106 protein-coding genes and 4 pseudogenes (2 of these 110 running past the window's edge) are annotated in these 115,343 nt (G+C 63.6%); 54 read left to right on the forward strand and 56 right to left on the reverse strand.

Going from position 1 to position 115,343, the window contains the following annotated elements:
* Positions 1–814 carry the 3' portion of an ESX secretion-associated protein EspG gene (locus ACX4ZE_RS06310; RefSeq protein WP_480272355.1) on the forward strand. Its footprint begins 32 nt before the window's first position, so 814 of the gene's 846 nt are visible here — the last part of the coding sequence; its start codon lies off the left edge, out of view; its stop codon occupies positions 812–814.
* Positions 815–951: 137 nt separating this feature from the next.
* Complete coding sequence (locus tag ACX4ZE_RS06315) at positions 952–1,476, forward strand: gamma carbonic anhydrase family protein (protein WP_480272356.1); 525 nt, start codon at positions 952–954, stop codon at positions 1,474–1,476.
* 89 nt (positions 1,477–1,565) lie between these two features.
* On the opposite strand, the gene ACX4ZE_RS06320 is transcribed toward ACX4ZE_RS06315, so the two are convergent.
* Together ACX4ZE_RS06320 and ACX4ZE_RS06325 are read right to left on the reverse strand one after the other, a co-directional pair.
* Positions 1,566–2,189, reverse strand: coding sequence for a phosphoribosyltransferase (locus tag ACX4ZE_RS06320; protein ID WP_480272357.1), 624 nt, complete (start codon positions 2,187–2,189; stop codon positions 1,566–1,568).
* A gap of 12 nt (positions 2,190–2,201) precedes the next feature.
* Positions 2,202–3,056 (reverse strand): carbon-nitrogen hydrolase family protein, encoded by an 855-nt coding sequence (locus tag ACX4ZE_RS06325; RefSeq protein ID WP_480272358.1) that lies wholly within the window; start codon positions 3,054–3,056, stop codon positions 2,202–2,204.
* A gap of 62 nt (positions 3,057–3,118) precedes the next feature.
* On the opposite strand from ACX4ZE_RS06325, the gene ACX4ZE_RS06330 reads away from it, so the two are divergent.
* A complete protein-coding gene (locus ACX4ZE_RS06330) occupies positions 3,119–4,912 on the forward strand; it encodes a DEAD/DEAH box helicase (protein WP_480272359.1) in 1,794 nt (597 codons plus the stop codon).
* A gap of 115 nt (positions 4,913–5,027) precedes the next feature.
* Entirely contained in the window at positions 5,028–8,381 is a 3,354-nt protein-coding gene (locus ACX4ZE_RS06335) for an AAA domain-containing protein (RefSeq protein ID WP_480272538.1), read from the forward strand.
* Positions 8,382–8,387: 6 nt separating this feature from the next.
* On the opposite strand, the gene ACX4ZE_RS06340 is transcribed toward ACX4ZE_RS06335, so the two are convergent.
* Both ACX4ZE_RS06340 and ACX4ZE_RS06345 read right to left on the reverse strand, forming a co-directional pair.
* On the reverse strand, positions 8,388–9,566 hold the full coding sequence (locus ACX4ZE_RS06340; protein ID WP_480272360.1) for an amino acid deaminase/aldolase: 1,179 nt from the start codon (positions 9,564–9,566) through the stop codon (positions 8,388–8,390).
* 56 nt (positions 9,567–9,622) lie between these two features.
* Positions 9,623–10,105 carry a TetR family transcriptional regulator gene (locus ACX4ZE_RS06345; RefSeq protein WP_480272361.1) on the reverse strand — a complete coding sequence of 161 codons (483 nt, stop codon included), beginning with the start codon at positions 10,103–10,105 and terminating at the stop codon, positions 9,623–9,625.
* Positions 10,106–10,510: 405 nt separating this feature from the next.
* Here ACX4ZE_RS06345 and ACX4ZE_RS06350 point away from each other — a divergent pair, with 405 nt between their 5' ends.
* The gene (locus tag ACX4ZE_RS06350; RefSeq protein ID WP_480272362.1) at positions 10,511–11,257 is read left to right on the forward strand and encodes a tyrosine-protein phosphatase; all 747 of its coding nucleotides are present in this window, start codon (positions 10,511–10,513) and stop codon (positions 11,255–11,257) included.
* A 7-nt stretch (positions 11,258–11,264) separates the two neighbouring features.
* Here the strand turns inward: ACX4ZE_RS06350 and ACX4ZE_RS06355 are convergent, their stop codons facing one another.
* Entirely contained in the window at positions 11,265–12,515 is a 1,251-nt protein-coding gene (locus ACX4ZE_RS06355) for a class I adenylate-forming enzyme family protein (protein WP_480272363.1), read from the reverse strand.
* A gap of 90 nt (positions 12,516–12,605) precedes the next feature.
* On the reverse strand, positions 12,606–13,400 hold the full coding sequence (locus ACX4ZE_RS06360; RefSeq protein ID WP_480272364.1) for an enoyl-CoA hydratase/isomerase family protein: 795 nt from the start codon (positions 13,398–13,400) through the stop codon (positions 12,606–12,608).
* A gap of 243 nt (positions 13,401–13,643) precedes the next feature.
* Between ACX4ZE_RS06360 and ACX4ZE_RS06365 the strand changes: the two genes are divergently transcribed.
* The 5 genes from ACX4ZE_RS06365 (at position 13,644) to ACX4ZE_RS06385 (ending at position 23,926) form a co-directional block, all read left to right on the forward strand.
* Entirely contained in the window at positions 13,644–14,372 is a 729-nt protein-coding gene (locus tag ACX4ZE_RS06365; RefSeq protein WP_480272365.1) for a hypothetical protein, read from the forward strand.
* Positions 14,369–15,361, forward strand: coding sequence for an ATP-binding cassette domain-containing protein (locus ACX4ZE_RS06370; protein ID WP_480272366.1), 993 nt, complete (start codon positions 14,369–14,371; stop codon positions 15,359–15,361). Before ACX4ZE_RS06365 ends, ACX4ZE_RS06370 begins: the two co-directional genes overlap by 4 nt.
* Entirely contained in the window at positions 15,358–16,182 is an 825-nt protein-coding gene (locus ACX4ZE_RS06375; RefSeq protein ID WP_480272367.1) for an ABC transporter permease, read from the forward strand. The genes ACX4ZE_RS06370 and ACX4ZE_RS06375 overlap by 4 nt, the downstream gene beginning before the upstream one ends.
* 133 nt (positions 16,183–16,315) lie before the next feature.
* Positions 16,316–20,089 (forward strand): ABC transporter ATP-binding protein, encoded by a 3,774-nt coding sequence (locus ACX4ZE_RS06380; protein ID WP_480272539.1) that lies wholly within the window; start codon positions 16,316–16,318, stop codon positions 20,087–20,089.
* A gap of 105 nt (positions 20,090–20,194) precedes the next feature.
* A complete protein-coding gene (locus ACX4ZE_RS06385) occupies positions 20,195–23,926 on the forward strand; it encodes a multifunctional oxoglutarate decarboxylase/oxoglutarate dehydrogenase thiamine pyrophosphate-binding subunit/dihydrolipoyllysine-residue succinyltransferase subunit (protein WP_480272368.1) in 3,732 nt (1,243 codons plus the stop codon).
* A 239-nt stretch (positions 23,927–24,165) separates the two neighbouring features.
* Here ACX4ZE_RS06385 and ACX4ZE_RS06390 read toward each other — a convergent pair whose 3' ends face one another.
* The 8 genes from ACX4ZE_RS06390 to ACX4ZE_RS06425 form a co-directional block, all read right to left on the reverse strand.
* The gene (locus ACX4ZE_RS06390) at positions 24,166–25,464 is read right to left on the reverse strand and encodes a PIN-like domain-containing protein (protein WP_480272369.1); all 1,299 of its coding nucleotides are present in this window, start codon (positions 25,462–25,464) and stop codon (positions 24,166–24,168) included.
* Between the two features lie 100 nt (positions 25,465–25,564).
* Positions 25,565–25,690, reverse strand: coding sequence for a hypothetical protein (locus ACX4ZE_RS06395; protein ID WP_480272370.1), 126 nt, complete (start codon positions 25,688–25,690; stop codon positions 25,565–25,567).
* Positions 25,691–25,812: 122 nt separating this feature from the next.
* A complete protein-coding gene (locus ACX4ZE_RS06400; RefSeq protein WP_480272371.1) occupies positions 25,813–26,217 on the reverse strand; it encodes a hypothetical protein in 405 nt (134 codons plus the stop codon).
* 57 nt (positions 26,218–26,274) lie between these two features.
* Positions 26,275–26,592 carry a hypothetical protein gene (locus ACX4ZE_RS06405; protein ID WP_480272372.1) on the reverse strand — a complete coding sequence of 106 codons (318 nt, stop codon included), beginning with the start codon at positions 26,590–26,592 and terminating at the stop codon, positions 26,275–26,277.
* A gap of 380 nt (positions 26,593–26,972) precedes the next feature.
* Positions 26,973–27,551, reverse strand: coding sequence for a hypothetical protein (locus ACX4ZE_RS06410; RefSeq protein ID WP_480272373.1), 579 nt, complete (start codon positions 27,549–27,551; stop codon positions 26,973–26,975).
* Positions 27,548–28,447 carry a hypothetical protein gene (locus ACX4ZE_RS06415; protein WP_480272374.1) on the reverse strand — a complete coding sequence of 300 codons (900 nt, stop codon included), beginning with the start codon at positions 28,445–28,447 and terminating at the stop codon, positions 27,548–27,550. The genes ACX4ZE_RS06410 and ACX4ZE_RS06415 overlap by 4 nt, the downstream gene beginning before the upstream one ends.
* On the reverse strand, positions 28,444–28,755 hold the full coding sequence (locus tag ACX4ZE_RS06420) for a hypothetical protein (protein WP_480272375.1): 312 nt from the start codon (positions 28,753–28,755) through the stop codon (positions 28,444–28,446). The genes ACX4ZE_RS06415 and ACX4ZE_RS06420 overlap by 4 nt, the downstream gene beginning before the upstream one ends.
* Before the next feature lies 1 nt (position 28,756).
* On the reverse strand, positions 28,757–29,533 hold the full coding sequence (locus ACX4ZE_RS06425; RefSeq protein WP_480272376.1) for a hypothetical protein: 777 nt from the start codon (positions 29,531–29,533) through the stop codon (positions 28,757–28,759).
* 538 nt (positions 29,534–30,071) lie between these two features.
* Here ACX4ZE_RS06425 and ACX4ZE_RS06430 point away from each other — a divergent pair.
* From ACX4ZE_RS06430 to ACX4ZE_RS06445, 4 genes are all read left to right on the forward strand, one after another.
* A complete protein-coding gene (locus ACX4ZE_RS06430; protein WP_480272377.1) occupies positions 30,072–30,590 on the forward strand; it encodes a DUF3558 domain-containing protein in 519 nt (172 codons plus the stop codon).
* A gap of 10 nt (positions 30,591–30,600) precedes the next feature.
* The gene (locus ACX4ZE_RS06435) at positions 30,601–30,960 is read left to right on the forward strand and encodes a hypothetical protein (protein ID WP_480272378.1); all 360 of its coding nucleotides are present in this window, start codon (positions 30,601–30,603) and stop codon (positions 30,958–30,960) included.
* Positions 30,961–31,544: 584 nt separating this feature from the next.
* Entirely contained in the window at positions 31,545–32,033 is a 489-nt protein-coding gene (locus ACX4ZE_RS06440; protein WP_480272379.1) for a hypothetical protein, read from the forward strand.
* A gap of 40 nt (positions 32,034–32,073) precedes the next feature.
* Positions 32,074–32,889 (forward strand): class I SAM-dependent methyltransferase, encoded by an 816-nt coding sequence (locus ACX4ZE_RS06445; RefSeq protein ID WP_480272380.1) that lies wholly within the window; start codon positions 32,074–32,076, stop codon positions 32,887–32,889.
* Between the two features lie 137 nt (positions 32,890–33,026).
* Here the strand turns inward: ACX4ZE_RS06445 and ACX4ZE_RS06450 are convergent, their stop codons facing one another.
* The 3 genes from ACX4ZE_RS06450 to ACX4ZE_RS06460 are packed head-to-tail and all read right to left on the reverse strand — an operon-like array spanning position 33,027 to position 34,515.
* Positions 33,027–33,449 (reverse strand): hypothetical protein, encoded by a 423-nt coding sequence (locus ACX4ZE_RS06450; protein WP_480272381.1) that lies wholly within the window; start codon positions 33,447–33,449, stop codon positions 33,027–33,029.
* Entirely contained in the window at positions 33,389–33,610 is a 222-nt protein-coding gene (locus ACX4ZE_RS06455; protein ID WP_480272382.1) for a hypothetical protein, read from the reverse strand. The genes ACX4ZE_RS06450 and ACX4ZE_RS06455 overlap by 61 nt, the downstream gene beginning before the upstream one ends.
* Before the next feature lie 50 nt (positions 33,611–33,660).
* Positions 33,661–34,515, reverse strand: a complete 855-nt coding sequence (locus tag ACX4ZE_RS06460) for an IS3 family transposase (RefSeq protein ID WP_480272383.1) — start codon at positions 34,513–34,515, stop codon at positions 33,661–33,663.
* A gap of 384 nt (positions 34,516–34,899) precedes the next feature.
* Here ACX4ZE_RS06460 and ACX4ZE_RS06465 point away from each other — a divergent pair.
* Both ACX4ZE_RS06465 and ACX4ZE_RS06470 read left to right on the forward strand, forming a co-directional pair.
* Positions 34,900–35,046: pseudogene (locus tag ACX4ZE_RS06465) on the forward strand (DEAD/DEAH box helicase); the annotation flags it as partial.
* Positions 35,047–35,090: 44 nt separating this feature from the next.
* Positions 35,091–35,927, forward strand: a pseudogene (locus ACX4ZE_RS06470) (3'-5' exonuclease); the annotation flags it as partial.
* Between the two features lie 129 nt (positions 35,928–36,056).
* On the opposite strand, the gene ACX4ZE_RS06475 reads toward ACX4ZE_RS06470, so the two are convergent.
* Together ACX4ZE_RS06475 and ACX4ZE_RS06480 are read right to left on the reverse strand one after the other, a co-directional pair.
* A complete protein-coding gene (locus ACX4ZE_RS06475) occupies positions 36,057–36,377 on the reverse strand; it encodes a hypothetical protein (RefSeq protein WP_480272384.1) in 321 nt (106 codons plus the stop codon).
* A gap of 400 nt (positions 36,378–36,777) precedes the next feature.
* A complete protein-coding gene (locus ACX4ZE_RS06480; protein WP_480272385.1) occupies positions 36,778–36,948 on the reverse strand; it encodes a hypothetical protein in 171 nt (56 codons plus the stop codon).
* A gap of 183 nt (positions 36,949–37,131) precedes the next feature.
* Here ACX4ZE_RS06480 and ACX4ZE_RS06485 point away from each other — a divergent pair, with 183 nt between their 5' ends.
* Positions 37,132–37,500 (forward strand): hypothetical protein, encoded by a 369-nt coding sequence (locus ACX4ZE_RS06485; protein WP_480272386.1) that lies wholly within the window; start codon positions 37,132–37,134, stop codon positions 37,498–37,500.
* A 476-nt stretch (positions 37,501–37,976) separates the two neighbouring features.
* Here the strand turns inward: ACX4ZE_RS06485 and ACX4ZE_RS06490 are convergent, their stop codons facing one another.
* Positions 37,977–38,606, reverse strand: coding sequence for a TetR/AcrR family transcriptional regulator (locus tag ACX4ZE_RS06490; RefSeq protein ID WP_480272387.1), 630 nt, complete (start codon positions 38,604–38,606; stop codon positions 37,977–37,979).
* A 100-nt stretch (positions 38,607–38,706) separates the two neighbouring features.
* Between ACX4ZE_RS06490 and ACX4ZE_RS06495 the strand changes: the two genes are divergently transcribed.
* The 5 genes and pseudogenes from ACX4ZE_RS06495 (at position 38,707) to ACX4ZE_RS06515 (ending at position 44,709) form a co-directional block, all read left to right on the forward strand.
* Positions 38,707–39,276 carry a hypothetical protein gene (locus ACX4ZE_RS06495; RefSeq protein WP_480272388.1) on the forward strand — a complete coding sequence of 190 codons (570 nt, stop codon included), beginning with the start codon at positions 38,707–38,709 and terminating at the stop codon, positions 39,274–39,276.
* Positions 39,276–40,097: pseudogene (locus tag ACX4ZE_RS06500) on the forward strand (SDR family NAD(P)-dependent oxidoreductase); the annotation flags it as partial. The gene ACX4ZE_RS06495 and the pseudogene ACX4ZE_RS06500, both read left to right, overlap by 1 nt.
* A gap of 300 nt (positions 40,098–40,397) precedes the next feature.
* Positions 40,398–41,102: pseudogene (locus tag ACX4ZE_RS06505) on the forward strand (alpha/beta hydrolase); the annotation flags it as partial.
* A 117-nt stretch (positions 41,103–41,219) separates the two neighbouring features.
* Positions 41,220–43,013, forward strand: coding sequence for an AMP-dependent synthetase/ligase (locus tag ACX4ZE_RS06510; RefSeq protein WP_480272389.1), 1,794 nt, complete (start codon positions 41,220–41,222; stop codon positions 43,011–43,013).
* Positions 43,014–43,134: 121 nt separating this feature from the next.
* On the forward strand, positions 43,135–44,709 hold the full coding sequence (locus ACX4ZE_RS06515) for a molybdopterin-dependent oxidoreductase (RefSeq protein ID WP_480272390.1): 1,575 nt from the start codon (positions 43,135–43,137) through the stop codon (positions 44,707–44,709).
* A 34-nt stretch (positions 44,710–44,743) separates the two neighbouring features.
* On the opposite strand, the gene ACX4ZE_RS06520 is transcribed toward ACX4ZE_RS06515, so the two are convergent.
* The 9 genes from ACX4ZE_RS06520 to ACX4ZE_RS06560 all read right to left on the reverse strand — a co-directional run bounded on the left by ACX4ZE_RS06520 (position 44,744) and on the right by ACX4ZE_RS06560 (position 53,175).
* Positions 44,744–46,243 carry a DHA2 family efflux MFS transporter permease subunit gene (locus ACX4ZE_RS06520; RefSeq protein WP_480272391.1) on the reverse strand — a complete coding sequence of 500 codons (1,500 nt, stop codon included), beginning with the start codon at positions 46,241–46,243 and terminating at the stop codon, positions 44,744–44,746.
* A gap of 11 nt (positions 46,244–46,254) precedes the next feature.
* The gene (locus tag ACX4ZE_RS06525; RefSeq protein ID WP_480272392.1) at positions 46,255–46,932 is read right to left on the reverse strand and encodes a PadR family transcriptional regulator; all 678 of its coding nucleotides are present in this window, start codon (positions 46,930–46,932) and stop codon (positions 46,255–46,257) included.
* A gap of 220 nt (positions 46,933–47,152) precedes the next feature.
* Positions 47,153–48,043, reverse strand: coding sequence for a glycine betaine ABC transporter substrate-binding protein (locus ACX4ZE_RS06530; RefSeq protein ID WP_480272393.1), 891 nt, complete (start codon positions 48,041–48,043; stop codon positions 47,153–47,155).
* A gap of 219 nt (positions 48,044–48,262) precedes the next feature.
* The gene (locus tag ACX4ZE_RS06535) at positions 48,263–49,459 is read right to left on the reverse strand and encodes an NAD(P)-dependent malic enzyme (RefSeq protein ID WP_480272394.1); all 1,197 of its coding nucleotides are present in this window, start codon (positions 49,457–49,459) and stop codon (positions 48,263–48,265) included.
* 436 nt (positions 49,460–49,895) lie between these two features.
* Positions 49,896–50,165 carry a hypothetical protein gene (locus ACX4ZE_RS06540; RefSeq protein ID WP_480272395.1) on the reverse strand — a complete coding sequence of 90 codons (270 nt, stop codon included), beginning with the start codon at positions 50,163–50,165 and terminating at the stop codon, positions 49,896–49,898.
* Positions 50,159–51,013: a PHP domain-containing protein gene (locus ACX4ZE_RS06545; protein WP_480272396.1), complete on the reverse strand. Its 855-nt coding sequence runs from the start codon at positions 51,011–51,013 to the stop codon at positions 50,159–50,161. Before ACX4ZE_RS06545 ends, ACX4ZE_RS06540 begins: the two co-directional genes overlap by 7 nt.
* 116 nt (positions 51,014–51,129) lie before the next feature.
* Positions 51,130–51,711, reverse strand: a complete 582-nt coding sequence (locus ACX4ZE_RS06550) for a suppressor of fused domain protein (RefSeq protein WP_480272397.1) — start codon at positions 51,709–51,711, stop codon at positions 51,130–51,132.
* 3 nt (positions 51,712–51,714) lie between these two features.
* Positions 51,715–52,206: a YflT domain-containing protein gene (locus ACX4ZE_RS06555; protein ID WP_480272398.1), complete on the reverse strand. Its 492-nt coding sequence runs from the start codon at positions 52,204–52,206 to the stop codon at positions 51,715–51,717.
* A gap of 15 nt (positions 52,207–52,221) precedes the next feature.
* Positions 52,222–53,175 carry an HpcH/HpaI aldolase/citrate lyase family protein gene (locus ACX4ZE_RS06560; protein ID WP_480272399.1) on the reverse strand — a complete coding sequence of 318 codons (954 nt, stop codon included), beginning with the start codon at positions 53,173–53,175 and terminating at the stop codon, positions 52,222–52,224.
* Between the two features lie 64 nt (positions 53,176–53,239).
* On the opposite strand from ACX4ZE_RS06560, the gene ACX4ZE_RS06565 reads away from it, so the two are divergent.
* The 10 genes from ACX4ZE_RS06565 to ACX4ZE_RS06610 all read left to right on the forward strand — a co-directional run bounded on the left by ACX4ZE_RS06565 (position 53,240) and on the right by ACX4ZE_RS06610 (position 62,199).
* Positions 53,240–54,502, forward strand: coding sequence for a magnesium transporter MgtE N-terminal domain-containing protein (locus ACX4ZE_RS06565; protein WP_480272400.1), 1,263 nt, complete (start codon positions 53,240–53,242; stop codon positions 54,500–54,502).
* Positions 54,503–54,665: 163 nt separating this feature from the next.
* On the forward strand, positions 54,666–55,316 hold the full coding sequence (locus ACX4ZE_RS06570; protein ID WP_480272401.1) for a DUF1003 domain-containing protein: 651 nt from the start codon (positions 54,666–54,668) through the stop codon (positions 55,314–55,316).
* Between the two features lie 83 nt (positions 55,317–55,399).
* A complete protein-coding gene (locus tag ACX4ZE_RS06575; RefSeq protein ID WP_480272402.1) occupies positions 55,400–56,869 on the forward strand; it encodes a lytic transglycosylase domain-containing protein in 1,470 nt (489 codons plus the stop codon).
* A 124-nt stretch (positions 56,870–56,993) separates the two neighbouring features.
* Positions 56,994–57,860: a lytic transglycosylase domain-containing protein gene (locus ACX4ZE_RS06580; RefSeq protein ID WP_480272403.1), complete on the forward strand. Its 867-nt coding sequence runs from the start codon at positions 56,994–56,996 to the stop codon at positions 57,858–57,860.
* Between the two features lie 19 nt (positions 57,861–57,879).
* Positions 57,880–59,016: an Mrp/NBP35 family ATP-binding protein gene (locus ACX4ZE_RS06585; protein ID WP_480272404.1), complete on the forward strand. Its 1,137-nt coding sequence runs from the start codon at positions 57,880–57,882 to the stop codon at positions 59,014–59,016.
* Positions 59,017–59,159: 143 nt separating this feature from the next.
* Positions 59,160–59,480, forward strand: coding sequence for a DivIVA domain-containing protein (locus tag ACX4ZE_RS06590; RefSeq protein WP_480272405.1), 321 nt, complete (start codon positions 59,160–59,162; stop codon positions 59,478–59,480).
* Positions 59,481–59,691: 211 nt separating this feature from the next.
* Positions 59,692–60,339 carry a cupin domain-containing protein gene (locus tag ACX4ZE_RS06595; RefSeq protein WP_480272406.1) on the forward strand — a complete coding sequence of 216 codons (648 nt, stop codon included), beginning with the start codon at positions 59,692–59,694 and terminating at the stop codon, positions 60,337–60,339.
* 77 nt (positions 60,340–60,416) lie between these two features.
* Entirely contained in the window at positions 60,417–61,007 is a 591-nt protein-coding gene (locus ACX4ZE_RS06600) for a DNA-3-methyladenine glycosylase I (protein WP_480272540.1), read from the forward strand.
* Between the two features lie 142 nt (positions 61,008–61,149).
* On the forward strand, positions 61,150–61,317 hold the full coding sequence (locus ACX4ZE_RS06605) for a DUF3117 domain-containing protein (protein WP_064484472.1): 168 nt from the start codon (positions 61,150–61,152) through the stop codon (positions 61,315–61,317).
* Between the two features lie 63 nt (positions 61,318–61,380).
* Positions 61,381–62,199 carry a putative RNA methyltransferase gene (locus tag ACX4ZE_RS06610; RefSeq protein ID WP_480272407.1) on the forward strand — a complete coding sequence of 273 codons (819 nt, stop codon included), beginning with the start codon at positions 61,381–61,383 and terminating at the stop codon, positions 62,197–62,199.
* Positions 62,200–62,206: 7 nt separating this feature from the next.
* Here the strand turns inward: ACX4ZE_RS06610 and glgA are convergent, their stop codons facing one another.
* The gene (glgA, locus tag ACX4ZE_RS06615; protein ID WP_480272541.1) at positions 62,207–63,364 is read right to left on the reverse strand and encodes a glycogen synthase; all 1,158 of its coding nucleotides are present in this window, start codon (positions 63,362–63,364) and stop codon (positions 62,207–62,209) included.
* A gap of 137 nt (positions 63,365–63,501) precedes the next feature.
* On the opposite strand from glgA, the gene glgC reads away from it, so the two are divergent.
* The gene (gene glgC, locus ACX4ZE_RS06620; RefSeq protein WP_480272408.1) at positions 63,502–64,716 is read left to right on the forward strand and encodes a glucose-1-phosphate adenylyltransferase; all 1,215 of its coding nucleotides are present in this window, start codon (positions 63,502–63,504) and stop codon (positions 64,714–64,716) included.
* A gap of 88 nt (positions 64,717–64,804) precedes the next feature.
* Here glgC and ACX4ZE_RS06625 read toward each other — a convergent pair whose 3' ends face one another.
* Positions 64,805–65,437 (reverse strand): O-methyltransferase, encoded by a 633-nt coding sequence (locus ACX4ZE_RS06625; RefSeq protein WP_480272409.1) that lies wholly within the window; start codon positions 65,435–65,437, stop codon positions 64,805–64,807.
* A 284-nt stretch (positions 65,438–65,721) separates the two neighbouring features.
* On the opposite strand from ACX4ZE_RS06625, the gene sigE reads away from it, so the two are divergent.
* The 7 genes from sigE to ACX4ZE_RS06660 all read left to right on the forward strand — a co-directional run bounded on the left by sigE (position 65,722) and on the right by ACX4ZE_RS06660 (position 71,190).
* Positions 65,722–66,381: an RNA polymerase sigma factor SigE gene (gene sigE, locus ACX4ZE_RS06630; RefSeq protein ID WP_480272410.1), complete on the forward strand. Its 660-nt coding sequence runs from the start codon at positions 65,722–65,724 to the stop codon at positions 66,379–66,381.
* Positions 66,382–66,441: 60 nt separating this feature from the next.
* Positions 66,442–66,828, forward strand: coding sequence for a hypothetical protein (locus ACX4ZE_RS06635; RefSeq protein ID WP_480272411.1), 387 nt, complete (start codon positions 66,442–66,444; stop codon positions 66,826–66,828).
* 10 nt (positions 66,829–66,838) lie between these two features.
* The gene (locus tag ACX4ZE_RS06640) at positions 66,839–68,374 is read left to right on the forward strand and encodes a S1C family serine protease (RefSeq protein WP_480272412.1); all 1,536 of its coding nucleotides are present in this window, start codon (positions 66,839–66,841) and stop codon (positions 68,372–68,374) included.
* A 33-nt stretch (positions 68,375–68,407) separates the two neighbouring features.
* The gene (gene tatB, locus ACX4ZE_RS06645) at positions 68,408–68,824 is read left to right on the forward strand and encodes a Sec-independent protein translocase protein TatB (RefSeq protein WP_480272413.1); all 417 of its coding nucleotides are present in this window, start codon (positions 68,408–68,410) and stop codon (positions 68,822–68,824) included.
* 52 nt (positions 68,825–68,876) lie between these two features.
* Positions 68,877–69,734: a hypothetical protein gene (locus ACX4ZE_RS06650; protein ID WP_480272414.1), complete on the forward strand. Its 858-nt coding sequence runs from the start codon at positions 68,877–68,879 to the stop codon at positions 69,732–69,734.
* A 517-nt stretch (positions 69,735–70,251) separates the two neighbouring features.
* Positions 70,252–70,647: a hypothetical protein gene (locus tag ACX4ZE_RS06655; RefSeq protein WP_480272415.1), complete on the forward strand. Its 396-nt coding sequence runs from the start codon at positions 70,252–70,254 to the stop codon at positions 70,645–70,647.
* A 210-nt stretch (positions 70,648–70,857) separates the two neighbouring features.
* A complete protein-coding gene (locus tag ACX4ZE_RS06660; RefSeq protein ID WP_480272416.1) occupies positions 70,858–71,190 on the forward strand; it encodes a hypothetical protein in 333 nt (110 codons plus the stop codon).
* Positions 71,191–71,227: 37 nt separating this feature from the next.
* On the opposite strand, the gene ACX4ZE_RS06665 is transcribed toward ACX4ZE_RS06660, so the two are convergent.
* The 6 genes from ACX4ZE_RS06665 to dapE form a co-directional block, all read right to left on the reverse strand.
* Entirely contained in the window at positions 71,228–72,166 is a 939-nt protein-coding gene (locus ACX4ZE_RS06665) for a glucosyl-3-phosphoglycerate synthase (RefSeq protein ID WP_480272417.1), read from the reverse strand.
* On the reverse strand, positions 72,163–73,047 hold the full coding sequence (gene folP, locus ACX4ZE_RS06670) for a dihydropteroate synthase (protein WP_480272418.1): 885 nt from the start codon (positions 73,045–73,047) through the stop codon (positions 72,163–72,165). Before folP ends, ACX4ZE_RS06665 begins: the two co-directional genes overlap by 4 nt.
* 94 nt (positions 73,048–73,141) lie before the next feature.
* Positions 73,142–74,911, reverse strand: coding sequence for a long-chain-acyl-CoA synthetase (locus tag ACX4ZE_RS06675; RefSeq protein ID WP_480272419.1), 1,770 nt, complete (start codon positions 74,909–74,911; stop codon positions 73,142–73,144).
* A 16-nt stretch (positions 74,912–74,927) separates the two neighbouring features.
* The gene (locus ACX4ZE_RS06680; protein ID WP_480272420.1) at positions 74,928–75,485 is read right to left on the reverse strand and encodes an LOG family protein; all 558 of its coding nucleotides are present in this window, start codon (positions 75,483–75,485) and stop codon (positions 74,928–74,930) included.
* Entirely contained in the window at positions 75,482–75,721 is a 240-nt protein-coding gene (locus tag ACX4ZE_RS06685) for a hypothetical protein (RefSeq protein WP_480272421.1), read from the reverse strand. Before ACX4ZE_RS06685 ends, ACX4ZE_RS06680 begins: the two co-directional genes overlap by 4 nt.
* Before the next feature lie 46 nt (positions 75,722–75,767).
* Positions 75,768–76,871, reverse strand: a complete 1,104-nt coding sequence (dapE, locus tag ACX4ZE_RS06690) for a succinyl-diaminopimelate desuccinylase (RefSeq protein ID WP_480272422.1) — start codon at positions 76,869–76,871, stop codon at positions 75,768–75,770.
* A 255-nt stretch (positions 76,872–77,126) separates the two neighbouring features.
* Here dapE and dapD point away from each other — a divergent pair, with 255 nt between their 5' ends.
* Positions 77,127–78,074, forward strand: coding sequence for a 2,3,4,5-tetrahydropyridine-2,6-dicarboxylate N-succinyltransferase (dapD, locus tag ACX4ZE_RS06695; RefSeq protein WP_480272423.1), 948 nt, complete (start codon positions 77,127–77,129; stop codon positions 78,072–78,074).
* Positions 78,075–78,155: 81 nt separating this feature from the next.
* Here the strand turns inward: dapD and ACX4ZE_RS06700 are convergent, their stop codons facing one another.
* Entirely contained in the window at positions 78,156–79,574 is a 1,419-nt protein-coding gene (locus tag ACX4ZE_RS06700; RefSeq protein WP_480272424.1) for an acyl-CoA synthetase, read from the reverse strand.
* 159 nt (positions 79,575–79,733) lie between these two features.
* Between ACX4ZE_RS06700 and ACX4ZE_RS06705 the strand changes: the two genes are divergently transcribed.
* Complete coding sequence (locus ACX4ZE_RS06705; RefSeq protein ID WP_480272425.1) at positions 79,734–80,585, forward strand: oxygenase MpaB family protein; 852 nt, start codon at positions 79,734–79,736, stop codon at positions 80,583–80,585.
* On the opposite strand, the gene ACX4ZE_RS06710 is transcribed toward ACX4ZE_RS06705, so the two are convergent.
* The 6 genes from ACX4ZE_RS06710 to ACX4ZE_RS06735 all read right to left on the reverse strand — a co-directional run bounded on the left by ACX4ZE_RS06710 (position 80,586) and on the right by ACX4ZE_RS06735 (position 88,390).
* On the reverse strand, positions 80,586–81,224 hold the full coding sequence (locus ACX4ZE_RS06710) for a TetR/AcrR family transcriptional regulator (protein WP_480272426.1): 639 nt from the start codon (positions 81,222–81,224) through the stop codon (positions 80,586–80,588).
* 169 nt (positions 81,225–81,393) lie between these two features.
* Entirely contained in the window at positions 81,394–82,353 is a 960-nt protein-coding gene (locus ACX4ZE_RS06715; protein WP_480272427.1) for a proline dehydrogenase family protein, read from the reverse strand.
* Positions 82,354–82,384: 31 nt separating this feature from the next.
* A complete protein-coding gene (pruA, locus tag ACX4ZE_RS06720; RefSeq protein ID WP_480272428.1) occupies positions 82,385–84,019 on the reverse strand; it encodes an L-glutamate gamma-semialdehyde dehydrogenase in 1,635 nt (544 codons plus the stop codon).
* Between the two features lie 138 nt (positions 84,020–84,157).
* Positions 84,158–85,267 (reverse strand): succinyldiaminopimelate transaminase, encoded by a 1,110-nt coding sequence (gene dapC, locus ACX4ZE_RS06725; protein WP_480272542.1) that lies wholly within the window; start codon positions 85,265–85,267, stop codon positions 84,158–84,160.
* An 8-nt stretch (positions 85,268–85,275) separates the two neighbouring features.
* A complete protein-coding gene (fdxA, locus tag ACX4ZE_RS06730) occupies positions 85,276–85,599 on the reverse strand; it encodes a ferredoxin (protein WP_480272429.1) in 324 nt (107 codons plus the stop codon).
* A gap of 136 nt (positions 85,600–85,735) precedes the next feature.
* A complete protein-coding gene (locus ACX4ZE_RS06735) occupies positions 85,736–88,390 on the reverse strand; it encodes a bifunctional FO biosynthesis protein CofGH (protein WP_480272430.1) in 2,655 nt (884 codons plus the stop codon).
* Positions 88,391–88,784: 394 nt separating this feature from the next.
* Here ACX4ZE_RS06735 and ACX4ZE_RS06740 point away from each other — a divergent pair, with 394 nt between their 5' ends.
* Together ACX4ZE_RS06740 and ACX4ZE_RS06745 are read left to right on the forward strand one after the other, a co-directional pair.
* The gene (locus tag ACX4ZE_RS06740) at positions 88,785–89,282 is read left to right on the forward strand and encodes a PH domain-containing protein (protein ID WP_480272431.1); all 498 of its coding nucleotides are present in this window, start codon (positions 88,785–88,787) and stop codon (positions 89,280–89,282) included.
* Between the two features lie 53 nt (positions 89,283–89,335).
* Positions 89,336–90,934, forward strand: coding sequence for a PH domain-containing protein (locus ACX4ZE_RS06745; RefSeq protein WP_480272543.1), 1,599 nt, complete (start codon positions 89,336–89,338; stop codon positions 90,932–90,934).
* 113 nt (positions 90,935–91,047) lie between these two features.
* Here ACX4ZE_RS06745 and ACX4ZE_RS06750 read toward each other — a convergent pair whose 3' ends face one another.
* From ACX4ZE_RS06750 to typA, 5 genes are all read right to left on the reverse strand, one after another.
* Complete coding sequence (locus ACX4ZE_RS06750) at positions 91,048–91,467, reverse strand: hypothetical protein (RefSeq protein ID WP_480272432.1); 420 nt, start codon at positions 91,465–91,467, stop codon at positions 91,048–91,050.
* The gene (locus tag ACX4ZE_RS06755) at positions 91,464–91,622 is read right to left on the reverse strand and encodes a hypothetical protein (protein WP_480272433.1); all 159 of its coding nucleotides are present in this window, start codon (positions 91,620–91,622) and stop codon (positions 91,464–91,466) included. The genes ACX4ZE_RS06750 and ACX4ZE_RS06755 overlap by 4 nt, the downstream gene beginning before the upstream one ends.
* Before the next feature lie 113 nt (positions 91,623–91,735).
* Complete coding sequence (mshB, locus tag ACX4ZE_RS06760; RefSeq protein ID WP_480272434.1) at positions 91,736–92,635, reverse strand: N-acetyl-1-D-myo-inositol-2-amino-2-deoxy-alpha-D-glucopyranoside deacetylase; 900 nt, start codon at positions 92,633–92,635, stop codon at positions 91,736–91,738.
* Complete coding sequence (locus tag ACX4ZE_RS06765) at positions 92,632–94,410, reverse strand: ABC transporter family substrate-binding protein (RefSeq protein ID WP_480272435.1); 1,779 nt, start codon at positions 94,408–94,410, stop codon at positions 92,632–92,634. The genes mshB and ACX4ZE_RS06765 overlap by 4 nt, the downstream gene beginning before the upstream one ends.
* Positions 94,411–94,680: 270 nt before the next feature.
* Positions 94,681–96,579: a translational GTPase TypA gene (gene typA / locus ACX4ZE_RS06770; protein ID WP_480272436.1), complete on the reverse strand. Its 1,899-nt coding sequence runs from the start codon at positions 96,577–96,579 to the stop codon at positions 94,681–94,683.
* Between the two features lie 154 nt (positions 96,580–96,733).
* On the opposite strand from typA, the gene ACX4ZE_RS06775 reads away from it, so the two are divergent.
* On the forward strand, positions 96,734–96,910 hold the full coding sequence (locus ACX4ZE_RS06775) for a hypothetical protein (protein ID WP_480272437.1): 177 nt from the start codon (positions 96,734–96,736) through the stop codon (positions 96,908–96,910).
* A 50-nt stretch (positions 96,911–96,960) separates the two neighbouring features.
* Positions 96,961–97,260: a 4a-hydroxytetrahydrobiopterin dehydratase gene (locus tag ACX4ZE_RS06780; protein ID WP_480272438.1), complete on the forward strand. Its 300-nt coding sequence runs from the start codon at positions 96,961–96,963 to the stop codon at positions 97,258–97,260.
* Position 97,261: 1 nt separating this feature from the next.
* Here ACX4ZE_RS06780 and ACX4ZE_RS06785 read toward each other — a convergent pair whose 3' ends face one another.
* Entirely contained in the window at positions 97,262–98,506 is a 1,245-nt protein-coding gene (locus tag ACX4ZE_RS06785) for a mannosyltransferase (RefSeq protein ID WP_480272439.1), read from the reverse strand.
* A 321-nt stretch (positions 98,507–98,827) separates the two neighbouring features.
* Here ACX4ZE_RS06785 and ACX4ZE_RS06790 point away from each other — a divergent pair, with 321 nt between their 5' ends.
* Positions 98,828–99,607: an Rv1157c family protein gene (locus ACX4ZE_RS06790; protein ID WP_480272440.1), complete on the forward strand. Its 780-nt coding sequence runs from the start codon at positions 98,828–98,830 to the stop codon at positions 99,605–99,607.
* Between the two features lie 93 nt (positions 99,608–99,700).
* On the forward strand, positions 99,701–100,048 hold the full coding sequence (locus ACX4ZE_RS06795) for a hypothetical protein (protein WP_480272441.1): 348 nt from the start codon (positions 99,701–99,703) through the stop codon (positions 100,046–100,048).
* A gap of 79 nt (positions 100,049–100,127) precedes the next feature.
* On the opposite strand, the gene ACX4ZE_RS06800 is transcribed toward ACX4ZE_RS06795, so the two are convergent.
* Entirely contained in the window at positions 100,128–100,841 is a 714-nt protein-coding gene (locus tag ACX4ZE_RS06800; RefSeq protein ID WP_480272442.1) for a DUF1906 domain-containing protein, read from the reverse strand.
* Positions 100,842–101,027: 186 nt separating this feature from the next.
* Positions 101,028–102,176: a hypothetical protein gene (locus ACX4ZE_RS06805; protein WP_480272443.1), complete on the reverse strand. Its 1,149-nt coding sequence runs from the start codon at positions 102,174–102,176 to the stop codon at positions 101,028–101,030.
* A 533-nt stretch (positions 102,177–102,709) separates the two neighbouring features.
* Between ACX4ZE_RS06805 and ACX4ZE_RS06810 the strand changes: the two genes are divergently transcribed.
* From ACX4ZE_RS06810 to ACX4ZE_RS06825, 4 genes are read left to right on the forward strand one after another with little or no spacing between them, the layout of a single operon-like run.
* Entirely contained in the window at positions 102,710–103,336 is a 627-nt protein-coding gene (locus tag ACX4ZE_RS06810) for an ABC transporter permease (RefSeq protein ID WP_480272444.1), read from the forward strand.
* Positions 103,329–104,528, forward strand: coding sequence for an ABC transporter ATP-binding protein (locus ACX4ZE_RS06815; RefSeq protein WP_480272445.1), 1,200 nt, complete (start codon positions 103,329–103,331; stop codon positions 104,526–104,528). Before ACX4ZE_RS06810 ends, ACX4ZE_RS06815 begins: the two co-directional genes overlap by 8 nt.
* A complete protein-coding gene (locus ACX4ZE_RS06820; protein ID WP_480272446.1) occupies positions 104,525–105,286 on the forward strand; it encodes an ABC transporter permease in 762 nt (253 codons plus the stop codon). Before ACX4ZE_RS06815 ends, ACX4ZE_RS06820 begins: the two co-directional genes overlap by 4 nt.
* On the forward strand, positions 105,283–106,257 hold the full coding sequence (locus tag ACX4ZE_RS06825; protein WP_480272447.1) for a glycine betaine ABC transporter substrate-binding protein: 975 nt from the start codon (positions 105,283–105,285) through the stop codon (positions 106,255–106,257). The genes ACX4ZE_RS06820 and ACX4ZE_RS06825 overlap by 4 nt, the downstream gene beginning before the upstream one ends.
* Before the next feature lie 195 nt (positions 106,258–106,452).
* Here ACX4ZE_RS06825 and ACX4ZE_RS06830 read toward each other — a convergent pair whose 3' ends face one another.
* Positions 106,453–107,430, reverse strand: a complete 978-nt coding sequence (locus ACX4ZE_RS06830; RefSeq protein ID WP_480272448.1) for an antibiotic biosynthesis monooxygenase — start codon at positions 107,428–107,430, stop codon at positions 106,453–106,455.
* Between the two features lie 191 nt (positions 107,431–107,621).
* On the opposite strand from ACX4ZE_RS06830, the gene ACX4ZE_RS06835 reads away from it, so the two are divergent.
* Positions 107,622–108,821 (forward strand): amidase family protein, encoded by a 1,200-nt coding sequence (locus tag ACX4ZE_RS06835; RefSeq protein ID WP_480272449.1) that lies wholly within the window; start codon positions 107,622–107,624, stop codon positions 108,819–108,821.
* 75 nt (positions 108,822–108,896) lie between these two features.
* On the opposite strand, the gene ACX4ZE_RS06840 is transcribed toward ACX4ZE_RS06835, so the two are convergent.
* From ACX4ZE_RS06840 to ACX4ZE_RS06850, 3 genes are all read right to left on the reverse strand, one after another.
* Positions 108,897–110,852, reverse strand: a complete 1,956-nt coding sequence (locus ACX4ZE_RS06840; protein ID WP_480272450.1) for a vWA domain-containing protein — start codon at positions 110,850–110,852, stop codon at positions 108,897–108,899.
* 22 nt (positions 110,853–110,874) lie between these two features.
* Entirely contained in the window at positions 110,875–112,269 is a 1,395-nt protein-coding gene (locus tag ACX4ZE_RS06845) for an ATP-binding protein (protein ID WP_480272451.1), read from the reverse strand.
* Positions 112,270–112,455: 186 nt separating this feature from the next.
* On the reverse strand, positions 112,456–114,393 hold the full coding sequence (locus tag ACX4ZE_RS06850) for a peptidase (RefSeq protein WP_480272452.1): 1,938 nt from the start codon (positions 114,391–114,393) through the stop codon (positions 112,456–112,458).
* Positions 114,394–114,934: 541 nt separating this feature from the next.
* On the opposite strand from ACX4ZE_RS06850, the gene ACX4ZE_RS06855 reads away from it, so the two are divergent.
* Positions 114,935–115,343, forward strand: partial view of a hypothetical protein gene (locus ACX4ZE_RS06855; RefSeq protein ID WP_480272453.1) — the 5' portion only. It continues 107 nt past the right edge of the window; only the first 409 of its 516 coding nucleotides appear in the window; the start codon lies at positions 114,935–114,937; its stop codon lies off the right edge, out of view.

Genomic DNA, 115,343 nt, shown 5'->3' on the forward strand with positions numbered 1-115,343 from the left:
GCTGGCCTGGTCGCGTACCGATGGTGATCGCATCCCCTATCCCCTCGCCGTGCGTCTTTCCGCACGCGACACCGACGAGCGCGCCGCCCAGCTCCCCGCGCTCGACCGCTGGTGTGACCGGGTCTTGGACGCGGATCTCGAAGCGGCGCTGCGCGTCCTCGCGCAGCCGGACTTATGCATCGAAGTATTCGGTCACCGCGATCCAGCACCTACCCCACCCGATTCGGCTTCGAATGACGAGGGCGGGCCATCCCCGCCATCACACACACCCGCAGCGGGGAAAGGGTCCGTACCCAGCGCAACCGAGCGACCGGTTCGTATCCTCGGCGCTGTCGCCGGAGGCATCGCGGTGGTCGCGGCACAGCGCCCTGGCGCGCGGCCTGACCGCGGTGGTGATGTGCGGCTGTTCGCAGGCAGCTCGAAAAGCCTGTGCGCGCGGGTGGTCTCTATGCTGCCGGAGAACACCCCAGGAAGCGTCCCGCGCCTGACCGCTCCCCTGGCGCAGGTCGACACAGACAGCCGTACCCTGGTGACTGTCCCGGTGGCAGGTCCGTCCACGCCGACCCAGATCCGCAAGCTACTGAGACAGCGTCGAGACGGCATCGGTCAAATCGTCGTCTCCGCTCGTCGCGGCATGGGGAAGTTGCTCCCATTCGATGCGCTCTGCTGGATCGACGTCGTGGCCGATGGTCGTTATACAGTACGTACCGGCTCCGACGTCGACATCCTCGCCGTGACCGCGGAGAATTTCGCCGCCCAGTTGCGCCCGCTGGTCACCGCGGCCGCGCGCACCTCGACGGCCTACCACCAATGACGGCCTACCACCAAGACCGAATCGCCTCGACCCGGTAGCGGCCGGGATACACACTTCCCCCTATACGGGCACTGAATCAGGCCGCGACGCACCGATGACACGCACCTGTCGGCCATGGCGTCATTTACGGTGTACGAGTGCCACTCTACGCATTCGAAGGCAAATGTCCTCAGGTCGATCCGACGGCGTTCATCGCGCCGACCGCGACTCTGATCGGTGAGGTACGGGTCGAGGCAGGCGCCTCGATCTGGTACGGCGCGGTGCTGCGCGCTGACCTCGCGCCGATCACCATCCGAGAGCGGGCGAACATCCAGGACAACGCGGTGCTGCACGTTCCGCCGGATGTGCCGATGGAGATCGGCTCCGGCGCCACCATCGCACACAGCGTGGTGTTCCACGGCATCTCGGTCGGCGCCGATACCATCATCGGCAATAGCACCACTGTGCTGGACCTGGCGAAAATCGGGGCGGGCAGCATGATCGCCGCGCACTCACTGGTGCCGCCCGGCGCCGAGATCCCCGACGGCGTGCTGGCCGCGGGATCACCCGCCGAAGTGAAGCGCCCGATCGAAGGCACCAAGGCCCAGATGTGGGTACAGCTGAACCCAGGCTTCTACGCGGAACTGGCGAAGCGCCACCGTGAGGGTATTGCCGAAATCTGAGCCCGTTCCGCCGAATGGGCTCGGGCCGGAAAGCGAGAGCGGCGCGAGGCCTATTCATGACCGATACGGACGCTTCCGGCGGAAACGACTCAGCACAGCAAGGCGGTGACCTCGGCGTCCTCGAGCTGATGGAAATCACGATATGCGCCACCGACACCGTTGAGCGAGTGCGGTACCCAAGGACAGATCACCTCGTCGGCCTCGGCGGCGACCCGACGCATCGCTTCTGTCGAGGAGACCGGAACCGCGACTGTGATCCGAGCAGGCTGATGCAGGCGCGCGACCCGACAGGCAACAAGGACAGTGGCACCGGTCGCCATGCCGTCGTCGACAATCACCACAGTGCGACCAGCCAGCTCGATCGGACCTGCCGCGCCGCGAAGTACCTGTCTGCGCCGTTCCAGCTCGGCGTACTCCCGCGCCTCGATCGCGGCCATCCGCTGTGCCGGTACACCCGCATACGCCAGCACATCCGGATTGAATACCCGCACACCGTCCTCACCGACCGCACCCATCGCCAGCTCTGGTTGCCACGGCACGCCCAACTTACGGACCAGAAGAATATCGAGGTCACCGCCGATCACCTCGCGCACCGCGGCCGCCACCGGAACACCGCCCCGCGGCAGACCGAGTACCAGTGGCTGTCGCGCCCGCAGGTGCGCCAGATGGGCTCCCAGCGTGCGACCGGCAGAAGTCCGATCGATGTAGACCATCGCTTCCGAACGCTACTCCGGTTCGCGCTCGGTGATCGCGAATCGACGCAGTGCAAGACTGGGATTGGCCGTGCGCACCGTGTCCAGGTACTCCAGGTCGATTCCGGCCGTCAATACCCCTGGCTCGTCACCGAGACCGACGAGCACCACACCGGTCGGGTCGACGATCATCGAGGCGCCCGCGCCGCGCGGCGCGGCCTGATCGGCGGCCACCACATACACAGTGTTCTCGATGGCTCGGGCACGCACCAGTGTGGTCCATTGATCAACTTTGGCCGGTCCTGGTATCCACTGCGCAGGCAACAACAGCACCTGCGCACCCGCTGCGGCGACCCGGCGAGCCCCCTCGGGAAAGCGCAGATCGAAACAAGTCTGCAGACCGAACGTCACCTCAGCCACCGCGAACGTGGCGGGCTGCTGGATCGCTCCCGGCTCGACCACATCTGATTCGAGGTGGCCGAAAGCGTCATACAGATGCACCTTCCGGTAGCACGTGATCAGAACACCGTCAGGTCCGAGTACAACAAGAGTATTGCGGATTCGGTCACCGCCCTCAGCTGTCCGCTCGACTGTTCCGGCGACGAGGAATACCCCGAACTCACGTGCGATTCCAGCGAGGCCGGTGACGAATGGGCCGGTCAGCGGCTCGGCAGCAGCGACAACCCGCTCATCGAGCCTGCTCACGGCAAACATCGAGTACTCCGGCGCGACGACCACGCGGGCGCCGCGCGCACTGGCCGTGCGCACATGTTCGCGGAGCGCGACAAGATTGGCCGCGGGGTCGGTCGAAGGGGCGAACTGAACGATCGCTACATCCAGTTGGGCCGTCGCCGGGGCCTGATGCACGGACGAGTTATTCAGTTGCATATGTCTCACCGTATTGGGGCGGTGGCCAGGACAACCAATACGGGGCAGTAAACTCCTGCTCAATGAGCACCAATCAGGTCGACAGCGTTCCTGGCGACAACGACAGGGACACCGACGGCCCATCTTTCGCCGATCTCGGAATCGATGACCGCATCCTGGCGGCCATCGCTGACGTCGGTTACGAATCGCCCTCGCCGATCCAGGCCGCGACGATTCCTCCGCTGCTCTCCGGCGCCGATGTCGTCGGGCTCGCGCAGACCGGTACCGGCAAGACCGCCGCATTCGCCATCCCGATCCTGATGGGACTGCGAGAAACAGCGGGTCGAAGCCCACGTGCCCTTGTACTCGCACCGACTCGCGAGCTCGCGATCCAGGTCGCAGAGGCATTCGGCCGCTATGCCGCGCACATTCCCGGTCTGCATGTGCTACCCATCTACGGCGGCCAGAGCTACGGCGTGCAACTGTCGGGCCTGCGCCGCGGCGCGCACGTTGTAGTCGGCACGCCGGGCCGGGTGATCGACCACTTGGAGAAGGGCACGCTCGATTTATCGCAGCTGCGGTACCTCGTGCTCGACGAGGCCGACGAGATGCTCAAGATGGGCTTTCAGGAGGATGTCGAGCGCATTCTCGCCGATACGCCATCAGACAAGCAGGTGGCGCTGTTCTCCGCGACTATGCCCGCCGCTATCCGCAAGATCTCCAAGCAATACCTGCATGATCCGGTCGAGATCACGGTCAAGGCGAAAACTTCGACCAATACCAACATCACCCAGCGCTGGGTACAGGTCTCGCATCAGCGCAAATTGGACGCACTCACCCGAATTCTCGAGGTCGAGTCGTTCGAAGCGATGATCATCTTCGTCCGCACCAAACAAGCCACCGAGGAGCTTGCCGAAAAGCTGCGCGCCAGGGGCTTCTCCGCTGCCGCGATCAACGGCGATATCGCACAGAATCAGCGCGAGCGCACCATCGGCCAGCTCAAGTCCGGTGCACTGGATATCCTGGTCGCCACCGACGTCGCGGCGCGCGGGCTGGACGTGGACCGCATCTCACATGTGGTCAACTACGACATTCCACACGACACCGAGTCCTATGTGCATCGGATCGGGCGCACCGGACGCGCCGGACGCAGCGGCGAAGCGCTGTTGTTCGTCGCGCCACGCGAAAGACACCTGCTCAAATCGATCGAGCGGGCCACCCGGCATCCGCTGACCGAAATACAACTGCCCAGCGTGGACGACGTCAACGCCCAGCGTGTCACCAAATTCGGCGATGCCATCACCGAGAATCTCGCCTCGGCGAATCTCGCGCTGTTCCGCAAGCTGATCGAGGATTACGAGCGCGAGCACAACACCCCGCTGGCCGATATCGCCGCGGCACTGGCAGTCAGCTCCCACGACGGCGACAACTTCTTCATGGAGCCCGAGCCGGAACCGGTCGAGCGCCCGCGGCGCGACCGGGCCCAACGGGAACGAGTAACCCGGAAATTCGACGAGGATCGAGCCGGTGGTTCACACCACCGGCTCAACGGAGCCGAGCTGGCGACCTATCGGATCAACGTCGGCAAGCGACATCGCGTGGTACCCGGTGCGATCGTCGGCGCTATCGCTAATGAAGGCGGGCTACGCCGCAGCGATTTCGGGCATATCAGCATCCGCCCCGATCACAGCCTGGTAGAGCTACCCGCGCAGCTGCCGTCGGAAACGCTGGAGGCATTGCGACGCACCAGGATCAGTGGTGTGCTCATTCAGCTGCAACTGGACCAAGGACCGCCACAACATCGCACGTTCAGTCGCGGCCAGCGCCGGGATCGCGAGGGCGCCAAACGACCGGAGCGCCGTAAACCACGCTCCTGACCGGGGAGAGCACGTCGAGGCCGGACGTGCTGGCTACAGTGTTGCCGTCCGTGCGTAATGTGGCGCACGGACGGTAGCGAGTGTCCCGAGAAGACACAGGAGGCCGCGCTTGTTCGTGTTCGGTGATCGTGTCGTCTGCTCCGCCGTCGATCTCGTCCACGCAGCACACTGCGAGTTCGCGCTGCTGCGGACCCTCGACACCGCACTGGGCACAGCCCCGGCCGAACCCGACGTTGCCGCGCTGGGGTCCGCGCCCGCACAGACAATCGCCGATACCCGACACCATCGACGCGTCGGCTATCGCGCACAGTTCGGTAGCGCGATGGTGGAGATCGATCGCCCGCTCGGACAGTCAGGTGATCCGGCCGAACACATCGCGGCGTTGACCGTAGCGCACACCGCGACTGTCTCGGCCCTGCGCGCGGGCGCACCAGTGATCGACGGCGCGACCTTCTTCGATGGCCGATTCCATTGCTCTTGCGACTTTCTGGTGCGTGCCGAACATCGGGTCCGCTACACAGTGCACGGTACCGCGCCCACACCCGCGAAATGGGCGGGCCCCCTGCTCGAGCTCGCCGCGTGCGCTGAGTCCCTCGACCGCTCGGGTGCGCTGTCCGCGCCGTTGGTCCGACTGCATACGAGCGAAGCGAGCACTGCCTATACGTTGAGCGAACTGCGCATGCTGTACCGCGCACGTCGGCACCGAGTGGAACGCATCGTGGACGAGAAGCTCGGCGAACTGCTGCCAGTACAGTGGGGCGATCCACGCTATCTCGCCTGCGGCCACTGCCGCACCTGCGCTATCGCCTTGTCCGCCGCGCGTGACCTGTTGCTCGTGGCTGGTATGCGATGGACGACCCGCGCCCGGCTCCGGGCAGCGGGAGTGCGCACCATCGATCGACTTGCCGCCGCCGGGATCCCGGTGCCAGGCGTACCTGCCCCTACTGTCACCACACTGCGCAGACAAGCGCGAGCACAACTGCGGTGTGAAGTATCGGGCAAGAGCACGCACATACTGGTGAACGCGATCGCGCTCGGCGCGCTGCCGCAGGCCTCCCCTGCCGATCTCTCGCTCACCATCACCGGCGGCGGGCACGCGCCGCTCCTGGTCGAGATCGGCGGGGCGGACACGGTGTATCTGTCACTGCGTATGCCATCGGACGCGACAGCAGAACCGCATCGGATCGAGGCCGAGGAACGTCGTGCGCTGGAGCAGGTGCTCGATTACCTGACCCAGCGACGTCGACTGTATCCGGACCTGCACGTCTACCACTACACGCCGCGGGTACGCACGGCCCTGCTGCACTGCACCGGACGGCATGGGGTCAACGAAGAACTCGTGGCCGAGTTGCTGTACGCCGGTGTCCTGGTCGACTTGTACCCGATTGTCCGTAACGCATTGATCATCGGGGAATCCTCCTATGAGCTGAGCATGCTGTGTCGCTCATTTCCCGATATGCCACCGCCCACGGCCGACAACGATTGTCGCACGGTATTGCGGCTACGCGATTGGTTGCTGAACCGCGCGGCCGAGCACGGCATCAGCCCACACGCGGCGAGCACTGAGCAGGTGAGCCCATGGTGTGCGATGTCAGGCCCCGGCGAACCGGACCCGCTAGTATCCCGGCCGTCGTCATTGGAGGCAGCCCTTACAGAATATGCTGCGGCACAAGAAGATAAGCTGCAGCCTTCTGCTCTGATGGCTGCGGCGCTCGGCTACCATCGGCGCGAGCGGCAATCGCTGTGGTGGGCGCATGTCGACCGGCTCAGCCTGCCCGTAGACGAATGGACCGACGCACCGGGAGTCCTGGTCGCCGATTGGGGAGCTGTCGATACCAAGTGGCATCGCCGTCCTGGACACGCGACCATGCGACGGTATCTGACGCTGACCGGCCAGCTCGGAGCAGGTCGAGGTGATGTACCCGCGCCGAACGCGCTCGCCCCTGGTACCACCGTCTACACCTGCTACGACAACCCGCCTGCCCTGGATACGGTCACGGCGACTGGCCGACGGGTCATTGCGGAAGCCACGGTGCTCGGTTGCTCGGTCGACGACGAGTTCAACGACACCGTCCGGTTGGAAGAACTACTGCCCGCGAGCTTCGCACCCTATGACGAGCTGCCGTTCACAATCGTGCCCGGCCTACCCGCTCAGGACGAGAACGCCGAGCGAGAAATCGAACTCGCGGCACAGCGCTTGCTCATGGCCCTCCCCGACACACCGCGCGCAGCCATCTTCGACATCCTCACCCGCCGTACCCCTCGGCTACACACGGGCGCCGGATTACCCGAAAAACATGGTGATCATGCTGCCGCGATCGCCATGGCGGTCTGCGCCCTCGACTGCTCCTATCTTGCGGTGCAAGGGCCGCCTGGCACGGGGAAGACCCCGACGGTGGCCCGAGTGCTGCAGCGCTTGGTCACTCGGCACAAGTGGCGGATCGGCATTGTCGCCCAAGAGCATTCGACCGTGGAGAATCTGCTCGACGCCGTAGTGCGGATCGGTGTGCTGCCGGAGCTGGTCGCCAAGAAAGATGTGGCCGCGCTCGCACCGGAGTGGGTCGTGATCGATGCCGACCGCTATCCGCGTTTTCTGGACAACGCGATCAATGGCTGTGTGCTCGGCGGTACCACGGCCGATTTCGCGAACGAGCGCTTGGTGGCACGGGAAGGTCTCGATCTGCTCGTCATCGCCGATGCGGGCCGTTTCGCGCTGGCCGATGCTGTCGCTGTCGCCGCGAGCGCGCGCAACCTGCTGTTACTCGGCGACCCGGCCCCCTTGTCCACACACGGTGCGCATCCGGCTCCGGTAGGCGAATCAGTGCTCGGCTGGCTTACCGAAGGCCGCCAGACCCTGCCCGCGGCGCGCGGCTACTTCCTCGACCGCACCTGGCGGATGCATCCCGCGGTGTGCGAACCCGTCTCCCGGCTGTACTATGACGGCCGCCTGCGGTCCAACGAAACCATCACGTCGGCACGGCATCTGGATGGCGCGGAGCCCGGCGTGCGCACCGTGCTGGTCGATCATTACGATAACTCGACCACAGCGCCCATCGAGGCCCGTGAGGTGGTTCGCCTGGTTCGTACACTGCTCACACTGTCGTGGACGATCGGCGCGACGACACGCAAGCTGCACCCACACGACATCTTCGTAGTCGCACCGTATGCCGCGCAGGTCGGGTGCATCCGGACCCTACTGGCCCGCGCCAAGCTGGCGGATGTGCTGGTGGGGACGCCTGATCGGTTCCGCGGCCGAGAAGCGGCGGTCGTGCTGCTCTCGATGACCAGCTCCAGCCCTGCCGACACCCCCTCCGGCATGTCGGCGCTGTTATCGCGTGAGCTGATCCGTGGCGCGCTGTGCCGGGCCATGTGGACGGCGATCATCATCCGTTCACCACTGCTCACGGAGTACCTGCCCACTACAGCCGCGGAACTGACCGATCTCAGCGCGCTTCTTCGGCTGAGCTGACCACGCTCAGCCGAAGCAGACGCCCTCGCCACGATAAGTCGGCACACTGATCCGGGAGCCGTCGGTATCGACCAGGTACACCGTGTCGAACCGCTCACACATTTCACCGGCCTTCGCGTGCCGGAACCACACTCGGTCGCCGATGCGCAGCTGCGCGGCGCCTGACAGCGGGGTCTGCACCTCACCTGCCCCTTCAGCACCGAGCAGCCGCAACCCCCTCGGCCACACCGGTTTCGGCACGCGCGAGGGACCAGCCGGACCGGAGGCGATGTAGCCGCCGCCGAAGACAGTAGCGATCCGGGACGTCGGCCGCCGCTGTACCGGTAGTGCGAAGAACAGCGCGGGCCGGGGAGTGAACGACCGATAGTGGTCGAACAGCGTCGGCACATACAGTCCCGATCCGGCAGTCACCTCGGTGACGTCCGGATCCGCGGTGCTGATCTCGATGGACCCGGTACCGCCGCTGTTGACAATCTCCAGCGAGCCGGTCACCGAGCGAACCGCGTCGAGCACCTGCGTGCGGCGCTTGGCGATCTCCGTCGCGGAGGCTCGTTTCATCAAGCGCACCGCGATATTGGCATCTGCCAACCCTGCGATCTGGGCCTCATAGGTCATAACACCCACCACGTCGAAACCCTGGCGCAGCGCCTCGCTCGCCAGCGTGGCCGCCTGCTGCGGCGTACGCAGCGGGGACCGGCGCACGCCGAGGTGGAGCGGACCGATACGCAGTGCAGCATCCACGTCCAGACAGATCCGAGGGCGTATCCGATCGGTACCCGCGCCGGCACGGATCAGGTCGAGCTGATCGGCATCGTCGACCATGAGCGTGATCGATCGCAGCAAGATGTCGTCGGTGGCCAGTTCAGCCAACGCAGCGCGGTCTACGGTGGGGTAGCCGAGCAGCACGTCGCGCGCCCCGTGACGGACCAGCCAGATAGCCTCGCGCAGAGAATAGGACATAATGCCCGCGAAGCCGCCTGCCGCGGTCAGTTCGGCACCGAGAACTTCGGCAAGTACGGCGCGACAGCGCACGGATTTGCTGGCTACGCGCACCGGAATACTCCCGGCACGGCGCAGCAGATCCGCCGCGTTCGCACGTAGGACAGACACATCGAGGGCAGCCAGCGGTGGGTCCAGCTCGGCGGTAGCCGTGTGCAGCCCCGCGATCGGCGACGTCTGGGTCACCCGGTCAACTCAACCACTAAACTGGTCAAACGTCCAGCATCATGCGCCGACCAGAGTCAGATCTCGACCGCTTTCATAGCCATGTTGCCGACCAGATCATCCAGCACCACCAGGATGGCTTCATCATCGAAGTCGGCCAGCCAGCGCAGCACAGCACCCCAGACTAGCGAGAGTCCGTAGACCGCGATGGAATCCACCGGCTCCAGCCACTGGGTGCCCGACAACTCGGCACACAACCGGAGAAACTCGACAGCCTCGTTTTCCAACTCCCGGAAGGGCGCCGCCGCGATCGGGTCGGCGACTCCGCCAATTCGCATATCCCAGCGCGCGCGCAGTAAACGCACCGTCGCCTCATAGGCCTCGATATGTTTATCCGGCGAGGCCGTGATCGATGGCACATGCTGACTGATCCCAGCATGCAGTAACATCCGCAGCGCGCGGACCCCGGGCCGGTCGATTGTGGTCGCCGCCCGTTCGACCGCCGCACGAATAGAAGGCCGCAACCGTACTTCCGTTATTACCTCTCCACCTGCGCTCAACGACGACTCCTCGGCGAAAGAACTCGCGCGCCTCAGTTGACGCGACTCGCTGAACATTGCGTGCAACTTCGGGGAACCTCAGGGTTACCCGGTCCAACATTCATCAATGATAGAGGTTTTTCCGGGTTTAGAGACGGGTTCCATGGGTAATTACAAACCTAAAGAATCTTTTGTTATCCGATAGAGATCGTTCCGCAATCGCATTGTTCCTCTCGGGATTCCCGCCGCGACAGCCGATCTCGGTCGACGTTACCGCTTCGCAAGCTGTTGAACAGGGCGCTCCCCTGATCTTGAACAGCAAAAAATTGTGACCAAAATCACATAAATTAAGGTTTATCCCGCTGTCGCGAGAGCCCGTCCCACCACCGGCCCCTTTCCGTTCTGTGATACAGATAACCTGAATCGGTGACTGCTTCGCCCCCCGCCGATCACCACTTCCTCTCCGGCACGTTCAACTTCCGAGATACCGGCGGGCTGCGTACCGAAGACGGTGCGAAGATTCGTCCCGGTGTACTATTGCGCTCGGCTCAGCTGAGCGGGCTCGGCGATGTCGGCCACAACACCCTGCATGAACTGGGCGTCAGTGATGTACACGACCTGCGCGGCCCACGGGAGATCGCGCATATCGGCGCAGATCGGCTTCCCGAGGGCATCCGGCTGACCGTCACCCCGTTCGATTCCGGAATGACCGAGGCACCACCCCACGAGACACTCACACTGACCGCATACGCTCATATGCTCGAGGTCTATCGGACGTTCCCGGCATTGCCCGAAGCACACGCCGCCATCTTGACCCTCGCCGAATCCCTCGTACGCGGCACGGGAGCGGTACTGGTGCACTGCGCGGCGGGCAAGGACCGCACCGGTTGGGCTGTCGCGACGCTGCTGCGCGCGGTCGGGGTCACCGAGGCCGATGTCCAGGCCGACTATCTGCTCAGCAATGCGGCTGTCGGCGCGCTGCGTACCCTGATAAGCACGAAAATGCCTTCCAGCGCGGAAGCCTCGATCGACCTGCTCGGCGTGCGTGTGGAGTATCTGGAAAGCGCTACCGCTTCGATGCGTGAGCTACACGGCGATCTGCACGGCTATCTGGAGGTCGTCGGGCTGACGCCCGAACTGCGCGCGCAACTACGCGTGCGACTGCTGGAGTGAGACGGGATCACTCGACGGATACCGCCTCTCGGCGCACCAAGCCGTCAGTGTCGATAGTTACCTGATCCCCGGTGTGAAACCATGTTCCGGTGAACCGCGCCGCAGTCGTGGCCGGGTCGTTCCAATAGCGTGGTGCGACATTCGGTCCGCGACACAACAGTTCACCGCATCCCGCAGTCGCTTTCGGCCCCCACAGTGCCAATTCCGTACCACCGAAAGGAGTCCCGAGTAATACATCCTGTCGATCAGCGGACCGCTCGGTATCGTCCACCGCGAGGCCGATACCACTGGTCTCAGTCGCGCCCCAGACCGACCACTGCCGCGCGGCAGGGAACAGGCCATGCAGTTCGACCGTCAGATCGACCGGGATAGCCGGTGGTGCAGCGCTTTCAGCACGATGCACAGCTTTGCTGATCCGCGCGATCCCTTCGGTGCGTATGCCATCGGCCCGTAATTCGGCGAGCTCGGGCAGCAGACGCGCGAAAATCTGTGGTGTCGCGGAGATCATATCGGCCCGCTCGGCCGACAGGGCTTCGGCCAGGTCATAAGTGTTCCGGACGAGTACGACCGTGCCGCCGACCGCGAAAGTCGGCAGCAATTGATCGACACATCCGCTGGCGTGCCCCAACGGCAACAACACCAAGTTACGCAACCCGTCCGTCGGCAGCTCCAGCGCGGCGACCACTGAGCGCACGGCGGACAACAAATTCTCGTTGGTCAACTCCACGCCCTTGGGGGCGGCGGTACCGCTCGTGTAACACAGCAGCGCTAGATCCCCCAAGGACGCTCCGTCGTCGATATAGGCTGCGCCGTCCGGTAGTTGGGCCTGCGTGCCTGCGCGACCGAACACGAGTTCGGCATGGCTGTCGGCGATCACCCGCGCAGCCACCGACTCGGACAGCCCGTCACGCACCAGCACCGGCACCGCACCACTGAGCAAGGCGCCGAGGAAGGCTTGTACCCAGACGGCACCCGAGGACATGGCGATAGCGACCCGGTCGCCGTAGCCGATGCCAAGCTCCTGTAGGCCACCCGCGATCCGAGAAGCGGAGTGCCACAATTGCCGGTAGGTCAAACGCGGGCCGCCGACTTCGACTACCGCCTCACGCGTGGAGTACGCGTGCATCTGCAGATCCAGCAGTTCGGTCAGCGCGGGCGTGAGATTTCCATAGCGCAACACCCCATCGGCACTGCGGGTAAGTAGGTTGCCCCACAGGAGCGGGCCGGTCAGGGGAAATTCGACGAGCAACTGCGACATTCGTCCTCCGCGTGCCTCGAGTCATCAGGCACTGTGACTATATGAGTCATATCACAATTCTGCCGAGATATGCGGTGGACGTGTCTGTTTTCACCGGCCGGTGTAGCTAGCCTTCCCAGGTCCGACATCGAGGAAGCTGCGAACCGCGCCTACCAGATCATCGGTGCCGAACAGCGCGCCGGATACCTCTGGAGTCACCGAATCCGCATGTGCCACACCATCAGAACGCCACGCCTCGATGATCTTCTTGGTCGCCGCGTGCGCCTTCGTCGGGCCGTCGGCCAGTCGGTGGATCAATGCTTTCGCCACCGCGTCCACATCCTCGTGCACCGCGTTCACCACTCCCCACTCGGCCATTGTCGCCGCGTCGTAGCGGTCGCCGGTCATCACGAATTCACGAGCCCGCCCCGATCCCGCGCGCTCGGCGAGGCGCTGCGGACCGCCCATCGACGGGGTCAGTCCCACCACGATCTCCACCAACCCGAACTTCGCCTGCGGCGCGGCGAGCAGAATGTCGCAGGCGAGCGCGATCTCGAAGGCCGCAGTCAGAGTCAACCCGTGCGCGGCGAATACCACCGGGCACGGCAGCGCCTCCAGCGGATGGACGATCTGCGCGAACAGCGTACGCCACAGTTCAGCCCCCTGTTCCACGCTCAGGCCGTCGAACAGGTGCACGTCGACACCGCCGGACACCACCTTGCCCTCGGCGCGCAGGAGCACCGCTCGCGGTGGTCGCGCCGACAACTCGGCGATATCGACGATCAACGCGTCCAACATCGCCTGATCGAACAAATTGAGCGGCGGATGGGCGAGCGTGAGAATCGCTACCTCCGCACCGCCTTCGGTGATCTCGCGCTCCAAACGGGTGGCCTTTGTTTCACTCATCCGGTCAGCGTACGAGGTCGATGCGGCAGTATGCCCGGACCATCAGAACCAGTACTGGCGTGTTGTCCAGCATATAGGCGCCGAGCACTGAGACCGACCGGACCGGCTTCGGGCGTACGCACAGGCCATGAGACCACCGTCGGCCCGGAACCGATCCGACCGGGTACATCGTTGTCATAGCGAGCTGACGGCGACCGGTGCCCTACAGTTCACTCCAGCAGACCGGAAAGGAGGATGCCGCCGATGCTCAAAGGCGCATTCGAGAAGACGGTGGTCGAGCTGCTCGATACCGGGTCCCGCCTGCAGGCGCCCGCGGTAGCCGAGTACGTCGACCGAATCCGGCGTTCTCACCCCGAGGAGAACCCGGCACAGATCATCGAGCGGTTGGACAGGCAGTATCTGCTCGCAGTGACCAGCAGCGGCGGCGCCGTCGGCGCGATCGCCGCGTTCCCCGGAATCGGCACCGTATCGGCGATCGCGGCGATGAGCGCCGAGACCACATTTTTTATGGAGGCCTCAGCGCTGTTCACTCTCGCGGTAGCCACGGTGCACGGGATTTCGCCAGAGGACAAGCAGCAGCGCAGAGCGCTGGTACTGGCCGTTGTACTGGGCGAGAGCGGGATGGAGATCGTGCAGAAGAACGTGGGAACCTCCGCGAAGAACTGGGGCACGGCGTTCGCCGACAGGATCCCAGGGGTGTCGAATATGAACGATTCGCTACTGAAGCAGTTCATCGTTCGGTTCATCACCAAGCGCGCCGCGCTGATGGCGGGCAAGGTGCTGCCCGCGGGTATCGGTGCCATGATCGGCGGCGCGGGCAACCACGCCCTGGGCAAAGCCACGATCGGCAACGCGCGCAATGCCTTCGGGCCCGCACCTGCTACCTGGCCCACCGGTCGGCTGGTCGCGAGCGGTGATCCGCTCGCCGAGATCGAACCGACGAAACCGCGACCTCCGGCCGTATCACGATGAGCGGGACACGTCCGGCCGCGTTCACGATTCGCGGGTTGACCAAACAGTACAACCAGACAAAAGCAGTGACAGACGTCACGTTCAGCGTGCCGTCCGGCACCACTGCAGCCTTGGTCGGGCCGCAGGGCGCGGGCAAATCCACCATCTTGCGGATCCTGCTCGGCCTGATCACTCCCACCTCCGGCACTGTAACCGTCAGCGGGGTAGGGGTCCCACGGCGAACCACCACAGGGTCGGAGCATCTGCTCGGCGGCGTGCTCACGCCTCGTGGGCTGCATCCGGCCCGGACAGCGCGGGAACATCTCTGGATCTACGCGGCCGCGGCTGGTGTCGCGGACACACGGGGGGCCGAGGTACTCGAATGCGTGGGGCTGAGCGAGCATGCCCGAACCAAGGTCGGTGCTCTATCGGTCGGGCAGCAGACCAGGCTGGCGCTGGCTACCGCGTTGCTCGACGATCCCCCGTTGCTGGTGCTCGACGATCCGATGGACGGCCTCGACCCAGGGGAACGCGGTTGGCTGTACGACTTTCTGCACCGGCACACCCACCGTGGCGGCAGCGCTGTGCTGTCCGGCCGAAGCCTCGCCACTGTGTTGCCTGCCGCCGACACTCTGATCGTGCTGAGCAGGGGCATGGTGATGTACCGAGGCAGCCCGGCCCGGCTGCGGCGCGGATATCCGGACCGGCTGGTCGTCACGACACCCGGTCCCGCCGCACTGGCGACCATGCTCGCCGCACAAGGGCTCACCGACGCGGTGATCCGCGCCGACGGCCGTCTCGCCGTGGCCGAAGCGACAGAAGCGCAGATCCGGGCGGCGGCCGAAACGGCGCGAGTGCGCGTAGATACCATCGTCCCCGACCCGATCTCGCCAGACCGAGTACTCGCCGCACTGACCAAACCCACCGCCGCGCCGGTACCGCACCATCCCGGCCTCACCATGACCGGTCCCAGGCAACCGTCGCCGACGCCCTACGGAATCCCACGATGATCACCATCCTGCCCACGGACCTGATACCGAATGTCACTTCCGAATTCCGCAAGGCGGTCACGATGCCGCGCGGCCGGGCGCTCGCAGGCACGATCGGCACGCTCGCGCTGATCGTGAGCATCATATCGGCGCGCATTGCCGCATCAGTGGGCCTCTCGGATCCACCCGGACAGTTCGCCACCGCTCCGGCAACGATCGGGCTGTACGCGGGCCTGGTGACGGTCGTCCTGGCCGCAGCCTGCTTCGGCGTGCTCAGTAGCGGCGGCGAGCACAAGTACCGGACCATGGCGGTGACCATGCTGTTCGCCCCCGACCGTGACCGGTTCACGGTAGCGAAGTTCCTGGTTGCCGGATGCTGTGCGCTCGGGGCGGCAGCGGCGGTGGAATTGATCGCGCTCGCAGGGGCAGCGGCGGTGGAACTGACCACGCTCGGCACCCTGTTCGATGTCGGCCGCGACAAGACCGCCGTCACCACGGAGTTGTTCGCGGTGCTCGGCGGCGGATTACTCACCACAGTCTGCTGGTCCCTGCTCGGGGTGAGCGCAGGCATCCTACTGCGCTCATCCACAGGTGCGTTCGCGCTGCTGCTCGGCTGGATCGTACTCGCAGAACCCCTGCTGTGGCTGCTCGCGCACGGCTTCGGTATCCCCGGAGTCGCGACCCTGCTTCCAGTTTCCGCCACAGTCGCCACCGTGGCGGCAGACGCCTTTCCGGACAATGGGTTCCTCGCCCCCGCCCCCGCTGGCGCCGTGGTCCTGCTGCTGTGGACCATCGGCCTCGGTGTCACGAGCTGGTGGAGCCTGCGCACCCATGACCTGTGATCCACGACCCGCATGATCCGCGACCCGTAGGGAACAACGACCTGTCGGCGCGTGTCGATACCGTCTGGACGAGGAACACGGCACGGTAAAGGGGCGAACAGGCGACGTGGACAAAGACGAGGGACCGGGATGGATGCGGCGGCTGTGGGCCGAGTGCCTACCGCACCGCTGGGTTCTCGCCGGTCTTGCGGCAGCAGTGCTCGGCGGTGCGGTCATCGAGACCGCGGGGCCGCTGCTGACCAAACAGGCGATCGACGCGGCCGGCCGCGGTGACACGGCGGCGATCGGCTTGGTCACCTGCCTGATCCTGATGTTGGCCGTCTGCCGATCCGCCGCCGGATTCGGACGACGCTTACTGGCCGGACGACTGTCCTTGGATGTGCAACACACGCTGCGGGTGCATATCCTCGGCGCATTACAGCGGCTCGACGGCACTGGGCAGGACGCCCTGCGCACCGGGCAGGTGGTCTCGCGGTCGATCACCGATCTGCAGCTGGTGCAGGGTCTGCTGGCAATGGTGCCGTTATCGGGCATGGCGCTGCTGGAGTTCGTGTTCGCCGCTGCGGTGATGGTGTGGCTCTCCCCACCTCTGGCCACTGTGTCGTTGCTGGTAGTGCCCGCGATCGGGCTGGTGGTCTATCGCATGCGGCCTCGACTGCACGCAGCGACCTGGTCCGCGCAGCAGCGCGCCGCCGACTTAGCTCAGCACGTCGAAGAAACGGTCACCGGGGTGCGGGTGGTCAAAGGGTTCGGCCAGGAAGCGCGGATGGTCGATCTGCTGGAGCGCCACGGTCGCACGCTGTTCGCGGAGCGGATGCGCGCCGCGGCGATCGACGCCGGATTCGCGCCGACCATCGCGGCGATCCCCCAACTCGGTATGGTCGCGGTCATCGCCCTCGGCGGATTGCTCGCTCTACACGGCAGTATCGGGATAGGCACCTTCGTGGCCTTCGCCGCATATGTCGCCGTCATGACCGCTACCGCGCGCATCCTCTCCTCTGTGCTCGTCATGGCACAGTTGACCAGGGCGGCAGCCGAGCGGGTATTCCAGGTGATCGACACCGCGCCGGCCATCTCCGACCCAGCCTGTCCGACCGACTTGCCGGACGGACCTCTCGGCATCGAAATCGACGCACTCACCTTCGGTTTCGACCCAGGACAGCCCATCCTGCACGAACTGGATCTGCGGGTACGGCCCGGCGAGACGGTAGCCGTCATCGGCCCAGCGGGCTCTGGCAAATCCACGCTCGCGCTGCTGCTGTCCCGGTTCTACGCGCCGGATTCCGGTAGTGTCCGGCTGTTCACCGAGGTCCCGGCACACACTGTCCCACCCGACCACGCGAGCGTCGACCCCACCCGAACTTGCCCACGGCACGCCTCGACGCTCACCGTCGAGTCCGACGCGGTCGATATCACCGACGCGCGCGCCGCTGATCTGCGCGCGGCCATCGGTGTCGTCTTCGACGAACCTTTCCTGTTCTCCGACACCATTGCCGCCAATATCGCACTCGGGCGCCCGGAAGCGACCGACGAGGAGATCAGGCAAGCCGCCACGCGCGCCGCGGCAGACGAGTTCATCACCGAGTTGCCCGAAGGTTACGACACGGTGGTCGGTGAGCGCGGCCTCACCCTTTCCGGCGGACAGCGGCAGCGGATCGCTTTGGCCAGGGCGCTGCTGGCCCGCCCACGCGTCTTGGTGCTCGACGACGCCACCTCTGCGGTAGACGCGCTCACCGAAGCCGCGATCTTCGACGCGCTGCCCGACCACGGCGGACGGACCACGCTGATCCTGGCGCATCGAGAATCGACGCTCGCCCACGCGGATCGTGTGATCAGATTGCCCGCACCCACCGGACACCCCGTCCTCGAGTCCGTCGCTACGACGACCGCGCCAAACCGGACATCAGCTCGTTCCCGCAGTAGCCGCTTCACGGGGGCAACGGCCGCAATGAGCGAAACGCCCGAACTGCACCGCGCCATCGAGCGCCTGCCACCCGCCACCGAGCAACCCGCCATGGACACACAGCGGCTACGCGAGCCAGATCCGCACTTCCGGCTCAGCCGTATGTTGCGCCCAGTACGCGGACTGGTCGTGACGGTCATGGCGCTGCTGGCCGCGGACGCGCTGATCGGCATCTCGTTCCCGCCGCTAGTGCGCTACGCCATCGACGGCGGAGTGATCGGTGACAACACCGGGGTACTGGTCCGCTCGGCCCTGCTCGGCGCAGTCCTCGTCGTAGGCGGTTGGCTGGTCGGCGCGGCGACCACCATGCTCACCGCGCGCACCGGCGAACGAGTGCTGTTCACCTTGCGGGTACGCAGCTTCGCTCATCTGCAACGACTCGGGCTGGATTACTACGAACACGAGCTGTCCGGGCGGATCATGACCCGGATGACCACCGACGTCGACGCGCTGTCGACATTTCTGCAGACTGGTGTGGCTACTAGCCTGGTGGGTCTGCTCACGCTGGTCGGAATCGCGGGCGCGTTGTTCGCCATCGACGTTTCGCTGGCCTTCATCGTACTGGCGACCGTGCCCGCGCTGGTGGTCGCGACAGCAATGTTCCGGCGAGTGTCCGCCACCGCTTACACCATCTCGCGAGAACATGTATCGGCAGTCAACGCCGACTTCCAAGAGAACGTGACAGGATTGCGCGCGGTGCAGGCCAATCGGCACGAGCCGCGCGCGGCTCGCCGGTTCGCCGAGTATTCCCAGCGTTATCGCGACAGCCGGTTGCGCGCACAGCGAGCGATCGCGTTGTACTTCGCTTTCGTCGTCGGGTGGGCCGATGTGGCTCTTGCCGCAGTGGTGTTCTTCGGCGCCCGCGAAGTCGCCGCCGGGGCGACCAGCGCGGGCACCCTGATCGCATTCGTGCTGTACCTGCAGCTGCTGTTCGGCCCGATCCTGCAGCTGTCCCAAATGTTCGACAGTTACCAGCAGGCCAGAGTCGGCCTACGTCGGATCGGAGAATTGCTGCGCACCCGCTCTTCGATCGCGGCCGATCCGGCCGAGCCGGTGCCGATCACGCGAGGACTGCGCGGCGATGTGTCCTTCGATGACGTCCAGTTCCGTTACCCGGGCAGCCGGGTTCCCGCACTGGACGGCGTCAGCCTTCGCATTCCGCGGGGCTCTACCCTGGCGCTGGTCGGGCCGACCGGTGCGGGCAAATCGACAGTCGTCAAGTTGCTGGCGCGGCTGTACGACCTGCCCCGAGCCGAGCCGAACCATTCCGCTCCGAACCTTCCTACCGAGAATCCGGCACTACCGAGTGCTCGCGATCACCCTGTCGGCGCAATCCACGTGGACGGCACCGATATCCGCGACTATCGCCTCACCGACTACCGCGGCAGGCTCGGCATCGTCCCGCAGGAAGCTCACCTGTTCGCCGGCGATGTGGCGAGCAACATTGCATTCGGGAAACCATTCGCGACCGCCGAGGAGATTGCCGCTGCCGCGGCAGCGGTGGGTGCGGCGGATATGATCGCCGCACTGCCCATGGGGATGAATCAGCCGGTCGGCGAGCGGGGCCGTGGCCTGTCGGCAGGGCAGCGTCAGCTGGTCGCGCTCGCCCGCGCCGAGCTGGTCGCGCCGGATGTACTGCTGCTCGATGAGGCCACCGCGGCACTCGACCCTGACACCGAGGCATCGGTGCTGGCAGCGAGCCGATCGCTGAGCCGGGGTCGGACCACGGTGATCGTCGCGCACCGGCTCGGCACGGCCGCACGGGCCGAGCAGATCGCCGTAGTCGACCATGGTCGGATCATGGAATGCGGCCCACATGCCGAGCTACTCGCCGCAGACGGACCGTATGCCCGGCTATGGGCAGCAGCAGGTGGTACCGGAGGAATATTCTCGAGTACCGACGAGTCGTCACCTACGAAGTCGGGGGTGTCGGGTGGTCGGTGAATCCGCTGATCTGCTCCTGGGCCTATCCTCAGATGGGGCGCATCGGCAAATAACCGCCGATGCCCGTGCCTGGCACGTCACAAACGTCGCAGCGCGAAGAACGAAATGAGGCGAACACCTGCTGTGAGCAGCTCAACTTCCCAGTTCGGACAGAACCAGTGGCTAGTCGACGAGATGTATCAAAGGTTCCAACAGGACCCATCCTCGGTCGACGAAAGCTGGCACGAGTTCCTTTCCGACTACACACCCGACGCGAGTGGCGAGTCCGGTAACAGTCACACCGCGCCAAAGCAAGCTGCCACCGCGCCCGAGCCCACCGTCACGACGCCGAAGGCCTCCACCCCAGCTGCCGCGAAACCCACCGTACCCGCCCCAGTGACCACTCGTACTCCGCAGACCACGCCGGCTCCGGTATCGAACGCCGCACCCACCTCCGGTCCGAAGCGGGCCGACACCACCGCCGATGAGGCCAAAGTGCTGCGTGGCGCCGCTGCCGCCGTAGCGAAGAACATGGCCTCCTCGCTGAGCATCCCCACCGCGACCAGCGTACGCGCCGTCCCGGCCAAGCTGATGATCGACAATCGCCAGGTCATCAACAACCATCTCGCGCGCACCCGAGGTGGCAAGATCTCCTTCACCCACCTGCTCGGCTATGCCATCGTGCAGGCCGTCGAAGCCTTCCCGAACATGAACCGGCACTACGCCGAAATCGACGGGAAACCGAATGCGATCACTCCCGCGCACACCAACCTCGGTCTGGCCATCGACCTGCCGGGTAAGGACGGCAACCGATCGCTGGTCGTCGCGGCCATCAAGGGTTGCGAGACAATGACCTTCGGGCAGTTCCACACCGCCTATGAAGACATCGTCCGCCGCGCCCGCGACGGCAAACTCACCGCAGAGGATTTCTCCGGCGTCACCATCTCCCTGACCAACCCTGGCACCATCGGAACAGTGCACTCGGTGCCTCGTCTGATGAACGGCCAGGGCGCGATCATCGGCGCGGGCGCGATGGAGTACCCGGCCGAATTCCAGGGCATGAGCGACGAGCGCATCGCGGAACTCGGCGTCGGCAAACTGATGACGCTGACTTCCACCTACGACCACCGCATCATCCAGGGCGCGGAATCCGGCGACTTCCTGCGCACTATCCACCAGTTGCTGATCTCCGACGATTTCTTCGACGAGATCTTCCACGGCCTCGGTGTGCCCTACGAACCGGTCCGTTGGCGTAAGGATGTTCGCGAGCGCGGCGTCGACAAGAGCGCGCGCGTACTGGAAATGATCGCCGCCTACCGTAACCGCGGCCACCTGATGGCCGACACCGACCCGCTGGGGCTGGTCAAGGACAAGTTCCGTAGCCACCCCGACCTGGACGTCACCCAGCACAGCCTCACGCTGTGGGATCTGGAGCGCACATTCAATGTCGCGGGCTTCCACGGCCAGGAACGGATGAAGCTGCGTGATGTGCTTTCGCTGCTGCGTGACGCCTACTGCAGGCACATCGGCATCGAGTACACCCACATCCTCGATCCCGAGCAGCTGCAGTGGATTCAGGACCGGGTCGAGCAGAAACATGTCAAACCGACCATCGCGCAGCAGAAGTACATCCTGAACCGGCTGAACGCGGCAGAGGCGTTCGAAACCTTCCTGCAGACCAAATATGTCGGACAGAAGCGCTTCTCGCTGGAGGGCGCCGAGACCGTCATTCCCATGATGGACGCGGTCATCGACCAGTGCGCCGAGCACAGCCTCGACGAGGTCGTCATCGGCATGCCGCACCGCGGCAGGCTCAACGTGCTCGCCAATATCGTCGGCAAGCCGTACTCGAAGATCTTCACCGAGTTCGAGGGCAACATGAACCCGGCGGCCACCCACGGTTCCGGCGACGTGAAGTACCATCTCGGCGCTCAGGGCACCTATCTGCAGATGTTCGGCGACAACGAGATCGAGGTCTCGCTGACCGCCAACCCCTCGCACCTGGAGGCGGTCGACCCGGTCTTGGAGGGCCTGGTCCGCGCCAAGCAGGATCTGTTGGACAAAGGCGACGGGCCGGAAGGCTATTCGGTCGTGCCACTGATGCTGCACGGTGACGCCGCGTTCGCGGGCCAGGGCGTGGTAGCCGAAACACTGAACCTGTCGGGGCTGCGCGGCTACCGGGTCGGCGGCACCATCCACATTGTGGTGAACAACCAGATCGGCTTCACCACCGCTCCGGAGAACAGCCGCTCCACCGAATACTCCACCGATATCGCGAAATTCATCGGCGCGCCGATCTTCCACGTCAACGGCGACGACCCGGAGGCCTGCGACTGGGTGGCACGCCTCGCGGTCGACTTCCGGCAGAAGTTCCGCAAAGACGTTGTCATCGATATGATCTGCTACCGTCGCCGCGGTCACAACGAGGGCGACGACCCGTCGATGACCCAGCCTTATATGTACGACGTGATCGACACCAAGCGCTCGGTCCGCAAGGCCTACACCGAAAGTCTGATCGGCCGTGGTGATATCTCGCTGAAAGAGGCCGAGGACGCGCTGCGCGACTACCAGGGCCAGCTGGAGCGAGTTTTCAACGAGGTCCGCGAGTTGGAGAAGTACTCGCCGGAACCGAGCGAATCGGTTGAGGGCGACCAGCCGCTGCCGGGCACTGTCGTCACGGCCGTGGGCAAGGCCGTCCTACAGCGCATCGGCGACGCCTTCCTCGGCGTACCCGAGGGCTTCAACGTGCACCCTCGTGTCAAACCGGTGCTGGAGAAGCGCCGCGAGATGGCCTACGAGGGCAAGGTCGACTGGGCCTTCGCTGAACTACTCGCCTTCGGCACCCTGATCGACGAGGGCCGCGCCGTGCGCCTGACCGGCCAGGACTCCCGCCGTGGCACGTTTACCCAGCGGCACGCGGTGATCATCGACCGCAAGACTGCCGCGGAGTACACTCCACTGCACAACATCGGCAGCGAACAGCCGGGCTGGTTCGCGGTGCACGACTCGGCGTTGAGCGAATTCGCCGCCGTCGGATTCGAATACGGCTACTCGCTGGGCAACCCCAACGCCCTGGTGTTGTGGGAAGCGCAATTCGGCGACTTCGTCAACGGCGCGCAGTCGGTCATCGACGAATTCATCTCCTCCGGTGAAGCCAAATGGGGCCAGCTCTCCGACGTAGTGCTGCTGCTGCCCCATGGCCACGAAGGCCAGGGCCCCGACCACACCTCCGGCCGTATCGAACGCTTCCTGCAGCTATGCGCGGAAGGCTCCATGACCGTCGCGGTGCCCTCCACCCCAGCGAATTATTTTCACCTGCTGCGACGCCACGCACTGGACGGCATCCGCCGCCCGCTGATCGTCTTCACCCCGAAGTCGATGCTGCGCAACAAGGCCGTGATCTCCGACCTCAAGGACTTCACCGAGAGCAAATTCCGCTCGGTGTTCGACGAACCCTCCTACGAACAAGGCATCGGCGACCGTGACAAGGTCAAGCGCATCCTGATGACCAGCGGCAAGCTCTACTACGAACTGGCCGCCGAGAAAGCCAAAAAGAAACGCGAGGACGTGGCGATCATACGAATCGAGCAGCTCTACCCGCTGCCCACCCGTCGTCTGAACGAGGCGCTGGAAGGTTACCCCAACGCCACCGACCTCGCCTGGGTTCAAGAAGAACCAGCCAACCAGGGCGCCTGGCCCTTCTTCGGCCTCAACCTTCCTGAGGCCCTGCCCGCCAGGCTCGACAAGCTGCGCCGCATCTCCCGGCGCGCCATGTCGGCGCCCTCCTCGGGTTCGAGCAAGGTGCACGCGGTGGAACAGGCAGAGATCATCGCCGAAGCATTCGAACCGACCGCGTAGTTTTCACTGACCAGACGCCGGGCCGAACAATCTCTGTCCCAGAGTAATTCGGCTCGGCGTTCGACTATTCACAAACCGCTGGGCGAACAGCGGCCAACAGGCGCCTTCTTCTCGCCATCCACACAGTGTCCGCGATGTTCATGCTGACCCGTCCTCGCCGAAAATCTGTGTCCGAAGCGAGCTACGCAATCACCGCACCGCTACTCGGTGAGCAGGTACACCGCATTCAACCGCCGAAGCTATTCGGTTTCGTCGAGATGATCCGAGGCAATTCCGTACAAGCTGCGGCCACGATGAAGCCAGACATCGGGGCCTGATAAAGTACGTCTCGCTGTGATTCCGGTGGCCTCGGCGAGGATATGTTGGGCCAGCCTTGTCGGTGCCCAAGTACCGGCTTCACCATCGGTGTCCGCACACCACCGAAGCGGCCGGTTTCGGTCCGGAACCCAGCGCGCTCTGCCGCGCTCTGGGCGTTGCGCGATCCAGTCGTCCACCTGATCCAACAACGTTGTGTTGATAGTTCCAACAAGATCGATCTCCAGTACTGCGCCGGGCTCGATCAGCTCATTATCGACGACAACGTGCACCGAGCGTCCGCGACGCGTAACGGGCACGGTATCAGCGGTCACATCATCTTGGTGAATCCGCTCGACGTCGGCCACCGAGTCCTCGCTTGTCCCGACACCCAATGTGGTCGAGTGTTCGAGCAAATCCTTTGGTGTGAACAAGTAGAACCGCTGACCGGTATGCCGCAGATACTCCTCGATCAACTCTCGTCTAGGTCCGATAAGCTGACCTCGCTCGGCCCGACTCCACCAGTCCTCCTTCGTATCCGCCTGTACGAGTATCAAGTCTTTACGCAGCGCCTCGCCTTCGACCAACAGCTGCAGCCACACAAGGTAATCGCCCGAAGCTCCTTCGGGTAAGTTGGATTCGAGCTTCTTCGCATCCTTGTACCCCGGCGGCTCCTGATTCTCGACTCTTCGCTGCCCCTCCGTGACCGCGGTCCGCCATTCCTCGGCAGTCAACTCCGATCCGACCGAGCCGTCCAGTAACACTTCGAGCTTCCCGATAAGCCAATCGTCTACGGTTGCCAATTGAACACCGGACGACTGCGGCTCACCAGTTAGCTCGGTCTTCAACGATTCGAAGAAAACCGATGTTTCCTTGATCAACGATTCGAACGCCTTGACCTCCAGCGCTGTGCGCTTCGCCCACTCACGGATCACGTTCTGCGTCGAGACACTGTTCTTGGCCAAGGTATCGTGGGCGTCCTTCGTGGCGCTGCCCAGACTACTGATGACCGACTGACGATTACGCCAGAACTCACGGATCACCTGATGCGGAACGAACAGCCGATCCTGAGTTGCTTCGAAAACTTTCAGCAAATCAAAGGAAGTCGATCGATTGTAGCGATAGAGATTGAGCAAGACGTTGGTATCGATCGACAAGATCGCATGTTCCAGTGCGGCCCTTTTGTCGGATTCGCTTGGAACCTGGAACGACTCGAAACCAGTGAACAACCCACCCCTCGTCATACCAACCTTTCGGTAATAGACCGCTACACCCTGGAAATGCCGACAGAAAGAGAAGCGATCGACCCGAGGAACTCTACCGTCCCCAGACCGCATGAGGCTATCACTTCTCGGCTGCTCGATCAGGGGCCAAAGGATGTGTCGACGGCGAATCCCCCTCGATCAACTCCCCCAACTCCACCACCCGGCGATCGGTCTCCCCGTATCGGGCTTCCATCTGAAACTTCAAACTCTCCAGTCGATCTCGTGCCGCACTGAGCTCACCGAGGTGTACCTGGCAGACCGCGAGTCGCCGCTGACAGTACATGACCTGCTCGGCATAAGGCCCCCGCTCGGCGGTCGAATCATCGATCAGGCCGCGATAGTGTTCGGCGGTCTCCGGGCAACCGCCTCCGCACGCAGATCGGCGAGCTTCACCCTGGCGTCGACCACGTCGGCGTCCCGCAACCCGAGCAGCGGCACCGTGGCTGCCACCACAGTTTTCAATTCGCGGATCGCCGGATGATAGCGCGATTCGTCGGCGAGCTTGTGGACCCGTTCGATCGCGCGATACAGGTCGCCGCGGCTGAAATCTTCGGTCGGAATGGAATTCGTGGCTTTCACGGAATAGTCCGGCGCCGTGGGCGTGGTGTGCGATGCGGACGATTGATGGAAGCCGACCGCCCCGGCCTCGACGAGTTCACCGAGCGATACGGTGCGATGCGCATCCTCGTTCGTCTGCAACAGCGGCGGTGTTGCAGCCAGCCGTTCCGCCAAGCATCGTGCGCGACGCGGGGTACTGATCGATCCGATACGCAGCGGTCGCGGCCGGCGTCAAGTCGATGTACTCATCGAGTCGGTCCACACCCGCACCGTGTGCGGCACCGCCTCGGGATGCGTAGGGGCTCGCTGGAAGGCTTGCCGTGCCACAACGACACGCGCGGGGCCATCGGTTGCGTCGACCAAGAAGTTATGATCAGGGCGCACGTCATTCGACGCGCACAACAACCCGCGCACAACAACCAATGGTCCCGCCCGCCGGGTAGCCTGGAGACAATGGCGCAGCACACCGCTGCGCAACAGCACACTACGCAACGGCCGCACCTGCCGATTCGCCGCCGCCGACCCCGGCATGAGTACTGCGATGGTCATCGCATCCGGCGCGCGCCCGAGACAGTGCCGCATCCAGGTCGCGGCGCCTCCCGCCGATGCCCACAGCGGGTCACCGACGTCCCCGTAACACCTCGAGTCGTGGAAGACGACACCGAGAGCTTGTTCCGCGAACTCTTGATCGCCCGGATAGTCGGACGGTTCATGCGCCGCGTCGCTGCCTCCGCTCAGACGCCGGACACCTCAGCGAAACGGTAGCAGCGCGGTGGGCGGACAGGGCGACTCGGCGAATCCAGCTGTCATCCGCTCGGCCACCCTATTCCTGCCGTGCGCTGCAGGGTCGGAACCCGATCATCCGAATCAGCTGTCGGACGGACGCATTTCAACCCTCCCGATACAGGCACCGCGGTATCGGATCAGGTTCATCTGAGCGGCTGCTGCGGCACCGAAGCGAGCTTCCTGGTCAACTCCACGAGAAACTGAGCAGACTTATGCAAGTCGTCCTCGGTCAAGCTCAGAACACCGTCCGTCGTCAAAGTCTTGGAATCCTGAATTTCCAGACGCGCATTCCATTCATCGACGCGGGCGACAAGCCGCACTAGAGGATCGTACTGGTTTTTCCGATCATCCTCCACTCGCACGGGTACATCCAGGAATATAGTCTTATCGAAATCTTTCATGCCGTTGGTCGGGTCCAGCTGTTCCGGCTTATAGTAGGATGACCATTGAGCAACAAATTTATTCTCTCCTTGCGCAATGTTGCAGTACCCGCCGGTCGTGATATCCATTTCCATCGAGTTAAGAGATTGAGTCCACAAGTCTACAGAATGAAACTCTTCCGCAAAGAATTTCATCACGAAATCACATAAATGTTTCAGCGTCAATACTGAGCGCGTCTCTGATATAGAAGAATTCGCAGGCAAAGATGATGGCGGAGTGTTACATCCAGCCGTCAGTGACAACACAGCAGCGGCACTCATCACCATCAGAATTTTTCTCATTCTGCTACCACCCGAGTTGTGCCGATCTCCCAATCCGATATATCTCCGTCTTTCGATGATGCATCGCCGATCGCCGCCCGAATACCATCAATCCCCCGACCGTAGGAACCTTTGACAGCGGAAGGCCATGTATTGTCAGGCAAGCCTTTTTGAATCGATATTTCCTGCCCGATCTTGTTGCCTTCAGTCATATTCGTCAGAGCGCTATCTGCTATAGATGTAACGCAGCCCAGGATCATGGTTTCCAAGGCCATGACCGCGTTCAGCAGTTCCCCCATAGCGGAGATCGGCCCCCAGGGGAGATCGAACATAGCAGCGAAGGCACTACCCGTAGCCTCTGCGACCGTGTTCACCAACTCCTGCGCTTTCGTGGCCAGCTCGGCGTACAATGTCAGCTCAGCGGCCGCAACCTTATCAAGGCTTTCTGCTATTTTCTGGCTCACTTCGGACATGGATTCCAGCGCCCGTTCTTGCCTGGTACGCATTTCGACGTATCTAGCCGCTGCATCTCCTTGCCATTCCGCACCCAGATTGGTTTCGTCGAAACTATTTTTGGCGGCAATAATATCGCCTTGCAGGCTTCGCCACTCGTCGGCGATATCGAGAAACTTTATCGGAACCTCGAGTTCAGGAGAAATCTCATTGAGCCTTTCTCCAGTTGCTCTGATAGCTTTGTTTATCTCGTCACGATGTTCCCAGATATCATCGACGGCACTTTCCATGAAAAACAGCCCAGCAAAGTTCCCGCTTGCCGCTCCGGTGACCCCATTCGCCCGGATATATTTTACAAGATTCCCGCTGTAACTGCCGATTCTATCCGGCAGATTACCAATGAGATCCGTACTGGCTCTGATGAATTCTATCTGCTCGCGCAACTCTCCGCGACTGTCTGTCACAATTCCCCCTCCAGCCGCGAAAGCCTAATTTTGGTCTCCAGGTCCTCCGCCAGGTATTGATTGTGCGCGTATTCCAGCACTGTGGCGATATCGTTCAACACGTCGACGCCTTCCTGCAACCTGTCCCGGAAGTAGCCGGGGGCGGGCTCATACTTGGCCAGAGCGCTACCGAATGTTCCCGCCTGGTTCGCGGCGATCTCCAGATCGGCGGTCCTACCCCTACCTGCCTCGAGGTGGTCGGCGGCCGCACGCCACTTCGTGACAGCGTGCTCCATCGCTTTCAGCGAAAGGTACAGCTTATCGGACATATCACCCCACCCTTTCCTGGAGGAGTCGCAGCCTATGACGGTCGAGACGATATTCGAGATCCGAATCCGAATATCGCGAGTAGTCCTCTTGGACAGTGAATTTCGGACGCAGCGAACGGATACTGTCCGCGCACCACAAGATCTCATCGACGATTCCCTCGGGATGGGCGCGCCTCGCCCAGTCGCTCCGCACCGTTATCGATCGCAGATACCGGCGGTCGGCACTGACCGTAACGGGATACCCGCCCTCGATGATCACCCGACCGTGCACCTCGTATCGTGCGCCGTTGACCATACCGCTGGAAACATCACAGTACTGCTCCCACGTCCGGGTTTCGAGCAGAATCATCAGCACTGTTCTACGGTCCGGGACCGCTGCCTCCGACACCTCCTGCGGCGAAGGCCGACGACCGGAGGAGTAGAGACCCTTCAGCCGTTCGACCACCGCTGCGCGATACGCCGCCAGCAATTCCTCACCGACCTCGTGCGGACCTACGTAGCGGCTCCACCCTGAGCCGAGTCCGATACGCACAGGAAGAAAGCCGTGATCGAGTTGCATCGATGCGAATGCGGAACCGACCCGCGGCTGGTAGGCGGATTCTGCTGCCGGGGTCCATGATCCAGTGTCCGAAGGCGTCGGCACATGACGTGGCAGCGCGGGTTCTGGAACAGGAGGTGGCAAAGGATGGGCGAGGGCCGATTGTTTTCGGACAATGGGCTCGTCGTCCCAGAATTCGTCGGGGTCGTCATAGTGATTGTAATGGCCCTGAACCGCCATCCTGATGTCCTCTCATATCGCCCGATACCGAATACCGAGTGCCACACCGGTAGACGGGCCACCCGAAGACTGTGCAATAGCTGATGATTCGAACGCTGATCGCGCGGCGCGCGGGTATCGGATCGGCCTCGGTCGACAAACGGCTGCCGCACCGCTGTACCAGCGAACCGCATACCGACCCGTCGAGCCCTGAGCAAAGCGGTGGAGCGCAGACCCATGTCTGGACCGAAACCCCCTTACTACGCACAACTTCTGCTGCCGACCGATCGGAACAGCTGATCGTTTCCTGGACAAAACATTCCCCCTCGTACCCGCGCACAGTCACGGCAGCGGCAGCCACCATACTCTGCCACACGATTCGATCATGGCACTGCTCTGCGTCGCAGCGAGCCTGAAGCGGGCAGCGATCCGAACCGCTCGGCAGGAGCCGAGCCGATGAACCGACTCGGTGCGCGGCGCTGGACACCGGGGCAGCGGCGCGCGTCCAGGGTATAGTCCGATTCGATGATCTCGAGCTGAGCGAAGGGGCGGGAAGCGGATGCGCCGAGTCGGGCGATTGGCGGCCGCTGCCGCGGTGGGGACGAGCCTCGTCGCATGCGGCGGCGGGGAGCACACCAGTGGCGCGACCTCGACAATAAGGACCATCCCGCTATGGGACCCGTGTTCCCTCCCTCCCGACACGGTGCGCGCGGCCGGGGTCGATCCGGCCAGCGCTGAAACCGGAATCGGCGGGATCGAGCAGTCCGGGTGGAAGATATGCAGCTGGGACGGTGAGACGTACTCGGTCACGATCTATTCGACCGGCCGCACTGTCGCGGAGTTCGAACGTAAACCGAGCAACATCGACTTCCGCGACGTGGAGGTGGCCGGGCGGGCCGGTAAACAGTTCCGCGTTCAGGGCGGGGTCACAGATCTCAAGTGCGACTACGTGTTCCCCGCCGCACAGGGGGCTGTGCAATTGGCATTGCTGAACAATCCGATCCTCGACGACCCTGGAGATCCGTGCGCCGCGCTACGCCGGGTAGGAGATGTGATCGTTCCGGCATTGCCACGATAGGAGTAGTGGGATGGAGCATAACCAGTGGCAACGGCTGGCCGAACAGGCGCGAGCGGGGGAGCTGTATATCGCCGACGAGAACGTCGCTCGTGATTGCCACCGCGCATGTGAAAAGCGCCTGTCCGATTTACGGGGCATACTGCTATTGATCGACCAGATTCGGAATGTCTCGGGCTTCGGCGATTTCGATATGGGCCACCGTCTCGAAGCCAAGTATGTGAGTCAAGGCAACGACTTGGAGACCTCGATCCGAGAACATATCGAGACCGTCAGACACATCCGCGATGTCATGGCCGTATCGTTCCAGCGGATCACCGGCCAGGACATCACCAACGCGAATGCGATCGACCGAACCGGCGAACATCTATAGCATCGAACGATTTCCATCGAGGTGAAGAGCTCGATTCGTTTCGGCTGTCGCTGATCGCCCTCGTCGGTGGGAGCGAGGACACCCGCGGTGAGTCCGGTACACACCCGATCAGCGAGCACCTCGGCAGCGCGCGGCGGCACGCAATTGGAAGAGCCGTTGAAACAACACACCGTAACGACGCTGCTCCGCCGGCGACACCACTGGAATGCGCAGTCTGTCTGGATCGAACCGGACCATGGGCATTCTGGTCGCGGCGATATTGTCGGAGCAGGAGAGGAACCCGGCCACGAATCAGGGATCCAGACGCTCCCGATCGACACACAGTGTGTGCAGTTGCGCGCCCGAAGCACCCTCACATCGTCCGGTACAGCGACGCGGATGTTCCCGCTGCCCGCGCGGTCACCATGCAGCACGGGAATCATTACCTCCCCGAGTTCGATCTCGACCGTTTCCGCAAGTTCCGCCGTGCTCATCATTCTCGACGCGGCTCTCTCCGCGCCGACATTCGATGCCGTGAGTACCGGCCACCACTCCCCCGCGACAACCACCTCCTTGGTGGGTGGCTGCGCCTGAACCCTTTGCAAATGACCATGATTGACCAGTTCGGCGATGGTCATCTGACGCCAGGATCGCGCCGGTGTCTCGGTCCGACCCGTCCCAGCAAGCAGTTGCCGTGCTCATTGCCGCTCGTAAGGCTCATTGCCGCTCGTAAGACTGCCGCCCGAGTCGAACGCGTCATCGCGCTTACCGAAGGATTCGACAGCATGTATGGGCTGGAACTTCTGGCCAGCGTCCGCTGGGCCGCGACTCGAAACCATGTAACCGATGAGGCCGAGATCATTCGGATAGTCCGCACAACACAAGCGGGTTGCCTGGATGCTGAGACGAGTTCAGCAGGTATCACCACTCATCATGAATTACCGACGGTAGTCGAATGGTGGTTGAACAGCATTCCTATACCACCATATGACTCCGCTCAGCCGGTGGGCGAAATGATCGGTGCGGTGAGCACACCACTCGCCACCTGGAACTTCCCTATAGTAGTCCCACTATATGAGACAAATGTCTTTTAATGTGGACACTTGTATTTGCGTGGAGGCAGAATCGGACCAGATGGAAGGAGATCTCGTGGCTCGATACACGCATGGACATCACAAATCGGTGCTGCGCTCACACAGCCGGCGAACCGCGGCCGACTCGGCCGCCTACCTGGTCCCGCATCTCGACTCCCGCGCTTCGCTCCTCGATATCGGTGCCGGACCGGGAACGATCACCATGGATCTCGCGTCCATGGTGACGCGGGTGACGGCCACCGAGCTCGGAAAGGCCGAACTGGCACTATCGCGCGAGCTTGCCGCCGAACAAGGGGTCACCAATATCGAATTCAGTGTGCAAGATGTGCACACCCTGACCTTTCCGGATGCCTCGTTCGACGTGACCCACGCACATCAAGTCCTCCAGCACGTGGCAGACCCGGTCGCGGCCCTGCGTGAGATGAAGCGGGTCACCCGGCCGGGGGGCATCGTCGCCGTACGCGACAGCGATTACGCGGGGTTCGTCTGGTGGCCGTCGTTGCCCGGGCTCGATGACTGGCTGCGGCTGTACGACGCGGCGGCGCGTGCCAATGGCGGCGAGCCCGATGCCGGACGCAGGCTGCTGTCCTGGGCGCGGTCCGCGGGCTACACCGATATCACCGCGACGTCGTCCACGTGGTGCTACTCCACCCCCACGGATCGGCAATGGTGGGGCGGGATGTGGGCCGAGCGTATCGTGGAGTCGGCCCTGGCCCGCCAGTTGGTCGACAGCGGGCTCGCCACATCGGCAGATCTGCGGCGCATCGCCGAGGCATGGCGATCATGGGCCGATGCGGACGACGGCTGGTTCTCACTCGTCCACGGTGAAATCCTTTCCCGGGTTCCAGCCCGATGACCAGCGCATCATGCCGCAGAAGGATCATATCGCCCTGATCGGCCTCCTGGGAGGCCGGAACCGCGAAGCCTCACACTCGAGTGCTCGCTCATGCCGCTCAGGGCACGGCACTGACGGCCGGACAGCGGGGCTATCAGCTATAAGTCACTGCTTCGGCTTCGCCACCTGCGCGGCCAAAGCCGATCACCGAAAGTGATGCTCTCAGCAGGTATCTCGGGCGGGAAGGAGCCGAGTTTGCCGCTGAAGTATTCGACCACCGTACGACTGCCTACTGTCACGAAACGCACGACAGCCGCCGTGAGCATGCTGCCGGTGATCTTATTGCCCAATTCCCGGAGGTAGAAGATCTCCCGCGCCGAACCTACCCCGGTAATGTCCTTGACTACCAGCATATCCCAGTCGATGGCAGGCTCCGACCCTTTGCCATTGTGCACCGAGAAGCGCACACCTGGGCATGCCTGCATAATCGAGGACAGCGTATCGACATCCACGTCCCGGTTCAGCACAGCGATCTGCACGTCGTAGCGCGGCCTTCCGTCGGCGGTCTCGACTCCAGCCAACGCGACTCCAGCGGATCGGCGGTGACGGTCGGAATAACCGCGTCACGCATCACGCACTCCGGGGTGTTCTTGCCCGAGATCACACCGACAGCGCCGAGCTCGATGGCCGTTGCCGCCGGAGACAACACGTAGGTGATCTCCGGCGTATCGACATTGCTCACCAGATAGTAAGTGATGCGCCCCGGGTTCTGTGCAGTCGGGATACTGGACTTCAGGCCATGGGTTGGATGGTTGATTGCGTCATCTCGTATTCGATCGGTGTGCGCACGCCGAGGTCCGAGTGGCGCCGTTGACGGTTGTGGAAGATCTCGAGGTATTCGAAAATCGCGTTCGCCAGCTCGATCCCGATTCGCCAGAGTTTCCGGTTGAGTAGTTCGGTTTGCATTCTTCCCCAGAATGATTCGATAACAGCATCGTCGTAGCAATCGCCGATCGAACCCATCGACGGTACCAGCCCGGACCTGTGGGCCCGGTCGGTGAAGGCCCAAGAGGTGAGTTGCGTCCCGTGGTCGGAATGAATCAGTGTTCCAGGCTCTGGCGCATGGTTCGAGATCGCCATCCCGAGCGCGTTGGTGACCAGTGCCGCGGTCCGGGTCGAATCGATCGACCAGCCAACCATCCGTCGCGAGAACGTATCGAGCACAACCGCGCAATACAGCTTGCCTTCCCGCGTGAAATGTTCCGTTATGTCTTTGACCCACAACTGTTTTGGCTGTTCCTGGACGAATGATCGGTTGACCAGATCATCGGCGGTCGGTGACTGATGTCTCGGTCTCGCCCGGCGGTTACTGGGCAGCCCTTTGAGCGCTGCGCGTGCCATCAGCAGCTCGACCTGGTTGTGACCGACGCGGATACCGAGGGTCAGCTCGGCATAGACGTGTCGAGCGCCGTAGGTGCCCTGCGAAGCGGCATGCACGCTACGGATCTGGTCGAGCAGCCACGCATGCCGGATCGCCCATTGCGACGACGGACGAGAACGCCACAGGGAGGGGGTTAGATAGTACCTGGATTCGGCGACACCGAGCAGCCGCCACGCGGCCTGCACCGGCAATCCCTCAGACGGCATCGTCGCTATGGCCGCGTATCGCCTTATGGGTCGCCACCTTGCTCTTTCAGTAGCTCACGAGCACGTTTCAAGATCGCGACCTGTTGCTCGAGTTCCCAGATCCGCCGCTTCGCAGCCGATATTTCGGCATGCCTACCGCGGGTCGCACCTGGTAGCTGTCCGGTGTCGACCAGCTCCTGCTTACGCCGGCCTTAGATCGTCTGATCGCTGATGCCCAGATCGGCTGCCACCTGCGCAACTGGGCGACCGGCAGAACGAGGTCGAGCACCTTGCGGCGGAACTCTTCGGGATAACGCATCGGCACGAACGAGTCTTCTTCGATGACTTCGTAGCCAAGAGTCAAGCAAACCGACTCCGTAGAATCGGGGCACATCAGTCACCACCGACACCGGTTCGGGTAAGACCGAATCGTTCCTCATCTCGATCCTCGATCATCTGGTGCGCACCGAGCGGCAGGGTGTGGCGGGGATGAAGGCGCTGCTCATCTACTCGATGAACGTCCTGACCAACGACCAGGAGCAGCGGTTGGCCGCACTGATCACCGCGCATGCCGAGCCGGCCGGGGGTGAAGGCGGGCCGCTGCGGCCGAATATATGCGCACACGCACCGATTCCGGTCGGCCGCACCTGGCAGATCACGTCATCGTCGTTGAAGTACGAGACCTGCACGCCACCCATTGGACGATGCGGCGCGCGCTGGTCGCCGAGGGCCTGACGACCTGTTTCTCACCGAAGACTCCCACCAGCGCATCTACGGCCGGCCAGTGGTGCTCGGCCGCCTCGGCATCAAGATCGTCGGCCGCTCTCGCCGATTGACGCTCAACTACCGAACCACCACCCAGAACCTGTAGTTCGCCGTCGGCGTGCTCAGCGGCGCCGGGTACCACGATCTGGAACAAGGCCTCGAGTCCGCGCTCGACTATAAATCCGCGCGGACCGGACTGAAACCAGAACTACGGCAGTTTGTTTCGATCGTAGAGGAAATCGATGCCATGACCGAACAGATCAGGAAATGGCTGACCGACCTCGACCCCTCGTCCATCGCCGTACTGACCCGCAATGGCATCGATCGGGGACAAGTGGTGCGCGCGCTCGCCGAACGTGGGGTCGACGCCCACGCACTCGAAGACAGTCCGGCTGTCTCAGCGGCATGTCCAAGTGCTGACCATGCATCGCTCGAAGGGGATGGAATTCTTCCGGATGATCCGTGCTGGCATCGATGAGACCCGCGTGCTCTCGAAGACGAGCCTCAACGGCGTGCCCGAAGAGGAGCGTTATGAGGCGAGATTGTGCGAGCGGTCGCCGCTCTATGCCATGGCGAGCAGGGCACGCGATCAGCTCGTGGTGACTTGGAGCGGGCAGCGATCCGAATTATTCGGCGGGAAACAGCGAGGTCGCCGGAGTCTGAGGTGACGACAGTATCGGCGCGCCAGGCATGAATACGGTCGATTAGCGACCCACGCGAACTCGGCTACCACTCCGGCATGAGACTCCGGTGAATGCGGCATCGTCGATACGTTCACCGGTACACGCATGTGGCTGCTACTGACCAGTCTTGGTGCCGCCGCCGAGGATGCCAAGGCCGGTGCCGGCCGCGCTGCTGCCGCTTTCGAGCGCGCCGCTGCCGCTGCCGAGCATGCCGCTGCCGCTTTCGAGCGCGCCGCTGCCGCTGCTGAGCACGCCGCTGCCGGTATCGAGACCTTTGTGCCCTTTGGTCGGGGCGTCTGCCATGGGCACCAGCTTGGCTCCCTCAGCGGTAGAGACTCCGGCATCAGCCGATGCGGTAGCGGCGCCGAGAGCCACGAAGCACACGGCGGCGGAAACAGACAAACCAATACGGGTGGCGCGACCGAGCTTACTCATGTGTTCCTCTCCAGACATTTCATGGGGATGTTCCGCGTATCAGAGATCCGCGCGGATAAGACACAGGCTAATCACGAGAAAAACAATCTCCCAGAGACTATAACAGCCTTATAACCAACCTCACAACTAGAAAATCTCATCGACAACAAGACACTATCGGATATTTCTAACATATCGCCCAATTAGGGCAAAACACATCACATAGAAATCAGTTCCCCTCTAGTAATGAGGCAGGTCAGAGATACGATCAGAGCGCCATCGCGGTTATGTCACCGGATGCACAGAACACCATTGCATAACTTCCAAAACCTCCCGAAGGCCAGTTTTCCCGATATCAATAGAGCAAACAGCGGCGCACTCGATTCGTGATCGAGACACCTCACAGCGCAGTATCCGAATATCACAGCAATACAACAGCACACTCCGATGAAATCATCACCGGATCTCCGCGCTCGCCCGCAACGCCTACACCTCGTTCCGTCATCCAGGGTGTGAAGTCGCGAAAACCCTTATCTGCCACTACTCCGGCTACAGTGCCGAATACACCTGCAATGACGGCGAAGTCGTTCACCGCTACACCACCCGGCGCAACGCAGGATACCGGCCGATTCAGCGGCACACGGCCAGCCAGGGAACTCACCGAAGCGATATCACGCTGACCTCGAAAACTTTTGAGGAACAAAGGACTCGACCCATACGCTCAGCGCATGAACAGCAATTCGGGACTGCGGAATGTGGTCGATGTCGAAGCGACATGCTGAGAGGGCGGGATCCCTCGGGCATTGTCAGCGAGAAAATCGAAATCGGCTTGACCGTTGTCAACCTCGACGCGGGCGAGCGAATTGCCAAGCACCGCATTCTGGTTCGGACCGCGCGCTCCACGATCAGCGAATTCTGTACCGAACTCATTGGGCTCACCCAGGACGAGGTCGACACCAGTATGGCGTTCTGCGACGCGTGCCGTCTACTCGCAGGCAAGCTCCGAGCCGGAACCCGGCCGTGGGCCAGTTCGGGTGACTACAACCGCAAGAAGTTCGAGCGAGAGTGCGCCGCCAAGGATACCGAATATCCATTCGGAAAAAGCATACGATCGAATGGGCTGTTGTCGCGGGCATGCATATAGACCGGGTCGCTCTGGAACCCGGTCAACCGCCGGCGTCCGTTTGGCATGCACCGAAAGAGCGCTGGTAACGGCATTTCGGTGCGGTGCCTTTCACCTCGACCACGACCGCGACATGAGGGGCGAACACAACCAGTTCGGCTTTCTGCGTCCTGCCCTGGCAGTAGCGATCGGGTAAGTAGCACCCCGAGATCGCCACTCCCACAAAGGTATGTCGCCCGATCCAGGAGCGCATCCAGTCGAGCACACACTGCTAGGAACGCGGCGCCGCCGGTCTTTCGTTGATGACAAGCATCGGCGGCCACCTTCATCGTGTCCCACGCATCGACATCTCGACGGCAACCAACCGTGCTATGCGAGCAGAACGTCAAAGAGGCTGTAAAACAGCATATTGGCAATACAAGGGCACGTCGTCGCCATCGGAAGCAGGTATCGCGAAGCGGTCGAAGCCCACATAGCGGGCGCGGGTATCGGCCCGCTCAATCGCGCAGGGTGTCTGCCAGCGCGGGATCGATGGAGAACACTATGGCGATCAGCGAATCGATCAGCAAGTCGACGACGTGCTCCCGTGAAACAGTTTCGGTACGCAGCCAGGTGAGCGTGGTCTCCTCGAGAAAGGCGATCCAGCCGCGCGTGGCGAGCATGAGGCGGGGACGGTCGGCTTCGGCGATCGAGGTGGGAGTTTCGGCGAGGATGATGTCGACAATGACATCGCGAGCCTGATCGATGAGAGGAGCCAGCGCGGGGCTGACGCTGATAGAACCGCGCAGCAACGCCAGGTACGAGGTGTGTTTCTCGGTGACGTATCCGAGGTAGCGTTCGATCGAATCGCGCAGCATGGCGGGCAGGCCGAGGGCCCGGTCGGGAGCCACCCGCTCGAGCAGTTCGGCATTGGCATGCCGCACGATCGCCAGTTGGAAATCCTGCTTACTCGGAAAGTAGTGGAACAACAAACCACGCGAAATGCCTGCTTGCGCTGCGATCTCACTGACCGGGATGTCGTCGATGGCACGTTCGCCGAGCAGAGCGGCACCCAAGGCGATCAGCTGTTCGCGCCGCTCATCCGGGTCGAGCCGAGTTCGCTTGGCGGTTACTCGCCTGCTGCTCATTCCCCCATGCTAATGATCACGAGGCAATGCACTATTGATTCACGCTCAATAACGACATAGGCTCAGTTGTATGAGACAAAGGGTCACAGACACTGCTGTCGTGACCGACAGTGCCACCGAAGCGCATGCGAGTTCGATCTCCACCGCCGGTAACATCCGCGCGCTGATCGGCGCGTCCGGGTTCCATGCCACCGACTCACCTGCCCGTGAACTGGTCACCGGCCGCGACAGCCGCACGCTGCCAGAAATATTCGCCGAGATCGGCCGGAAGAGCTACAAAGGCACCTCGATCACCGGCTTCCCGAACATGTTCTTCCCGTTCGGCGCGAACACCAGCATCGAGCATGACTCGATAGTGAATACGTTCGAATCGCAATTCGATTACATTATCGACATCGTCGGCGAACTGGCCACCATCGATCACATGAATCCACGCACTGTGGAGGTGCGCCGCAAGGCGCGGGACACCTTCAACACCGAATTGCTGGCGCGCACGGCAGGCACTGTCCGGGTAACCGGCGGGTGCTCCGACTGGTATCTGAACAAGCACAGTGACAGCACTACATCACGGCCGGGCTCTACCCTCCGGTTCCTCGGGCTGAACAGAGCATTCGACGTGGCAGCGTACGACGTCAGCACTTCGGGAGCCGACGTGAAAGCAGTGACGTAATGAACAAGTACTTCGAGAACAAAGTCTGTGTGATCACCGGAGCGGGTTCCGGAATCGGCCGCGCGCTGGCAGTGAACCTGGCCGAACACGGAGCCAAACTGGCGCTGTCCGATATCGACGCCGACGGCTTGGCCGAGACCACCCGCCAATGCGAACAGCTCGGCGCCGAGGTCGAGTCCGATCAACTGGACGTGGTCGAGCGCGAATCAGTACTACGCTATGCCGACGCAGTGTTGTCGCGCTTCGGCGCAGTGCACCAGATCTACAACAACGCGGGCATCACCCACCACGGCGAGGTGCTCCGCTCGGAGTTCAAGAACTTCGAGCGCGTCATGGATGTCGATTTCTGGGGCGTGCTCAACGGCACCAAAGCGTTCCTGCCGATGATCATCGCGTCCGGCGACGGTCACATCATCAACGTGTCCAGCCTGCTCGGTTTGCTGGCAGTTCCCAACCAGAGCGCCTACAGCGCGGCGAAATTCGCGGTACGCGGTTTCACCGAATCGTTGCGCCAGGAAATGCTGATCACCGGGTATCCGGTCAAAGTCACCTGCGTGCACCCCGGCGGCATCAAGACCGCGGTGATGCGCAACTCCACCTTCGCCGAGGGCATCGACGCCGCCGCGTCCGCAGCGCTATTCGACAACAGCCTGGCCGCCCATACCCCTGATATGGCGGCGAAGACCATCCTCAAAGGTGTGCGGAAAGGGCGCGCGAGAGTGCTGATCGGCTGGGAGGCCGAGCTGCTCGATCTCTCTGTCCGGGCGGCCGCGTCCTCCTATCAGAGAGTTTCGGTTGTGGTCCATCGTCTTTTCTTACCTAGTTTCTTCCTACCTCGACCCCCCTCTCACCGTGACAACGACAGCACCGGCAGCCTATCTATATCCGAGCAGAATTCGAGGACCACCATGACAGACATCAATCTTCCGCTACCCATCGCGCGGACCGTGCTGAATCCGATCTTCCGGCTGACGCTCAACAAACGATTACCGTTTCGGGTACAGCGCAGACTACTCACCGTGGGTGCGCGGGCGCAGGCGCTGCCCGCTGGCAGCATCAGGCGGATGGTACGGCTGGGCGGCAGGCCCGCCGAGCGGATCAGTTTCGCCGACACCACCGACCACGGTGCTGTTCTCTACCTGCACGGCGGCGGATACGCGGTCGGTTCGATCGCCTCGCACCGCTCGCTGGCGGCCCGGCTGGCCCGCGACACCGGATGCCCGGTCTATGTCCTGGACTACCGTCTGGCTCCGGAGCACCCATTCCCCGCAGCGCTGGATGATGCCGAGGCGGCGTTCCTCGAGCTGATGACGAGCACCGGCCATCGTCCGGAGCAGATCGCCATCGCCGGTGATTCCGCGGGTGGCGGGCTCTCGCTGGCGCTGGCGCAGCGGCTGATCGCACGACACGGACACACCCCTGCTGCCCTCGGCTTGATCGCGCCCTGGGTCGATCCCGATCGGATCCCGGACCAGGAACGCGACCTGGTGATCAGCAGGCCGTGGTCGCGTAACTGCGCAGTCGCCTACTTAGGCGACGCGGACCCGAATGATCCCGGCTATACACCGCTGAAAGGCGATATGCGCGGCCTGCCACCAACCTATGTACAGGTGGACGTCAGTGAACTGCTCTACCCGCAATGCATCGATCTCGTCGCCGCACTACGCGCGGCGGAGATTCCTGTCCGCTTCACCGAAAGCCAGGGCCTGTGGCACGTCGCACAATTGCAGGCCTCGTTGACCGCGCCCGCCGCGGCGGTATTGCGCGAACTCACGGATTTCCTGCGCGAAGCCATCCAGCAGAAGGACCTACACAAGCTGGGCTGAACAGCAGCGGGGCCGCGCAAGGCGACAATACTCGGCCCCGCTTTGGGTGGTTGACCCCACGGCCCTGACACAAGTGTCGTAGATTACTGGCGAGCAAATCCACGTGGAAGGGCACTGATGCGCGAGTTCGAAGTCCCGGCTTCCTACACCATTCCGGACAATACGAACAATTCCGACAACGTCTTCCGGCATGCCGAGCAGACGCCGAACGCGGTGCTGTTCAACGTACCGGAAGGCGGTGGGGGTTGGCGAGATGTGACGGCTACGGAGTTCGCGAAGGCCGTTACCGGTGTGGCGAAAGGCCTGATCGCTTCCGGCCTCGAACTCGGCGACCGTATCGCGATCATGGCCCCGACCAGGTACGAATGGTCTGTTCTCGATTTCGCCATCTGGGCTGTGGGCGGTTGCACCGTCGCCATCTACGACAGTTCGGCCGCCGAGCAGGCCAAATGGATCTTGCAGGACTCGGCCACCAAGATGCTGGTGATCGACAATGACAAACACCGCGCAGTGATCGATGAGATCGAACCCGGAGCTCTGCCGGATCTGCAGAAGACCCTGCAGATCGACAAGGGTGCGCTGGACGAGCTGACCACTCGTGGTGCCGACCTGGACGATCAGGTCGTGCACGAACGCCGGGCCCAAGTCGGCGCGCAGTCACCGGCTACGTTGATCTACACCTCGGGCACCACAGGCCGCCCGAAGGGCGTCATGCTGACTCATGCGAACCTCCACGCCGAGTCCATGTCCGTCCGGAACCGGGTGGGGGAGCTCGTCCACGAGGGCCAGAAGACCCTTATGTTCCTGCCGATGGCGCACGTTTTCGCACGCGCCGTCGCGCTGACCACGTTCGACGCGAAGGTGATCGTCGCGCACAGCTCCGACTGGACCACCCTGGTCGACCAGTTCGCCGGCTACCAGCCGCACTTCATCCTTTCGGTGCCGCGTGTGTTCGAGAAGGTGTTCAATAGCGCCAAGCAGAAAGCACACGACGGCGGCAAAGGCAAGATCTTCGACGCCGCCGCCGACACGGCCATCGCGTGGAGCGAGGCGATCGACAATGGTGGTCCTGGTATCGGGCTCAAGCTGAAGCACGCTCTGTTCGACAAATTGGTCTACTCGAAGCTGCGGGCGGCTCTCGGCGGCCGATGCCAGGATGCCGTCTCCGGCGGCGGACCACTCGGCGCACGGCTGGGCCACTTCTTCCGCGGCGTCGGCGTGACCGTCTACGAAGGCTATGGGCTCACCGAGACCAGCGCGGCTATTTCTCTGAACGCTCCGAACCAGATCCGGGTCGGCACGGTCGGCCGCCCGTTGGACGGGCATGCCGCCAAGATCGCCGAGGACGGCGAGCTGATGATGCGCGGCTCGGTCGTCTTCGGCGGCTACTGGGGTAATTCGGAGGCCACCGAAGACTCCTTCGAGGACGGCTGGTTCAAGACCGGTGACCTCGGCTCCATCGACGAGGGCGGCTTCATCACCATCACCGGCCGCAAGAAGGAGATCATCGTCACCGCCGGTGGCAAGAACGTCTCCCCCGCGCTGTTGGAGGACTCGCTGCGGGCACACCCGCTGATCAGCCAGGTGCTGGTAGTCGGCGACGGTCAGCCGTTCATCGGCGCGCTGATCACTCTGGACCCGGAGGCACTGCCCGGCTGGAAGGAGCGCCACAACCTGCCCGCCGACACCCCCATCGAGAAGCTGATCGAGAACCAGGAGCTGATCGCCGAAGTAGACGCCGCGGTGGCCGAATCCAACAAGAAGGTCTCGCGCGCCGAACAGATCAGGAAGATCCGTCTGCTGACCACCGACTGGACCCATGAGACCGGCGAGCTCACTCCGAAGCTGTCGCTCAAACGTGCGGTCGTGATGAAGCAGCACGCCGAGGACGTAGCGCAGATCTACAGCTGAGCCGCATTCCGAGGTGGCGCTGTCGGCGACGCTTGCTCGCCGGTAGCGCCATCCGGGTGGCCAATACGTACTTCATCGAATGGTCACCTCATACGAGATAAACGGGATTAGGCTCGAATCCATGGCTGAGCTGCGACTACGAGTGGCGGCCGGGATTGTCTCGGCGGGAGTCGCGCTCGGTGTGGCCGAACTGCTCGCAGCTTTCTCCGACGCGAGCAGCGCTCCGCTCTATGCGCTCGGCTCGGCCGTAGTCGAGTACACGCCGGACACACCGCGTGAGTGGGCTATCACCGTGTTCGGCACGAACGACAAGGCCGTGTTGTATCTGCTCATGGGCACGACCTCGGTCCTCGTCGCCGGATCGGCAGGAGCGGTCGAGCGCACCGGCCGCGCCGTCGGATCGTGGTTGTTCGCCGCCTTCGGTGCGATCGCCGCAGTCGCGGCTATCACTCGAACAGGCATCGCCGGCGCCCTGCCGACCGCGCTCGGCGTCGCCGTCGGAATCACCACATTGCACACCCTGACTCACCACATCGACGAATCAGTCGCCGTGCGGACCGATGCAGTCCGAGCCTGCGCCACATCCGAAATACCGACAGCGAAGGACGAAAGCACAGGTCGGGCAGACGACGGTCCGCAGCGACGACAGGTCATGCTAGGACTGCTGGCGGCAGGTGGCTTTTCCATAGTCACCGGGGTCGGCGGGCGACTGCTCGGGCTATGGCGTCGGGACGTTTCTGCTGAGCGGGCCGCAGTGCAACTACCGAAGCCGGTCACACCTGTCGGGCCCCTCGCACCCGGCACGGTAATGCGCTTGCCCGGACTGACCCCGTACACGACCGCGAACGACGACTTCTACCGGATCGATACCGCACTGATCGTGCCGAATGTCTCCACAGTCGATTGGACGCTGTGCATCCACGGCATGGTCGATCGCGAAATCCGGCTCGAATGGGCGGACCTGGCATATCGACAGGCAGAAGAACATCTGATCACCATGGCCTGCGTGTCGAATCCCGTGGGTGGCGATCTGATCGGGAACGCGCGCTGGCTCGGCTACCGCCTGGACCGACTGCTCGCCGAGGCGGGCCCACATCCGACAGCCGATATGGTGCTCTCGCGCAGTATCGATGGCTGGACCGCGGGCACGCCGCTCGCGGCGCTCATCGACGGACGCGACGCCCTGCTCGCAGTCGGGATGAATGGTGAACCCCTTCCGGTGTCACATGGTTATCCGGCCCGCTTGATCGTGCCCGGCCTCTACGGCTATGTCTCGGCCACCAAATGGGTCACCGAGCTGGAGGTGACCCGCTTCGACTCGGCCACCGCCTACTGGACCCGGCGAGGCTGGTCGGCTCTCGGTCCGATCAAGACCGGCACCCGCATCGATACCCCGCGCGGCCGCGCGCGACCGGGCCGCGTCCCCATCGCCGGGGTAGCGTGGGCTCAGCACCGCGGCATCCACGCGGTAGAAGTTCAAATCGATAACGGCCGCTGGCAACAGGCCCGACTCGCAGACGAACACTCCATCGACACATGGCGCCAGTGGATCTTCGAGTGGGATGCCACCACGGGCTCGCATACGATCCGTGCTCGCGCCACCGACGGCACTGGCGAGATCCAGACTGCCGAACGCCGCGGCACAGTCCCCGATGGCGCTACTGGCTACCCATCGATCACAGTCCAGATCGACTGAGCAAGGCAGTGATCGGAGCTCGTCAGCCACGTCGTCACGGCCGCCCCGGAGCATAGTTCACCGCCGAATCGGCCCCTACATGGTCTTGCTTCAGCACCGCGGGAGCGGACTCACCGTGCTGGACGAACAGCATAGAAGCGATAGCGCCGATCAGCAGGATGCCTGCGGGAAGCAACGTGGACTGGCTCAGTGCAATACTGAAGGAAGCTTTTCCGGCCTCCAGGATCGGGCCTCGACCCACGCCGCCCTCAGCGACCTGGACACCGCCGAGTCCGTTCGCGGCCAATCTAGCGGTGACCAGAGCGCTGATCGCCGCGCTGCCGAACACCGCCCCCACTTGACGGGTGGTGTTGTAGATACCGGCGCCCGCACCGGCTTGCCGCACCGGCAGGTTGTGCGTCGCAGTAGATGCCAGCGGAGCCCAGACGCAGGCGTTAGCGATGCCTGCCATCGCCGCGGCCACCAGAAACCAGATCACTGAGGAATCCGGCCGCATCAGAGCCGAGGACCAGAACACCGACAACGCGAACATGCCGAACCCGATACCAGGCACCACCCTCGGGTGCATCCGGTCGGCGAAGCGTCCGATCATGGGAGAAAGGAGGCCGGTGATGAGTGCCATTGGCGCAAAAACCAGCGCGGACTTCGTCGACGACATCTCACGCACGGCTTGCAGGTAGAAGTACGTCGGCACCATCAGTGCGGTCACTGCCGCGCCCATGGCGGCGATGGCGATATTGGACAACGCGAAGTTGCGGGTATTGAACAAACTCAGCGGCAGCAGCGGTTCCCGGACATTGCGAGCCTGATAGACCAAGAACGCGGCGAGCACGAACAAGCCCGCGCCGATCAACGACCAGATCCGTAACGACCAGTCGTAGCTATTGCCTTCCTGGATGCCGAATACCAGCAAAGTCATACCGATGCCGCTCAACAACACACCAGGGATGTCGAACTTGTGCTCCTGGGTCGGCAATGCGGGGACCAGCCAAGCCGCCAACGCAAAAGCGATGACACCGATCGGAACATTCACGATGAAAACCCACTCCCAGCCGAGGTTGTCGACCAACACACCGCCGAGGAGCGGACCGATCAGCGTAGCCAACCCCGCGACGCCGCCCCACAGCCCCATGGCCGCGCCGCGTCGGTCCGGAGGAAAGGTCCTGGTGATCACAGCCATGGTTTGTGGTGCCAGCAGTGCGGCACCGAGGCCCTGTACGGCGCGGGCGGCGATCAGCATCTCGATGCTGCCGGACAGCCCACACCACAGTGATGCGCTGGTGAAAACCATCAGACCGAGTAGGTAGATGTTCTTGGGGCCGAATCGATCACCCAACCTGCCTGCGACAAGCAACGGCACTGCGTAGGTGAGCAGATAAGCACTGGTTACCCAGATCACCTGCGAAATATCGGCGTGCAGGTTGGTCATGATGGCCGGATTAGCGACTGCGACAATGGTCATGTCCAGCAGAACCATGAAGATGCCGATGACCAGCGCGGTCAACCCGAGCCACGGACTGCGTTGTGTGGGCATGGATTCATTTCCTAATTCGAGTTGCCCAAAATATTCAGGGCGAGATTCGACGTCGCCCGGCCCGGCACCGATGTCGGGGCGGAGGAGGCGGCGGTACGTGCGCCGGTCTCGGGATCGAAGTCCTCCCATTCGAGTTCGCCACTATCTACTGCGGCGGCGAACTCCTTGACCCAGGTGATCTCAGCAGCAAGCATCGTCCGCAGATAAGGGAGTGCGATCCAATAGCGGCGCGGGATGCCTTGGTCCTCGACCCACGCGATCTGCATGTCGGTATCGGCCAGTTCGTTTTCCAACCGACTGATCCGTTCGCGTAGCAACGCGAGCACATCCGGTGTAGGCACATTGTGCAGCTCCGCCAGCGCCATCGGGAACGTCGGATACTCCGGAACAGGACGCCGCACGATCTCGGCGATCCGATTGCGCAGCGCGTCTCTGCCGCGGGCGGTGATCCGATAAGTGGTGCGTTCGGGCCGATTACCTGCCCGATCGACACCTTCCGCACAGATCAATCCCTGATCATCCAGCCTGGATACGGTGTGATATAGCGAGCCGGGCCGCACCTTGACCAGTTTGTCCTCCTGGCGAGAAATCAGCGTCTGATACATCTCATACGGGTGCATGGGCCGCTCCTCCAGCAATGCGAGCACGGCAATGGCCAGTGGCGTCACCGGCGAATGCGCTTGTCCCATGCGTTGTCACCTCCATGGCTCATCCTTCGCCCTTCCCCGTCGGTGGGCACAGCGGGCCCTTTTCCGACCAGCGGCAGCCATGCTCGACACATGGTCCGCATCAAATATTCCACATGGAATATACGATCCGGAGTAAAGCGGTGGCAAGGGGATTCCTAAATAAAGGAGACAATCCGCTACCCGACGCCTGCACCGCTACACATGATGTGCGGGAGCGGCGCTATAGCGCGTGCGCGTCCAACCAGGCGCGCGCGACCTCACCCGACGTGGCGGCACGCTCCCGTACCTGCCGGATCATGGTGGCCAACTCTTCCGTTGTCAGCTCACCAGCGACATAGTTCAGCTTGGTGATCTGCCGCCGGTCGAGCAGCCCTTTCCGGAACAGCGGCAGCACATTCTCGGCGCGCACGGCATAGTCGTCGTCGGACAGCACGGTCAGCCCGTCCGTCATTCCGGGCATGAGCGCGGGTGATACGGTCAGCATGCCAACTTGGATTTGCCTGTCCAGCAATGCCTTTCGCAGCTCAACCGGATTCGGGAACGCCACTGTGGCCGCGAAATCGCAGTCAGCGATCCGATCGAGCGCGTGCGTCCCAGGCAGCAGGCCCGGCACAGGCGCCACACCAACGATCAGCCCGGCACAGTGCGGGGCGAGATCGTCGACGGAACTAATATCGTCGTGTGCCGCCCGCTGGGCGGTGAGCAACACGCGTGGCCGCAAATCGGCACCTTCGGCCATATCAGAGACCACCAGCCCCTCGGGCAGCGCGGCGCTCACCGACTTCTCGACATCCGCGGGCAGCCGAGCCACCGCACGGTCATCGAAATAAGCCAACAATGAGCCAGTATGTTCACCGACCACCTGGATCCGATTCGCATCGAGTGCGGCGAGGTAATCCGTGCGATCGCCCAGACGCGACGCGACCTCAGTGCGCGCACCGGCGCGTGTCAGCGCACCCGCGTAGATTTCGGCGAGCACCGAAGACTCCACCGAATCGCCCGCTCCGACGGTAATCGGTTCCGGTTCCTCCTTACCGCAGGATGCGACCAGCGCGATGGACGCGACGACCAAGAATCGAGCCAGCACCCGCTGCGACACGACTATCCTCATCCGGCGACACCCACTCTCCGACGAACCGACACAAGCAGCAGAACACCCGGAAACGGACAGTGCGGACACCCAGAGCGTCCCTGCACCCGCACCCGATTCGCACGCTGCGGACAGCATTCTCCCGGATAGAGGCCCGGCACCGCACGATACCCCCGACAGCGAGGGCGCCCCGTTCGAGATCAGGAACGGGGCGCCCTCGACACGGCCTGGAAACTCGTGTTATGCGACGCCCTCGGCGTGGGCCGCAGCCGCCACCGCCGTGGCGACAGCCGGGGCCACCCGCGGGTCCAGCGGGCTCGGCACGATCTTGTTCGGACCCAACTCGTCGGCGACGACACTGAGGATCGCGTCGGCGGCGGCGATCTTCATGCCTTCGCTGATCCGTCGGGCGCCCGCGTCCAACGCACCCTTGAAGACGCCGGGGAAGGCCAACACATTGTTGATCTGGTTCGGGAAGTCGCTGCGGCCGGTAGCCACAATCGCGGCATAACGGCGCGCCACATCGGGGTGGATCTCCGGATCCGGGTTGGACATGGCGAACACGATAGATTCCGGCGCCATCGACGCGATGATCTCCTCGGCGATCCGGCCCGCGGACAAACCGAGGAACACATCGGCGCCCGCCAGCGCCTCGGCCGCACTGCCGGTTCGGCCACGTGGGTTGGTGTGGGTGGCCAATTCGGCCTTCACGTCGTTGAGATCATCGCGATCACGGCTCAGGATGCCCTTGGAGTCGAGCACGATGACATCCTGGACGCCAGCTGCGAGCAGGATGTTCGTACACGCGACTCCGGCCGCACCCGCGCCGGAAACGACGACTTTCACGTCCTCGATGCTGCGACCTTGCACCTTGGCGGCGCCGTTGAGCGCGGCGAGCACTACGATCGCGGTGCCGTGCTGGTCGTCGTGCATCACCGGGCAATCGAGCGCCTCGATGATCCGCCGCTCCAGCTCGAAACAGCGCGGCGCGGAGATGTCCTCCAGGTTCACCGCGCCGAAACTCGGGCGCAAGCGGACCAGGGTCTCGACGATCTCATCGACGTCTTTGGTATCCAATACGAGCGGAATCGAGTCCAGGCCGGCGAACTTCTTGAACAGGGCGGACTTGCCCTCCATCACCGGCAGCGCGGCGCGCGCGCCGATATCGCCTAGACCGAGCACAGCGGTGCCGTCGCTGACCACAACCACAAGCCGGTCGGTCCAAGTGTAACGCTTGGCCAACGCCACATCCTCCGCGATCGCGCGGCTGACTCGGGCAACACCCGGGGTGTAGGCGATCGAGAGATCGCGCTGTGTCTCCAGCGGCGCACTGAGTTCGACCGAGAGCTTGCCGCCGAGATGTCCCGCGAAAATTTCTTCGCTGGTGATTTCGGAAAGGCTTGCGGTGGCGTTCGGTGCGTCAGTCACAGGTGACACGATTTCACTCCTGCTCGAGTCGGACTAAACCGGGGGACAGTTACCACCGGGTAATAGATATAAGATGTCCCACCACACTCATCGAGTGCGCTGACCAGGACATTCGAGGTAGCTGCAATATGACTCGCCACTAGCTGGGCGATATGGTGCGGCACTGATCCACGAAGCGAGAACCGGGGCAGGTGAGCCCAGGTAGAACATGCGGTGCGATCCCTCGGGTCGCGACGGTACATCGCGATGCGAAGGCCTCCGTAGTTCCTTGCCCGGCGGTGGCATAGGCAAGAATTTTTTCATATTCTGCCAGCCGCGCGGGTTAGTTGCCAAGCCGGTGTCCTCTTGGCCACGACGCGCACCGTCATTCGACGGCAAAGCAGCGGAAAGCCGCACTATATGGGCCACACCACGTTGAGCTGTCGTGCTGTTCGGCGGTGCGGTATCAGCTCCACCATTGGGTCCACAACAAGAGTCCGGTGGTAAGGAAGACCAGCCCGGACCCAGCACACGCCGCCGAACCCCGATGCCGATCCGCATAAATCTGCGCCGCGACGACCACCATAGTGGCCACCACATGCCAGATGACCGACTCGTTCCCCGGCCCTGGAAAACCACGCCGATCCGCGAGCACGGCAGTGCCGACAACCACGAGCATGCCCGCGAAGGTTCCTGCGGCGACAAGGCCGCTGATCCCACGCAGCAATTTCACCACACGATCACCGGCACTCCGGTGGCTTTACTCACCAGTTTCTCGAACTGCGCCGGTTCCGTAGTGAAATCACCCAACCGAATCGATTTGTTCGCACCGTGGTAATCCGACGAACCCGTGGTGAGAAGGTCGTATTCAGCGGCCAGATCGGTCAGGAGCGCACGGTCGGCCTCGGAGTGGTCGGGGTGCGCGACTTCCAGACCACCGAGCCCGAGCGTGGCCAACTCACGGATATGGTCGAGTGCGAGCAATCGCCCGCGCTTACGCGCCCTGGTATGCGCGAGAACACTGACCCCGCCCGCGGTGGCGATCATCTCGACCGCGTGCCGCAGCGGAGTATCGGCTTTTTCGACGTAGTACCGGCCGTGCGGGGCGAGCAACTCGACGAACGCGGCGTCCACGCTGGGCACTACCCCCGCTTCGGCCAACGCCCGCGCTAGATGCGGGCGGCCCGCGGACGGACCAGCCGAGGCGAGCACGGCCTCCGGATCGATCGGCAGTCCATCGGCGACCATCCGCTCAGCCATCGCGCGCAGCCGCTCGACGCGTTCGGCACGCAACCGCTCACGTTCGTCGGCGAAGCAGCGATCGGCCGGATCGAACAAATACGCCAGCATGTGCACCGACACCGGCCAACCGTCCTCCCCCCGCCCGGTACAGGACATCTCCATGCCGCGGACCAGCGTCAGCCCCTTCGGCAACGCATCGACGGCCGCCGCCCATCCAGCCGTGGTGTCGTGATCGGTGATCGCGACGACATCCAAGCCTGCGACGGTCGCGTTCCGCACCAGTTCGGCCGGATCGTCGGTACCGTCGGACGCGGTCGAATGAGTATGCAGGTCGATACGCACGTCCTCAGTCTTACCTTGTCTCGGCACTGTGGCGCAGCCGCACTGCGTCTTCCAGCGCCGATGAGCGCAGTGGGTTCGCGGACGCGATCCGCCCTGAGCCGCGCTCCGACCGCGATTCACAGGCTCGCGGCGCCTCGTCCCGGATCGCGCACATCGATCCCGGCCTCCTGCCACGCCTCCCGCAATGCCTGCGCACCGCGAAGCCGCACCCACGCCGCTTCGGTCGCAGTGACCGGCGTCGCCGCGAAGTACCGCACCGGCTCGGCCGGTTCGGGCAATGGCACGTCGGGAATCGCACTGTCACCGAGTAGAACCGCGACGAACGGCGCGTTGCTCCACATCGGCTCTTCCAGGTCCACAAGCGCATCCTTCTGCAACACAACGCCTTCCACAGTGGGAGCGGCGGCAAGCACAGCGAGCGTCTTGGCCAGACCCGAACTCACGCCGCCGCCGGAGCGCAGCGTCAGAATCAGCTCGGCGCGCGGCCCGCGCACCGGATCAGCGTGCGGTGCGGTGGGATCACTCATCGGATGCCTGGATCCGCCGAGCGTCAGATAATGCACCAGATCGTCGACGACAACGCGCAGGATCTCGATCGGTTCCAAACCAAGGAAGGTCACCGATGCGACGTCGATGCCACTGGCGGGCACATCGAAATAGTCCAACACCTCGGCACGGACCGTCTCCAACGCTTCCATATCTCAGATGGCCAGCCGCGCAAGCATGTCACGCGCCTGTTCTGCCGACTTCGGGTCGCACAGCACGTCATAACGGCCCGCGACCAACTGCATAGTGGAGGCGAAATCGCGCTGCCCTCTGGTCGCCGCATAGGGGATCGAGGTCGAGATGACGCCGAAAATGATGCCGCCGAGTAAGCCGACGAGCAGCGGCCCCAATGCGCCGCTGGTGGTGAACAGGCTCAACAACAGGCCGAGGAACAGACCGAGCCAAGCACCGGAAACCACGCCACCGCCGATCACCTTTCCCCAGGTCAGCCGATAAAGAACTCGCTCGACCTGCATCAAGTCGACACCGACGATGGTCACGTCTTGTACTGGGAACTGATTGTCGGCCAAGTAGTCGACCGACTTCTGCGCCTCGGCATAGGTCGGATAGGAGCCGACCGGCCAGCCCGAGGGAGGAGTCGGGAGGCTCTGCCGCGCACGGTTCGAGTTCCCCAAGGGATTCGTCATATCTCTATTCTGCTATCACGAGGGATGCGGTGGTGGAGTGAAACGCGTGGTGCGCGTCATTCCGGCGGCCCGGCCCTGCTCCGCGATCACCCGAGCCATTTTGGCGCTCGCCTCATCGATCATCTCGTCACCGAACATGACCGCACCGCGGGCGCCACCGGCAGGCGAAGTGTGGAAGGCGTAGGCATCCAAGATCATTTCAGCGCGATCGTAGTCTGTCTGGCGTGGGCTGAATATCTCGTTCGCCGCATCGATCTGGTTCGGATGCAGCACCCATTTACCGTCGAAGCCCAACGCCGCGGTGCGCGCGGCCGCCCGTCGGAAACCCTCGACATCCCGAATCTGCAAGTAGGGCCCATCGATCGCCTGGAGGCCATGCGCTCGGGCGGTGAGCAAGATGGTCATCAAGATGTGGTGATAGGCATCACCGGTGTCGTATCCCTCCGGCTGTTCACCGACCACGAGAGTCCGCATATTGATGCCTGCTATCAAGTCGGCGGGCCCGAAGACCAAGGCCTGCACCCGAGGGCTCGCCGTAGCGATCGCATCGATATTACGCAACCCCAGCGCATTCTCGATCTGCGGCTCGATACCGATCCGGCCTACGCCAAGGCCGGATCCCTTTTCCAGCTGAGTCAACAGCAAATCGAGCGCGCGCACCTGACCCGCATCGGTCACCTTGGGCAACAGGATCGCGTCCAAGGCCGCCCCTGCGCCTTCGACTACGGAAATGACATCGGTATAAGTCCATTCGGTGGTCCAGTCGTTCACCCGGACAACGCGCAGCTGCGATCTCCAACCGGAAGCATTGAGCGCCGCAACGATATTCGCACGCGCCTCGGCCTTGGCAACCGGCGCGACTGCATCCTCTAGATCGAGAAACACTTCGTCGACCGGCAACGTCTTGGCTTTCTCGATCATCTTCTTACTACTGCCAGGGCAAGCGAGCACAGAACGGCGCGGTCTCATGATTACTCTCCCTCAATGGTGACGCAGTACGAGCATCCCGACCGCGAACCTCTAGCCTGGCAGCATGGCAGCTACCAGGGTGTACGTCGCCAGGCTGTCCGGCCTGGTGGTGCTTGGACCAGACGGCGAGTCTATCGGCCGAATTCGGGATATAGTCATAGCAATACGCTATGACAGACAGCAACCACGGGTACATGGTCTGGTCGTCGAATTGTTCACCCGACGCCGCATTTTCGTGCCGATCCTGCGGGTCACCGCGATCGAGCCGGGCGTAGTCACGCTGAATACCGGAACAGTCAGCCTACGGCGTTTCACTCAGCGCCACGGCGAGATGCTCGCCCTGGCACAGATCGTGGATTCCACAGTACGAGTGCAGGATCCGGACCTGCCCGATCTGGCCGGAGTCGATGTGTATGTGGTCGATCTTGGCATCGAGCAGACCCGCGGCAGAGACTGGCTGGTCACCCGAGTCGCGGTACGCGGGCACCGCAGACTTGGGCGCAGACGCACGGTACATGTAGTGGAGTGGACCGCTGTCTCGGGCCTGACCCCGTACGAGATCAGCAAACCGGGACAGCACGTCACCCAGCTGCTGGGGCAGTTCGAAGGAATGCGCCCGGCCGATGTCGCGCAGCTGTTGCGCGAGTTGCCGGAGAAGCGACGCGTCGAAGTGGCCATCGCCCTGAACGACGAACGCCTCGCCGATGTCGTACAGGAGCTGCCCGACGACGAGCAGGTCGAATTGCTCAGTCACTTAGAGGCGCGCCGAGCCGCCGACCTACTGGAGGCAATGGATCCGGACGACGCCGCCGACCTCTTGGGCGAGCTCCCCAAGGGCGAGGCCGAATCTCTACTCGCCTTGATGGACCCGCAAGAGTCCGAACCCGTCCGCAGGCTGCTCGAGCACTCCCCATACAGCGCGGGTGGTCTGATGACACCCAAACCGGTCGTCCTGACACCGTCCACCACGGTGGCCGAGGCACTGGCACGGGTGCGCAATCCCGACCTGACCCCCGCGCTGGCCTCTATGGTATTCGTCGTCCGGCCGCCTACCGCGACGCCGACCGGCCGCTATCTTGGCTCGGTGCATATCCAGCAATTACTGCGCGAACCTCCCGCCCATTTGGTCGGCGGCATTCTGGACACCGACCTATCAACGCTGCACCCCGAGCTGCCACTGGCGGCGGTAACCCGCTACTTCGCGACCTACAACCTGGTCTGCGGTCCGGTGGTAGACAAGGAGAACCACCTACTCGGCGCCATCACCGTCGATGACGTGCTAGACCACCTGCTCCCTGAGGACTGGCGCGACCAGGAAGAGAACTGACGAGCGGGGCCGAGCATGGGTGGTCGGGTACGAAGGCGGCAGCACAGCATCACCACGCAGGGCCCCACTCATGCCGGAAAGGACACAACATGAGTGGTCAGGCCCGAAGGCGGCAGCACAGCATCACCACGCAGGGCCCCACTCATGCCGGAAAGGACACAGCATGAGCGACAAGGACCCAAGTGCGCGGCGCGGCTACAGTAGCGCTCGCCAGCGCCTGGAGACGCCGGTCGAAACCCGGTTCCGGCTGGATTGGGACGCCGAGGCGCTGGCCCGCAGCAGCGAGCAGGTGGCCCGGTTCCTGGGCACTGGAAGGTATCTGGCGATCCAGACGGTCATAGTGGTGACCTGGATCTCGTTGAACGTCTTCGTGATCACTCTGCAGTGGGACCCGTATCCGTTCATCCTGTTGAACCTGGCATTCTCCACCCAAGCCGCATATGCCGCGCCACTGATCCTGCTCGCGCAGAATCGACAGGACAACCGGGACCGGGTCGCTCTGGAGGAAGACCGAGCGCGAGCCGCTCAAACCAAGGCAGACACAGAATTTCTCGCCCGCGAGCTCGCGGCGCTGCGAATCGCGGTCGGTGAGGTTGCTACCCGCGACTACATGCGCCGTGAATTGGAAGAGATGAAAGGGATTCTGGAACGGATCGAGTCCACGGAATTCCCGAACTACAAGACTCACTCGGACGGATACGAGAATTTCGATCGCAGGAAAAGGTCCGGCCGAAAGCGAGCCGGAAAACCGGTATCACCAGGAGTAACTGACGATCGGCCGGAAATACCGAACAATGACCTGACCGGTGGGTAACCTGTATCACGTTGCCCTGAGCGGCCTGGGCGGGGATGCCCCGGATATCCGCTACCGTGACGTCGAGGATTGGGTGTGGCCGAATGCGTATATCTGTTCCGGTAACGGTCTCGGCTCTACTTGTCGCCGGTGTCGTAGCCAGCGGCTCGGCGCCGCGGATATCGCAGCCGGCCCGATCACCGGAGGCCTCGGCGTCGGGTGCGGCGAACCGGGATGTGGAGCTGTCTCGGATAGTGGGGTTGTTGCCGGTGTCGGCAGAGGGCTCGCGGCGGCTGCGGGCGGTGACGCCGTCCGCGGGCGCGGTTCCGGTGCAGGACGTTACGCTGCCGACGATAGGAGGCGCCTTGGGGATTCCTGAGGTGGTGTTGGCCGCTTATCGGAACGCGGAGCTGTCGTTGGCGTCCTCGATGCCCGCGTGTGGATTGTCGTGGAATCTACTGGCGGGTATCGGGCGGATCGAATCAGGGCACGCCCGAGGTGGGCGTACCGACTCGGCGGGCACGACCGTGCGGCCGATCTACGGCCCGGCCTTGGATGGGAGTCTGCCGGGTAACGAAATCATCCGGTCCGACGACGGCGGGTATGTACGGGCAATGGGTCCGATGCAGTTCCTACCGGGCACGTGGAAGATATACGGGACGGACGGTAATGGCGACGGGGTGGCCGACCCACACAATGTGTTCGATGCGGCATTGGCGGCGGGGAAGTATCTGTGCTCGGAGGGATTGAACTTGCGTGACCCGGCCCAGGAGTTGCGCGCGGTTCTGCGGTACAACAACTCGATGTCGTACGCGGCGAATGTATTGAGCTGGTCGATCGCCTACCGCAGCGGTGGGTCACCGGTACAGGTGAGGATTCCGCCCGGGGCCATCCAGCCGGAGCCGGTAGTGCCGCCGTCGCCTCGGACGCCGGAGGTGCTCGGAGTCGACTACTCCCCTCCCAGCACCGATCCGGAGCAGCAGGAACCCGCGACAGACCAGCCGCAGCCGCCTGCACAGGCAATGATCACTATTCCCGGCCTGCCACCGATCCCGTGCGGCATCTTCTGTCCCGCGCCGCCGGCTACGCCCACCTGGCCGGGGGATCCGTGTGTGGCGCAATCAGTTCCAGCCCCGATGCCGGGTACGAACCGGCTTGCGATCGAGTACACGCCGCTGGCTTCGGCGCAACCTTATGGCGCGGTGCACACCGATCCGAATGGCACGACGGTGAGCGGACAGCCCGGCGGACCTACCGCTGGTTGCGCACAGCCAGACGCAGGCCCCGCCACCGACTCCGTCCTTGCCAAGGACACCACACCGCGCACCGATCCCGAACCGACCACTACACCCTCCGAACCGAACAACTCGGTGACCCAACCCGAATCAGCCACTCCACCAGCTCGACCCGAAGCCGAACCAGCTACCCCACCAGCTCGACCCGAACCAGCCGAACCCGAACCGAACACCCCTCCGAACCAACCCGAGCCCATCCCTCAGCCCATCGTCCCCCAACCTGCCATCACCCTGCCCTTCGGCGTTGTCATCCCCCTCCCCTCCCCACCTCGGCAGTAGTCCGAGTTCGAAAAGTCCGAGTTCGAAAGTAAATCACGAAGTAGTAACAAAAAAGTCTCGAATGCAGTAACCTCCCTGGAACACAAGGTAGAGCACGCAGTAAGCCAGGGAGGGGCACCGTACCGTGGGACGTCATCGAAAACAGCAACCCGCTACCGGTAGGCGGAACTCCGTTATCGCGTTGACCGGACTGTTTCCCGCTGGTCTCGTGACAGGTACGCCAGTCTCCGCCAGCGGCAGCGCGACGCCTGTTTCGGTCACAGTGAGGCCCCAAGACGAAAATCCGGACGCGCGGAGCGCCGAACGACAAAGCTCCGAACAACAGACCACCGTATCGATCATCGCGGCCGAACTCGTCTCACACGCAATGGCGAAGCCGATACCTACCGCGGCTCCGATTGTGAAAACCATTGCGCTATCCGACGGAAGACAACCTGCCGTGCTGCCTGCCGGACCACTGGGCATTCCCGGCGTCGCCGCCGCGGCGTACCAGAACGCGGAGCGCATGCTGGCAATGGAGAATCCGGTATGTGCGGTGCCGTGGTCGCTGCTGGCAGGTATCGGCCGGGTCGAGTCCGCACACGCGTTCGGCGGCAGAGCCGACACCGAAGGTAATCCATTGCGCCCGGTCTACGGCCCGGTACTGGACGGCAATCATGTCATATACGACTCCGACGAGGGCACGCTGGACGGCTCGATCGGTTACGACCGCGCGGTCGGCCCGATGCAATTCCTGCCCGAAACATGGAAACATTACGCGGCCGACGGTAACTACGATGGCGTCGCCGATCCACAGAATTTCTTCGATGCCGCACTGACCGCAGGAAAATACCTGTGTGACGGCGGTTCGAACATGCGCGACCCCGCCCAGCGGGCCAAGGCGATCTTGCGTTACAACCACTCCATGGCGTATGTCACGAATGTCATGGCTTGGGAGAACTCCTACAGCACAGGGATCGCACCCCGGCCCGGGGACCTACCGAGGATTTGACACCCCTAAAATTCCTGTCATGTCAGTGGTTACGGAATCAGATGTGCGAGGTGCCCTCGCGAAGGTCGACGACCCGGAGATCCGTAAGCCGATCACCGAGCTGGGCATGGTGAAAAGCGTCACTATCGGCGCGCACAGCGATGTCCACGTAGAGATCTATCTGACGACGGCGGGTTGCCCGTTGCGTACCGAGATCACGCAGCGGGTGACCAAAGCCATCGCTGACGTACCCGGTGCGGGCGCGGTGACCGTCGAACTGGACGTCATGAGCGACGAACAGCGCACCGCACTGCGTAAACAGTTACGCGGCGACTCGGCCGAACCGGTCATCCCGTTCGCGCAACCCGGCTCACTGACCCGGGTCTACGCGGTCGCCTCCGGCAAGGGCGGTGTCGGCAAATCTAGTGTCACGGTGAATCTTGCCGCCGCGATGGCCGCACGTGGCTTGTCGGTCGGCGTATTGGACGCGGATATCTACGGCCATTCGATTCCACGCATGCTCGGCACCGACGCCAGGCCGACTCAGGTCGAACGGATGATCATGCCGCCCGTCGCGCACGACGTGAAGATGATCTCGATCGCGCAGTTCACCCAGGGCAATACCCCCGTGGTGTGGCGCGGCCCGATGCTGCACCGGGCGTTACAGCAGTTCCTCGCCGATGTGTTCTGGGGGGACCTGGATATCCTGCTCCTCGATCTACCGCCCGGCACAGGCGATGTCGCCATCTCCATCGCACAGCTGATCCCGAACGCCGAAATCTTGGTCGTCACCACTCCGCAACCCGCGGCAGCAGAGGTAGCCGAACGGGCAGGCGCGATCGCACTGCAGACCCGTCAACGCATCGCCGGCGTAGTAGAGAACATGTCCTGGCTGGATCTGCCCGACGGCACCAGGATGGACCTGTACGGCTCCGGCGGCGGACAGGCCGTCGCCGACCGGCTCACCCGCGCCGTCGGTGCCACCGTCCCGCTGCTCGGTCAGATCCCGATCGCGCAGGCGCTGCGCGAATCCGGCGACGAGGGCACCCCGCTCGTGCTGAGCGATCCAGAGAACCCAGCAGCCAAAGCGCTGCTGGAGATCGCAGGCAAACTCGCAGTACGCCGCCGCGGTCTCGCAGGCATGTCCCTGGGCATCGACACCACCCGCCACTTGTAGGACCACCCGCCGCCTATAGGCGAGCACCGCACCAACACCCCGATCTCCGAGCACAGGTCTCGGACGCGAGACTCCAAAGGGCCGCGAGCACGCAGCGCCGCAGGCTCCGCGGAACAAACACAGCATCGACATAAGCTCGTGGCATGCCAACCGTGTTGCAGTATGTGCTGTTCGTCGGCTTGATCGCCGCAGTGCTGTTCTTCCTCGCCAGTGCGGTGTTCGGGCGGTCCGAGGAGCTAGGGCCGCTACCTGCGAACACCACGGCCACCGTGCTGCCTGTCGAGGGAATCGACGGAGCGGACGTGCGCGCGCTTCGTTTTCAGCAGGCGGTACGCGGCTACAAGGCCAGTGAGGTGGACTGGGCGCTGGTCAGGCTGGCCGCCCGGATCGACGAACTCCAACACCAGCTGGCTGCGGCGCAGGCCGCGCAATGGCAGGCACCGACTGTGCCCGAGTCGGAATAGCCGTGCCCGAACGGCTACACCCGTATCGTGCTACGGGTTGCGCGTCGACGCCGGGCGAAAGCGACGCGTGCCGACCGTTCGTTCCCGCGACCAGCGGATAAACTTTCGCGGTCGAGACCTTCGTCGACCCGCACCGTTGAGCGTTGTCACCGAGTAAGCACGCGAAGAATGGAGCGCTATGTCGAACGATTCACCGCCTGACAGGCCGGGAATGAGCCGGCGCGCCGCCATCGGGACCGGCGCCGCGCTCGGAGCCGGTTTGGCCACTGCGGCAGCCGCGTGCGCAGACGCAGCGCCCAGCGGACTGCCGAACACCGGCGAGGTAGACGAGAACCTCAATGACTCTTCGCATTTGTTCCGCCTCAGCGCCGCCGAACCACAACAATTCGATGGCGGCAACCTACGGGGCGCTCACGAGAACAACTTTCCGGTGCTGGCCGGACAGAACGGATCGGTGTATTCGGTCCGACTGGAGCCGGGCGGTATCCGCGAGCCGCACTGGCACCCCACCGCATGGGAGCTGAACTATCACATCTCAGGCAGCGCGAAGTGGACCATCCTTGGCACCCACCCCGATGGCCGTTATCGTGCCGATGTCTTCGAGGCGCATCAGGGCGATCTCGTCTTCGCGCCGCAAGGTTACTTCCACTACTTCGAGAATGCCCGAAAAGACACACCCCTCGAAGTGCTGATCGTCTTCAACACGAGCGCCCAGGAGCCCTATGACGATATCGGCCTGCGTGGCGCGCTGAATTCCATTCCACGGGATGTAACCGCTAGAGTGCTCGGCATTCCCGAGTCGACACTGGCGGGAATACCGGACGATCTCGCACCGGTCGTGATCACCACCCGCGGCTGACCACCGCGACCGCCCTCCACTGTCCAACGTTCGTCGATTCATGAGGCCCTGGCTGGTTGAATTGGTCTGTGAGCGAGATCCAAGCAGTTCAGGGGACATGTTGGGGATCGAAAGGACAGTTCGCCGATCCCCTCTATCAGAGGTATCACAACGAGGAGTGGGGTAGGCCGCTGCACGGTGACGACGCCTTGTTCGAGCGACTGTGCCTGGAGGCGTTCCAATCCGGCTTATCCTGGCTGACCATCCTGCGGAAGCGCCCAGCTTTCCGTGCCGCGTTCGCCGGGTTCTCGATCGAGCGCGTCGCGGAGTTCGACGAGGCCGATCGCGCCCGGCTGATGTCCGATGCGGGCATTATCCGCAACCGGCTCAAGGTGGAGGCGACCATCGCCAACGCACGTGTTGCCCGCGATCTGAACATAGGCTTGGACGAGTTGCTCTGGTCATTCGCACCGCCGCCGCGCCCGCGCCCACGCACCAATACCGATGTGCCCGTAAAAACATCCGAATCCATAGCTCTGGCAAGAGAATTGAAACGAATCGGGTTCCGCTTCGTCGGACCGACCACGGTGTACGCGCTGATGCAAGCAACCGGTATGGTCGATGATCACCTGGCCGATTGCTGGGTGGACGACTATCGGTCCGGCACCGTCCTGCCATCGACTTTTTGAACTCAGGTGTCCGTCCACATCCGCGATAGGGAAGAATGGGACGAGCGTAGTTCACCGAAAGCGGGTGAGCTCGCTGGTTGGTAACAACTGGAGTGCCGAGAACAGTGCGCAGCAGACCGCGCAGATCTGGAGGGAGCAGAGGATGGCGGCCATGAAGCCCCGCACCGGGGACGGTCCCCTCGAGGCGACCAAGGAAGGTCGTGGAATCGTTATGCGAGTTCCACTCGAGGGTGGCGGGCGTCTAGTCGTCGAACTCACGCCGGATGAAGCGGCGGCGCTCGGTGACGAACTGAAGAGCGTCACCGGCTGAGTGGGCCGAGCTGAGCATTCGGCTCTCGCTGCCGCGGCCAGTTTCTTGGCCTGCCCCGAATGCGTGCGAGCATACCGGTTTCCCCAGGAGCTCGAAGCACAGGATCAGGTGCTGCGCTGCGGACGTGGACACAGTTTCGACATCGCCAGGCAGGGCTATGTCAGCCTCCTGACCGGCGCATCCACCAAGATGACCGGTGACACGGCGGCCATGCTGGACGCTCGGGCCGCTTTCCAGCGCGGCGGGCACTTCATGCCGATCGCCGATGCGGTGACGCATGCCATCGCAGCCTGCCTGCGCACAGGCGTGGTACTCGAAGTCGGTGCGGGCACAGGCTACTACCTCGCCCAGGTCCTCGACGCCGTTCCCATGGCGCTCGGCATCGCGCTGGATGTGGCCAAGCCCGCTGTCCGGCGATGTGCTCGCGCCCATCCGCGGGTTGCGGCGGTGCTGGCCGATGCCTGGCACGGGTTACCCCTCCGCGACGGCGCGCTCACCGGCGCGCTCTCTGTCTTCGCACCGCGCAATCCCAGCGAGGTCGCCAGAGCTCTCGCACCAGACGGTCGTTTCGTCATCGCTACCCCCACCGAACGCCATCTCAGCGAACTGGTCGGGCCGCTGGATATGGTGCGCGTCGACCCGAACAAGGGCCGCAGACTCGACGCCTCTATGTCGGGATACTTCGAGCCGGTGGAGCAGAGCCTGGTGGAATACTCGATGACGCTCGGCAGAGCCGAGGTGGCACATGTCGTGGGCATGGGCCCGTCCGCTCATCACACCACCGCCGAGAACGGGCACCTCGCCTCGTTGCCCCAGGTCCTGGAGGTAACCGCTTCAGTCCTGGTGAGCGCCTATCGCCCTGCGGCAGGGACAGCGCGATAGGCTGGATTCAGCCTTTGCGGACGATGTCGTAGACCTCTAGGGTGCGGGCCGCAATACTCGACCAGTCGAATTCGGCCACCGCTCGCGCCCTGCCGGTGGCGCCCAGCTCAGCGGCCAATGCGGGATCGCAGGCGATCTCGTTCACCGCATCGGCCAACGCGCGCTCGTAGTCTTCGACGGCACCCTCGTCGTAGTGCACCAGTCGCCCGTTGCGGCCGTCCGCGACCACTTCGGGAATACCACCGACATCGGAGGCGACCACTGCGGTCGCGCAGGCCATCGCCTCCAGGTTCACGATGCCCAATGGCTCGTACACCGACGGACACACGAAAACCGACGCGATGGTGAGAATTTGCCGGACCTGCTCGGTCGGCAACGTGTCTTGGACCCAGAATACGTTGCCACGCCGCCGTTGCAGCTCCCGCACCGACGCGGCGACCTCCTTGGCCAGCTCCGGTGTGTCCGGTGCGCCCGCGCACAGTACGAGCTGGATATCGGGATCGAAGCCGCAGGCGGCAGCCAACAGATGTCCTACCCCCTTCTGCCTGGTTATGCGGCCGACGAATGCCACGATCGGCCGATCCGGCCGGAGACCGAGCTCTGCGATCACCGAGGGCGCGTCGTCGGCGACCGGGCCAGGTTGCCAGATCCGCGCGTCGATACCGTTGTGCACCACGTGCACCCGATCCGGGTCTAAGGCCGGGTAGGCGTCGAGCACGTCGCGACGCATCCCCTCGCTCACCGCGATAACCGCGTCAGCGTATTCGACGGCATTGCGCTCCGACCACGACGAGAGCCGGTAACCACCGCCGAGCTGCTCGGCTTTCCACGGCCTGCGCGGCTCCAGCGAATGCGCGGTCAGCACATGGGGAACACCATACAGAGTCGCGGCCAGATGCCCGGCCAGGCCGGTGTACCAGGTGTGTGAATGCACCACATCGACCTCGCCGACAGCCTCTACCATCCGCAATTGCGCGGACATCATCCGCAGTGCGGAGTTGGCCGCGGACAGAGACGCATCCGATTGGTGCACTACAGCATCCGCACGAGGGGCACCCATGCAGTGCACGGTTACCTCGCACAGACGACGCAGACGAGCTGTCAACTGCGTGACATGCACCCCGGCACCACCATATATCTCGGGTGGGTATTCGCGGGTCAGCATAGCGACCCGAAGCCGGTCCCACTCTTCGGAATGGAGCGTCGAATGCCTGCCGTTCGTGCCGAAGCTCACTGGTACAAACTAAACGTTCACGTCGGCGGGGGCCACTCACATATACGTCACCCGGTAGTTTGGCAGATGTGAGGAGCCAGCCGCACGTATTAGGGGTCGTACTCGCCGGTGGCGAGGGCAAACGACTCTTTCCGCTCACAGCCGATCGCGCCAAGCCCGCCGTACCATTCGGCGGCGCCTACCGCCTTATCGACTTCGTGCTCAGCAACTTGGTCAACGCGGGTTTTCTGCGGCTGTGTGTGCTCACCCAGTACAAGTCCCACTCGCTGGACCGACATATATCGCAGACTTGGCGACTGTCCGGTTTCGCAGGCGAGTACATCACCCCGGTCCCCGCACAACAACGACTCGGACCACGGTGGTACACCGGCAGCGCCGACGCGATCATGCAGTCGCTGAACCTGATCTATGACGAGGACCCAGAGTACATCGTGGTGTTCGGTGCCGACCACGTGTACCGCATGGACCCGGAACAGATGGTGCGCCACCACATCGACTCCGGCGCCGGTGTCACCGTGGCGGGTATTCGGGTGCCGCGCGGCGCGGCGAGTGCGTTCGGCTGCATCGACAGCGATGATGTCGGCCGGATCACTCAGTTCCTGGAGAAACCCCCGCACCCGCCGGGCACCCCGGACGACCCGAACGTCACATTCGCGTCCATGGGCAACTACGTCTTCACCACCAAAGTGCTGGTGGATTCGATCAAGGCAGACGCGGACAACGGCGACTCCGACCACGATATGGGCGGCGACATCATCCCGGTGCTGGTGGCCGCAGGCCAGGCGAGCGTCTATGACTTCGCCGACAACGAGGTGCCCGGCGCGACCGACCGCGACCGCGGCTACTGGCGTGATGTAGGGACTATCGACGCGTTCTACGACGCACACATGGATCTGGTCTCGGTACACCCGGTTTTCAATCTCTACAACCGGCACTGGCCGATCCGGGGCGCGGCCGAGAACCTTCCGCCCGCGAAGTTCGCCCGGGGCGGGCTGGCCCAAGAATGCATTGTCGGTGCGGGCAGCATCCTTTCCGCGGCCACTGTGCGCAACTCGGTACTCAGCGCCAATGTCATGGTCGAGGACGGCGCCACTGTCGAAGGCTCCGTGCTCATGCCCGGCGTCCGGGTCGGACGTGGCGCAGTGGTGCGACACGCCATCCTGGACAAAAACGTGGTCGTCGGTGCAGGAGAGACCATCGGGGTGGATATGGCACACGATCGCAGCCGGTTCGCCGTCAGCAACGGCGGCGTGGTCACGGTTGGCAAGGGTATCTGGGTCTAGAACCCCGCACCAAAGGTACGGATTCCGCCACACGGCATCCAGAATCGTGGCCATAGGGGGCGAATACGCGAGCTCACCGCACGAATCACTAACCGCGCGAGGCACAGAGCAGCCCGTCCCCGACCGGAATCAGCGCACTGGTCAGCCGAGAATCCTCCGCGATGGCGCGAGTGGCGGCACGTACCGCCTGGGTGACCGCATCACGTTGCGCGGTGTCCGGCACCCGTCCGCCGAGCAACGCGTTGTGCAGCAGAATCGCCCCGCCATTGCGCAATAGGCGCACCGCTTGGGCAACGTACTCCGGATGCTCCAACGGTGCCGCATCGATGAAGACCAGATCATAGGCGCCGTCGGCCAGACGCGGCAGCACGTCCAACGCGCGCCCGTTGATCAGGCGAGTACGCGCGGGCGGGATGTCAGCGGCTCGAAATGCTTCCTTGGCCGCGCGCTGATGCTCCGGCTCCCAATCGATCGTGGTGAGTGTGCCGTCCTCGCGCATCCCGTCGAGCAGCCACAGTCCGCTGATGCCCGCGCCGGTGCCGACCTCGACCACCGACCGTGCACCGAGTAGCTGTGCGTACATGCTCAGCAGCGCGCCCACCGAGGGCGGCACGGGTTCGGTACCGAGTTCGGTGGCCCGTTCGCGCGCGCTGATGAGGATCTCGTCCTCCACGACGGATTCCTCCACGTAGGCGAGATTTCGCTCCAGATTTGATGCCACGGTATGAGGCTAACGCCGGGCAGGTGGTCACGACGTTCCGAACAACACACGCCGCCACCATTTTCGACAGCCGGTTTTCTCAGGTACCCCTCAGGATCTGCATAACTCGGCCATATCAGGACCAGAAAGAGTTATGGGCAACGCAAGACCACCGACCGTATTACCACGGATCCGGGAACAACAACGTACCTGACGTCAGTTGTATCCGTACGTGACGGACCGTAGCCCCGGCCCGAACTGTGTTCCCGTGTTTACGGTCCCTAGTAGGAGGTAGGCCCATCCACATGGTCGATGCGGCGCGCGAATACGCCATCCTGTCCGAGCAGACCCTGTCCGCCGAAACCGGCTCCACCGGGGAGACGGTCGCACTGACCGGGACCGCTGCCTTCGACGCTACCGGCGATCGGTCGGCAATGCCGTCGTGGGACGATCTGGTCCGCGAACACGCAGACCGAGTCTACCGTTTGGCTTATCGCCTGGCCGGCGATGCGCAAGACGCGGAGGATCTCACCCAGGAAACCTTCATTCGGGTGTTCCGTTCACTGTCCAATTACCAACCGGGTACTTTCGAAGGCTGGTTACACCGCATCACCACCAACCTTTTCCTGGACATGGTCCGCAGACGCAGCCGCATCAGGATGGAAGCGCTGCCCGAGGACTACGACCGCGTTCCCTCCGAGGGGCCCGATCCCGAGCAGGCATATCACAACGCCCGCCTCGATCCCGATCTGCAATCCGCTCTGGATTCGCTGGCACCGGAGTTCCGCGCGGCGGTGGTCCTGTGCGACATCGAAGGACTGTCCTACGAAGAGATCGGCGCTACGCTCGGGGTGAAACTGGGCACTGTACGCAGCCGAATCCACCGCGGACGCCAGGCACTGCGGGACTACCTTGCGCATAATGGAAGTGGGCAGCGGTTCACCGCTGACGTCAACATCGGGTGATCCGTCGGAGCCGTCATCACCCGCGAACCGGTTCAGGACTGCGGGAAGGGTGAGCACCGAATGAGTGGCGACTCCAGCACTGCCGATCGTCGTCCGCATCGTTTCCGCCCCACCGAGCATCTGGCGAGCGAAGCCATCGCCGCGTACGTGGACGGCGAGTTGCGGATGAATGCCTATCTACGCGCGGCTCAGCACCTTTCGCTGTGCCCAGAGTGCGCGGCGGAAGTCGATGCTCAGCAACAGGCTCGCATCGCATTGCGGCATGCGGGCCACATCACCGTTCCTACCGGACTGCACGACAGCCTGACCAGGATTCCGCTCGCGGAGCTGACCGACAGCGCGTCCAGCACAACGGGAGCCGGTCGACTCCAGCCCAACGAGGCGGTTTCGGGTTTTCCGGCCGATTCGTTCACCGCGGCTCGATGGACGACATGGTGGCGCAAGTAGAGTTTCTCGTGTGACCACCGAATCGACGAATTCCGGATCGGGCGAGACCTCGGATTCGGCGGCCAACCGCGGGAATCTCCGTCCACCGGACGCGCCCGTGCTCGGCCCGCGCCCGGTCTACCGGCCCCATGTCGACACCCATACGGCGCGCACCTTCCGCAGGCCATCCGGCTTGTCCGGTTCGTTCGCGGAGCCACCGCCGATCCGCACAGTGGGTTCGGCACAGCAGCCAGGTCCCGAACTGCACAACAGCCCACCCGACGCAGTGCTGGCCGAGGCGTTCGGTCGCCCCGAGGGATCCACCGAGCTGCTCCAGCGCAACCCTGATGTGATTACTTCCACACCAATCGCCGGCCCGGCCGACCCGTGGCGCGATCCCGAAGCCACCGCACGCCTCGGGGCTCCCGCAGTACCGACGCCCGTGCCGCGGCCATTGCCACGAGCCGAGCGGCTGAGCGCACGTGAGGTGCTGTTCGGTTCCAGGGTCGCGCCAAAGGCACTGGCCCTACTCGCAGTGGTCGCGCTGGTCATCGGGCTGCTCGGCGGACTGGTCGGCAGGCTGACCGCGGAAACCACGTCAGCGCTCACTTCACGCAAGGTCACCCTGGAACAAAGCGGCGAGGGCGACCGCCCACACGGCTTGATCGCGCGAGTCGCCAACGCTGTGCTGCCCTCGGTCGTCTCGATCCGGGTAACCGTCGGCGACAATGGCGCCACCGGATCCGGGGTTGTGATCGATGGCGCGGGCTATCTCGTCACGAACAACCATGTCATCTCGATGGCCGCCCAGGACAAGAGCGGCCGGGCCGCGATCCGGATCCAATTCTCCGACGGCACCTGGGCGCCCGCCAAAATCGTCGGCCGCGACCCGAAGAGCGACTTGGCCGTCTTGAAAGTTGATGTGAAAAATCTCACAGTGGCCCAGCTTGGCAAATCCGAGGAGGTCCAGGTGGGCGATGACGTCTTGGCCATCGGTTCGCCGCTCGGCCTGAGTAAGACGGTGACCTCCGGTATTGTCAGCGCCCTACACCGGCCGGTGGCGCTCGGAGGTGAGGGCACCGACACCAATGCCGTGATCGACGCGGTGCAGACCGACGCATCGATCAATCCGGGTAACTCCGGCGGCGCGTTGGTGGATATGAGCGGTCGGGTCATCGGCATCAACACCGCCAACCGCACCGAGACCGGCGGCTCGGTCGGACTCGGCTTCGCCATCCCAGTGGACAAGATGACCGAAGTCGCGCAGACATTGATTCGTGATGGTGTGATCCACCACCCGATCCTGGGGATCAGCCAGCGCGCGAAGCAGGTGGCGAATGAGTGGACCAGCGGCGCGGAAGTCGCCGACGTGACTCCCGGTGGCCCCGCGGCCAAAGCGGGGATCGTCGAGGGCGACGTCATCGTGAAGGTCGGCGACCGGGCAGTGAGTGGTCCGGAAGAACTGGTTGTCGCGGTGCAGTCACACAAGATCGGCGAGACGGTGAACGTCGTTTTGATCCGCGATGGCAGGCAGGTAGACGTGCCTGTGACGCTGCAATCCGACTGACCGGCAGGTCGCGACACCGGGTAGCCTGATTACGTGTTCAGCAGCATCGGCTGGGGTGAGATGGTCATCTTGCTTGTCGCCGCCCTTGTGATCCTGGGCCCGGAGCGCCTGCCCGGTGCCGTGCGCTGGACCATGCGTAGCCTGCGGCAGGTGCGTGACTACGCCAGCGGCGCTACCTCTCAGCTGAAGCAGGAACTCGGGCCGGAGTTCGAGGACCTGCGCAAACCGCTGGCCGATCTGAACCAACTGCGCGGTATGACGCCGCGCACGATGGTGACCAAACATCTGCTCAACGGCGACGATTCGCTGTTGCGGGAGCTCAGCGACGCGGTGCCCGATCCAAAGGACCTGCACAGCATGAGCAGTGAAGCGCCGGACTACCCCTCGCCGAAGCTGGATAAACCGTTGAAGCGCAACGAACATCCTCCGATCGACTTCGATGCCACCTGATCGGTCAAGCACTCTAGACGCTGGATGGGACTCGGCTGTCTAGACTTCGCACATGTCGGCCGATGATGTGGCGCGCGTGTTCGCAATCGAGGACAAGGTCGAACGACTGAAGGCGGCCACCGAAAGGGTGGCGGCAGCCCAGCAGACCGTCAACGAACTAACCAGGATTCGTCGTTCTGTGATCCGTGAACTCCATGCCGAAGGCTGGACATTCGCCAGAATCGGTGCGGCAGCGGGTCTTTCCCGTGCTCGCATCCACCAGGTGAGTACCCAAGGGCCGGTACCGGAAGGACTGTTCTTCGGACACGGCTCGCTCACCGTGCTCGCCCCGGAGTTACATGCCGGACAAGTGATCGGTGCGCCGGATCCAGCAGCGCCACAACGATTGGCGGAACTACTACGCCAACTCGATTTCACTGTCGCGGTCGAGCGTTTTCACCCTGGCCGCCCGATCGATCTGCGGCGCGACGGACTGATCGTGCTGGGCGGGCCAGAGCTGTCTCCGAGCCTGCGCCAGCTGGTGGCTGCCGATCCGCGGCTACGCCGCGCCATCACCAGGGTCGGCGATGCGCGGCGAGGAATCGAGGACCGGGCCGCTCGGCGGGTATATCGTCCGGGTGGGCCGGAACCGCACGACATCGCTTATCTAGCCAGACTCCCCCGGCCTGACGGACGCGGTAACGTACTGATGATCGACGGCATGCACCCACCCGGCTCTCTCGGCGCCATCCGGCTGCTGGCCACCCGCCTGGCCAGTTTGCATGAGCGGGCGAGCGCGCATCGTTTCTCGGTGCTGATCGCCTGCCGTTTCGATCGAACCACCGGCGAGCCATTGGACGCCGAACTACTCACGCCGGTCTACCGTCACGATTCCGAAAACCGAATACCCACATCGGGTCTGCGACGCTGAACCCAACACACTGTGCGGTGCCCTGCCGGTGCGTTCGCAGCAAAAGCGATCGATCCGACCCAGCACCGGATTATTCTCGACAGCGCCGTAATCCACCGGGTGGCACCTCTTGCGCACCCGGCCGATCGCGAGCTCGTTCCGAGAAAACTCGCTTCGACCGCAAGCACACCACAGCAGTCACTGCCTGCTATGGCGATCGCCCCGGCGAGCATCTACCACACTATTGTGTTATTGATCACTGGAACTCTCCGCACACGTTCCGTCCACCCTCGTTTGAAATAGCCGAAAGATAACCACGGCGCACGGGTGGCTCCAGGTGCATAATCGAAGTGCACTGTCGGTGAACTCTGTATCGCTCGCGCAGTGCCGCGCCATGATTCGCTCGGCGCGATAGCCCTCTGCCGGAGCCACCGATCCAGTGGTGTCATCACCCACTGGATCGTCCACAGCACCAGCCTTGGGTGTTCCTCGGTCCACCGAACTATCGACAACGTCGAGAGGAAGTCGAGAGGAAATCGTGAATCCGTTACTGCTCATCGGCGGCATCGCCCTGGCAGCGGGGCTTATTGTCCTGGTCGCCACTGTGCTGCTGCGACCGAGAGCAGCACGGACTCATCTGACCGTCGCAGATCTACAGGCGCGGCTCGCGGAGGAGCGAACAGCTGCGGCACCCGACTCGACAAACGAAAACGAATCAGTGGCCGACGACGAACCACAGCAGGAAGGCAGAGCTGACCAGGTGATATCGGCCGATCAAGCGATGCCGATAATTCTTCAACAGCCTCCACCCACACTCACGGACATCGGAAACACCAAGGAGAAGGCAGCGGACGTGTCGATCCGGGCGGGCAGCACATCCGCACCGAAGACAGACGGCACAGTGCCTGGCGAACAGCGGCGCCACGCCGAATAGCGCGACCGGCGGACCACCGGAAGTCATTGATCACCAGCTCACCCGGCGACAGAGCCCAGTAGGACTCGACTGAGTCGCATTCCCCCTTGCACGGCGTGCCCACTCGGCTCACACTTAATTTGCTGAAAATTAACTATAACTAGGTGACGGTGCGTCGCACTGTAGCTCTGACACTCTGCCCGGCCCGCCCCACCGAGAGGAGATAGCGCCGTGACCGCCACCCAGATCGCCATCCTCTGCTCGATCGCCGGCGCTGTGAGTCTGGTTGTCACTATCAGTCTGCTGCACTGGCCGACGATCCGACGACGCCGGATCCGGGTAGCCGAACACGGGATCACGGAGCAAATCTCTACCCGGCTCCCTGCCTGTCCGATCGGCAAGCCTCAGCATCTGCCCACCGAGCCATTGACCGTGGCTGAGGCTCATGAACTCATGCAACGCCATCGGATCTGCGAACCCGCCGAATGTGTCTATAAGAACGCGGCCTTCCGCACCTTGATCGAAGCCGGATACATGCGAGACCCACGTGCGGGCGGGTGCTGACCGGCCACAAACATCAGCGGCGGGACACCGAGAGCGTTCAAGCTGCTGCCCGCTCGGGCCGCAAGGTGTTCATCGGCGGCCGATCAACCAGTGAAACCTCGGTACGATGCGCGGTGAATTCTCCAGCTACCAAAGGGAATTGGGTCAACGCCGCACCGGAGTCCCGAACGCCACTACGCCCGAACGCGGTGCCGAGAATCTGGCGGCTCATCACCCCGAGGTCAGCCAGCGGCCGATTGCGATGTGTCCGAACGCCGAGATTGACCTGGCCGATCGCGGACATACCGTGCCGATCGTAGGTGTCGAGCAGCAGTCCGATCTCTACGCCGTAGCCCGGCGCGAATGGCACCGAGGTAAGCAATTCCCTAGTACCGGCATATTCGCCACCGAGTGGCTGCAAAACCAGGGACAACTCCGGCCGCAGCGCCGCGAGCAGCGGGCGCGCGACCAGTTCGGTGACCCGGCCCCCACCATGCGAGTCCACTACACCCTCCTGCCGCAGCGGCCTGCGATAGTAGGCCTTGGCCAGGTGCATATCGTCGACGGTGAGCAGCGGACCGAGCAACTTGGGCACAAAAGCCGGGTCCGGGTCGATCAGATCGGAGTCGACGAAGGCAATGAGATCACCATTGGTTACCGCCAGCGAACGCCACAGCACCTCCCCTTTACCGGGTACCGGATCCAGCTCCGGCACCGCCTGCTCCCGGCTGATCACCTCAGCGCCCGCCGCGCGGGCTCGCTCCACAGTGGCGTCGGTGGAGCCGGAATCGAGCACGATCAGTTCGTCGACCAACGTGCCGCACAGCGGCCGGATGCTGGCCACCACATCGGCCACCGTCTGTTCCTCGTTCAGCGCGGGCAGCACCACCGACACAGTGCGCCCCGATTTGGCGGTGATGAGCTCATCCACTGTCCAGTCCGGGATATCCCACGTGTTGGTCTTCACCCAAGTCGGCTCGCGGTGTTGAAATGTCATACCAGACCTCGCAAGGTTCGCGCGGGGGGACGTATGCCCTGGATTGCGGCGATCATGTCCACCACTCGCCGGGTCGCGGCGACTTCGTGGACACGAAAGACTCGGGCGCCGGCCGCCGCCGACCATGCTGTTGCCGCCAATGTGCCCTCCAATCGTTCAGAAAGACCGACACCAAGAGTCTCCCCGATGAAATCCTTGTTGCTCAGCGCCATCAAGACTGGCCATCCGGTATTTACAAGAATGTCGACTCCACGCAACAGTTCGAGACCGTGATAGGTGTTCTTGCCGAAATCATGAGTAGGATCGATCAGGATCGAATCCTTCGCCACCCCTACTGCGAGCGCGTTCTCGGCAGCACGCACCACTGTGCCGGTGACGTCGTGCACAACATCGGCATAGCGGACCCGGTGCGGCCTAGTGCGCGGGGCCGCGCCACCAGTATGACTGCACACAACGCCCACGCCGTGGTCTGCGGCCACCGCGACCAGATCCGGGTCGGCCCCCGCCCAGGTGTCATTGATCAGATCCACACCTTCCGCCACCGCCGCCTCCGCCACCTCGGCACGCCAAGTATCGACACTGAGCAACAACTCGGGATATTTCGCCCGGATGGCCGCGACGAACGGGATCACCCGACGCATCTCCTCGGCGGGGTTCACCGAGTCGCCGGGCCCGGCCTTCACACCGCCGATGTCGACCAGGTCAGCGCCTTCGTCGACCGCGCGCGCCACAGCGTCCATAGCCGCCATGTCAGTGAACGTGGCGCCGCGATCGTAGAACGAGTCCGGCGTACGGTTCACGATAGCCATAACCAGTGCCCGGTCCGTCGCTACCGGCCGACCGCATAGTGTGGGAAGCGGTGACGCGGTGGAGCTGAACATGCAACGACTGTAGCTAATCCGACGATAGCGGCGACCGGTTCCGGTCTCGCACCGCATGTCGCGCAGTGGCGACCGGGATCAGTTCCGACCGGGATCAGTTCTTCGGAGCACGCCCTGCCGCGACATCAGCCGGGTAATCAGCGTAGGCCGGGATGTACCCTTTGGCACGTCCGGCGAGCACGTACAGCACAGTGTCGGCGTCCGGAGTGTAGCCCTGTTTACGCAGTTCGACCTTGCGTAGTTTGAAAGTGGAAGTCAACTCGTGTTCCCGCACGATTCGGACGAACAGTGGGATGGCGTATCCGGGTAATTCTTCGTAGACCAGCTCCGCCAGCGCGGACGCATCGAATTCGGCGCCGGGGCGCAGCGTCACCGCGGCCATACCCGCCTTGCCGTCGGCACCGGGAATCTCCACCCCGTACACCACTGCCTCGGCAATCGAGTCCGCTCTGGCCAGTACGCCTTCTACCTCCGCGGAAGCCACATTCTCCCCCTTCCAACGGAAGGTGTCCCCGAGCCGATCCACGAACGCGACATGACGCCAGCCTTGGTTGCGAACCAGGTCGCCGGTATCGAACCAGACATCGCCTGGTCTGAAACCATCGCGCACGAGCTTGGCCTCGGTGGCGGACTTGTCGGTGTAGCCATCGAGCGGGGATCGGCCGGTCACTTTGCCCAGCAGCAGCCCGACCTGCCCTCGCCCTACCCGACGTAGCCGCCCGTTCTCATCGCGCAAGGCCTTTCCGGTAGCACCGTCGTACGCTACGACGGCATACCGCAGGAGCGTGAACCCTGCGGTCCGGTCGATTAGGAAGGCGTTGGCGAATCCGATATTCGATTCGCTCGCGCTGTAGAACTCCACGATATGTTCGATGCCGAACCGGGAGACGAACTCATCCCATAGCCCAGGGCGCAGTCCGTTGCCGACAACGAGTCGAACCTTATGCCTGCGATCAGTCGGTTTCGGCGGCTGATCGATCAGATAACTACACAGTTCACCGATATAGATGAACGCTGTCGCCCGGGCGCGAATGATCTCGTCCCAGAACCTGGACGCGGAGAATTCGCGGGCGAGCGCCAAGGTAGCGCCGGAGGCCAGCACCGTCGACAATGCGATAATGAGCACATTGGCGTGGTAGAGCGGTAAGCAACAGTACAGAATATCGTCGCGGCGCAGGTGTACTGCGAAGTAGCCGAACCCGGCCATGCCCTTGGTCCAGCGCTGATGAGTCACCACGCTGGCCTTCGGCATGCCGGTGGAACCGGAGGTGAAGATCAGGAACGCGCGTTCGCGTGCGGTGATCTCCGAGCAGATGGGTGGGTCGGTGGCCTCGGCGTGCTCGGCCGCCTGGTCGATTTCTGTGTCCGAAACGATGTTGTCGAGCGGCTCGGACAGCGAGTCGATCGCATCGGAGCATTCCGCGCCGACCACGATCAGCACGCTGTCGAGCAGAGCGATGCTGTGGAAGAGTGTCCGGCCATGCTGATGGTGGTTGAGCATGCCCGCGGTTGCGCCGAGTTTCACTGTGGCCAGCGCGACGAACAGTGTCTCCGGCCGGTTGGTCATCAGTATGCCGACCACGTCACCACGCCGTACACCGCGCCCCGCTAACACACTCGCGTACCGATTGACCTGGGCGTTGACCTCGCCGTAGTAGTACGTCTTCCCGTCGAAGCGCAGGAAGGGACGGTTCGGATGGCGGTGGGCGCAGCGCTGGAAGTGTAACCCGACCGAGGACTTACGGTCCGGCGTCACCAGCATTCCCGGCGCGCTGCGCAGTATGTTCGGCAGGTTCGCGACCATGGCTGGCACACTGCGTGCGAGGTCGAACAGACTCACCGTAGTGCGAGCTTCGGTGCTCACATCTTCAGCCTCCTCGTCAAGGAGTACGTGGCGCCTTCAGTGCCGTGAAGGCGGCGGGTAGATCATCTACTACGGTAATCCGAGACAGCGCTGCTTGGGAGACGAACTTCCGATTATGCAACTTGTCCAGCCAGGAGAACAACCCGCGGAAGAATCCATCTGGGTCCAGTACAACGACAGGCTTGTCATGCTGCCCCAGGTAACCGCCGGTCCAGGTCTCGAATAACTCCTCCAGGGTACCGATGCCGCCGGGCAAAGTGAGGAACGCGTCGGCGCGATCCTCCATCACTTGCTTGCGCTGGCGCATGGTGTCGGTGACCACCAGTTCATCGGCATCGACATCGGCCATTTCTCGATGCACCAGATGTTTCGGGATCACACCGATGGTATGCGCGCCGCCTGCGCGCGCCGCGGTCGCGACCGCGCCCATCATCGAGATGTGACCGCCTCCGGATACCAACCGCCAGCCACGCCGAGCGATCTCGGTGCCCACCCGAGTAGCCAGCGAGAGGTGGTCCGGATCCGTTGTACTCGCCGAACAATAGACACATACGGCGAAAGGCTGATCGCTCACCGCCCTCTCCCCGCCTCGATCGCAACGGACTCGCCGCCGATGATCGCTGCGAATCCCGCTGCAGTCGACGCGGCCCCGATCGCCCGGCCCGCCTCGTAGATCGCCCGGCCCGCCTCGTAGTCGGAATGGTCGGTAAGCGTGCGCATGGAACCGAGGACGGTTACCGCTCGGGGCGCCTCGGCAAGCTCATCGAAGCCCTCCACGAACTCGGCGGGGTCCGCGGCATCGGTAGACATGCGCCCAACGCTACCGTTCAGCGCTACCTGCCCATATCTGGTCGTCTCAGACCGAAACACCGGCCAAGTAGGCGCGCAACATCGCGGCGACAGCGTTGATCTGAGCTACCGGGACATGTTCGTCGCGCTTGTGGGCGAGGTTGGGGTCGCCGGGGCCGAAGTTGACCGCGGGAATACCACGGGCGGCGAACCGAGAGACATCGGTCCAACCGTACTTGGCGCGCACACCGCCCCCTCCGTAACCACGCACCGAACGGATGAGGTCATCGGCTGCGGGCGCGGTCAGTCCCGGCAGCGCGCCGGGCGCGGAATCGGTTACTTCGCAGGAAACATCGAGTCCGGCGAAAACCTCCTGTATATGTGCTAAGGCTTGGTCCACTGTGCGGTCCGGGGCAAAACGGAAGTTGACATCCACCTCAGCGACATCGGGCACCACATTGCCCGCCACACCGCCCACGACCCGGACCGCGGACAGACCCTCCCGATAGACGCATCCATCGATATCGACCTCCCGCGCCTGGTAGTCGGCCAACCGCTGTAATAGCGGAGCCAACCGGTGAACCGCATTGTCGCCCAGCCATGCCCGTGCCGAATGCGCACGCACACCCGAAGTACTCAGCCGAACCCGCAGCGTGCCTTGGCAGCCTGCCTCGATCCATCCGCCGGATGGCTCGCCGAGCACCGCGAGATCACCGACGAGCCAGCCCGGCAACTCGCGCTCGATATAACCGAGGCCGTTGAACTCCGCGGCGATCTCTTCGCCGTCGTAGAAGATCAGTGTCAGATCGTGCACCGGATCGGCGATAGTCGCGGCCAGATGCAGGAACACCGCGTCACCAGATTTCATATCCACCGACCCGCAGCCGTAGAGCACCCGCTCGCCCGCCGAGTTCACCTCGAAGCGACCCGGCACGTTATCGGCGATCGGCACGGTATCCAGATGCCCGGCCAGGATCACCCTGGTCGGCAGCCCGCGGTGGGTGCGTGCCAACACCACATTCCCGCGGCGCAGCACCTCGAAACCGGTTGTCTGCTCCCGTAACGCCCGCTCCACCACATCGGCGATAGCTTCCTCGTTCCGCGAAACGCTCGGAATGTCCACGAGCGCGGCGGTGAGCGTTACCGGGTCGATATGCAGGTCTATGGTCACGCGCCTAGCCTACGGGCGGACTTCCGGATCATCCCGAACACCTTCCGGATCACCCCGAACACACTGCCACCCTGATCGCTATCACTGCGAACGTATTCACCCGACGTTACTACTGTCGCGACAAAAACGAAGAAGAAGGCGCGGCGGCCGTCTGGTCGCGGATTCCGCGGACCCGTTGGTCGCCACTACGTCATCGTGCATACGCCACGGAGCGGTCGCACATCGCTGGAATGCGGGTCGGTACCCTCTAATGCCGTGAGTATCCAGGGAGCAGCAGCAATCGGTATCGCCAACGTGACCACGGACGGGACCGTGCTCGACACGTGGTATCCGAACCCGCTGCTGGGTGAGTTCGCCGAGACCGGCACCGAACGGCTCGACAACGCGCCCGCCGAGTACGCGGCGCTGCTCGGTATCGACGAGGCGCGCGGGGTCGAGGTGATCGCGGTGCGCACTACGATCACCGATCTGTCCGTGGCCCCGGTCGACGCACACGATGTCTACCTGCGCCTGCACCTGCTCTCGCACCGTTTGGTCGGGCCGCACAGCGTGAGTTTGGAGGGCCAGTTCGGCCTGTTGACCAATGTGGTGTGGACCAACCACGGCCCCGCCGCAGTGGACGGCTTCGAGACCACGCGCGCCAGGCTACGCGCTCGCGGACCGGTTACGGTGTACAGCGTCGACAAGTTCCCGCGTATGGTCGACTATGTACTTCCCGCCGGCGTCCGCATCGGCGATGCCGATCGTGTCCGCCTCGGTGCCCATCTGGCCTCGGGCACCACGGTCATGCACGAAGGATTCGTGAACTTCAACGCGGGCACTCTCGGCGCGTCCATGGTCGAGGGCCGTATTTCCGCAGGCGTCGTGGTCGGTAACGGCACCGACATCGGTGGCGGCGCGTCTATCATGGGCACGTTGTCCGGAGGCGGCACCACGGTTATCTCTCTCGGAGAGCGGTGCCTGCTCGGCGCGAACGCCGGGCTCGGCATCCCGCTGGGCAACGACTGCGTCGTGGAAGCCGGCCTCTACCTGACCGCAGGCACCAAAGTCACCACACCAGAAGGCAACCTGGTCAAGGCCGCCGAACTCGCCGGCCACGACAATCTCCTGTTCCGCCGAAATTCCGCTACCGGCGTGGTGGAAGTGGTCCCGAAGAAAGGCACCGGAATCGAGCTCAACGCCGACCTGCACGCCAACGACTGATCCGTTATCGCCGCACTGCCCTGCTGTCCGCACTTGTCGCCGGTCGCGGTTGCCCGATCGAGGTTCGGGCAACCAAAGCGCTCAGCCGAGCAGTTTCTTCTGCACCTTGCCCATAGCGTTACGCGGCAATGCGTCGACCATGCGGATCTCGCGGGGGCGTTTATGCACCGAGAGCTGTTCGACCACATGATCGATCAGTTCGCGCTCGGTGGCCGCGGCACGCAGCACGACGAATGCGGTGATGCGCTGTCCGAGATCGTCATCAGGTAGCCCGACCACGGCGACCTCCGCGACCGCGGGATGACCGAGCAATACTGCCTCCACCTCGCCCGCACCGACCCGGTAACCACCGGACTTGATCAAATCCACCGATTCCCGGCCGACAATGCGATGAAAACCCTCCGGGTCGATGACAGCGACATCTCCGGTCCGGAACCAGCCGTCATCAGTCCAGCCCGCCACAGTCGCCTCCGGTCGGTTCAAGTAGCCATCGAAGAACATTGGGCCACGGACCTGGAGTCCGCCGATGCTTTCGCCATCGTGCGGCACCGGAGCCCCGGACTCATCCAGAAGCCGGGTTCGCACCCCACGCACCGGCAGGCCGACCCAACCCGGCCTGCGCTCACCATCTGCCCTGGTAGACAGGGTGATCAGGGTTTCACTCATACCGTAGCGCTCAACCGGCGCGTGCCCAGAAAGCTCGCGCAGCCGTTCGAATACCGGAGCAGGCAGTGGCGCGCTGCCGGAGACCAAAAGCCTGGCACCGGCCAATCGCTTGGCCGCATCCGTATCGTCGACTACCCGCGACCATACGGTAGGCACCCCGAAGTACAGCGAACCCGAGGCCGCGGCATAGGCTTGTGGCGTCGGTTTACCGGTGTGGATCAGCGGACTACCCACGCGTAGCGCACCGAGTACGCCGAGGATGAGACCATGCACATGGAACAGCGGAAGCCCGTGCACCAGAACATCACTTGCAGTCCAGGACCACGCATCGATCAGCGCGTCCAACCCCGTCGCGATCGCGCCCCTGCTGAGTACCACTCCCTTGGGGGGACCAGTGGTTCCCGATGTGTACATCACGAAAGCCGTTGTGGCGGGATCTGGTTCGGGATATGTGTGCCACGATCTGGCATGCCGCCGCACCGGTATGATCGGCAGCTGGGTATCCCCCGCGGCCTTCCCCAGCCAGGCCCGCGCACCCGAATCGGCGAGGATATGCGCCAGTTCCACTGTTCCTGAGTCCGGCGGTACCGGAACCACAGGCACGCCCGCTATCAGACAGCCGACCACCGCGAGCACCGTGTCCACGGTCGGCTCGGCCAACACCGCCACCCGCTCCGCACCCGCGACGCGTTCGGCTACCGCGGTGGCCGCACCCAGCAGATCGCTGCGCGAGAGAGTGGCCCCGGCGATGGTGACCGCATCCGGGATATCCGCTCCATCCACGACGACGAGCGGGTTCATGGAACTGAGCAACAGCGGCGAACCGAACGTCATCCGACTACGCTACTGCGCCGACTCCGCGACAGCGACGCGGCACCCGGCCGGACACACCGCGCACGCGAGATGCGCTGGTTGACACCTTTGTGATTCAGTGAGAAGTCTGCTATACAATCTTCTCAGATTGTATAGCAGTTCCAGGCTGTGAGGTCAGCGATGCCCAAGCCACTTCGTGCGACACATCGGCACAAATCGCCGGATTCCCTTGACGTCGGGCAGTATCTCGACGGTATCGCAGGCTTCCTCGGCGGCACCGCGAATGTCATCATGCAACTGAGCACTCCATCAGTCGGGTACGGCGTGCTGGAGAGCACAGTCGACAGCGGAAATGTCATGTTGCATCCGGTCAAACGATTGCGCACGACCTTGACCTATCTGTCCGTAGCACTGCTCGGCACCGAGGCCGAACGCGCAGCCTACCGCGAAGCTGTCAACGGCTCCCATCGCCCGGTTCACTCCACCGCGTCGAGTCCGGTGCGCTACAACGCCTTCGACCCTGCGCTGCAATTGTGGGTCGCGGCCTGCCTGTACTGGGGTGCGAAAGACCTGCGCGAACGGATGCACGGCCCGATGGACGAAGCAGTCGACAAAGCCTTCTACCGGCTCAGCGCCCAGATGGGGACCACACTCCAGATGCCGGAAGCAATGTGGCCGACCGACCGACGCGCCTTCGATGAATACTGGACGACGAGTCTCGCGAAAACGCACATCGACCCAACCATACGTACCTATTTCAATGACCTCATCGACCTGCGTATGTTACCGCGACCAGCCCAATGGACCTTCAGCCGCGTACACCGCTTCTTCGTCACCGGATTGCTGCCACAGCATCTCCGCGACGAAATGGGAATGGTCTGGACCGAACGCGACGACCGCGCACTCGACCTCATCCTGCGCACGCTCGGCGCCACAGTGTCCAGGCTTCCACAACCGGTCCGCGTCTTCCCGCTCAACGCCTACTTGCTGGACCTGCGGATCCGGCGCCGACTCGGCTTGTCTTTGGTCTGATCAGCGCTGCGGCACCCGAAAAGACACCACCACATGGTCGCGCGCGAACTGCCTGATCGCCACATCGTCGCCGAGTGGGATCACTGTCTGCGGGGTCAGCGCCAACGACAACGCAGTACGGGCGATCATCTCGGCCAACGGCTCCGGATCGTAGGGCGGCAACCTACCTTCCTGCTGCAGCCGCGTGATGAACTCGGCGAGATAGTCCCGGCCGAGTTCGATGACCGAGGCGCCTTCGATGGTCAGGTAGGGCAGCACGAGTTCGGGCTCGGTGTCCAGAAGCCGGTGGATCAACTTATTGCTCTGGAGCCCGGTAATGAACGCAGCGAACAGTTCTACGATCTGCGCCTCGGCACTCGCGTCCCGATCAGTCTGCCGCCGCAACGCGGTGTCGACCTCCTCGACGAACTCACGCGCCTGCCGCAGTCCGACAGCCTTGATCAGATCGGATTTTCCCGCAAAGCGCCGATAGAGCGTGGCCAAAGACAACCGGGCGCGCCGTGCGACCTCCACCATACTGGTGCGCTTGATGCCGAAGTCCAGAAACGCCAATAGCGCCGCGTCCAGAACGCGAGTCTGGTTGCGATCCTCCGGCGCAGCTCCGCGAACAAGCGGCAGCAGCCTGGTCAACGTAGCCATGGCTCTACCCTATCCGCGTCGACGAAACAGTGAGTCGCCCAACATCTCATATCATCATCCCCGCGCTTCGGCGCCACCCTGCGGATGCGACCGAGGCAGTGGTCCGCGAATCGTATGAAGTTCCCACGGTATCGGGGCGAGAACCCGAAGCAGCGCGCCAGTGGCGTGATCAGGAGTCACTCGCCAAGGCACGCAGAAAAAACGCGAGGTTGGCAGGCCGTTCGGCAAGCCGCCGAGTGAGATAGCCGTACCATTGGCTGCCATAGGGCACATAGACTCGCATAGCCCTGTCCGCTCGCGCCAGCCGCAGCTGCTCACGGTCGCGTATCCCGTACAGCATCTGATGCTCGAAGTCGCCGGTGGTCCGTCCGGTTCCGGTGACCAATCGCTCGGCGGCGGCGAGCACCGCTGGATCGTGCGAGGCCACCATCGGATAACCGTCACCGCACATCAGGATCTCCAGGCAACGCAGATAAGCCGCGGTAACCTCACTGGTTCGCTGGAACGCCACATCATATGGCTCTCGGTAAGCGCCCTTGCACAACCGGATCCGCGACCCGGCGCCCGCGAACGCATGACAATCCTCCTCGGTACGCCGCAGATATGCCTGTAGTACCGCGCCTAGCCAGGGGAATTCGGGGCGCAGCATACCGACCACGGCCAGCGTGGCATCGGTGGTCGTGTGGTCTTCCGCATCAACGGTTACCCACACGCCCCACTGCGCGGCCTCGGCGCACAGCAGGTGCAGATTCTCGGCCGCGACAGCAGGCCCGTCGGCATGCAACGTCAGCCCCAATGCCGATAGTTTCACCGAGACCTCGACCGGTCGAGCCGTCGTACCGGGCAATTCAGGACACTCCAGCGCGGCGAGTTCCCGGATCAAGGAACGGTATTCATCGAGTGTGCCGCGCGCTTGCCTGCGATCGGTGGTGTACTCGCCGAGGAAATCCACGCTGACCATCCGCCCCCCGACCAGCAACGCGGCGGCCACTGCGAGTAGCTCCTCGCGCGTCTCACCCGCCACAAAGCGCCGCACGATCTGCGCGGTCACCGGGAAACCAGTGAGCAACCGCTTCATTCTCGGCGAGGACGAGGCCGCCAGAATCACCGGGCGCAGCGGGTTCACCATATTCGTTTCCTGAGCACTGCCGCAGCGGGCATCACGACCCCATATGCGGGTATCGATGCTCCTGCGTAGGAAGAAAGGTTTCCTTGATCGTGCGCGGCGCGACCCAACGCAACAGGTTCAGCGGTGAGCCCGCCTTGTCGTCGGTACCGGAGGCGCGAGCGCCACCGAAAGGCTGCTGCCCCACGACCGCGCCAGTGGGTTTGTCGTTGATATAGAAGTTACCCGCCGCGAAGCGCAGTACCGCACCCGCTTGTTCGATGGCATGCCGGTCCTGTGCGAACACCGCACCGGTCAGCGCGTACGGCGCCGCCGACTCGACTTCGGCGAGAACCGCTCGATAAGCGCCTGGATCGGTGTCGTCGTAGACATACACTGACAGAATCGGCCCGAAGTACTCGGTGACAAACGATTCATCGTGCGGATCGTCCAGCAGCAGCACGGTGGGTCGAACGAACCAGCCTTCACTGTCATCGCAGCTCCCACCGACCGGAATGCTGATGCCCGCGTCCCTGGCTCGCTGGATGGCCTTCGCGCTCTTGTCGAAAGCACGCCGATCGATCAGCGCTCCGCCGAAATTCGATAGATCGGCCACATCTCCATAGCTCAGTTCCGCGACGATATGGAGGAACTGCTCGCTCATCGTGCGCCACACCGATCGTGCGATATAGGCTCGCGAGGCCGCCGAGCATTTCTGGCCTTGATACTCGTACGCACCGCGAATCAAGGCTGTGCGCAGCGCATCAGGATCGGCCGAGGAGTGCGCGACGATGAAATCCTTTCCTCCGGTCTCGCCGACCATCCGTGGGTAACCGTGGTAGCGGCCGATATTGGCGCCGACTTGCTGCCAAAGGTAGCGGAACGTCTTGGTGGAACCGGTGAAATGGATGCCTGCCAGTCGCGGATCGGGCAGCGCCACCTCCGACAACTGCTTGCCATCGCCGGTCACCATATTGATCACGCCGGGTGGCAGGCCCGCCATCTCCAGCAACCGCATCGTGTAGAACGCCGACAACGTCTGGGTGGGCGAAGGCTTCCACACTACCGTGTTGCCCATCAGCGCAGGCGCGGTCGGCAGATTCCCGGCGATCGCGGTGAAATTGAACGGGGTGATGGCATAGACGAAGCCTTCGAGTGGCCGATGGTCCATACGGTTCCACACCCCAGCGCCCGATCGCGGCTGCTGCTCCAGGATTCCGCGGGCGAAGGCGACATTGAACCGCCAGAAATCGACCAGCTCGCAGGGGGCATCGATCTCGGCCTGCTGGACCGATTTCGACTGCCCCAACATGGTGGCCGCGGCGAGCGTCTCGCGCCATGGCCCAGCCAACAGATCAGCCGCGCGTAGCAGTACCGCGGCGCGTTCCTCGAAGGGCGTCTCCCGCCAGCCGGGTGCGGCTGCCATCGCGGCTTCGATAGCGGCGCGGGCCTCCGAGTGTGTGGTGTCGGTATAGGTCCCCAGCACCTGGCGGTGTCGATGCGGCGCGACAATATCGTGCCGTTCGCCGATGCCCGGCCGGTGTTTGCCACCGAGCACCAGGGGAACGTCCACAGCCTCGACAGACAACTCGGCGAGCTTGTCCAGCAGCGACTCCCGCTCTGGGCTGCCCGGCGCGTAGGAACGCACCGGCTCGTTACTCGGCTCGGGGACAACCGTGACAGCGTCCATACTTCAGGCTAGCTCCCCTGGCGCGGCACGGGGGCTGTCGACACACTATCGCACGATATCGAATCGGCAGCCCCCACTGCCCCGCGGACGTGTCATCCGGAGTCGAGCCTTTCTGGAGCCTGGCCAGAAACCTGGCACTCAGCCCGCGGCGAGCCGCTCGGCCGCCGCGGCGACACGCTCATCAGTCGCGGTCAGCGCGATCCGCACATGTTCATGACCACTGGGACCGTAGAAGTCGCCAGGGGCTGCGAGGATACCGCGCTCGGCCAGCCAGCTCAGCGTATCGCGGCACGATTCACCGCGCGTTGACCACAGATACAGGCCCGCTTCCGAGCAATCAATCCGGAAACCTGCTTTTACCAGTGCTTTTCGTAGCACTTCCCGGCGTTTCCTGTACCGCTCGCGCTGCTGCGCCTCATGAGTGTCATCGCTGAGCGCGGCTACCATCGCGGCCTGGACCGGGAATGGCACGATCATGCCCGCGTGCCTGCGCACCGCGAGCAGCTCGGCGACCAGAGCCGGATCGCCCGCCACGAACCCGGCGCGATAACTGGCAAGGTTCGAGGTCTTGGACAAGGAATGCACCACGAGCAGGTTGGTGTAGTCGCCACCGCACACTTCGGGGTCGAGCAGAGAAGGCGCGCGGCCCGCCCAGGCCAGCCCGAGATAGCACTCGTCGGAGGCGACGATCGTGCCGCGCTCGCGCGCGAACGCGACCACCTTGCGCAGGTGCTCGACACCGAGCACGCGGCCGGTCGGATTGGATGGCGAGTTCACATAGATCAGCGCGGGCGTCTGTGGGCCGAGCTGGGTCAGCCCGTCAGCGCGGAGCGCCCGCGCACCCGCCAACAGAGCGCCGACCTCGTAGGTAGGGTAGGCGATCTCGGGGATGACCACCGTATCCTCCGGTCCGAGGCCGAGCAGCCGGGGCAGTCCGGCGATCAGCTCCTTGGTGCCGATCACTGGCATTACATCCGCCGGATCGAGACCGATGATCCCATAACGCCGCTTCAACGCCTCGACCACGGCCACGCGGAGCTCGGGGGTGCCCTGCGTAGCCGGGTACCCTGGCACCTCCGCGACCGAGCTCAGCGCCGACCGGATCAGCGGATCGACCGGATCGACCGGGGTGCCGACGGAAAGATCGACGATGCCACCCGGATGATCGGCCGCCTTCGCCTTCACCGAAGCAATGGTGTCCCAGGGAAATTCGGGCAGCAGCGCACTGACCCGGCCACGCGGCGCCACCCCGGGACTCACTCGCTCGCCATCGGAGGCAGTTCCTTGATGAGCGGCGGATCGTAATCGACCTTGCCCACCTTCGTGGCTCCGCCGGGCGAACCGATCTCGTCGAAGAAATCGACGTTGGCGTTCACGTATGCGCTCCACTGATCTGGGGTGTCGTCTTCGTAGAAGATCGCCTCCACCGGACACACCGGCTCACATGCACCACAGTCCACGCACTCGTCCGGATGGATGTACAGCATGCGACCGCCCTCATAGATACAGTCCACGGGGCATTCCTCGATGCATGCCTTGTCCTTCACGTCAACGCACGGTTCAGCGATGATGTACGGCACTGCCGCTCTCCTAGTCTGTCCTTGCCTGCGGGATAGCCCGCCCGGCAAACCCTATCCCGGCACCACACGTTACTACTGGTCAGCCTGCCCTAACATCCGGTGCCGTGAACTCCGCATCGCCGCCCAACGAACGGTATTACCCCACCGGCACCGACAACAGCGGCATCCTGCGCTTCGGCGTGCCGTAGGTTGTGGTTCGCTCCCGGGCAGGCCTGCCGATGCCCTCGGCGATCTCGACCAGCTCGGCAACTGTTTTCGCCGAGCCGTGTTGCGAGCCCGCCATCCGGGAGATGGTCTCCTCCATCAGCGTGCCACCGAGATCATTGGCGCCGCCCGACAGCATCACCCTGGTTCCGATGGTCCCGAGCTTGACCCAGCTGGTCTGGATGTTGGAGATCCGGCCGTGCAACATGATCCTGGCCAGTGCGTGGGCAGCACGGTTGTCCCGGTTCGTCGGCCCGGGCCGCGCAGCGCCTGCGAGATACAGCGGCGCGCTCTGGTGCACGAACGGCAGAAGCACGAACTCGGTGAACCCACCGGTTTCATCCTGGATTCCACGCAACACCCGCAGGTGCCCGACCCAGTGTTTCGGATTGTCCACGTGGCCGTACATCATGGTCGAGCTGGACCTGATGCCTACTTGGTGAGCTGTGGTGATCACTTCGATCCACGCCGAGGTGGGCAGCTTGCCCTTAGTGAGTACCCAGCGCACCTCATCGTCCAGAATTTCGGCAGCGGTACCAGGAATGGTATCCAGGCCTGCCTCTTTCAACGCCACAAGCCAGTCGCGGATGCTCTGGCCGCCACGCGAGGCGCCATTCACGATCTCCATCGGGCTGAACGCGTGCACATGCATGGCCGGCACCCGCCGTTTGACCGCGCGGACCAAGTCCGCGTACCCACTGACCGGCAAATCGGGGTCGATGCCCCCCTGCATACACACTTCGGTAGCGCCGTCCACATGCGCCTCCCACGCCCGATCGGCGACCTCGTTCACGCTCAATGTGAACGCGTCCGCGTCGCCTTTGCGCTGAGCGAAGGCACAGAATCGGCAACCGGTATAGCAGATATTGGTGAAGTTGATGTTCCGGTTCACCACGTAGGTGACGTCATCGCCGACCGCATCGCGGCGCAGCTGATCGGCCAGCGCGGCGACCGCGTCGAGTTCGGCACCATCCGCGGTGGCCAATGCGAGATACTCGGCATCGCTGAGCCCGGCCGGATCGCGTTCAGCAGCGCGCAACGCGGCGAGCACATCGGCGTCCAACCGCTGCTGCTGCGTGGTGAGATCTCGGGCCTGTTCGCGGATGGTATCCCAGTCGCCGAAGGCGCCGACGAGAGCAGTATCCGTTGGGCGGTCCGCCCTGGGCTCTCCGTGGTCCCCCAAGCTACCGCCGCCGGTACCGAGCGCGGCGTCGCTGCGGTGGTCGGTTTTGCGGCCTTCGGTGTCTATAGCGGTGTCGAGATCCACACGTCCGGTCGATTCCCAGGATTCGTCCGGCTCTTGCCAGCGCAGACCGACCGGTAGCGCATCCGGATTCGCCAGCCCGGTGACCGGATCGGTAAGCGCCGCGACGTGCGCACCGATCCGCGGATCCACCCACGGATTGCCTGCGCGCACATACTTCGGATGCGCGGAGGTTCGCTCGACCAGCCGATAGCCCGCCGTCGCGGTGATCTCGCGCAACGTGTCCACGTTCGGCCATGGCCGTTCCGGGTTCACATGATCGGGCGTCACCGGCGATACCCCACCCCAGTCATCGATACCCGCCTCGATCAGCGCACGGCACTCGGCGTGCGACACCAAGTTCGGCGGCGCCTGCACCGGAACGTCCGGGCCGAGCAGTATACGGGTAACAGCGATAGTGGCGAGGAATTCCTCGATAGCCGCATCGGGCACATCCCGCATCGCGGTGTCGTCCTTGGCCCGGAAGTTTTGGATGATGACTTCCTGAATATGTCCGAAAGCCTTGTGCTGCTTGCGGATCTCCATGATCGACTCGGCCCGCTCCGTTTTTGTCTCGCCGATACCGACCAAGATGCCTGTGGTGTAGGGCACCGAAAGGCGACCCGCGTCCGTGATGGCACGCAGGCGCACCGCGGGATCCTTGTCCGGACTGCCGTAATGGCAATTGCCCTTCTCGGTGTAGAGCCGGGTCGCCGTAGTCTCCAGCATCATGCCCATCGATTGGGCCACTGGCTTGAGCCGGGCGATCTCCGCCCACGACATCACGCCCGGATTCAGATGTGGCAGCAGACCTGTCTCTTCCAGCACCATGATCGACATGGCACGCAGATAGTCCAGCGTGGAATCGTAGCCGCGTTCGTCCAGCCAGCGCGCGGCTTCCGGCCACCGGTCCTCGGGGCGATCACCCAGTGTGAACAGTGCTTCCTTGCAACCGAGCGCCGCGCCGCGCCGCGCGATGTCGAGTATCTCGTCGGGTTCGAGGAACATCTCCTTGCCTTCGGCACGCAACTTGCCCGGCACGGCGACGAATGTGCAGTAGTGACATTTGTCCCGGCACAGGCGCGTCAGCGGGATGAAGACGTTGCGGGAATAACTGAGCGTCTCAGGACGCCCAGCCGAGGCCAGCCCGGCATCGCGTATCCGCGCGGCACTGCGGCATAGCTCGGCGAGATCTGTCCCCGTCGCGTGCAGAAGCACCGTGGCCTCGTCCACGTTCAATGTGACACCATCACGGGCCCGGCGCAGCGCCCGGCGCATGGCCGACGGGGTGGGCGGTGTGGACGGAACGCTCGGGTTCGGTAGGTCGGTCACGCTCTCGATCATGCGCTACCCATCCGGAACTGTCTCCCTCCAGTGCTCGAAAATAAGGCCAAGCGTACGAGCCGCATGCGTGGCCCTGTTCGCCGAGGAGCCCAGTGAGATATGGGCACCACTGCGCGTTGACAACTATGCAGTGGGCGAGGCTATTCCGACGTCGGCTATTTCCCACGCGCGAAAGGCACTGCGTCCCGGCTGCCGGCCACGATTACGCCATACCGGTTTCCTCGGCAGGAGAAATCCTGACTCAACTCCGTAAAGCGTTGCCGCACTGAAGAAGAAACTTCCATGCCCCAGTCCGCGCTCGTAGCCATGAGCTGCGGCCGCAGTATGCCGCACCGCCTTGGGCAGAGGGCATTCGATGGCGACAGCGGGTGCGTAGTCGTGCAACCATGACAGCATGTCGCAGCCGCGCACGATCATGGCCGACCCGGCCTGGCGTCCTAGCCCGAGAGCAAAGCTTCTGTGGACTGTACAGGCCGCGCTGGCCTGGGTGATTCCGTTTACAGCCCAGATCGTATGGGCGAGGCTCGACTCCGTGCATCGCGGCTGGCAACTCGGGGTCTTCCTGTTCACACTCGTAGTAGCCGCACTGAACATAGGCGTGGCGCCGTGGTGGCGGTACGCGGTGCACCGCTGGGAGATCACCGATGAGGCGGTGTACACCAGGGTCGGCTGGCTCAACCAGGAAAGCCGGGTCGCGCCGATCTCGCGGGTTCAGACCGTCGACACCGAACGTGGACCGGTGGAACGCCTGCTCGGACTGGCGACGGTCACAGTGACGACCGCATCCTCTGCAGGTGCGGTTCAGATCAGTGCCCTCGATCTGCCGGTGGCCGAGGAGACCGTGACGCGACTGACCCGAATAGCCGCCCAGCACCGCGGGGATGCGACGTGAATGAGACGAGCATCACGCAAGCCGAGCAGGCATGGCAGCGGCTCGACAAGAGGATGCTGCTGGTCCACCCGGTCACCGAGGCGATCAAGTTCATCCCGGTACTGATCGGTTCGGTGATCCTCGGCACAAGTAGCGGAAACCCCGCATGGAGCGTAATCCCTATAGTGCTGATCGTCGGGATCGCCCTCAGCCGCTGGTTCACCACGACGTATCGAGTGGGATCCACTCATGTCGAGTTACGCACCGGGTTATTGCAACGCAAGAAGCTGGCGGTGCCACGGTCGCGGATTCGGTCGGTGGATATCGAAGCGGACCTGCTGCACCGGATGCTCGGACTCGCGGTGCTGGCGATCGGGACGGGACAGCAGGCCGATTCGGGTGAACAGTTCAAGCTCGATGCCTTGGACGTTCGAATTGTCCCCCGATTACGGGCCATTCTACTCACGCACACGACGGATCGGACAGGTGCGTTCGAGGAACGAGAAAATACTCAGGAGAACGACTTCGCTACTGCCGTGGCACAGCGAACTCCGGTACGCGAGATCGGGCACTGGAGCCCGGCCTGGGTGCGCTATGCACCATTGTCGCTGACCGGGTTCGCGATTGTCACACCGATCATCGGTATCGCGTTCCAGTACGGACTCGGCGAGCTCATGTTCCGATCGGACGCAGTGGCCGGCGTAGAGGGTGGGGACGTCTTCGTACTGGCACTGATCGGGACCGTGCTGTTGTTCGTTATCGCCTTGCTGGTCAGTACCGCGGCCTGCGCCCATTACCTGACCACCTATTTCGGGTTGCGTGTCATCGATGACGGCAAGACCCTACAGTTGCGGCACGGCCTGTTCACCACTCGCCGAATCACTCTGGACCTGGCCCGGCTACGTGGGGCGACAGTGAAGCAACCGCTGTTGCTGCGCCTGGCGGGCGGCGCCGAGCTCGAGGCGGTCATGACCGGGGAGAATCCACGCCAGAAGATCCTTCCACAGGCCCCACGCATCGCGGTGGAACACACACTGGGTCATCTGCTCGCCCCGGAAGACCTACAGGACAAGGCCATCACAATCCGGCCGGACGCGGTCGCCGGGGGCACGAGCTCAGCAGGCGCGCACATCTATACGGCGCCGGGCAGCGCGCCATTGATCGCACACGGTGCGGCCGCCCGACGCCGCAGGTACACTCGTGCCCTGGCCCCAATCGGGGTCATCGCCGCGGCACTGGCCGGCATTTCGTTTGCTGGACAGAGCTATTCACCATGGTGGTGGCTGCTACCCTGTCTCGCTCTGCCAGTCGCACTCACGCTGGCCGAGGACCGCTACCGCGGCCTCGGGCACGCGGTGCTTCCGCGCACAGCCACCGGTCCGATCTGGCTGATCAGCCGGTCCGGATCACTCGATCGGAGCAGGGACTGTCTAGAAGCACCCGGCATACTCGGCTGGACCGTGCGCCAGACCTTCTTCCAGCGGCGAGCTGGAGTCGCCACAGTGATTGCGGCGACCGCCGCGGGCAAGAAGCGTTACGCGGTGGTCGACGTCCGCCTCGATGACGCATGGGAGCTCATCGAATCCATCACACCGGGGCGGCTCGGTCTCCGCCTGTCTGCGGAGCACCCTAGCGGTGCCGAGAGATCACCGCACCAGCGCGAGGGCTATTAGCTACCACATCCTGCTAGCTACCACATCCTGCGCGAATACCAGCGTCGTGCGACCACCCCCGTGGTCTGCCGCACCGACGCCGAGCTCGGGGCCTAGGCCGAGAAGTCGCGTACTCACCTGGAAAGAGCGTTTACTCGGAGAGAAATGTATACCAGGGGCGGCACCACTCCGCAGAAAAGTAGTAATAAGGTGGGCCACGTCGGGGTGAGCAGAACATCGCCGCCCGGGCCGATGCTCACGCAAACCAAGAACCCGAACGCCCAAGCGACTACAGGAAGCGCCATCGCAGCGGCGCGCAGGTCGATCGAACGCATGCCCGCGACGAGCAGGACATTCACCACGCCTGCCATGAGAGCGGAGGCCGGAAAAGCGACCGCGCCGAGATAGGATGGCAGATAGAGCACCTCGAGCGACAACGTGAGCAGAGCATCCACAACGAGGACAACAGCAATCACCCCATCCAGCGCTGGGCCGACAAAGCGGCGCAGCGCGCCGAGTTTTCCGGAGACGTGATCGTCGAGTTCTGTCGTCACTGTACCGGCGGATAGCCGAGAAGGGTCAGCAGCTGACTCTGCATGCCGGCAAACGCATGTAGCGTCGAAATATACAGGTCGTGTTGCTCCTGCCAATACGGCTTCATACTGTCCACGAATGCCACGATCGCATTCTGGAGCTCCCAATTGTACATAGTGCCGAGTCTATTCCGGTCCGGATCAGTGTTACCCACGCACGATCAGTAGGAGTCGCTGCTCTCCGGAATCGGTAGGAAGACCGCTTCCAGTGACGTAACGAGAGTCGGCATCAGTCCAAACCGCTTAACAAGTCGTGCTCCCGCCCGTCCGGTCCGAGCGAGCCGAGCCGACCTCGCACGAGAATGAAATGCTCTTCCGGTAATATCGGCTGCGCGATATTGTTCGACAGCGCGAATTCCCGTCCGGATGGCGCGACATCGACCTGGGTTGCGTGTGCCCGCAGCGCGGCGCGCTTGGCAGGCAAAACCTCGGAGACATCTATGACGGTGGTCACCGTATGGCTGGGTACGCACGCGAGCTCCTCCGGGCCGGGCAGACGCCAACCAGCTGGCAGCGCACCGGGCAGCCCCTCAGCCGTGCGCTTGGCCAATGCGGTGGTGTGCAGGCGCAACATGTCGGCGTCGGTGACCGTCCAGTAGAACTTCGGGGTGTCCCAGCCGCAGTCGGCCGCCGCGTGCACCGCAGCCGTAGTGACCTCATGCGCTCGGATGTGGTCAGGGTGGCCGTAACCACCTTTCGGGTCATAACCGACCACCACGCGCGGCCGTAACTGCAACACCACATCCGTCAGCGCCCGCACCGCCTCACCTCCGGAGCACGCGAACACCATTGGTTTGTTCGCCCGCTCCACAGACGATGCAGTACCTGCCATTCCGGAGTCGCGCCAGCGCCCCGCACCACCGAGGAAGCGCGGCGGTCCCGCGTCCAATGCCGACAGAGCACGGGTCAGTTCCAGAATCCGGTAGCCACCGAGTTGGTCGGCGCGCCGCGCGGTCAGTAATGCCCATTCATCGCCGATCACCTCGCCTTCCTCGCCGAGAGTGCAGGTGATTACGGTGACCGGTACGCCACGACAACGGTAATACGCGATCGTCCCTCCAGTGGTGATGGATTCATCATCCGGGTGTGCGTGCACCAATAGCAGGCCACCCGTTGCCGCCACGGTCACGGAATCCTGCGCCACATGGACGCGTCGCCGAAAATGCCGACCTGGATGGCACCGCTGAGCGAGGCGCCATCCACCCTGGGACCAGCGACGGCGACCACGTTGTCCTGCACTATAGGCAGCACCGTCGACATGGCCCACAGTTTGGGCTCGACATCAGCGAGCACCGGACCTACGTCGCCCCCGCGAAGCGCCGCATCGATCGCGGGTTGTATGGAGGGATCGCACACTCCGGACAGATTGCTCGGTGCGCGCTGTGCCGCCTCCACGATGGCCCGCATCGCACCCGTGGTCTCTGGCATCATCGGCGGCGGGCAGCCGTAGCGGGATGCCAATACAGTCGCGGGATCCGAGCCGGCCACCTCCCAGCCGACGATCGCGTCGACAGTGCCGCCGAGCAATTCCTTGCCGTACAGCTTGTCGGCAGCGAGACTGCGCACTGTCGCGTTGATACCCGCGCTACGCAGTTGGTCGGCCGCGGTATGTGCCACCGCGAGTGCGGTGGCATCCCGGTCGACCGCTCCGATGCGTACGGTCAACGGCTTGCCGTCCTTGCCGATGGTGCGCGGCCGCGGTGCGGGTGAGGTCTGCGACAGCGCGGGTGGTGGCTCCGGCGCCCGGCTATACCCCGCCGCGGCGAGTAGCGCGAATGCCTCGTCCTCGGACGGCCGCGCTGGAGCGGTCGGTACATAGCCGGGATCAGACGGCGCAAGGACCTGCGCCCGAGCAGGCTCCACCCAGTTCCCGGTTTGCGCGCCGACTGTCGCCAACAGTACCGGGTCGAGTAATGCCAGCACACCCGCGCGAACCTGTGGATCGCTCAACTCACCTTTACGTCCATTGAGCACCAACTGCAGGACCCGCGACTGCGGCATGATCGCGGTCCGCACCGATGGAATCGCCCCCAGCTGTGCCTGTGTCGCCACACCGCCGTGTACCAGAGCCATCTGCACATCACCAGTGCGCAATGAACTCGCCAGTTGCGCGGTCGTACCCGCCCGACGCAACAGAATCTGCCCCGGCACGGCCGGCGTGCCCCAGAAACGGTCGTTACGTTCCAGCAATATCTCGTCTCGACCAGGGTCCGCCGAGCGGATTCCGAACGGCCCCCCGGAAACACGGACTCCATTGACCTGGCCGTTCATTCCTCTGGAGAATCCGCCAGGCGCGTCCTTCAGTAGGTGGGACGGCAAGAGATTCGCGAATAGCTCACGCCAGCCAGGGTAGGGCTGCGACATCACCACGCTGACCGTTTTGCCACCCGCCGACGAACTCACATCCGAGATCAACCGATAGCCGGCCGGATCCACGACCCCTGGTTCGGAGATCATCTCCTGCCATAGATAGTGGAAGTCCTCTGCCGCGATGGGCGCTCCGTCCGACCAAGATGCTTCGTTGCGAAGTGTATAGGTGATCGTGAACGGCTCCTGCGCGGTCACCTGGGCTGAAAGCAGCAACGACGTGTCCGGAACCCAGGCTGTCGCGCCCGGTGTGTCCGGGCTCGGCACCGGGCGGAACGGGCTCGGCAGCACCAGCGAAGCGATCGCAGCGGTGGCAGTGGACTGGTCCGAGCGCAGGTGCGGGTTGAAGGCTGTGCCGACGGTGTCCAGGGCTACAACCACGGTGTTCTCTACTGGTTCGGCCGGTGTGGACATGGGACTGTCGGTGCTTTCGATGGGGGGCGGAGGATTCGCCGCACAGCTGCTGATCAGCGTCAGCGCTGCCACAGTCGGCAACAACGTGCGCCACGTCGCGCGTTTTCCTGCGCCCCTTTTCACGTTCGGGGACTCTACCGTACGGTCGAGTTCGAGCGCAGATTCACAATCGCGGGAGCGGATCTCCGGTCGATCTGATACTCGTGGAATAAATCGGAGCCCATCGTAGCGATGTACCCCGATGAGCCTTCGATCCGAAACCTGGTAGCGGATTCCGGCCGGTATGCGGACTCGATCACAACCGAGCTTTAGGCGCCCCTGAGCAATTTCCCTGCCATCCGACAAGAATCGAAAGCAAGAATTTCTCCGAAAATTATCCAGCGTGGGAAGCGTCTAAAGCACCGCGCGATCACGCGCCTTCCGCCGGGACAGCTCACGTGCGCGTTCGTTCTGACCGAGGATCACCTTACGCACCCGCACCACCTCCGGGGTGACCTCCACGCACTCGTCAGCGGCGCAGAACTCCATCGCGCCTTCCAAATCCAACTGCAGCGGCTTGGCCAGCGTTTCGATCACGTCAGCGGTCGAACTGCGCATATTGGTCAGCTTCTTCTCCCTGGTGACATTGATATCGAGATCCTCCGCACGCGGGTTGATACCGACGACATGGCCCTCGTAGGTGTCCGTGCCCGGCTCTACGAAGAACTGGCCACGATCGGCCAGTTGGATCATGGCGAACGGCGTCACCGCGCCCGAGCGGTCGGATACCAGCGAGCCGGTGTGCCTCGCCCGGATCTCGCCCGCCCACTGGGCATAACCGTGCGATACCGCGTTGGCAATGCCGGTGCCTCGGGTCTCGGTGAGGAAATCGGTGCGGAAACCGATCAGACCACGCGAGGGGACGATGAACTCCATCCGCACCCAGCCTGCGGCGTGGTTGCTCATCTGCACCATTTTGCCTTTACGCGCCGCCATCAGCTGAGTGACCGCGCCGAGATATTCGTCGGGGCAATCGATGGTCAGCTCTTCGTACGGCTCGTGCACTTTGCCATCCACCTGCCTGGTGACCACCTGCGGCTTGCCCACAGTCAGTTCGAAGCCCTCCCTGCGCATAGTCTCTACCAGGATGGCCAGCGCCAGTTCGCCACGGCCCTGCACCTCCCAAGCATCCGGGCGGCCGATGTCGAGCACGCGCAACGACACATTGCCGACCAGCTCTTGGTCCAGCCGCGCTTTCACCATGCGGGCAGTCAACTTATGGCCCTGCACCCGGCCCACCAACGGTGAGGTGTTGGTTCCGATGGTGACCGAGATGGCCGGCTCATCGACAGTGATACGGGGCAGCGCGACAGGATTATCGATATCGGCGAGCGTATCGCCGATCATGATGTCCGGAATACCCGCGATAGCGACGATATCCCCCGCCCCAGCGACCTCGCCCGGCTGCCGTTGGACACCAACGGTTTGCAACAACTCGGTGATTTTCACCTGCTTGACCCCATCGGCGTGCATCCACGCGACATTCTGGCCCTTGCGTAACTCGCCATTGTGCACGCGAACCAGCGCGAGGCGGCCGAGGAATGCCGAGGCGTCGAGGTTGGTGACGTGCGCCTGTAGCGGCGCTGTCGGGTTCCCCTTGGGAGCGGGAATGTATTGCAGCAACACGTCGAACAGCGCATCGAGGTTCTCCGCGTCCGGCGCATGGCCGTTCTCCGGACGCTCCTTGGACGCCTTGCCTTCCCGACCGGATGCGTACAACACCGGCAGGTCGAGTGCGAGCTCGGCGGCTTCGGCGGCAGCATCGTCCAAGTCGGAGGCAAGATCGAGCAATAGGTCGTGGCTTTCCTCGACCACCTCCTCGATACGAGCGTCCGGACGGTCGGTTTTGTTCACCACCAAAATCACCGGCAATGATGCGGCAAGGGCCTTGCGCAATACGAACCTGGTCTGCGGCAGCGGCCCCTCGGACGCGTCGACCAGTAGCACAACACCGTCCACCATGGACAGACCACGCTCCACCTCGCCGCCGAAATCGGCGTGCCCCGGCGTGTCGATCACGTTGATCACGGTGACCGAGCCAGCAGAATGGTAACGGTGCACCGCCGTGTTCTTGGCGAGAATGGTGATGCCTTTCTCACGCTCCAGATCACCGGAGTCCATCACGCGATCAACGAGCTCATCCCGTTCAGCGAACGCGCCTGATTGGCGCAACATGGCATCGACCAGGGTCGTCTTGCCGTGGTCGACGTGGGCCACAATGGCAACGTTGCGAAAATCGCGTGCAGACGACACGCCTGAATCCTCCTGCTGTTCGGTACTGGTGCCCGCCGACCCCTGCAAACAGGTGGAGAATCGAAACTCACCGGGTATCGCGGCCAGCTACACCCTACCGCCAGTCCAGTTCGCGCAACGTTCCAGCCTTTGCACTAAGGGTATGCTAACTATCGTGGGCAAGGTCAAAGCAAAGCAGGTTTCGAGCCTGAAACCGAAGAAGAAGTGCTGCCGGAAGAAGAAGCGCTGTGTGAAGTGCCCCGTCGTGATCATGCGGATGAAGAAGTGCGAAGCCGCGGGCATCTGCGGTAAGGATCTGAAAAAAGCACTAGAGCAGGCCCGCGCTGCCTGACCCTGGCACTATCGCCACTAAAGTGGCCAGAGATGAGAGGAAACAGTCTCATGACACAGCAAACGGTACTCTCCGACACCGAAATCGCCGAAGCTCTCACCGAGCTGCCGACATGGAAGCGAACAGGCGACAGCCTGGTCCGCACTGCCCAAGCGACCACCTTCCCCGAGGGGATCGAGCTCGTACGCCGGGTCGCCGAGGCAGCCGAGGCAGCCGATCACCATCCGGATATCGATATCCGTTGGCGCACAATTACGTTCGCACTGTCCACACACTCCTCGGGTGGGATCACCTCGCTGGATGTGGCGCTGGCTCATAAGATAGATCGCCTCGTGGCGCAATCCAGCTGAGCTAGGCTGTGCTCTCCCGCGCTCCGCGCGGGGCCCTCCGTGGCCACGCGCGCTCCCTCCTCCGGCCCTGACCACGCGGGTGGGCAGAACCGCACCGGATCACCCAGAGGTAGAACAGCACGACGCCGAGTACATCGACGGTGCCGAGCCAGGACAGCACGCCGGGACGCGAAATCGTCCAGATCGTCTCCTGGAAGAACGACAGCACCCACGGCACCCCAACGAGGGCGTTCACCAGCCAGAATCCGGTCACGAATCGGACTCCGGGTGCCGAACACAGTGGCCCGTGGATCAACCACAACAATGTCGGAAGCAACCACACCCAGTGATGTGACCACGAGATGGGCGAGATCATCAGCCCGAACAACTGCACCACGATCAACGTGCCCAGCCGGTCGTCGGGTCCGAGAGCGCGCCAGGCCAGGAATGCCAGCACCGCGACCACCAGCACAGCAGCGATCCACCACAGACCGAACTCCACGTCGTAGCCGCGGAGTCGGCTCAGCGCGCCGCGCAACGACTGGTTCCACACCGAGCCGACCGGCCCGATCCGGCCGGCATCGCCGAGCAGGGTGCCGAAGTACTGTCGCGCCGCGCTCGGCGCGATGACGGAACTCAGCCCTACTGTCGCCCCGAAAACCAGCGCCGACCACACTACGGTCATCCACTGCCGCCGGGCGAGGAAATAAAGGCTGGTGATCGCGGGAGTCAGCTTGATACCCGCGGCAATCCCCACCAACCCGCCGGAAATCCACCACCGGGAGCTTCGTACCGCGAGCATCCCACCGAGCATGAGGAATACGTTGACCTGGCCGTAATCCAGCGTAGTCCGCACCGGCTCCAGCCACAGCCCAAGCGCGGTCCAACCCGCCGTCATCGCCCGCCACTGGGGCGCACGTAACGTCTGCGTACCGAGTACGAGCTCGAAACTGATGTACACCACTGCGTAGAGCGCCGCGACGACAGCAAGCAACCAGGCAATCGCTACGGCAGTGAACGGCAGGAAGTGCAGTGGGAAGAACACCACTGCCGCGAACGGCGGATAGGTGAACGGGAGCGGAAAGTCCGGTGTCTTCTCCGCATAAGTGAAGTCGTAGAGCTGGTCGGTCAACAAAGCGGCTGATCCATCGACGTAGACGTGCAGGTCGACGAGATTCATCCCATTCGGGGACAACAGCATCCAGAGCAACCGTGCCAGCACGGACAGACCGAGAACCGGCACGGCCCATCGGAGGTAACGGTTCACGTCACTGGCTTTCGGCTAGAGTGCGTCGGTTCGATATCCCAGGCCACGGGGTGTTATTCGACGACAGCACGGATGGATGGCACGGATAGATTAACCACAGCTCCGATCGACTCGGCTCCGCCCTCGAATCGTCGATAACGTTTGGATCAATTATCACACCAGTAACATCACGAGCACATTGCCGTCTGCTAAACACGGATCGTCCACGAACCTTTCGGCTCCATAGCTGTACACGTAGCCGCAATGTCCCTAGAGTGACCCCGAATCGATGTCACTTCGCAATCGAACCATGATGTACTCGAGGTAAGGACGGCCAGACCAGTGCTTCGCACCAGAGGAACGCGGATCGTGTTGTCCGCATTCGCCATCGCGGCGAGTGCCACGCTCGCCGCGCCGACGACAGCAATCGCAGCCCCCGCGCCCGCGGCGACTACCTATAGCGTTCCGATGATCCCCGAGGGCGTCCCGGTGGACGCCCTGACCGCGCTGACGCCCGTTATCGCCCAGGCGATCTCCACCCCGACGCATATCGCCGACCCGAAGATGATGATTCTGGACCAAGCCCGCCAGCTGCTGGCAATCCTGAACCTGCCACCGGAAATCAAGGCGACGCTGGAGCGGATCATCACCTTCCTGGACGGCAGTGGTGGCGGCGGACCGGAGTTACCACAGGATGGCCCGCCGATCGCGCAATTCCTCTATCCGACCATCGGTAAGGGGTGTATCGGCCCGACCTCGGATTCAGTGGGCACCGCACTGGCCGTATCGGGTCCGGCAACTCTGCCGCCACCGGGCCCTGCGGCCGGTCAGGCCGGATTCGTATTCACCGCGCTCGGCACCAAGCCGCCGACGCCGGTACAGAATCCGCCGATGACGGTGCAGTGGCTGAACGTGGACACCCGCCAGTCCGGTGTCCTGCCATTGACCGATGAGGCGAAGATCAACCCGGACGGTCCCGCCACGTTGTCCGCGATCGCAGATACCGGCTCCGGTCGGATCGTCGCTGTCATCTCCGGCTCGCTGACCACTCAGGCCGACCCCGCTACCGCACCGAGGACCTGTTCCTTCGCGCCGACCCTCGGATTCTTCACCGTCGCCTGAGCTTTCGGCCGAAAAGTACTGGAACGGGCGGACCGGGAACGAATTCGCCGCGATGCCACCTGTGGGTGCGGGAACTGTGGTAAACCGCTAACCATGGCGCCCATCGATCATCCAGGACATTCGATCCGGAGCAGAAGCTCGCACCGATCGATTCTGTCGATCCGTTCCGAAAGTTCGATTCTGTCGATCGGCTCGGCCTATTCGGTTCTGTCGATCGGCAGTGTCGGCTCGGTGCTGTCGGTCGGGTCGGTAGGATCGTTCGGGTCTGCGGTCTCCTCGTTCTCGTTCAGCAGCCTCGGTTCGGCCTTCTCCGGTCTGTCCAGGTGGTCGCTGTTCTCCTGGCTCGGCGACCACACGGCACCCGAGAGCCGTCCGACGCTACGCGTCGTCCCGGACGAACCCGACCTGCGTGTGGCGCCGCTCAGTCACTGGCAGACCTAGCCACCGGCAACCGCGAGCGGCCCGCTCGATCCGGACACACCACACACCCCGAGGAATCGCATACCCCGAGGAATACTGATCACCATTGCCCATACTCCGGCGCCAGGATGGTATTCAGATCGATGCCCACACCGTCGACGGATCGCTTATCGATCTCGAACTGGTGCAAGTGCACAGCCGGGTGAACAAAACCCCGAGGCGTGCCCCAATCGTGTTGCCAATACCAGGAACCGAGTCCTGCGGCAGTAGCCCACGCTATGGTCGGTGCGTTCGCGTAGACTCCGGTGCCCTCCTTGCCGAGCACGGCGTGCCAGCCCAGAAGGTACGGCGCGATCATGGCGGTGAATTCGGCTACGGAAGGATTGTCGTCGATAGCGGCGTAGATCGGCACATTGTCCGGGCCGCCTGCCGCATGGTGCAGTTCGAGTCCGCGCTCAGCGTGCCGCTTACCTGCCTCCAGCCCGCCGCGCCAATCGGCGGTCGCGCCTTTGCCGAACTGGTAGCACGAGACGATCTGCAGTCCCGCTGCCCGCAACCGCTCGACTTCCCCCGCCAGCAATGGCTTGCCCGTCATCCACTCGGCACCGGGCCTGCGATCGGAAACGTAGCGGATCACACCGAGGTAGCCCGCGTCCTTGATCGCCGTGGCGGAGGGAACCCCGCCCGCGTAGTCGATCAGGGTGCCGTACACGGGCCGGGCCATGGCCGGAGCCGCGTTAGCGGTCACGCCGACCATAGTTGCCGCGGCCGCGTAGGCGAAAAGATCACGCCGAGATACCGAACTGGAACGCATCGTGGACTCCTTCGCGCAACCTCACATCGGATGGCAGCGTGCCCGGCGCACCTTCCCCATATTCGATGCGCGCCGGGAGCCTCGAACGTAAACCCATTTCACCACATTCACATTGGAACCGCTAGACCCATGGATCACACACTGCACTTTCGTCACATACCGACTTTCACTGGAAGCGGCGGATGATCAGGCCACGTCGTTGATACGTGCGGCAACATCGATGATCCGAACCGACGGATCGGCCAATTCTTCGCGAACCACCGCAGCAACTTGCCGCACGACCTGTTTCTTGATCCGCGCCAGCACACCGAAAACAGAAGCCCGCACTCCATGCGCGGTGAACTCCAGGTAAATGTCGGCGGGATCCGGAGGCAAGACGTCGATCACCACCAACAGCGGCTCGGCGGCCCGAGCGGTGAGCGCCAACGGTACCTCGAGTTCGGCCTGATATCGATTAGCCTTCAGCACATCCACGGTGATGTCCAGGCTTATCGGCAGCGTCAGGTCGAACGCGACCGGCCCTGCGGCGCGATCCGCCAGCCGCGGTAGCCGGAGCTCGCCGCGGACCGTCACAATGGCACGATCCCGCGGCCCGGTTCGCAGCGGCCCGATCTCGATAGGTCTACCCGCCAGTTGTTCCACCGCCTCGTACACCCGATGTCGTGTCACAATGCGGGTGAAGAACCGGCGGCCGAACTCGTCATAACCGATCCAGTCGAACTCGGTGTTGTCCCGATACTCCGAATGAGTGCTGCCGACCATGGCCTCGACGTCGAATACCAGGCCGCGGCGAGTCTGTGGCTCGGCCAACATGGCGTTCACCCGGGCGGCAACCTCATTCTGCACTACCCCCGCGGCTGGGCCGAGCAGCCATTCCCAAGAAGATTCCACTGCCTGTGCGCGCAGCACGAAGCTGACATCACGCCACGTAATCGGCGGAATATCGATGACGATGAGCAATGGGTCGGCGGTGCGGGCGTGTAACGTCATATCGATCTCGACCCTGGCCTCCAGCCGGAGCTTTCTCCGGCGCAGCCGCAGTGTCAACGCCAGCGACACCGGGATTGTGACCTCGAAAGTCACCTGTGGGCCATTGCGCAGGACATGGGGCGTGCCGATCCTACCCTCGGCCGTGAAGCTGGCCAGCTTGGCCGGAACGAGCGAAACCGGGCCGATGGTGATGCCATGGCCCGCCATGTTGGAGATGGCGGCTTCGATTCGGGTCGCGGTCACGGCATACGCCACGAAACGCTCGCCGAATTCGGCATAGTCGATCCAGGCCGGGGCACTGTTCGAATCATCGATCAGCTGCATCAATAGTCCCGCAACCCTCATCTCTCGATGGACAACCGATACGGTACTCGTCCGGTTTCGGGTTACCCGTGCCCGCATACCCCTATCCGAATCCCCGTCCTGCCGATGAGGGGAAAGCAGGGCGGGGATCCGCGACGGCGCTGCCGGGCACCGTCACCTCCATAGTAGGACGGTTCGGACCACTGTTTAACAGTGCAGATCCGACCGATCGGCCCACTATAGCGACAATCCACACAATCACCACGAAACCGGCGCACGAACAGGCAGGTCGGGAGAGATCGGAGGCTGTCCGGCTCACTGCGGCGACCCGGACGGCGATCCTCACTTCCCGACCCCCGGCACCACCCCCCACGACCAGCCCTGGAAAACTGTCGACACGGCATGTCACCGGTGCGCGGTCACCAGCGGCAGGGCCAACCACTCGCACGATAACGTTGGTTTCAAGCCGTACAGAGAAGGGCACTCCGCAGGAGCCGCGCTCGCGGATGAAACTGTCCTCGATATAGCCGGCTGATGGGGAAGGTACGACCCTGGATACGCTGTGGACATTCATCATGCACCGTCGACACCAATTGCTTGTCGACTTCACACTGCACGTCTCGGCTGTGCTGCAATCAGTGCTGCTGGCCACGACGATCGCAGTACTGATCGGGATCCTGGTGCACCGCAGCCCGCTCGGCTCTTCGGTCGCCACCGCGCTGGCGGGTGCGGTGCTGACCATCCCGTCGTTCGCCCTACTCGGCCTGTTGATCCCATTCCTCGGTCTCGGTGTCGCACCGACCATCACCGCGCTGGTGGTGTACGCGCTGCTGCCGATCATGCGCAACACTATTATCGGCCTGGCCTCAGTAGACCCCGTCGTCACCGCGGCAGCGCGCGGAGTCGGGATGAATCGGCTCCGTGTGCTGGCACGTATCGAACTGCCGCTCGCCTGGCCCGCGATCCTGGCCGGAATGCGAGTGAGCACACAACTGAGCATGGGTATCCTCGCCATCGCCGCGTACGCCAAGGGGCCAGGACTGGGTAACCTGATCTTCTCCGGGCTCGCCCGCCTCGGCAGCCCGAACGCGGTGCCGCAGGCCTTGGTGGGCACGATCCTCATCATCGTGGCCGCACTCGCGCTCGATGGGGGTTATGCCCTGATCGGGCGGTTCACCACACCGAAAGGAATCCGTGACTGATCTCCGAATCCGCACCAGAACTGCCGAACCGATCGTTTCCGGTGTGGAGATCCTGCTCGATTCGGTCACCAAACACTATCCAGGGCATCATGATCCCGCAGTGGATCGAGTCTCGATGACCATTCCAGCAGGTGAGATCGTCGTGCTGGTCGGTCCGTCCGGCTGTGGCAAGACCACTACGATGCGGATGATCAACCGTCTGATCGAGCCCACCTCGGGCACCATAACCATCGACGGACGAGATGCCGCCACCATGCATCCCGATCGACTGCGCCGCGGCATCGGATACTCGATCCAGCAGGCAGGTCTGTTTCCGCATCTGACTGTCGCGAAGAACATCGCGACCGTCCCCCGCCTGATGAACTGGGACCGGCGGCGCACAGCGGTTCGGGTCGATGAAATGCTTGAGTTGGTCGGGCTCGATCCGGATACCTTCCGCAACCGCTATCCACGCGAACTGTCCGGCGGCCAGCAACAACGCGTCGGGGTGGCACGGGCATTGGCAGCCGACCCACCCATATTGCTGATGGATGAGCCGTTCGGCGCAGTCGACCCGATCACCAGGGGGCTGCTCCAGGACGAACTGCTGCGCTTACAGAATGAACTGGGCAAGACGATCGTCTTCGTGACCCACGATTTCACCGAAGCAGTCAAACTCGGCGATCGAATTGCCGTGCTGGGCAACCATTCTCGGATCCTACAATACGATACCCCTGCTGCGGTCCTGGCCGACCCAGCCGACGAGACGGTCGCCGGTTTCATCGGAGAGGATGCCGCGCGCAAACAGCTCATGCTGTCCCGGGTCCGGGATGTCGAACTGGACCGCTGCCCCACCGCCACCGAACAGGACTCGGTCGAGCAACTGCGCAACACACTCACCAGCCGGGACCGGCCATGGGCACTGGTACTCGATCAGCATCGCCGTCCGCACCGCTGGGTCTCGGCGGAGCAGCTGGCACACGCGGACTCGCTGCGCGGGATCGGATCACCACCGCAAAACACCTTGTCGCTGCAGTCGACCCTGCAGGACGCTCTCGAAGCACTACTGACCCATCAAAGCGCGACCGCCGTCGTCACCGGTGCGCACGGCGAGTATGTCGGACTGATCACCATCGATATCCTGATCGGGCAGCTATCGGCCCTCCGCGCGGAACACACCGCCGAATACGCTGTATCGGGCGGCACACCGTGACAACCACCGTATCGTCCGCCACGCAACGTAGGGCCGAACGCATTCGGTTGGTCGCCCAGCCCATTGTTGTTCTCGCTCTTACCGCCGGTGTGCTCGGATGGGCGTTCGCCCATGATCTCACCAACACTCAGCGGGCCAGTCTCAATGCGGACACTCTCACTACCGTCACTCGCCAACACGTGCTGATCACCGTGACAGTGGCACTGATCGTGGTCACGGTGGCCGTCCCGCTCGGTACCTTGCTCACCCGCCCCGGATTCAGCCGTTGCGCGCCATTGTTCGTCGGTATCGCGAACGTCGGTGCGGCCGCGCCGGCCATCGGCCTGATCGTGCTGTGTTATCTCGCTACGCGCACGACCGGTTTCTGGATCGGCGTGGCGCCGATCGCGTTCTCCGCGCTGCTACCGGTATTGCGCAACACCATCCTGGGGTACCGGCAAGTGGAACGGACACTCATCGATGCCGGGCGCGGTCAGGGGATGTCTGCGGCGACGGTGTTGCGCCGCATCGAGTTCCCCCTCGCCGTGCCCTACATCCTGGCAGGACTACGTACCTCGCTGGTGCTCGCCGTGGGCACTGCGACGCTATCGTTTCTGGTCAGTGCGGGCGGCCTCGGCATTCTGATCGATACCGGATACAAGTTACGCGACAACGTCACCCTGACCGTCGGCGCGGTACTCGCTGTCGCACTGGCTCTGCTGGCAGACTGGCTCGGCGCGCTCGCCGAACGGTTCCTCGGCCCGAAGGGACTGGCATGACGCGGGTGTGGCGCCCGGTCGCGCTGCTACTCGGGCTGTTGCTGGTGGCCGCATGCGGGCTGGAATCCGGCAGTGCGGTGCCGCTGCGGGTGGGACCAGGCAGTATCCGCCCAGTGCCCGAGCTCGATGGTGTGCGCATCACGGTAGGGTCGAAATCCTTCACCGAGCAGCTCGTCCTCGGATATCTCATCGAGTTCGCCCTGTCGGCAGCGGGCGCGGACGTCCGCGATCTAACGAATATTCAAGGTTCCAACAGCTTGCGCGAAGCGCAGTTACATGGGCAGGTCGACCTCGCCTACGACTACACCGGTACCGGCTGGATCAACTACCTCGGCCACGAGACGCCGGTGCCGGGCGAAATCCGCCAGTTCGACGCGGTCCGCGACGCCGATCTCGCCGAGCACGGCATGCTGTGGACGGCGATGGCTCCGATGAACAATACCTACGCGCTGGCGACGAGCGCGCAGACCGCGCAGGCGACCGGGGTGCGCACGCTGTCGGACTACGCCGGATTGGCCGCTACCGACCCGGGCGCGGCGGCTGTGTGCGTCGACACCGAATTCAATGTCCGGCGGGACGGCTTTCCTGGCTTGACCCGCGCATACGGGATAGACGACGGTAAGATACCCAAGCAGATCGTCCAGGATGCCGTGGTCTACCAGGCCACCGCAGACGGCACGCAGTGCCGCTTCGGCTCTGTGTACTCCACCGACGGGCGCATTTCCGCACTACATCTCGTCGTGCTGCGAGATGACCGCGACTTCTTCCCGAAGTACAACGCGGCGTTGGTGATGCGCAAGAAATTCGCCGACGCCTATCCACAGATCGCCACGATCATGGAGCCGATCTCGCAACGACTCACCAATGAGACCATTACCGAACTGAACCGTCAGGTCGACGTCGAGGGACGCGAACCTGCCGAGGTGGCACGGGACTGGCTGGCTGCCCACGGGTTCGTCACTATCCGTTGAACAGTGTGGTCCGCTGAACCGGAGAAGACCGGGCTGCGGACTGCGCACTCGCTCGCCGAGATACCGATGCGGTCGCAGAAGCATCGGAGCACAGCGTGCGCGGCACGCGTCCGGCGTGCCCGAACGCCTCCACCACGTCTGCTGTCGGAGCCATGGTCCGTCGATGACGCGTCGACAGCGACCGGGTTCGAGCCGTCATGGAAAGGCGTGGCTGATGAACCCGAATATCACTAGGGACGCCACCCAGCCCAGGACAACAATTCCGGCTCCGACGAGTTGCTGGGAGATCGTGCGTACTCGGCTGGGTGTAAGCCAGAAAGCCAAATATCTATTCACCACGGGCATAGCGATCCAGGTCAGGGAAACGACACTCAGAGCGGACTGGACGAACAGCTGGATGAACAGGGGAATCCCGATATCGTTGAGCGCGGTTCCTATATAGGACAGTACGATCACTATGGGATAAAGGGCCAGCAGTACTGTGAAAGCCTGCTTCCAGTTGGGAGGAATATCCGAGGTCGTCTCCTTGTCGAAGCGGAACCAACCGCTGAAACTGGACGAGACTTTGCGCACCCGATAGGTGGTGAGATATCGACGTCCCGCCGCCAACTGCTCGGTATAGATATCGGATTCCAGCCAATTATCGAGATGCCCGCGGGTGTCGAAACGGATGATCGCGACCCAGCGCTCCTGGACACCAGCCATGGGCTCGAAAATCTCGGAACCCATGAAGCCAGGGAATGTCCGCGCCGCCGCGAGCACTTTGTCCCACCAGTGTCCACAGTCTCGCTGATGGCCCGGTCGCACTTCGTGCGAGATAATCGCGGTGACAGGCTTCCGGTGGGCGGGCGCACCCCCGAGCAGGACATCCTGGATGCGCTGATCGACAATCAGCGCATCTTCCCCCTCTAGCAAGGATTTCCGCACGTCCGAGCGAAGCCAGGCGGTGAGTTGTTCGGGCTGCGCGAATCGGAAGGCGATGACCCACTGGTTGTCCTCGCCCGATTCAGGCGGATGAACTTCCGTTGCCTCGCAGCCTGCGAAGTCGGCTGTCGCGGCGATAACCCTGCTCTGCCAGCGCCAGTATTCCTCGGCAAAGCCTGGGCGCACGTTTACCGACACCACGAGTACGGCGCCGCCGGACGTGGGAGTCAGGTCCGCCGAACCTGCCATACGCTCCATCCTCCCTCAAAAACTTTCCTGACGTCGACATACCCGTCTCCGGAAGAAACCGCGCGAGATTCGTTCAGGAGATTCTCGATATGGAATCAGCCATGGTGGGCGATGCCCTTCTCTGCTCTGCGGCCTTAGGCTCTGACTTCCGTACACCGTGGCCCACCTTCATCAAGAAGGAGTGGACAATCGTGACGAAAGCTGAAGTAGATCTTCATTGCTGGGTGCCCACCTCGACGCCGCGACCGGCACGACATCCGGGACCGCTCAGCGGACGCTCGGTCGCGGTGAAAGACATGATCGCACTCACCGGGCATACCCCTTCGTATGGCCTCGCCACATGGCGCTCGACCCACCTACCGAGCGAGACGACCGCCCCGGTACTCGAACGACTGCTCAATGCGGGCGCGGCGATCGCAGGCATGAGCAAACTCGATGAACTCGCTTACTCGCTAGAGGGGAACACCGGTGAGGGCGAGGCGCCGCTGAATCCACGCTACCCGGATCGGCTCACCGGCGGGTCGTCCTCAGGACCCGCGTCCGCCGTAGCAGGCGCTGTGGCCGACATCGGGCTGGGCACCGATACAGCGGGGTCGATACGCGTCCCAGCTGCGGCCTGCGGCTTATTCGGCTTGCGCCCCACCCACGGAGTACTGGACACCACCGGAGTACTCCCCCTGGCCCCATCGTTCGACACAGTGGGGTTGCTGTGCGCCGAACCAGGACTGCTGGCCCAGACCTTCACCATCGCGGCCGGCGAGAAGGCAGACAAGCCCGAGCAGGTGATCTCGCGCATCTACTTGCCTCAGGATTGTGTGCATTCGGCGGGCGATGAGGCCACCCGAGCCATCCGAGCGACAGTAGAAGTCTTGGCCGACGTGCTCGGCTGCGCCGTCGACACCACCCTGGCCTTTTCGGACTTCGTCTCCGATAGGTCGGTCTCGATGTTCGCGAACCTGGTCGACCGGGAGATCTGGCAGACACACGGTGTGTGGGCACGCGAACATCTGGACGCATTCCACCCCCTCATCGCCGAGCGGCTGCGGCATGCCGCGGAAGTCAGCGGTATGCCAGCGGACCAGAAGCGAGCCGAAGAACAGGCCCGAGAGAACTACCGTGAACGCCTGGACAACATCGTCGCGGACGGAGCCGTAGTCGCGCTTCCCGTCCTCCCGCACCTACCACCCTCCCGGCACGCCGACGAAGAGGAACTGGCCGCCTACCGGCTGGCGACCTTCCGCCTGACCGCTCCCGCCAGCCTGGCGAGTTGCCCGCAACTCGTCGTTCCGACGAGCGGACGGAACTTCGGCGTTGGCATCCTGGCCGGGCGCCACACCGAGTCTGCCCTGCTGGACGCGGCCATCCGCTACGCGGACAGTGACAGCGCCTAACATGTCCCGGCTCTACGGCAGTCAGCACTGGGCGGTTCGCCGAACACCTGATAGCGTCAGCACTCGGCACGCACATCAGCCACGCCTACCGCGCAGATAATCGCTCACCACGGCAGCGCCGAGACCGTCCGGGTCCGGCATCACAACGCAACCACCACTCCGGCGGGCCATCAGATCGACGAACCCGGCCGGTCTCGGATCCGCGCCGATCATGAACACCGTCACCGAAGCGCCGAGCGCTGCCAAGACGTCGACTTGAGCCATCGTCACAGCCAGCGTGTGCTGCGCGGGTGGCCAGGTGAAGGAGACCGCACCATTCGGCTCCAGGTGGGCGGTAGGTTCCCCGTCGGTGACGACAAGCACCACAGGCACGGCATCCGGATGCCTGCGCAGATGCCCGGCGGCCAGCAGCAGCGCGTGGTGCAGGTTGGTGCCCTGCGCCCACACGCCATCCAAAGCGGTCAGTTCACCGATATCGACCGTGGTGGCCTGCCTGCCGAAGGCGATCACGCGCAACGCATCGGACCGAAACCGAGTTCCGATCAGATGGTGCAGGGCCAAGGCAGTGCGCTTCATCGACACCCACCTGTCACCCTGCACCATCGACCAAGAAGTGTCGACGCACAACGCCACAGCCGCCCTGGCCCGATGCTCGGTTTCCATAACCTCGACATCCGAGATGTCCAACCGAACCCGGCGACTGCCTGTCGACACCGACCGCAAGACCGCGTTGCGCACGGTCCGCGCCACATCCCAGGGCGCGGTGTCGCCGAACTGCCACGTCCGGGTGGCCCCAGTCGGCTCGCCTGCCGCACCGGCCAAGGCCGTGTCCCACTCACCGCGCCGGGAGCCCAGCTGCCCGACAGCATCCCGCAGCGCTATATCTCCCAGCCGTCGTAAAGCCTTAGGGGTCAGCCGGAGCGTGCCGTCGTGCCTCCGTTCGAACAAGCCTTGTTCACGCAGCTCCCGTTCCAATTCGGTCAGTAGGGAAGCGGCTGTGCGCGCGTCCGGGCCGAGCTGGCGAGCCAGTGCGTCCAGATCGATGTCCTCCAGCTCGGCGCCGACATAAGTCTGGCCGAGTTGCTCGGCGAGCGCATCCAGTTCGGCGAGGTCCTGTAGGGCCTGCGCACCCGCCCCGAGTCCCAACGGGTCCGAGCCGAAGAACCGCTGCCCGGAGTCCCAGTCCTGGTCCGGACGTAGCGCACGCAAATGCGCGTCAAGCGCGGCGATCCGCTCGGCGAGACCGGAGTCGCCGAACGCCTGTCCGCTCAGCGCGACCAATTCCGCCCGCTGCTGCTCGGACATCGAGTTCAGCATGCGCTGCGCGGCGGATGCGCGGGCGGCGAGCACGTCGATCAGTTCCTCGATATCGCCAGGACGCTCCGGAAAGAACTCACCGTGCTCGGCCAGGAAATCGGCGAACCGCTGCTCGGTGTCCTCACCCCTCGCATGGACTGCGAGCAAATCAGCTAAATCGGACATCATCCGTTGGGTTCGCTCGACATCCGTGGGCGTGGTGCGCTGCACAGCGTGCTTCAGGCCCTGGAAGCGGGACTCCAATAGTTCCCGCCCGAGCAGATCACGGATTTCCCGATAATTCTCCCGCCCGGTCTCCGATCGCCAGGAGTAATTGGCGAGCTCCTCGATCATGGCGGCTACGTTCGCGGGCAGCATGTCCAACTGCGCTTCGGCGAATCTCGCGGCATCGGACGGGTCGGGAAACAGGGCGCTACGCTCGGCCCGCATAGCTGCCTCCAACAGTTCACGCGCCTGCCGCAGCGTGCCGTCCAGCCGGTGCCGCCGCAAGATCTCCGTCCGACGCTGCCACACTCGGCGGGTCAGCTCTTCCAGCCCGGTCATCGTGCGAGTGCCGCGCCGCAGCAGTTCTCGCAATGCGGTGCGTGGCGAACTACCTGCCATCACCTCGCGTCCGATCCGGTCCAGCGCCTCCCGCGAATCGAGTGGAGGCGCCAGCGGATCCGGCTCGTCGTGGTAGGGCCCATAGAAGTAGCGGTCGGGGGAGTTCACCATGTCCTGCCAGGGGCTTTCGCAATCATCGCCCGTACACCACTGTGCCGTCGTCGGCGTCCTTGGCGAGCCGACGGTCCAGATAAAGAGCCTCCAGGGCGAACTCGACAGCCGAAGCGATCCGGGGCGGCGGATCGGCCGCACCGACGCCGAGCCGAGCGGCGACCTCGTACAGAACTGGAAGTTCGGGTAGCGCGGCAAGGATTTCCTCGCCCGACACACGTTCACCAGTGGTGACCAGATGACCGGCACCGACCGCCTCGGCCAATGGCCGCAAGTCCAGCCCACTGAACCACGCCCGCGCGGTCCCGGCGAACGAGCGGCGCAGCAGGTAGGTGAGATGTTCCTGCTCGCGCCCCTCCTCACCGGACTCGAACTCCAGCTTGCCGCGCAATACCCCGGACACGGATTCGAGGTCGATGGGACGGGCCACAGCAGGACGCTCCCCGGTGACCGCAGAGCGGTGCAACGCGGCAGCAGCCACCGTTTCGGCGGCGGCGACCGAGAATCGGGCGGAAACACCGGAGCGCTGGTCGATCGCGGACGATTCGCGAAGTTGCCGCACGAACCGCGCGAGCACCTCGATCAGCGGGTCACCCACCTCGGCCACCAGCTCGGCTTCTTGGCGGACCAAAGCCACTTCCGCATCGACGCTGGGCGGATAGTGAGTGCGGATCTCCGCGCCGAAACGGTCCTTCAGCGGGGTGATGATCCGACCGCGATTGGTGTAATCCTCTGGGTTCGCGGTGGCGACGAGCAGCACGTCCAACGGCAAACGCACGGTGTAGCCGCGGACTTGGATATCACGTTCCTCCATCACATTCAGCAGCGCTACCTGGATACGCTCGGCGAGGTCCGGCAACTCGTTGATAGCGACGATGCCACGGTGAGCGCGCGGCACGAGCCCGAAGTGGATGGTCTCGGGATCGCCGAGACTGCGCCCCTCGGCCACTTTGACCGGATCGACGTCACCGATCAGATCCCCGACGGAGGTATCCGGCGTCGCGAGCTTCTCCGCATAACGCTGCGATCGGTGCCGCCACGCCACAGGCAGATCGGCGCCGAATTCGGCGGCCAACCTACGACCGGCCGGGCTTATCGGGTCGAGCGGATGCTCGCCCAGTTCGACACCCGCGATCACCGGAGTCCACTCATCGAGCAGACCGGCCACTGTACGCAGCAGCCGAGTCTTGCCCTGGCCGCGCTCCCCCAGTAGCACGACATCATGACCTGCCAGCAGCGCGCGCTCCAATTGCGGCACGACGGTCCGGTCGAAACCGACGATGCCCGGCCACGGGATGCTGCCCGAACCCAGACAAACCAGCAGATTCTCCCGGATCTCGGACTTCACCCCGCGCGGCAGATAGCCTGCCGTGCGCAACTCGCCCACGGTCGTGGGCAGGTGTGCGGGAACATCCACGGTTTCGACGCTACGTCTATTCGATGCTCGAGTCGACGTGCGTCGATGCTCGAGTCGACGTGCGGCTGGTTAGCGCATACACGAATTTGACGATCGTCATGCTGGAGAACACCCGAGTCGTCATAGCCGCCGCGCGATCCGCACAGCCCGCGAGCGGATGGCTCGCGGGCGATCGGTATCAGGGTTTCATCGCCTGACCTTCTCCCATAACCGCAGATAGACCTCCGCGCCGTGGAATATGTCATTCATGATTTCCGGGCCGCCGAGGACGCGGACCGCCTCGAGCCAGTCGGCGTAGGTGCCGTATGTCGCGATACCGTCGACGTTGATATCGAAAGTGCGCTCACCCCAGCTTTCTCGATCGAAAGTCACCGCGCCGTCGCGGGAGGTGAAGGGGTAATGGACGACACCGGGTCCCACTGGTCCGCCCTGGCCGGAGATACCGTTCATATCCGAACCGAAGCCGATACCGAAACCACCGGTACCACCGTGCATGGCGCGAGCTTTCCGCCAACTATGGATGAAACCCGCGGGAGAACCCGCGTGGGGGGTGACGAAACCCCCTGCTGCGTAAACTCTTTTGGTGGTGCGTTCGGAGTCCCAGCCGTGCGTGGACAAAACGCCGGGGTAGCGACGCTGTTCGATTATGGACATGGCTTCGTTGGCGGTGGCCTCGCTCATATGATCGATTTCGATGAGGAAACCTTGGTCGATCATCTTGTTGATCAGGTATTTGCCGAGATCGGTCAGGCCACGCGCGTTGCAGTGAGGTCCCTCCGGGTACAGGGGTAGCGGAGCACCACCGATCAAAGGGCCGATGAGCTTGCTGAGGAACTGGTTGACATCGCCTGCTACCGGTACCGAGCGCTGGGTCATGTCGTGTTCCGGGCCGGAGCAGGGCTGCGCATTCCAGAAAGTGCCGGTCTGCATGAAGTTACCCGCGTTCACCAGCACTCCGGTGAGGTTGGCATCCATCTTGGTGCCGCCGAAGGCGTTGTCGAATTTGTGGACGGGGAAGAAACTGCTCACACCGAGGTTCCTGAGTTCGCTCAGCCAGCGGTCGACGTCGGCCGTGGTGCACTTCGGTCGGCCGAGGAAGACGCCGCACCCCATAGGGCCGGACAGTTCCATGCCGAGCACCACAGCGAGCTTGCCCGACGCGGCGACCCGGCGTGCCTCGGCTGGTTCGGTGACAATGCGGAAGAAGCCTTTTCCTGGTCCACCGGCCTGGGCATCGATGTAGTCCTGTAGCGCGTGCAGGCCTGCGACCTGGATGCGCACGGAGGCCATATCATCGCACGGGTTTCGGCGATCGGTCATCATGGAGCACAACGACTCGTTGTCGACCAGATCGGCGGTCATCACGCGGAGACCGGCCTTCCATGCTCGTTCGATGGCGGTCCAGTAGATGTTCTCGGTGGTAAGCATGGACGGCTTCGGCCAGTCGCGGAAGCTGGGCCAACCGCGAGTGTCGGACGAGTGCGATGGCTCGCCGTGGTCGAGGAAATTGGCGACCAAGCCATTGGTACCGTTCCGGTACGGCGCGCAGTCCGGCAATGCGTAGGCCGCGCCGTATGGATGCCATGGGCGGCCACAATGGAAATTGCCGCCCATGAATTCATAAGCGGAGACGTGCACATGCGCATCGATGGTGCCCACGATCGAACCGTCAGGGCCGACGCTTCGGCCGGGCGTGCCGGTGGCGCCGACCTTCGCCTCCGGGAAGTCCGCGCAACCGGTGTCCTGGACGAAAGTGGCGGACATGCTGGTTTTGGTCGCGCCATTGGTAAGAGTGAATCCGCCTGCGCCGGAGCCGTCCACCCGCCAGACCGCAGTAGCCGACGGGTTCTTCGCGGGGCGGACCGACCCTGCCGAGGCGTCCAGTACCTCGCGATTTCGTCCATAGAGCAGATACTCACCGAGCGCCGTCGCGCGCATCCGGTACGGCCCCGCTGCCGGAACCAGTGGGCCGTCCGGGGTTTCGATCCGATAGCAGCCGTTGACCAGCGAATAGCGAGTCTGTCCCGGATCGGCAGCCGGGGCAGCGGCGGCGAACCCCATACCGGGCCCGGCGAGACCCGCGGCTATCAGGGTGGTGGTGGCGAATACTGATAGATACTTCAAGCGCGCTTCTCCTGAGTGGGAGATATCGAAGCGCAAGGCTTCTCACTCTGAAACTGTCGTGTTTCACACTTAGCGCAGCCGAGACCCGCATCCGCGGCGCCCGGATGCGGCCCGCAGATGCGCACCGTGCCCGACAACGTACTATGAAAAGCCGTCTTTTCGTGGCCGTTTCCCAGACCACGCTCGAACACATCAGTGCTACAGCCGGATTGGGTTACAGACGCCTGCCACCGAGAATCGGGCGATCGAGGTGCTGCGCGCTCTCGCGGACCATGGCCGTCACCGCGCGCCCTCAATTCCCGATCTGCTGATCGCAGCAGCCGCCGAACAGGGGAAACTCATAGTCCTCCCCACGCCGCTGAAGACTTCGAGATCCTCTCCGAGGTCACCGGACGGCCAGTCGAACGGCTCCGCTTCTGACTCGTTCCCGACCGGCGGGCACGCCAACAGAACCGAGCCACGACTTGTATCCGATGAGTTGTCCACGAGGAAGATTCAGGTCCCACACATAATCGAGGTGGCGAGGAACCTGGAGGAGATCATGAGTCGGTATGGACCAATGACCGAGCGGATCGTCGGTGTATGGCGGGAAGTATCCGGACGACGGCAATACCTTGGAATCGTGCTGGCAGTGGCCGGTGCGCTTGCCTGGGGCTTCGAGGCCTTCGGCACCTGGATGAAATCGATGGAGGAGAAGTTCCAGAATGCCTCCTATCTGCACGTGGGGTCCGTCGTCATCACCGCGAAGTCCGTGTTGCACATCGTGATGATGCTCTTCGGGCTCGTCGCACTACTACTATTCCTCGGGGCGATTCTGATGTTGCGCCGCGACGTGTTCGGACATGCGATCGTGGTCGTAGCGTGCGGCCTCGTATTGCTCGGGCACACGCTCGCTTTCATTCTCGCCCGGATTCGGTTCGGACCGTTCTACTATCCACCACCGAGCATCG

The sequence above is a fragment of the Nocardia sp. TBRC8007 genome, assembly GCF_056629435.1.

Excerpts from the sequence above, each read along its gene's own strand:
- ACX4ZE_RS06320 (WP_480272357.1), bottom strand. The coding sequence starts at position 2,189 with ATGGTCTACATCGATCGGACTTCTGCCGGTCGCACGCTGGGAGCCCAT.
- ACX4ZE_RS06325 (WP_480272358.1), bottom strand. The coding sequence starts at position 3,056 with ATGCAACTGAATAACTCGTCCGTGCATCAGGCCCCGGCGACGGCCCAA.
- ACX4ZE_RS06330 (WP_480272359.1), top strand. The coding sequence starts at position 3,119 with ATGAGCACCAATCAGGTCGACAGCGTTCCTGGCGACAACGACAGGGAC.
- ACX4ZE_RS06355 (WP_480272363.1), bottom strand. The coding sequence starts at position 12,515 with ATGTCGCAGTTGCTCGTCGAATTTCCCCTGACCGGCCCGCTCCTGTGG.
- ACX4ZE_RS06360 (WP_480272364.1), bottom strand. The coding sequence starts at position 13,400 with ATGAGTGAAACAAAGGCCACCCGTTTGGAGCGCGAGATCACCGAAGGC.
- ACX4ZE_RS06365 (WP_480272365.1), top strand. The coding sequence starts at position 13,644 with ATGCTCAAAGGCGCATTCGAGAAGACGGTGGTCGAGCTGCTCGATACC.
- ACX4ZE_RS06370 (WP_480272366.1), top strand. The coding sequence starts at position 14,369 with ATGAGCGGGACACGTCCGGCCGCGTTCACGATTCGCGGGTTGACCAAA.
- ACX4ZE_RS06375 (WP_480272367.1), top strand. The coding sequence starts at position 15,358 with ATGATCACCATCCTGCCCACGGACCTGATACCGAATGTCACTTCCGAA.
- ACX4ZE_RS06380 (WP_480272539.1), top strand. The coding sequence starts at position 16,316 with ATGCGGCGGCTGTGGGCCGAGTGCCTACCGCACCGCTGGGTTCTCGCC.
- ACX4ZE_RS06385 (WP_480272368.1), top strand. The coding sequence starts at position 20,195 with ATGAGGCGAACACCTGCTGTGAGCAGCTCAACTTCCCAGTTCGGACAG.
- ACX4ZE_RS06390 (WP_480272369.1), bottom strand. The coding sequence starts at position 25,464 with ATGACGAGGGGTGGGTTGTTCACTGGTTTCGAGTCGTTCCAGGTTCCA.
- ACX4ZE_RS06405 (WP_480272372.1), bottom strand. The coding sequence starts at position 26,592 with ATGACCATCGCAGTACTCATGCCGGGGTCGGCGGCGGCGAATCGGCAG.
- ACX4ZE_RS06410 (WP_480272373.1), bottom strand. The coding sequence starts at position 27,551 with ATGAGAAAAATTCTGATGGTGATGAGTGCCGCTGCTGTGTTGTCACTG.
- ACX4ZE_RS06420 (WP_480272375.1), bottom strand. The coding sequence starts at position 28,755 with ATGTCCGATAAGCTGTACCTTTCGCTGAAAGCGATGGAGCACGCTGTC.
- ACX4ZE_RS06425 (WP_480272376.1), bottom strand. The coding sequence starts at position 29,533 with ATGGCGGTTCAGGGCCATTACAATCACTATGACGACCCCGACGAATTC.
- ACX4ZE_RS06430 (WP_480272377.1), top strand. The coding sequence starts at position 30,072 with ATGCGCCGAGTCGGGCGATTGGCGGCCGCTGCCGCGGTGGGGACGAGC.
- ACX4ZE_RS06435 (WP_480272378.1), top strand. The coding sequence starts at position 30,601 with ATGGAGCATAACCAGTGGCAACGGCTGGCCGAACAGGCGCGAGCGGGG.
- ACX4ZE_RS06440 (WP_480272379.1), top strand. The coding sequence starts at position 31,545 with ATGACCATGATTGACCAGTTCGGCGATGGTCATCTGACGCCAGGATCG.
- ACX4ZE_RS06445 (WP_480272380.1), top strand. The coding sequence starts at position 32,074 with ATGGAAGGAGATCTCGTGGCTCGATACACGCATGGACATCACAAATCG.
- ACX4ZE_RS06460 (WP_480272383.1), bottom strand. The coding sequence starts at position 34,515 with ATGCCGTCTGAGGGATTGCCGGTGCAGGCCGCGTGGCGGCTGCTCGGT.
- ACX4ZE_RS06475 (WP_480272384.1), bottom strand. The coding sequence starts at position 36,377 with ATGAGTAAGCTCGGTCGCGCCACCCGTATTGGTTTGTCTGTTTCCGCC.
- ACX4ZE_RS06485 (WP_480272386.1), top strand. The coding sequence starts at position 37,132 with ATGCTGAGAGGGCGGGATCCCTCGGGCATTGTCAGCGAGAAAATCGAA.
- ACX4ZE_RS06490 (WP_480272387.1), bottom strand. The coding sequence starts at position 38,606 with ATGAGCAGCAGGCGAGTAACCGCCAAGCGAACTCGGCTCGACCCGGAT.
- ACX4ZE_RS06510 (WP_480272389.1), top strand. The coding sequence starts at position 41,220 with ATGCGCGAGTTCGAAGTCCCGGCTTCCTACACCATTCCGGACAATACG.
- ACX4ZE_RS06515 (WP_480272390.1), top strand. The coding sequence starts at position 43,135 with ATGGCTGAGCTGCGACTACGAGTGGCGGCCGGGATTGTCTCGGCGGGA.
- ACX4ZE_RS06520 (WP_480272391.1), bottom strand. The coding sequence starts at position 46,243 with ATGCCCACACAACGCAGTCCGTGGCTCGGGTTGACCGCGCTGGTCATC.
- ACX4ZE_RS06525 (WP_480272392.1), bottom strand. The coding sequence starts at position 46,932 with ATGGGACAAGCGCATTCGCCGGTGACGCCACTGGCCATTGCCGTGCTC.
- ACX4ZE_RS06530 (WP_480272393.1), bottom strand. The coding sequence starts at position 48,043 with ATGAGGATAGTCGTGTCGCAGCGGGTGCTGGCTCGATTCTTGGTCGTC.
- ACX4ZE_RS06550 (WP_480272397.1), bottom strand. The coding sequence starts at position 51,711 with ATGGAAGCGTTGGAGACGGTCCGTGCCGAGGTGTTGGACTATTTCGAT.
- ACX4ZE_RS06555 (WP_480272398.1), bottom strand. The coding sequence starts at position 52,206 with ATGACGAATCCCTTGGGGAACTCGAACCGTGCGCGGCAGAGCCTCCCG.
- ACX4ZE_RS06560 (WP_480272399.1), bottom strand. The coding sequence starts at position 53,175 with ATGAGACCGCGCCGTTCTGTGCTCGCTTGCCCTGGCAGTAGTAAGAAG.
- ACX4ZE_RS06565 (WP_480272400.1), top strand. The coding sequence starts at position 53,240 with ATGGCAGCTACCAGGGTGTACGTCGCCAGGCTGTCCGGCCTGGTGGTG.
- ACX4ZE_RS06570 (WP_480272401.1), top strand. The coding sequence starts at position 54,666 with ATGAGCGACAAGGACCCAAGTGCGCGGCGCGGCTACAGTAGCGCTCGC.
- ACX4ZE_RS06575 (WP_480272402.1), top strand. The coding sequence starts at position 55,400 with ATGCGTATATCTGTTCCGGTAACGGTCTCGGCTCTACTTGTCGCCGGT.
- ACX4ZE_RS06585 (WP_480272404.1), top strand. The coding sequence starts at position 57,880 with ATGTCAGTGGTTACGGAATCAGATGTGCGAGGTGCCCTCGCGAAGGTC.
- ACX4ZE_RS06590 (WP_480272405.1), top strand. The coding sequence starts at position 59,160 with ATGCCAACCGTGTTGCAGTATGTGCTGTTCGTCGGCTTGATCGCCGCA.
- ACX4ZE_RS06595 (WP_480272406.1), top strand. The coding sequence starts at position 59,692 with ATGAGCCGGCGCGCCGCCATCGGGACCGGCGCCGCGCTCGGAGCCGGT.
- ACX4ZE_RS06605 (WP_064484472.1), top strand. The coding sequence starts at position 61,150 with ATGGCGGCCATGAAGCCCCGCACCGGGGACGGTCCCCTCGAGGCGACC.
- glgA (WP_480272541.1), bottom strand. The coding sequence starts at position 63,364 with ATGCTGACCCGCGAATACCCACCCGAGATATATGGTGGTGCCGGGGTG.
- sigE (WP_480272410.1), top strand. The coding sequence starts at position 65,722 with ATGGTCGATGCGGCGCGCGAATACGCCATCCTGTCCGAGCAGACCCTG.
- ACX4ZE_RS06635 (WP_480272411.1), top strand. The coding sequence starts at position 66,442 with ATGAGTGGCGACTCCAGCACTGCCGATCGTCGTCCGCATCGTTTCCGC.
- ACX4ZE_RS06650 (WP_480272414.1), top strand. The coding sequence starts at position 68,877 with ATGTCGGCCGATGATGTGGCGCGCGTGTTCGCAATCGAGGACAAGGTC.
- ACX4ZE_RS06665 (WP_480272417.1), bottom strand. The coding sequence starts at position 72,166 with ATGACATTTCAACACCGCGAGCCGACTTGGGTGAAGACCAACACGTGG.
- folP (WP_480272418.1), bottom strand. The coding sequence starts at position 73,047 with ATGTTCAGCTCCACCGCGTCACCGCTTCCCACACTATGCGGTCGGCCG.
- ACX4ZE_RS06685 (WP_480272421.1), bottom strand. The coding sequence starts at position 75,721 with ATGTCTACCGATGCCGCGGACCCCGCCGAGTTCGTGGAGGGCTTCGAT.
- ACX4ZE_RS06700 (WP_480272424.1), bottom strand. The coding sequence starts at position 79,574 with ATGACGTTCGGTTCGCCGCTGTTGCTCAGTTCCATGAACCCGCTCGTC.
- ACX4ZE_RS06705 (WP_480272425.1), top strand. The coding sequence starts at position 79,734 with ATGCCCAAGCCACTTCGTGCGACACATCGGCACAAATCGCCGGATTCC.
- ACX4ZE_RS06710 (WP_480272426.1), bottom strand. The coding sequence starts at position 81,224 with ATGGCTACGTTGACCAGGCTGCTGCCGCTTGTTCGCGGAGCTGCGCCG.
- ACX4ZE_RS06715 (WP_480272427.1), bottom strand. The coding sequence starts at position 82,353 with ATGGTGAACCCGCTGCGCCCGGTGATTCTGGCGGCCTCGTCCTCGCCG.
- pruA (WP_480272428.1), bottom strand. The coding sequence starts at position 84,019 with ATGGACGCTGTCACGGTTGTCCCCGAGCCGAGTAACGAGCCGGTGCGT.
- ACX4ZE_RS06735 (WP_480272430.1), bottom strand. The coding sequence starts at position 88,390 with ATGATCGAGAGCGTGACCGACCTACCGAACCCGAGCGTTCCGTCCACA.
- ACX4ZE_RS06740 (WP_480272431.1), top strand. The coding sequence starts at position 88,785 with ATGTCGCAGCCGCGCACGATCATGGCCGACCCGGCCTGGCGTCCTAGC.
- ACX4ZE_RS06745 (WP_480272543.1), top strand. The coding sequence starts at position 89,336 with ATGCTGCTGGTCCACCCGGTCACCGAGGCGATCAAGTTCATCCCGGTA.
- ACX4ZE_RS06755 (WP_480272433.1), bottom strand. The coding sequence starts at position 91,622 with ATGTACAATTGGGAGCTCCAGAATGCGATCGTGGCATTCGTGGACAGT.
- ACX4ZE_RS06780 (WP_480272438.1), top strand. The coding sequence starts at position 96,961 with ATGACACAGCAAACGGTACTCTCCGACACCGAAATCGCCGAAGCTCTC.
- ACX4ZE_RS06795 (WP_480272441.1), top strand. The coding sequence starts at position 99,701 with ATGGCGCCCATCGATCATCCAGGACATTCGATCCGGAGCAGAAGCTCG.
- ACX4ZE_RS06800 (WP_480272442.1), bottom strand. The coding sequence starts at position 100,841 with ATGCGTTCCAGTTCGGTATCTCGGCGTGATCTTTTCGCCTACGCGGCC.
- ACX4ZE_RS06805 (WP_480272443.1), bottom strand. The coding sequence starts at position 102,176 with ATGAGGGTTGCGGGACTATTGATGCAGCTGATCGATGATTCGAACAGT.
- ACX4ZE_RS06810 (WP_480272444.1), top strand. The coding sequence starts at position 102,710 with ATGCACCGTCGACACCAATTGCTTGTCGACTTCACACTGCACGTCTCG.
- ACX4ZE_RS06825 (WP_480272447.1), top strand. The coding sequence starts at position 105,283 with ATGACGCGGGTGTGGCGCCCGGTCGCGCTGCTACTCGGGCTGTTGCTG.
- ACX4ZE_RS06830 (WP_480272448.1), bottom strand. The coding sequence starts at position 107,430 with ATGGCAGGTTCGGCGGACCTGACTCCCACGTCCGGCGGCGCCGTACTC.
- ACX4ZE_RS06840 (WP_480272450.1), bottom strand. The coding sequence starts at position 110,852 with ATGGTGAACTCCCCCGACCGCTACTTCTATGGGCCCTACCACGACGAG.